Annotated in this window: 98 protein-coding genes, 1 pseudogene and 1 riboswitch (1 of these 100 cut by a window edge); of the genes and pseudogenes, 46 read left to right on the top strand and 53 right to left on the bottom strand. The window is 71.1% G+C overall.

From position 1 onward, the window contains the following. Nucleotides 1–142 precede the first annotated feature (142 nt). Complete coding sequence (locus DWB77_RS34705; protein WP_120726411.1) at nt 143–1,966, bottom strand: coagulation factor 5/8 type domain-containing protein; 1,824 nt, start codon at nt 1,964–1,966, stop codon at nt 143–145. Between the two features lie 464 nt (nt 1,967–2,430). On the opposite strand from DWB77_RS34705, the gene DWB77_RS34700 reads away from it, so the two are divergent. From DWB77_RS34700 to DWB77_RS34665, 8 genes are all read left to right on the top strand, one after another. Next, nucleotides 2,431–3,534 (top strand): DUF1996 domain-containing protein, encoded by a 1,104-nt coding sequence (locus DWB77_RS34700; protein ID WP_120726409.1) that lies wholly within the window; start codon nt 2,431–2,433, stop codon nt 3,532–3,534. 98 nt (nt 3,535–3,632) lie between these two features. After that, a complete protein-coding gene (locus DWB77_RS34695; RefSeq protein WP_120726407.1) occupies nt 3,633–5,387 on the top strand; it encodes a discoidin domain-containing protein in 1,755 nt (584 codons plus the stop codon). Nucleotides 5,388–5,433: 46 nt separating this feature from the next. After that, nucleotides 5,434–7,875 carry a glycoside hydrolase family 3 C-terminal domain-containing protein gene (locus DWB77_RS34690; protein WP_120726405.1) on the top strand — a complete coding sequence of 814 codons (2,442 nt, stop codon included), beginning with the start codon at nt 5,434–5,436 and terminating at the stop codon, nt 7,873–7,875. Nucleotides 7,876–7,974: 99 nt separating this feature from the next. Further along, on the top strand, nt 7,975–9,015 hold the full coding sequence (locus DWB77_RS34685) for a LacI family DNA-binding transcriptional regulator (protein ID WP_120726403.1): 1,041 nt from the start codon (nt 7,975–7,977) through the stop codon (nt 9,013–9,015). A 357-nt stretch (nt 9,016–9,372) separates the two neighbouring features. Next, nucleotides 9,373–10,689 (top strand): ABC transporter substrate-binding protein, encoded by a 1,317-nt coding sequence (locus DWB77_RS34680; RefSeq protein ID WP_120726401.1) that lies wholly within the window; start codon nt 9,373–9,375, stop codon nt 10,687–10,689. Between the two features lie 14 nt (nt 10,690–10,703). Then, a complete protein-coding gene (locus tag DWB77_RS34675) occupies nt 10,704–11,696 on the top strand; it encodes a carbohydrate ABC transporter permease (RefSeq protein WP_120726399.1) in 993 nt (330 codons plus the stop codon). Further along, on the top strand, nt 11,689–12,579 hold the full coding sequence (locus DWB77_RS34670) for a carbohydrate ABC transporter permease (RefSeq protein ID WP_120726397.1): 891 nt from the start codon (nt 11,689–11,691) through the stop codon (nt 12,577–12,579). Before DWB77_RS34675 ends, DWB77_RS34670 begins: the two co-directional genes overlap by 8 nt. Nucleotides 12,580–12,608: 29 nt before the next feature. After that, entirely contained in the window at nt 12,609–13,973 is a 1,365-nt protein-coding gene (locus tag DWB77_RS34665; RefSeq protein WP_120726395.1) for a GH1 family beta-glucosidase, read from the top strand. A gap of 25 nt (nt 13,974–13,998) precedes the next feature. Here the strand turns inward: DWB77_RS34665 and DWB77_RS34660 are convergent, their stop codons facing one another. The 4 genes from DWB77_RS34660 to DWB77_RS34650 all read right to left on the bottom strand — a co-directional run bounded on the left by DWB77_RS34660 (nt 13,999) and on the right by DWB77_RS34650 (nt 17,950). Continuing rightward, nucleotides 13,999–14,565, bottom strand: a complete 567-nt coding sequence (locus DWB77_RS34660; RefSeq protein WP_120726393.1) for an HPP family protein — start codon at nt 14,563–14,565, stop codon at nt 13,999–14,001. Between the two features lie 232 nt (nt 14,566–14,797). Next, on the bottom strand, nt 14,798–14,947 hold the full coding sequence (locus DWB77_RS38075; RefSeq protein WP_162952673.1) for a hypothetical protein: 150 nt from the start codon (nt 14,945–14,947) through the stop codon (nt 14,798–14,800). Nucleotides 14,948–15,060: 113 nt separating this feature from the next. Then, nucleotides 15,061–16,932, bottom strand: a complete 1,872-nt coding sequence (locus DWB77_RS34655) for a carbohydrate-binding module family 20 domain-containing protein (protein ID WP_120726391.1) — start codon at nt 16,930–16,932, stop codon at nt 15,061–15,063. A 406-nt stretch (nt 16,933–17,338) separates the two neighbouring features. Continuing rightward, nucleotides 17,339–17,950, bottom strand: a complete 612-nt coding sequence (locus DWB77_RS34650) for a DUF11 domain-containing protein (protein WP_120726389.1) — start codon at nt 17,948–17,950, stop codon at nt 17,339–17,341. A 453-nt stretch (nt 17,951–18,403) separates the two neighbouring features. On the opposite strand from DWB77_RS34650, the gene DWB77_RS38070 reads away from it, so the two are divergent. Beyond that, on the top strand, nt 18,404–19,690 hold the full coding sequence (locus DWB77_RS38070) for a hypothetical protein (RefSeq protein WP_162952672.1): 1,287 nt from the start codon (nt 18,404–18,406) through the stop codon (nt 19,688–19,690). A gap of 92 nt (nt 19,691–19,782) precedes the next feature. Here the strand turns inward: DWB77_RS38070 and DWB77_RS34640 are convergent, their stop codons facing one another. Next, nucleotides 19,783–20,865: a hypothetical protein gene (locus tag DWB77_RS34640; protein ID WP_120726387.1), complete on the bottom strand. Its 1,083-nt coding sequence runs from the start codon at nt 20,863–20,865 to the stop codon at nt 19,783–19,785. A 312-nt stretch (nt 20,866–21,177) separates the two neighbouring features. On the opposite strand from DWB77_RS34640, the gene DWB77_RS34635 reads away from it, so the two are divergent. Continuing rightward, nucleotides 21,178–21,630, top strand: a complete 453-nt coding sequence (locus DWB77_RS34635; RefSeq protein ID WP_120726385.1) for a lamin tail domain-containing protein — start codon at nt 21,178–21,180, stop codon at nt 21,628–21,630. A 98-nt stretch (nt 21,631–21,728) separates the two neighbouring features. Here the strand turns inward: DWB77_RS34635 and DWB77_RS34630 are convergent, their stop codons facing one another. After that, nucleotides 21,729–22,112 (bottom strand): hypothetical protein, encoded by a 384-nt coding sequence (locus DWB77_RS34630; RefSeq protein WP_246033737.1) that lies wholly within the window; start codon nt 22,110–22,112, stop codon nt 21,729–21,731. A gap of 136 nt (nt 22,113–22,248) precedes the next feature. Between DWB77_RS34630 and DWB77_RS34625 the strand changes: the two genes are divergently transcribed. After that, nucleotides 22,249–23,409 carry an epoxide hydrolase family protein gene (locus DWB77_RS34625; RefSeq protein WP_120726383.1) on the top strand — a complete coding sequence of 387 codons (1,161 nt, stop codon included), beginning with the start codon at nt 22,249–22,251 and terminating at the stop codon, nt 23,407–23,409. Here the strand turns inward: DWB77_RS34625 and DWB77_RS34620 are convergent. The 4 genes from DWB77_RS34620 to DWB77_RS34605 form a co-directional block, all read right to left on the bottom strand. After that, entirely contained in the window at nt 23,400–25,091 is a 1,692-nt protein-coding gene (locus DWB77_RS34620) for a neocarzinostatin apoprotein domain-containing protein (protein WP_162952671.1), read from the bottom strand. The two genes, DWB77_RS34625 and DWB77_RS34620, sit on opposite strands and share 10 nt — an antisense overlap. A gap of 195 nt (nt 25,092–25,286) precedes the next feature. Next, a complete protein-coding gene (locus tag DWB77_RS34615; protein WP_120726378.1) occupies nt 25,287–25,691 on the bottom strand; it encodes a GntR family transcriptional regulator in 405 nt (134 codons plus the stop codon). A 196-nt stretch (nt 25,692–25,887) separates the two neighbouring features. Then, nucleotides 25,888–26,874 carry an ABC transporter permease gene (locus tag DWB77_RS34610; protein WP_120726376.1) on the bottom strand — a complete coding sequence of 329 codons (987 nt, stop codon included), beginning with the start codon at nt 26,872–26,874 and terminating at the stop codon, nt 25,888–25,890. After that, on the bottom strand, nt 26,871–27,815 hold the full coding sequence (locus tag DWB77_RS34605) for an ABC transporter ATP-binding protein (protein ID WP_120728582.1): 945 nt from the start codon (nt 27,813–27,815) through the stop codon (nt 26,871–26,873). The genes DWB77_RS34610 and DWB77_RS34605 overlap by 4 nt, the downstream gene beginning before the upstream one ends. A gap of 284 nt (nt 27,816–28,099) precedes the next feature. Here DWB77_RS34605 and DWB77_RS34600 point away from each other — a divergent pair, with 284 nt between their 5' ends. The 4 genes from DWB77_RS34600 (at nt 28,100) to DWB77_RS34585 (ending at nt 33,124) form a co-directional block, all read left to right on the top strand. After that, nucleotides 28,100–29,950 (top strand): M1 family aminopeptidase, encoded by a 1,851-nt coding sequence (locus DWB77_RS34600; protein ID WP_120726374.1) that lies wholly within the window; start codon nt 28,100–28,102, stop codon nt 29,948–29,950. Between the two features lie 156 nt (nt 29,951–30,106). Continuing rightward, entirely contained in the window at nt 30,107–30,430 is a 324-nt protein-coding gene (locus DWB77_RS34595) for a helix-turn-helix transcriptional regulator (RefSeq protein WP_120726373.1), read from the top strand. Between the two features lie 173 nt (nt 30,431–30,603). Next, nucleotides 30,604–32,691: a SpoIIE family protein phosphatase gene (locus DWB77_RS34590; protein ID WP_120726371.1), complete on the top strand. Its 2,088-nt coding sequence runs from the start codon at nt 30,604–30,606 to the stop codon at nt 32,689–32,691. Between the two features lie 118 nt (nt 32,692–32,809). Further along, nucleotides 32,810–33,124 carry a hypothetical protein gene (locus DWB77_RS34585; RefSeq protein ID WP_120726369.1) on the top strand — a complete coding sequence of 105 codons (315 nt, stop codon included), beginning with the start codon at nt 32,810–32,812 and terminating at the stop codon, nt 33,122–33,124. A gap of 251 nt (nt 33,125–33,375) precedes the next feature. Here the strand turns inward: DWB77_RS34585 and DWB77_RS34580 are convergent, their stop codons facing one another. Beyond that, on the bottom strand, nt 33,376–34,014 hold the full coding sequence (locus DWB77_RS34580; RefSeq protein WP_120726367.1) for a VanZ family protein: 639 nt from the start codon (nt 34,012–34,014) through the stop codon (nt 33,376–33,378). A gap of 255 nt (nt 34,015–34,269) precedes the next feature. Here DWB77_RS34580 and DWB77_RS34575 point away from each other — a divergent pair, with 255 nt between their 5' ends. The 4 genes from DWB77_RS34575 to DWB77_RS34560 all read left to right on the top strand — a co-directional run bounded on the left by DWB77_RS34575 (nt 34,270) and on the right by DWB77_RS34560 (nt 37,460). Continuing rightward, nucleotides 34,270–35,121, top strand: coding sequence for a polysaccharide lyase family 7 protein (locus tag DWB77_RS34575; RefSeq protein ID WP_120726365.1), 852 nt, complete (start codon nt 34,270–34,272; stop codon nt 35,119–35,121). Between the two features lie 328 nt (nt 35,122–35,449). Next, nucleotides 35,450–35,719, top strand: a complete 270-nt coding sequence (locus DWB77_RS34570) for a GlsB/YeaQ/YmgE family stress response membrane protein (protein ID WP_120726363.1) — start codon at nt 35,450–35,452, stop codon at nt 35,717–35,719. 286 nt (nt 35,720–36,005) lie between these two features. Next, a complete protein-coding gene (locus tag DWB77_RS34565) occupies nt 36,006–36,968 on the top strand; it encodes an SMP-30/gluconolactonase/LRE family protein (RefSeq protein WP_162952670.1) in 963 nt (320 codons plus the stop codon). Between the two features lie 87 nt (nt 36,969–37,055). Then, nucleotides 37,056–37,460, top strand: coding sequence for a DUF4440 domain-containing protein (locus DWB77_RS34560; protein WP_120726359.1), 405 nt, complete (start codon nt 37,056–37,058; stop codon nt 37,458–37,460). A gap of 22 nt (nt 37,461–37,482) precedes the next feature. On the opposite strand, the gene DWB77_RS34555 is transcribed toward DWB77_RS34560, so the two are convergent. Then, on the bottom strand, nt 37,483–38,850 hold the full coding sequence (locus tag DWB77_RS34555; RefSeq protein ID WP_120726352.1) for a serine hydrolase domain-containing protein: 1,368 nt from the start codon (nt 38,848–38,850) through the stop codon (nt 37,483–37,485). Between the two features lie 251 nt (nt 38,851–39,101). Here DWB77_RS34555 and DWB77_RS34550 point away from each other — a divergent pair, with 251 nt between their 5' ends. After that, nucleotides 39,102–39,281 (top strand): hypothetical protein, encoded by a 180-nt coding sequence (locus DWB77_RS34550; protein WP_120726350.1) that lies wholly within the window; start codon nt 39,102–39,104, stop codon nt 39,279–39,281. 137 nt (nt 39,282–39,418) lie between these two features. On the opposite strand, the gene DWB77_RS34545 is transcribed toward DWB77_RS34550, so the two are convergent. From DWB77_RS34545 to DWB77_RS34535, 3 genes are all read right to left on the bottom strand, one after another. Continuing rightward, nucleotides 39,419–41,803, bottom strand: coding sequence for an ATP-binding cassette domain-containing protein (locus DWB77_RS34545; protein WP_120728580.1), 2,385 nt, complete (start codon nt 41,801–41,803; stop codon nt 39,419–39,421). 260 nt (nt 41,804–42,063) lie between these two features. Further along, entirely contained in the window at nt 42,064–42,420 is a 357-nt protein-coding gene (locus DWB77_RS34540; protein ID WP_120726349.1) for a VOC family protein, read from the bottom strand. A gap of 388 nt (nt 42,421–42,808) precedes the next feature. Next, nucleotides 42,809–43,003 carry a CsbD family protein gene (locus tag DWB77_RS34535; protein ID WP_120726347.1) on the bottom strand — a complete coding sequence of 65 codons (195 nt, stop codon included), beginning with the start codon at nt 43,001–43,003 and terminating at the stop codon, nt 42,809–42,811. 142 nt (nt 43,004–43,145) lie between these two features. Between DWB77_RS34535 and DWB77_RS34530 the strand changes: the two genes are divergently transcribed. Then, entirely contained in the window at nt 43,146–43,460 is a 315-nt protein-coding gene (locus tag DWB77_RS34530; RefSeq protein WP_120726345.1) for a hypothetical protein, read from the top strand. 70 nt (nt 43,461–43,530) lie between these two features. Here the strand turns inward: DWB77_RS34530 and DWB77_RS34525 are convergent, their stop codons facing one another. Then, nucleotides 43,531–43,794, bottom strand: a complete 264-nt coding sequence (locus DWB77_RS34525; RefSeq protein WP_246033736.1) for a DUF5133 domain-containing protein — start codon at nt 43,792–43,794, stop codon at nt 43,531–43,533. Between the two features lie 245 nt (nt 43,795–44,039). Here DWB77_RS34525 and DWB77_RS34520 point away from each other — a divergent pair, with 245 nt between their 5' ends. Further along, nucleotides 44,040–44,390, top strand: a complete 351-nt coding sequence (locus DWB77_RS34520; RefSeq protein ID WP_120726341.1) for a PRC-barrel domain containing protein — start codon at nt 44,040–44,042, stop codon at nt 44,388–44,390. A 40-nt stretch (nt 44,391–44,430) separates the two neighbouring features. On the opposite strand, the gene DWB77_RS34515 is transcribed toward DWB77_RS34520, so the two are convergent. Continuing rightward, a complete protein-coding gene (locus tag DWB77_RS34515; RefSeq protein ID WP_120726339.1) occupies nt 44,431–45,294 on the bottom strand; it encodes a LysR family transcriptional regulator in 864 nt (287 codons plus the stop codon). A 68-nt stretch (nt 45,295–45,362) separates the two neighbouring features. Here DWB77_RS34515 and DWB77_RS34510 point away from each other — a divergent pair, with 68 nt between their 5' ends. Together DWB77_RS34510 and DWB77_RS34505 are read left to right on the top strand one after the other, a co-directional pair. Beyond that, nucleotides 45,363–46,298: an EamA family transporter gene (locus DWB77_RS34510; RefSeq protein ID WP_120726337.1), complete on the top strand. Its 936-nt coding sequence runs from the start codon at nt 45,363–45,365 to the stop codon at nt 46,296–46,298. 160 nt (nt 46,299–46,458) lie between these two features. Continuing rightward, on the top strand, nt 46,459–47,781 hold the full coding sequence (locus DWB77_RS34505; RefSeq protein WP_120726335.1) for an aldehyde dehydrogenase family protein: 1,323 nt from the start codon (nt 46,459–46,461) through the stop codon (nt 47,779–47,781). A gap of 156 nt (nt 47,782–47,937) precedes the next feature. Here the strand turns inward: DWB77_RS34505 and DWB77_RS34500 are convergent, their stop codons facing one another. Beyond that, complete coding sequence (locus DWB77_RS34500) at nt 47,938–48,852, bottom strand: aminoglycoside phosphotransferase family protein (RefSeq protein ID WP_216826884.1); 915 nt, start codon at nt 48,850–48,852, stop codon at nt 47,938–47,940. Between the two features lie 298 nt (nt 48,853–49,150). Between DWB77_RS34500 and proP the strand changes: the two genes are divergently transcribed. The 6 genes from proP (at nt 49,151) to DWB77_RS34470 (ending at nt 56,743) form a co-directional block, all read left to right on the top strand. Next, complete coding sequence (gene proP, locus DWB77_RS34495) at nt 49,151–50,602, top strand: glycine betaine/L-proline transporter ProP (protein ID WP_246033735.1); 1,452 nt, start codon at nt 49,151–49,153, stop codon at nt 50,600–50,602. A 449-nt stretch (nt 50,603–51,051) separates the two neighbouring features. Continuing rightward, complete coding sequence (locus DWB77_RS34490; protein WP_162952669.1) at nt 51,052–52,008, top strand: SDR family NAD(P)-dependent oxidoreductase; 957 nt, start codon at nt 51,052–51,054, stop codon at nt 52,006–52,008. Nucleotides 52,009–52,124: 116 nt separating this feature from the next. Continuing rightward, entirely contained in the window at nt 52,125–53,048 is a 924-nt protein-coding gene (locus tag DWB77_RS34485) for a glutaminase (RefSeq protein WP_120726328.1), read from the top strand. Nucleotides 53,049–53,231: 183 nt separating this feature from the next. Beyond that, nucleotides 53,232–53,630 (top strand): tautomerase family protein, encoded by a 399-nt coding sequence (locus DWB77_RS34480; protein ID WP_120726326.1) that lies wholly within the window; start codon nt 53,232–53,234, stop codon nt 53,628–53,630. Nucleotides 53,631–53,789: 159 nt separating this feature from the next. Then, nucleotides 53,790–55,223, top strand: a complete 1,434-nt coding sequence (locus DWB77_RS34475) for an amidase (protein WP_120726324.1) — start codon at nt 53,790–53,792, stop codon at nt 55,221–55,223. A 113-nt stretch (nt 55,224–55,336) separates the two neighbouring features. Next, a complete protein-coding gene (locus tag DWB77_RS34470) occupies nt 55,337–56,743 on the top strand; it encodes a hypothetical protein (RefSeq protein WP_120726322.1) in 1,407 nt (468 codons plus the stop codon). Nucleotides 56,744–56,883: 140 nt separating this feature from the next. Here the strand turns inward: DWB77_RS34470 and DWB77_RS34465 are convergent, their stop codons facing one another. From DWB77_RS34465 to DWB77_RS34410, 12 genes are all read right to left on the bottom strand, one after another. Beyond that, nucleotides 56,884–57,798, bottom strand: coding sequence for a class I SAM-dependent methyltransferase (locus tag DWB77_RS34465; protein ID WP_120726320.1), 915 nt, complete (start codon nt 57,796–57,798; stop codon nt 56,884–56,886). A gap of 139 nt (nt 57,799–57,937) precedes the next feature. Next, a complete protein-coding gene (locus DWB77_RS34460) occupies nt 57,938–58,270 on the bottom strand; it encodes a YkvA family protein (protein WP_120726318.1) in 333 nt (110 codons plus the stop codon). A gap of 33 nt (nt 58,271–58,303) precedes the next feature. After that, complete coding sequence (locus DWB77_RS34455; RefSeq protein ID WP_120726316.1) at nt 58,304–58,777, bottom strand: Asp23/Gls24 family envelope stress response protein; 474 nt, start codon at nt 58,775–58,777, stop codon at nt 58,304–58,306. 245 nt (nt 58,778–59,022) lie between these two features. Further along, a complete protein-coding gene (locus tag DWB77_RS34450; protein WP_120726315.1) occupies nt 59,023–60,666 on the bottom strand; it encodes an ABC transporter substrate-binding protein in 1,644 nt (547 codons plus the stop codon). A 55-nt stretch (nt 60,667–60,721) separates the two neighbouring features. Then, complete coding sequence (locus DWB77_RS34445; protein WP_120726313.1) at nt 60,722–62,878, bottom strand: ATP-binding protein; 2,157 nt, start codon at nt 62,876–62,878, stop codon at nt 60,722–60,724. A 174-nt stretch (nt 62,879–63,052) separates the two neighbouring features. After that, nucleotides 63,053–64,666, bottom strand: coding sequence for an APC family permease (locus tag DWB77_RS34440; RefSeq protein WP_120726311.1), 1,614 nt, complete (start codon nt 64,664–64,666; stop codon nt 63,053–63,055). A gap of 108 nt (nt 64,667–64,774) precedes the next feature. Then, nucleotides 64,775–65,689 carry a glycoside hydrolase family 25 protein gene (locus tag DWB77_RS34435; RefSeq protein ID WP_120726309.1) on the bottom strand — a complete coding sequence of 305 codons (915 nt, stop codon included), beginning with the start codon at nt 65,687–65,689 and terminating at the stop codon, nt 64,775–64,777. 176 nt (nt 65,690–65,865) lie between these two features. Further along, complete coding sequence (locus DWB77_RS34430) at nt 65,866–67,758, bottom strand: phospholipase C (RefSeq protein WP_120726308.1); 1,893 nt, start codon at nt 67,756–67,758, stop codon at nt 65,866–65,868. Nucleotides 67,759–67,944: 186 nt separating this feature from the next. Then, complete coding sequence (gene efeB, locus DWB77_RS34425; protein ID WP_120726306.1) at nt 67,945–69,174, bottom strand: iron uptake transporter deferrochelatase/peroxidase subunit; 1,230 nt, start codon at nt 69,172–69,174, stop codon at nt 67,945–67,947. Further along, complete coding sequence (locus DWB77_RS34420; protein ID WP_120726304.1) at nt 69,171–70,469, bottom strand: EfeM/EfeO family lipoprotein; 1,299 nt, start codon at nt 70,467–70,469, stop codon at nt 69,171–69,173. The genes efeB and DWB77_RS34420 overlap by 4 nt, the downstream gene beginning before the upstream one ends. 155 nt (nt 70,470–70,624) lie before the next feature. After that, nucleotides 70,625–71,557, bottom strand: a complete 933-nt coding sequence (locus DWB77_RS34415; protein WP_120728578.1) for an NADP-dependent oxidoreductase — start codon at nt 71,555–71,557, stop codon at nt 70,625–70,627. 179 nt (nt 71,558–71,736) lie between these two features. Next, nucleotides 71,737–74,895, bottom strand: coding sequence for a cytochrome P450 (locus DWB77_RS34410; RefSeq protein WP_120726302.1), 3,159 nt, complete (start codon nt 74,893–74,895; stop codon nt 71,737–71,739). 105 nt (nt 74,896–75,000) lie between these two features. On the opposite strand from DWB77_RS34410, the gene DWB77_RS34405 reads away from it, so the two are divergent. Beyond that, nucleotides 75,001–75,732: a helix-turn-helix transcriptional regulator gene (locus tag DWB77_RS34405; protein WP_342778018.1), complete on the top strand. Its 732-nt coding sequence runs from the start codon at nt 75,001–75,003 to the stop codon at nt 75,730–75,732. On the opposite strand, the gene DWB77_RS34400 is transcribed toward DWB77_RS34405, so the two are convergent. Further along, entirely contained in the window at nt 75,719–76,612 is an 894-nt protein-coding gene (locus DWB77_RS34400; protein WP_120726301.1) for an ATP-grasp domain-containing protein, read from the bottom strand. The two genes, DWB77_RS34405 and DWB77_RS34400, sit on opposite strands and share 14 nt — an antisense overlap. A 327-nt stretch (nt 76,613–76,939) precedes the next feature. Here DWB77_RS34400 and DWB77_RS34395 point away from each other — a divergent pair, with 327 nt between their 5' ends. The 5 genes from DWB77_RS34395 to DWB77_RS34375 all read left to right on the top strand — a co-directional run bounded on the left by DWB77_RS34395 (nt 76,940) and on the right by DWB77_RS34375 (nt 82,301). Then, complete coding sequence (locus tag DWB77_RS34395) at nt 76,940–77,287, top strand: hypothetical protein (protein ID WP_120726299.1); 348 nt, start codon at nt 76,940–76,942, stop codon at nt 77,285–77,287. 140 nt (nt 77,288–77,427) lie between these two features. Further along, nucleotides 77,428–78,165, top strand: a complete 738-nt coding sequence (locus DWB77_RS34390) for an ATP-binding cassette domain-containing protein (RefSeq protein ID WP_246033734.1) — start codon at nt 77,428–77,430, stop codon at nt 78,163–78,165. Further along, entirely contained in the window at nt 78,162–79,412 is a 1,251-nt protein-coding gene (locus tag DWB77_RS34385) for a hypothetical protein (RefSeq protein WP_120726295.1), read from the top strand. The genes DWB77_RS34390 and DWB77_RS34385 overlap by 4 nt, the downstream gene beginning before the upstream one ends. Next, nucleotides 79,399–80,022 (top strand): hypothetical protein, encoded by a 624-nt coding sequence (locus tag DWB77_RS34380; RefSeq protein ID WP_120726293.1) that lies wholly within the window; start codon nt 79,399–79,401, stop codon nt 80,020–80,022. Before DWB77_RS34385 ends, DWB77_RS34380 begins: the two co-directional genes overlap by 14 nt. Nucleotides 80,023–80,180: 158 nt before the next feature. Further along, on the top strand, nt 80,181–82,301 hold the full coding sequence (locus DWB77_RS34375) for a glycoside hydrolase (RefSeq protein ID WP_246033733.1): 2,121 nt from the start codon (nt 80,181–80,183) through the stop codon (nt 82,299–82,301). 7 nt (nt 82,302–82,308) lie between these two features. Here DWB77_RS34375 and DWB77_RS34370 read toward each other — a convergent pair whose 3' ends face one another. Beyond that, nucleotides 82,309–83,919, bottom strand: coding sequence for an adenosine deaminase (locus DWB77_RS34370; protein WP_120726290.1), 1,611 nt, complete (start codon nt 83,917–83,919; stop codon nt 82,309–82,311). Between the two features lie 180 nt (nt 83,920–84,099). Between DWB77_RS34370 and DWB77_RS34365 the strand changes: the two genes are divergently transcribed. Then, nucleotides 84,100–84,804 carry an HAD family hydrolase gene (locus DWB77_RS34365; protein ID WP_120726288.1) on the top strand — a complete coding sequence of 235 codons (705 nt, stop codon included), beginning with the start codon at nt 84,100–84,102 and terminating at the stop codon, nt 84,802–84,804. Nucleotides 84,805–84,813: 9 nt separating this feature from the next. On the opposite strand, the gene DWB77_RS34360 is transcribed toward DWB77_RS34365, so the two are convergent. The 4 genes from DWB77_RS34360 to DWB77_RS34345 form a co-directional block, all read right to left on the bottom strand. After that, nucleotides 84,814–85,263, bottom strand: a complete 450-nt coding sequence (locus DWB77_RS34360) for a nucleoside deaminase (RefSeq protein ID WP_120726286.1) — start codon at nt 85,261–85,263, stop codon at nt 84,814–84,816. Between the two features lie 37 nt (nt 85,264–85,300). Next, a complete protein-coding gene (locus DWB77_RS34355) occupies nt 85,301–85,738 on the bottom strand; it encodes an STAS domain-containing protein (RefSeq protein ID WP_246033732.1) in 438 nt (145 codons plus the stop codon). A gap of 102 nt (nt 85,739–85,840) precedes the next feature. Further along, a protein-coding gene (locus DWB77_RS34350) for an IS5 family transposase (protein ID WP_246033784.1) occupies nt 85,841–86,649 on the bottom strand; the annotation gives its coding sequence in 2 pieces (ribosomal slippage) (nt 85,841–86,301 and nt 86,301–86,649; 810 coding nt in all). Nucleotides 86,650–86,900: 251 nt separating this feature from the next. Further along, nucleotides 86,901–87,677, bottom strand: a complete 777-nt coding sequence (locus DWB77_RS34345; protein WP_120726284.1) for a LysM peptidoglycan-binding domain-containing protein — start codon at nt 87,675–87,677, stop codon at nt 86,901–86,903. Between the two features lie 2 nt (nt 87,678–87,679). Then, a riboswitch (cyclic di-AMP (ydaO/yuaA leader) is annotated at nt 87,680–87,863 on the bottom strand. Nucleotides 87,864–88,337: 474 nt separating this feature from the next. Here DWB77_RS34345 and DWB77_RS34340 point away from each other — a divergent pair. After that, nucleotides 88,338–89,252, top strand: a complete 915-nt coding sequence (locus DWB77_RS34340; protein WP_246033731.1) for a carbohydrate kinase family protein — start codon at nt 88,338–88,340, stop codon at nt 89,250–89,252. Nucleotides 89,253–89,406: 154 nt separating this feature from the next. On the opposite strand, the gene DWB77_RS34335 is transcribed toward DWB77_RS34340, so the two are convergent. The 9 genes from DWB77_RS34335 to DWB77_RS34295 form a co-directional block, all read right to left on the bottom strand. After that, nucleotides 89,407–90,087, bottom strand: coding sequence for a hypothetical protein (locus DWB77_RS34335; RefSeq protein ID WP_120726282.1), 681 nt, complete (start codon nt 90,085–90,087; stop codon nt 89,407–89,409). Between the two features lie 99 nt (nt 90,088–90,186). Continuing rightward, nucleotides 90,187–90,804 carry a phosphatase PAP2 family protein gene (locus tag DWB77_RS34330; RefSeq protein ID WP_120726280.1) on the bottom strand — a complete coding sequence of 206 codons (618 nt, stop codon included), beginning with the start codon at nt 90,802–90,804 and terminating at the stop codon, nt 90,187–90,189. 210 nt (nt 90,805–91,014) lie between these two features. Continuing rightward, nucleotides 91,015–91,389 (bottom strand): fluoride efflux transporter CrcB, encoded by a 375-nt coding sequence (crcB, locus tag DWB77_RS34325; protein ID WP_120726278.1) that lies wholly within the window; start codon nt 91,387–91,389, stop codon nt 91,015–91,017. After that, nucleotides 91,386–91,733, bottom strand: coding sequence for a DUF190 domain-containing protein (locus DWB77_RS34320; protein ID WP_120726276.1), 348 nt, complete (start codon nt 91,731–91,733; stop codon nt 91,386–91,388). The genes crcB (DWB77_RS34325) and DWB77_RS34320 overlap by 4 nt, the downstream gene beginning before the upstream one ends. After that, the gene (crcB, locus tag DWB77_RS34315; RefSeq protein WP_120726275.1) at nt 91,730–92,221 is read right to left on the bottom strand and encodes a fluoride efflux transporter CrcB; all 492 of its coding nucleotides are present in this window, start codon (nt 92,219–92,221) and stop codon (nt 91,730–91,732) included. The genes DWB77_RS34320 and crcB (DWB77_RS34315) overlap by 4 nt, the downstream gene beginning before the upstream one ends. Before the next feature lie 148 nt (nt 92,222–92,369). Continuing rightward, nucleotides 92,370–92,870: a universal stress protein gene (locus DWB77_RS34310; RefSeq protein ID WP_120726273.1), complete on the bottom strand. Its 501-nt coding sequence runs from the start codon at nt 92,868–92,870 to the stop codon at nt 92,370–92,372. Between the two features lie 9 nt (nt 92,871–92,879). Beyond that, a complete protein-coding gene (locus DWB77_RS34305) occupies nt 92,880–94,115 on the bottom strand; it encodes an SLC13 family permease (protein ID WP_246033952.1) in 1,236 nt (411 codons plus the stop codon). Nucleotides 94,116–94,299: 184 nt separating this feature from the next. After that, on the bottom strand, nt 94,300–96,195 hold the full coding sequence (locus DWB77_RS34300; protein ID WP_428985172.1) for a bifunctional metallophosphatase/5'-nucleotidase: 1,896 nt from the start codon (nt 96,193–96,195) through the stop codon (nt 94,300–94,302). Nucleotides 96,196–96,949: 754 nt separating this feature from the next. Continuing rightward, nucleotides 96,950–97,627 (bottom strand): formylglycine-generating enzyme family protein, encoded by a 678-nt coding sequence (locus tag DWB77_RS34295; RefSeq protein WP_120726264.1) that lies wholly within the window; start codon nt 97,625–97,627, stop codon nt 96,950–96,952. A gap of 155 nt (nt 97,628–97,782) precedes the next feature. Here DWB77_RS34295 and DWB77_RS34290 point away from each other — a divergent pair, with 155 nt between their 5' ends. The 4 genes and pseudogenes from DWB77_RS34290 to DWB77_RS34275 form a co-directional block, all read left to right on the top strand. Continuing rightward, the gene (locus DWB77_RS34290) at nt 97,783–98,982 is read left to right on the top strand and encodes a flavin-dependent oxidoreductase (protein ID WP_120726262.1); all 1,200 of its coding nucleotides are present in this window, start codon (nt 97,783–97,785) and stop codon (nt 98,980–98,982) included. A gap of 290 nt (nt 98,983–99,272) precedes the next feature. Beyond that, nucleotides 99,273–99,821, top strand: coding sequence for a DUF1062 domain-containing protein (locus DWB77_RS34285; protein WP_120726260.1), 549 nt, complete (start codon nt 99,273–99,275; stop codon nt 99,819–99,821). 119 nt (nt 99,822–99,940) lie between these two features. After that, entirely contained in the window at nt 99,941–100,420 is a 480-nt protein-coding gene (locus DWB77_RS34280) for a GNAT family N-acetyltransferase (RefSeq protein WP_120726259.1), read from the top strand. A gap of 150 nt (nt 100,421–100,570) precedes the next feature. Beyond that, nucleotides 100,571–100,828: pseudogene (locus tag DWB77_RS34275) on the top strand (esterase); the annotation flags it as partial. Nucleotides 100,829–100,878: 50 nt separating this feature from the next. Here the strand turns inward: DWB77_RS34275 and DWB77_RS34270 are convergent. Next, a complete protein-coding gene (locus DWB77_RS34270) occupies nt 100,879–101,733 on the bottom strand; it encodes a class I SAM-dependent methyltransferase (RefSeq protein WP_120726257.1) in 855 nt (284 codons plus the stop codon). A gap of 286 nt (nt 101,734–102,019) precedes the next feature. Here DWB77_RS34270 and DWB77_RS34265 point away from each other — a divergent pair, with 286 nt between their 5' ends. Next, a complete protein-coding gene (locus DWB77_RS34265; protein ID WP_120726255.1) occupies nt 102,020–102,475 on the top strand; it encodes an SPW repeat protein in 456 nt (151 codons plus the stop codon). 394 nt (nt 102,476–102,869) lie between these two features. Continuing rightward, nucleotides 102,870–103,949, top strand: coding sequence for an isopenicillin N synthase family dioxygenase (locus tag DWB77_RS34260; protein WP_120726253.1), 1,080 nt, complete (start codon nt 102,870–102,872; stop codon nt 103,947–103,949). 44 nt (nt 103,950–103,993) lie between these two features. On the opposite strand, the gene DWB77_RS34255 is transcribed toward DWB77_RS34260, so the two are convergent. From DWB77_RS34255 to DWB77_RS34240, 4 genes are all read right to left on the bottom strand, one after another. Further along, nucleotides 103,994–105,139 (bottom strand): polyprenyl synthetase family protein, encoded by a 1,146-nt coding sequence (locus DWB77_RS34255; protein WP_120726251.1) that lies wholly within the window; start codon nt 105,137–105,139, stop codon nt 103,994–103,996. 45 nt (nt 105,140–105,184) lie between these two features. Further along, the gene (locus DWB77_RS34250; RefSeq protein WP_120726250.1) at nt 105,185–106,228 is read right to left on the bottom strand and encodes a tetratricopeptide repeat protein; all 1,044 of its coding nucleotides are present in this window, start codon (nt 106,226–106,228) and stop codon (nt 105,185–105,187) included. Nucleotides 106,229–106,372: 144 nt separating this feature from the next. Continuing rightward, nucleotides 106,373–107,638 (bottom strand): styrene monooxygenase/indole monooxygenase family protein, encoded by a 1,266-nt coding sequence (locus tag DWB77_RS34245; RefSeq protein ID WP_120726248.1) that lies wholly within the window; start codon nt 107,636–107,638, stop codon nt 106,373–106,375. 116 nt (nt 107,639–107,754) lie between these two features. Next, the gene (locus tag DWB77_RS34240; protein WP_120726246.1) at nt 107,755–108,198 is read right to left on the bottom strand and encodes a hypothetical protein; all 444 of its coding nucleotides are present in this window, start codon (nt 108,196–108,198) and stop codon (nt 107,755–107,757) included. 233 nt (nt 108,199–108,431) lie between these two features. On the opposite strand from DWB77_RS34240, the gene DWB77_RS34235 reads away from it, so the two are divergent. Continuing rightward, complete coding sequence (locus tag DWB77_RS34235; protein ID WP_120726244.1) at nt 108,432–109,124, top strand: RraA family protein; 693 nt, start codon at nt 108,432–108,434, stop codon at nt 109,122–109,124. A gap of 61 nt (nt 109,125–109,185) precedes the next feature. On the opposite strand, the gene DWB77_RS34230 is transcribed toward DWB77_RS34235, so the two are convergent. Both DWB77_RS34230 and DWB77_RS34225 read right to left on the bottom strand, forming a co-directional pair. Then, the gene (locus DWB77_RS34230) at nt 109,186–110,178 is read right to left on the bottom strand and encodes a zinc-binding dehydrogenase (protein WP_120726242.1); all 993 of its coding nucleotides are present in this window, start codon (nt 110,176–110,178) and stop codon (nt 109,186–109,188) included. A gap of 182 nt (nt 110,179–110,360) precedes the next feature. Continuing rightward, nucleotides 110,361–113,552 (bottom strand): GH92 family glycosyl hydrolase, encoded by a 3,192-nt coding sequence (locus DWB77_RS34225; protein WP_216826882.1) that lies wholly within the window; start codon nt 113,550–113,552, stop codon nt 110,361–110,363. A 411-nt stretch (nt 113,553–113,963) separates the two neighbouring features. Between DWB77_RS34225 and DWB77_RS34220 the strand changes: the two genes are divergently transcribed. Beyond that, nucleotides 113,964–113,995 carry the beginning of a LacI family DNA-binding transcriptional regulator gene (locus tag DWB77_RS34220; protein ID WP_246033730.1) on the top strand. 976 nt of this gene lie beyond the right edge of the window, so the window shows 32 of its 1,008 coding nt (coding positions 1–32); its start codon is at nt 113,964–113,966; the stop codon falls past the right edge of the window.

Below are 113,995 nucleotides of genomic sequence, written 5' to 3'. Positions count from 1 at the left end.
GCCCGCGCGTGAGCGGCGGGCCGCCATGACGAAACGCCCCGGCGTCGGCCGGGGCGTCAAGGGGGGTGCGGAGCTCGTCGCGGCCGAGCGGTCCGCGTGCCTCGCCGGCCCTCTCCCTCGCGGGGAAGGGGCCGGCCCGGGTTCACGGGTACGCGACCACCGTGGACGGTGTCGTGGAGGTGCCCGATGTCGGTGCCCCGACTTCGTTGATGACGTGCTCGTACTGTCCGTTGCCGCCGAGCGAGACCACGAGGAGGTCGTGGAACTTCACCCCCGCCGTGTTGGGGGCGGCGAATCCGTGGTGCTGCACGATGCCGGGGTCGGCGGTGTAGTTGCAGTAGCTGCCGAGCCCCCAGGCCTCGTGCGAGGTGACGTTGCCGGCCACCTTGTAGGCCGCGTAACCCTTGACGTTGCCGTCCTGGACCGCGGCCTGGTTCGGGGCGTCGTAGGCCTTCTCGTTCTGGAAGAAGATGGTGCGGCCCCGCTGGCCCAGCCACTGCACGTCGTACTTGTTGAAGTGCTCCACGAACAGGCCGGTGCACAGCACGTCGTCGCCGTTGACGACGACGCCGTAGTCGGCGCGGTTGGTGTCCCAGCCGACACCCGTGCCGTGGTCGGCGCGCCAGACCCAGGTGTGGTCGACGACGGTGTTGCGGCTGTTGATGACCATGCTGGTGGTGGCCTTGCCGGCCCCCGCGCCGCCGACGCGTACGAAGACGTCCTGCACGGTGGTGGGGTTGGCCGAGTGGTCGCGCGAGGCGCCGCTGGGGCCGACCTCAAGCAGGGTCCGGGAGTTGACCGGCCCCGCGTCGATGAGGAATCCGGCGAGCCGTACGCCGTCCACGTCGGCGACGCGCAGCGCGGTGACTCCGTTGTCCGGCACGATCGTCGCGTACCCGAGCCCGAGGACGACGGTGTTGTCCCGGTTGACCTGGAGGGGCTGGTCGACGTGGTAGATGCCCGGGGTCAGCAGGAGGTGGAGGCCCTGCGCGAGCGCTTGGTTGAGGGTGGCCGCGCTCACGCCCGGCTTGGCGACATAGAACTGCGACAGGGACAGCGAGGTGCCCCGGGGAGTGCCGTTCCCCCAGGTGACACCGCGGGCATTGGTGCGCTTCTCCGGCAGGAAGACACGGAACTCGCTCCCGTTGAGGTACAGGAAGGGCTTCTCGCGGGAGATGGGCGTCGTGTCCAGCGTGGTGTACGGAGGATTGGGGAAGCTCTGCGCGGGGGCACCCTGGACACCGGAGAACACCATGTTCCACACGGCGTTGACCCAGCCGCCGATCGCGCTGTCCCGGGTGTACCACTGCTGTTGCGAGTACGGTCCGACCTGGCCGTCGATGCGGCAGTCGGCGATGTAGCCGCCGCTGGCCCAGCCGTAGCCGGACGGCGCCAGGTTGAGGCCGCCGCGCACATGCATCCGGCGGAACGGCGCGGCCTGGGCGACGGCCCAGCGGTTGGTGCCGTTGACCGGGACGAGGGCCAGGTTCTCGGCGGAGCGCCAGAAGTTCTGGGTGGCGTTGCCGTTGGCCCACCCCGCGTCGACCGTGACATCGCCGTTGATGGTGGTGTCGTCCGGTGACAGGCCGAGACCCGCGATCGAGGTGTAGAAGCCGATCTGTGCGTTGAGTCCGCTGTAGGTGCCGGGTTTGAACAGCAGGGCGTAGCGGCCGGTGCCGAACTGTGCCGCCTCCTGACGGTGGAAGATGTCGTCGAGGGTGGCCTGGATGTTGGGTGTGCCCGGGTCGAAGACCAGCACGTTGGGGCCGAGGTCTCCCCCGCCGGACAGAGCGCGCGGCCGCACGGACGCGGGGGACGCCGAAGCGGGGGCGGCCGAAGCCGGGGCGGCCAGGCCCGTCATCAGCGGCGCCGAGGCGGCGGCCGCGGCGACGGCGCCGAGCATGGTGCGGCGCGCGATCGCGGAGGGGCGGGGGGCGGGGGAATCGGGCGGCGGAACTGGGGGCATCGGGCGACTCTCCTGGTTCAAGAGGTGAACGTAGGGGGGCGGGGGAGCGCTCTCTCGCCGGGGAATGCTTCATCCAGCCGAAGACAACGTCAAGGGGTGCGGCAGAAATCCCCGGTCTTTGCGTTCACAGGTCGTCATCATCACGCAGTGCACATCCAGTTCAGGGCCTGCCCCACAACTGCCGTGTCTCATACGGCGGTTAGCCGTCGACCCTCGTTCAACTGGCCTGGTGCGAGCGCCAATGCGGTCGCCAACCGTGCCCCAATTCGCTTGCCGCGCGCGCCCATTCCGCGCTCCGAAAGGCCCGGAAGGCGACCCCCTTCTGCCGTCACATCTCTTGACACCTCCGCTTCGGCGCCCCGAGACTCCACTGCGGGAGAGCGCTCTCCCGGCTACCGGTCGGTGAACTCGCGCAACCGGTGGCCCTCTCTGCCTCCCCGTCCCCCACCCCTCAGGAGGTCTCCATGCCACGGAGATCGAAGCTCCTCTCCGGCACGTTGATCGCGAGCGCGGTCCTGCTGACCACGCTCGGTCTGGGCGGCGTCGCCACCGGGTTCGACGCCCGCTCGGCCGGCCCCTCGTCCGGCGCACCGCTCGCCCCCGCCCACGCGGACCACGCCATGGCGGCCATGCCCGCGTCCACCGCGAGCTCGCCCGAGGATCCCGATGGCGACGGATACATCGTGGCGAACCCGCAGGTCACGAACGTCTCCCCGTCGACACAGGATCCGCCGCACCGCTACTTCCACGAGTTCCAGGCCAACTGTTCGGTGACCCACACCGCGCCGGACGACCCGATCGTCTATCCGCAGCAGCCGGGCAAGTCCCACGACCACACGTTCATGGGCAACACCTCGACCAACGCGAACAGCACCACGGCCTCCCTTGACGCGGGCTCCACGACCTGCAAGGCCCCCGGGGACAAGTCGGGCTACTGGATGCCCAGCCTGTTCAACGGCGCTCAGAAGATCCTGCCGGTCGGCCCCCAGACGATCTACTACAAGGCCGGCGTCACCGACTACACCAGCGTCCGCCCCTTCCCCAAGGGCCTGCGCTTCGTGGTCGGAAGTCCGATGCAGACGGCCGACGAGTTCCGCAACCACCGCGGCTTCGTCGAGGGCTGGGAGTGCGGCGACAGCTACTTCAACGTCAACTTCCCCGCCAGCTGCCCGAGCCGGGCCGATGTCCAGCTCAACATCCGTTTCCAGGCGCCCAGTTGCTGGGACGGGAAGTACCTGGACACGCCCGACCACAAGAGTCACATGTCCTATCCCGTGGTCAAGCCCGGCACCAACGACAACATGTGCCCGGCCGACCACCCGGTCGCACTGCCGATGATCGAGTTCAAGATGGCGTTCCCGGTCAACGGCGACCTCTCCCAGGCGAGGCTGGCGAGCGGGCCGGGCTACTCCTTCCACTACGACTTCTTCAACGCCTGGGACGACGCCACGCTCAAGGCACTGGTCAACGACTGCGTCGTCGGCGGCCTCCAGTGCGACGCGCGCGGCCACGACCAGACGCACCCCGAGGCGGGTGCGGCGCTGGACGCCAACTACCGCCTCCCCTGAAGCCGTTGGTCTCCCCGCCCGTCGGCCCGGCCGCCCCATCGTCCCGCCGCGGCCGGGCCGGCACCCCCTCCCCCACCCCCTGTGAAGAGGACCCCGCCATGAGCCGACCACCCCATACCCGACCACGCCGTCTGCTGGCCCCCCTGACCGCGGGGGTCCTTGCCGCCGGGGCGCTGGCCGCGCTGCCCGCCACCACCGCCCACGCCGCCGGGAGCGTCGTCAAGGTGACGGGCACCCAGGGCAACTGGCAGCTCGCCGTCGACGGACGGCCGTATCAGATCAAGGGCCTGACCTGGGGACCTTCCGTCTCCGACGCCGACAAGTACATGCCCGACCTCCAGTCCATGGGCGTCAACACCATCCGCACCTGGGGCACCGACGCCTCCAGCAAGCCGCTGTTCGACTCGGCGGCGGCCCACGGCATCAAGGTCATCGCCGGTTTCTGGCTCCAGCCCGGCGGCGGGCCCGGTGCGGGCGGCTGCGTCAACTACATCACCGACACCACGTACAAGAACCAGGTGCTCGACGAGTTCCCCAAGTGGGTGGGGACCTACAAGGACAATCCGGGGGTCCTCATGTGGGACGTCGGCAACGAGTCCGTGCTCGGTCTCCAGAACTGTTACAGCGGCGATGAGCTGGAGCGCCAGCGCACCGCCTACACCACGCTCGTCAACGACATCACCAAGAAGATCCACGGCATCGACCCGAACCACCCGGTGACCTCCACGGACGCCTGGGTCGGCGCATGGCCGTACTTCAAGAAGAACGCCCCCGACCTCGACCTGTACGCGGTCAACTCCTACAACGCGGTGTGTGACGTCAAGTCGGCCTGGGAGCAAGGGGGTTACACCAAGCCGTACATCATCACCGAGACCGGACCGGCCGGCGAGTGGGAGGTGCCCGACGACGCCAACGGCGTGCCCCAGGAACCCACCGACCAGGCCAAGGCCGACGGCTACACCCGAGCGTGGGGATGTGTCACCGGGCACAGGGGTGTGGCGCTCGGGGCGACGATGTTCCACTACGGGACGGAGTACGACTTCGGCGGCATCTGGTTCAACCTGCTGCCCGCCGGACAGAAGCGTCTTTCGTACTACGCGGTGAAGCGGGCCTACGGCGCGGACACCTCGCACGACAACACCCCGCCCGTCATCTCCGCCCTGGACGTCGAGGGCGGTACCGCCGGTGTGCAGGCGGGCCGTGATGTCACCCTGGACGTCCGGGCCACCGACCCCAACGGCGATCCGATCGGCTACGAGGTCCTGGACAACAGCAACTACCTCGACGGTAGCAAGCAGTTGGTGTCCCTGCCGTTCACCAACCTGGGCGGAGGGCGGCTGAGGTTCACGGCGCCGGACCGGCCCGGCGTCTGGAAGGTCTACGTCAAGGCGACCGACGGGCACGGCAACGTCGGGGTGGAGACCCGTTCCATCAAGGTGGTGCCGCCGGTGGTGAGCGGCACCAACGTGGCCCGGGGCAAGCCCGCCACCGCGTCGTCGTTCCAGGCGAGTTACGGCGACTGCCCGTGCACGGCGGCGAACGCGGTGGACGGCAACGCCACCACCCGCTGGGCCAGCGACTGGAGCGACCCGCAGTGGCTGCGCGTCGACCTCGGCACCCGCACGACCTTCTCCCATGTGCAGCTGCTGTGGGAGGCGTCCTACGCCAAGGCCTACACCATTCAGACCTCGGACGACGGCCAGAACTGGCAGACCCTGCGCACCGTGACCGACGGCAATGGAGGCGTGGACGACTTCGACGTCCACGGCACCGGCCGCTACGTCCGGGTCAACGGCACGGCACGCGGGACCGGTTACGGCTATTCGCTGTACGAGTTCGGCGTCTACAACTGACGATCCATCACCTTCAGGGCGTGGGGATCGACGAGGAGGGGGCGGGATGAGGGACGAGGACGAGCTCGACCGGCTGATCGACAAGCTCACACCGGAGGCGAAGGTGGCGCTGCTCACCGGCGCCGACACCTGGCGCACGGCGGCGGAGCCGGCCGTCGAGCTGCGCCCGTGGGTGATGTCGGACGGGCCGGCCGGTGTGCGCGGCCCGTCGTGGGACGAACGGCATACGGCCGTGTTGCTGCCCTCGGCCACCGCGCTCGCCGCCACCTGGGACGAGCCGCTCGTCGAGCGGCTCGGCTCGCTCCTCGCCCTGGAGGCGCGGCGCAAGGGCGTCCACGTGGTCCTCGCGCCCAACCTCAATCTGCACCGGAGCCCGCTCGGTGGGCGGCACTTCGAGTGCTTCTCGGAGGACCCCGAACTGACCGGGCGGATGGGGGCCGCCCTGGTGCGGGGCATTCAGGCGCACCAGGTGGCCGCCACGGCGAAGCACTACGTGGCCAATGACTCCGAGACGGACCGGCTGTCCGTGGATGTCCGGGTCGACGAGCGGACCTTGCGCGAGGTGTATCTCGCGCCGTTCGAGGCGGCCGTGGCGGCAGGTGTCCGGTTCGTCATGGCGGGCTACAACGCGGTCAACGGAACGACCACGACGGCGAGTTCGCTGCTGAGGTCCCCGTTGCGGACCGAGTGGGGCTTCGCCGGTGTCGTCGTCTCCGACTGGGGAGCGGCGCGCTCCACCGGGGAGTGTGCCCGGGCCGGTCTCGACTTGGTGATGCCGGGGCCCGAGGGGGTGTGGGGCGAGGCCCTGGTGCGCGCGCTGGAACGGGGGGAGGTGGACCGGCGTCTCGTGGACGACAAGGTGCGCCATCTGTTGCGAGGGGCGGACTGGCTGGGCGCGCTGGGCCCGATGCCCCTCCCGGGGCGCCGCCCGCGCCCACGGCCGGGCGCGGTACGGGCCCTGGTCCGCAGGGCGGCGGCCGCCGGGACGGTCCTGCTGGCCAACCGGAACGTACTGCCGCTGGACGCCGAGGGGCTCACCACGGTGGCCGTCATCGGCGCCCGCGCCGCACACACCCGCACCCAGGGCGGCGGCAGCGCGGGGGTGTTCCCCGAGGGGGAGGTCGGCGTCCTGGACGGCGTCCGGGCGTGGTTGCGCGGTCGGGCGACGGTGGTGCACGCGCCGGGGCCCGCACTCGCGGGGCCACCGCCCGTCCTGGACGGGACCTGGTGCACCGCTCCGGATTCGGGGGCGCCGGGCGTTCTGCTCCGGGTCCTGGACGCCGACGAAACCGTGTTGCACAGCGAACACCGCTTCTGCGCACGGCAGTTGGAGCCGCCGCTGCCGCCCGGCGCCCACACGGTGGAGATCAGGGCGCGGCTGGGGCCGCGCGCATCGGGCCGCTGGACGCTGGGCATCGCCGGCTTCGGACGGATGACCCTGCACCTGGACGGGGCCGAGCTCCTGGCCGGCGACTTCCCCAAGGACACCGACGACCCGGCCCTCATCCATGTCACACCCCCGATTCATAGGGTCAGCGCCGAGCTGGTCGCGGGGACCTCTCCGCTGCTCGTCGCGCGCCGCGAACTCGCCCCGGACACCGGTCGTGCGCTGGTCGTGAGCGCCGCACCGCCCGCCCCCGACACCGCGACGGCGCTCGCCGCCGCCGCGCGGGCGGCGCACGCGGCGGACGCGGCGATCGTCGTCGTCGGCACCACGGAGGACGACGAGTGCGAAGGCCGCGACCGTACGCATCTGCGGCTGGGGTCCGACCAGGACGCCCTGGTCCGCGCGGTGGCCGCCGCCAACCCGCGCACGGTGGTGATCGTCAACAGCGGGGGCCCGGTGGAGATGCCCTGGCGGCGGGAGGTGGGCGCCCTGCTGCTTTCCTGGTTTCCCGGTCAGGAGGGCGGCTCGGCCCTGGCCGACGTCCTGTTCGGCCGTACGGAACCCGGCGGCCGGCTCCCCACCACCTGGCCCGCCGTGCTTCAGGACGCGCCCGTCGTGGACACCCGGCCCCGCGAGGGACGGCTCGCCTACACCGAGGGCCCGCACATCGGACACCGGGGCTGGCTGCGGGCGGGGCGGACACCGGCGTACTGGTTCGGGCACGGGTTGGGGTACACGACGTGGGCCTATGAGGAGGTGACCGGTCCGTCCTCGGTGCGGGCGGGTGAGTCGTTCACGGTGCGGGTCCGGGTGCGCAACACCGGGACGCGGGCCGGCCGTGAGGTCGTCCAGGTGTATCTGGCCCGCCCCGGCGCCACCGTGGAGTACCCCGAGCGGTGGTTCGCGGGATACGCGGCCGTGCGGGCACGCCCCGGTGAGACGGTGACCGCGTCGGTCGACGTCCCGGCGCGGGCGCTGCGGTACTGGGACGAGCGGACGGGGCGATGGCGTACCGAGCCGGGTACGTGCCGGGTGCTGGCGGGCCCGTCGGCGGGGGACGTACCACTGGCCCGGGAGGTGGAGCTGACGCCCGCCGACTGAGGGGCGCGGGAGGGTCCGGGATCGCCGGGTGGGCCGCCGGGCCGTGAGGAAGGAGAGCGCTCTATACCGTGCCCCCGACGTGCCGTTAAGGTGCGGGGCATGAGCAGGCAGGCCCCCACCCTGGAGGACGTCGCCCGCGAGGCGGGCGTCTCCCGGGCGACCGTGTCCCGGGTCGTCAACGGTGTCCGCAACGTGGATCCGGCGATCCAGGAACAGGTGCAGCGGGCGATCGAGCGGACGGGCTACGCCCCCAACAGGGCGGCCCGTTCCCTGGTGACCCGGCGCGCAGAGACCATCGCCCTGGTGGTGTCCGGAGCGGGGAGCGGTCCGCAGGAGACCCAGGAGGCCTTCGCCGCCCGGGTGTTCGCCGACCCGTTCTTCGGCCGGGTGGTCGCGGGGGTCGTGGGGTTTCTGCGCCCGCGTTCGATGCACCCGGTCCTGATGTTCGCGGAGTCCGCGGACGACCGGCACGAGGTACTCACCTATCTGCGCCAGGGCCGCGCCGATGGGGCGCTCGTCGTCTCGACCCACGCCGACGACCCCCTGCCCACGCTGCTGGCCGCGGCGAAGCTGCCCACCGTACTGTTCGCGCGGCCGACGCCGCCGGTTCCGTTGAGCTATGTGGATCTGGACCACCGCGACGGCGGTCGGCTCGCCGCGCTGGCCCTTCTGGAGCGGGGCTGCCGTCGGCCGGCGACGGTGACCGGCCCGCTCGCCGTGTCCGCGAGCCAGGAGCGGCTGGCGGGGTTCCGCGACACGATGGCGCGGGGCGGCCACCCGTATGTGCCCCTCGCCGAGGGGGGGTTCACGCTGGACAGCGGTGTCTTCGCGATGACGCAGCTGCTCGCCGAACACCCGGACGTGGACGGGGTGTTCGCGGCCAACGACCTCATGGCCCAGGGCGTCTGCCAGCTGCTGCGGGAGCGGGGGATGCGGGTGCCCGACGATGTCGCGGTGATCGGCTTCGACGACTCCGGCGTCGCCCGGTCCTGCCGCCCTCCGTTGACCACGGTCCGTCAGCCGGTCGAGCGGATGGCGGCGGAGATGGCCCGCCTCCTCGACCAGCACATCCGCGGCGAACGCACCAATCCGACGTCCGTGGTCTTCGACCCCGAACTGGTGGTCCGCGAGACCACATAGCGCGCATCGGAGCACCGGCCCACCGTGGTGACTGGTGCTCGCCGGCGTTCACTTGACGACCCATCAGGGTCGTCCTCGCGTCCGGCCCGTCCATCGAAATCCAACCGTTGCACTACGTCGGCGCGGCCCTCGCGTCGCAGGTCACGAGCGATCGGGGCACCCATACCCGCCTCCAGCCGCCCGGTTGGACGAGTTCGTTGGCTGAGCCACTCTGCTCTACCTCTTGACGCCTCACTTCCGACGCCGCTTAACTCACGTCTTAAATTAAGCCATGTGGACCTTCAGGAGTCGAACGCCGTACAGGCTTCTCCTGAGGCGCCCCACGGCTTTCCACTCCCGGAAAGGGACACCACGGCCATGCGCACCATGCGAGCCGCGGCCATAGGCGCCGCCACCCTCTCTCTCGCCCTCGCGGCCACGGCCTGCGGAGGCGGTTCGGCCACCGGCGGCGGGTCCAACGACGCGCCCAAGACGCTCACTTACTGGGCCTCGAACCAGGGCGCCAGCGTCTCGGCGGACGAGAAGATCCTCCGGCCCGAGCTCGACAAGTTCGAGAAGAAGACGGGCATCAAGGTGAAGCTGGAGGTCGTGCCCTGGTCGGATCTGCTGAACCGGATCCTGACCGCGACCACCTCGGGCCAGGGCCCGGACGTGATGAACATCGGCAACAGCTGGAGCGCCTCCCTCCAGGCGACCGGGGCGCTGCTGCCGTGGGACGCCGCGAACTTCGCGAAGATCGGCGGCAAGGACCGGTTCGTCGAATCGGCGCTCGGCTCGACCGGCGCCCTCGGCAAGGACCCGGCCGCGGTCCCGCTGTACTCGATGGCGTACGCGCTCTACTACAACAAGCAGGCCTTCGCCGAGGCCGGCATCTCCAAGCCGCCGGTCACCTGGGACGAGTTGGTGGCCGACGGCAAGAAGATCGAGGCCACGGGCAAGAACGGCCTGGGGGCCGAGGGCTCGAACCTGTCGAACAACATCCACCAGGTCTTCGTCCTCGCCAAGCAGCACGGCGCCGACTTCTTCACCACCGACGGCAAGCCCAGCTTCACGAGCGACGGGGCGGTAGCGGCCGTCAAGCAGTACGTCGACCTGATGGCCAAGGACAAGATCGTCAACCAGAGCAACGCCGAGTACGCCCAGAACCAGTCCCTGAGCGACTTCGCCAAGGGCCGGACGGGGATGGTGCTGTGGCAGACCGCATCGGCCACCTTCAAGTCGATGGGGATGAAGGACTCCGAGTGGGGCGTGACCGCCGCACCCGTGCAGTCCGGGGCGCCCGGCAGCGGGGCGCAGACCAACTCGATGGTGGCCGGCATCAACATGGCCGTCTTCAAGAACACCCACAACCTCGACGGCGCCGCGCAGTTCGTGAAGTTCATGACCAGCGACGAGGAGCAGAAGCTGCTCAACACCACCTACGGATCCATTCCCCCCGTCAAGGCGGCCCAGTTGGACCCGGCGTTCAACGCGCAGGGCACGGCGGTGCTCCGCCAGACCCTGGCGGGCAGCGCGCAGGCGCTGCCGCAGGTCGCCGACGAGTCGCAGTTCGAGACGGCGGTGGGCACGGCGGTGAAGGACCTGTTCGCGGACGCGGCGGCCGGCCGGGCGGTGACCACCGAATCGGTGCGGGCCAAGCTGCAAAAGGCCCAGCAGCAGATGCCCGCGAAGTGAGGACCGGCACCCTCATGACGACCACGGCCCCTCCCGCCCACCCGCGGCCGGTGCCCGAGCACTCCCCCGGGGCGGCGCGCGGCCCGCGCCGCCCCGGGCGGATCAGGCGCATCGGACTGCCGTATCTGCTCCTGCTGCCCGCGCTGCTCCTCGAACTCCTCGTGCATCTGGTGCCGATGGTCATCGGGATCACGATGAGCTTCAAGGAACTCACCCAGTTCTACATCCGCCAGTGGGGCACGGCCCCCTGGTCCGGCACGGACAACTACCGCCTGGCGGTGGACTTCCACGGCGCGGTCGGTGAAGCCCTGCTGCACTCCTTCCTCGTCACGGTCGTCTTCACCCTGCTCTCGGTGAGCCTGTGCTGGCTGATCGGCACCGCGGCGGCGATCGCCATGCAGGACTCCTTCCGCGGCCGCGGTCTGCTGCGGACCGTGTTCCTGGTGCCGTACGCGCTGCCGGTCTATGCGGCCGTCATCACCTGGGCGTTCATGTTCCAGCACGACAACGGCCTGGTGAACCACGTCCTGCACGACCAGTTGCACCTGACGGACAAGCCGTCCTTCTGGCTCATCGGCGACAACAGCTTCTACGCCCTGCTGACCGTGTCGGTGTGGAAGGGCTGGCCGTTCGCGTTCCTCATCGTGATGGCCGGCCTCCAGAACATCCCGAGGGAGCTGTACGAGGCCGCGGCGCTGGACGGTGCGGGGATGTGGCAGCAGATCCGCCGCATCACCCTCCCGTCGCTGCGGCCGGTCAACCAAGTGCTCGTCCTGGTGCTGTTCCTGTGGACGTTCAACGACTTCAACACCCCCTACGTCCTGTTCGGCAAGTCCGCGCCCGCGGCCGCCGACCTCATCTCCATCCACATCTACCAGTCGTCGTTCGTCACCTGGAACTTCGGCACCGGCTCCGCCATGTCCGTCCTGCTGCTGCTGTTCCTGCTGGTCGTGACGGGCGCCTATCTGCTGCTGACCTCCCGAGGAAGGAGGACGGCCGATGTCTAGCACCGCCCGGGCGTCCCGGCCCGTCCGCCCGGCCCGCTCGCCCATGGCACCGCCGCGCTCCTTCCTCTGGACCCGGCGCGTCTTCCTCACCCTGCTCTGCGGCTTCGTGCTGCTGCCCGTGTACGTCATGGTGTCCAGCTCGCTCAAGCCCTTGCAGGACGTCTCCGGCGCGTTCCGCTGGGTGCCCAGCGGCCTGACGATCCGGCCGTACATCGACATCTGGTCGACCGTCCCGCTGGCGCGGTACTTCGTCAACTCGCTGGTCGTGGCGGGCTCCGCCACCCTGTGTTCGGTGGTGATCGCGGTGTTCGCGGCGTACGCGGTCAGCCGCTACTCCTTCCGCGGCAAGCGGGTCTTCACGCTCACCGTGCTGTCCACGCAGATGTTCCCGGGGATCCTGTTCCTCCTCCCCCTCTTCCTGCTCTACGTCAACATCGGCAATGCCACCGGAGTGGCCCTGTTCGGCTCGCGCGGCGGGCTGATCCTGACCTACCTCACCTTCTCGCTGCCGTTCTCCATCTGGATGCTGATCGGCTACTTCGACTCGGTGCCGCGCGACCTGGACGAGGCGGCCCTGGTGGACGGCTGCGGGCCGCTCGGGGCGCTGTTGCGCGTCGTGGTTCCCGCCGCCGTCCCCGGCATCGTCGCGGTCGCCGTCTACGCCTTCATGACGGCCTGGGGCGAAGTCCTGTTCGCGTCCGTCATGACCAACGACGAGACCCGCACCCTCGCCGTGGGCCTCCAGGGCTACTCCACGCTCAACGACGTGTACTGGAACCAGATCATGGCGGCCTCGCTCGTGGTGAGCGTGCCCGTGGTCGCGGGATTCCTGCTGCTTCAGCGCTACCTCGTCACCGGTCTGACGGCGGGCGCCGTCAAGTGACCAATACCCTTATTCCGAAAGGGACTTCCGTGTCCGCACCGATCGACCTCGCCGCTCTTCCGCACGACTTCCTGTGGGGCACGGCCACCTCGGCGTACCAGATCGAGGGGGCCGTCGACGAGGACGGCCGAGCGCCCTCCATCTGGGACACCTTCTCCCACACCCCCGGAAAGATCGACAACGACGACCACGGGGACACCGCCTGCGACCACTACCACCGCTGGCCGCAGGACGTGGCATTGATGCGTCAACTGGGCGTCGGCGCCTACCGGTTGTCGATCGCGTGGCCCCGCGTCGTGCCCGACGGCGCGGGCCCCGTCAACGCCAAAGGGCTCGACTTCTACGATAGGCTGATCGACGGCCTCCTCGCGGCCGGGATCACCCCGTCCGTCACCCTCTACCACTGGGACCTCCCGCAGGTCCTCCAGGACCGGGGCGGCTGGCCCGAGCGGGAGACCGCCGAGCACTTCGCCGCGTACGCCTCGGTCGTCGCCGAGCGCCTGGGCGACCGGGTGTCCCACTGGGCCACCCTCAACGAGCCGCTGTGCTCGGCCTGGATCGGTCACCTCGAAGGCAGGATGGCTCCCGGACTCACCGACCTCACCGCGGCGGTCCGCGCCTCCTACCACCTCCTGCTCGGCCACGGCCTGGCCACTCAGGCCGTCCGGGCGGCGGCGCCGGGCGCGCAGATCGGCATCGTCAACAACCTCTCCCCCGTCCACGCGGCCACCGACCACCCCGAGGACCGGGCCGCCGCCCGGCGCGTGGACGGCCACGTCAACCGCTGGTGGCTCGACCCCGTCCACGGCCGCGGCTTCCCCGGCGACATGCGCGAGGTGTACGGCGTCGACCTGCCCGAGCAGCCGGGCGACCTGGCCACCATCGCCGCCCCGCTGGACTGGCTGGGCCTGAACTACTACTTCCCGGCCTACGTCGTCGACGACCCCAACGGGCCGGTCCCGCACGGCCGTTCCGTCCGGCGCGAGGACGTGCCGCGCACCGGCATGGACTGGGAGATCGAGGCGGAAGGCATCGAATCGCTGCTCATGCGCCTCACCGACGAGTACGGCGCGCGCAAGATCTACGTCACGGAGAACGGCTCCTCGTTCCCGGACGCGGTCCAGCCCGACGGTGCCGTCGACGACCCGGAGCGCACGGACTACCTGGAGCGCCACCTTGCGGCCTGCGCCTCGGCCGTCCGCCGGGGCGCCCCGCTCGCCGGCTACTTCGCCTGGTCGCTCCTGGACAACTTCGAGTGGGCGTACGGCTACGACAAGCGCTTCGGCCTCGTCCACGTCGACTACCGCACCCAGGCCCGCACCATCAAGGCCAGCGGCCACCGCTACGCGGACCTGGTCCGGGCCCACCGCGCCCTGCACAGCCGGGCCGCATGAAGGCCTTGCCGGTCTCGGGCCGCCGCTACCACCAGTAGGCGGGATAGGCGGGGGCACCCCGCCGGATGCGGGAGGCCGTGTACTCGCCGAGGACGAGCAGGGCGCAGGCACCCGCGAGCAGGGGCACGAAGTACTGCGGGGCGGGGTGCTGCAACACGACCACGACGGGGGTGGCGCAGGCGGGCGAGTGGGGCGCGCGGGCGAGGAGGGTGAGGGCGATGGTCGCCGCTCCGGCCAGGGCCGTGGCCCAGGGCGAGCTGCCGACCGTGGCGAGGACCGCATAGCCCGTCGCCGCGCCCAGCAGGTGGCCCAGGATGACGTTGCGGGGCTGCGAAAGGGAGAGGGTGGGGGCGCCGTGCACGAGGGCGGCGCTTGCCGCCAGCGGAGGTATCAGCACCGGTTCGTGGATGACGGTGCCGATCGCCACCAGGACCACCAGGAGGGTGGCCGCCGCACTGACGGTGTGGAAGGCGGCGCCGGCCGGCGGGCGCGAGGGGGCCCGGCCCGAGAGTCGGGTCCTGGGCGGGGGAATGTCGTGGACGACGAGCGCCGGGGCGGCGTCGGTCCTCAGGGACGGGGCGGGCTCGGGCATGGAAACGATCTCCACAGCAGACGGCGCTGGGCCGGGCGGGTCGACGGGGGTCGGGAACGGTCGACATGCGCGGCAGGTTCTGCGGTGAGCGACGTGACCTTGCCCCGCTCCGGGTAGGAACGAGGCAGTCCGCTTGTCATCGTAACCAACCGTCTCGACGACGTTCCCATCCCCCCACCTGCTCGATCTCGCCGGTCGGTGCCGAAGGGGCAGCCTGCGTCACATCCTGAGGTCAGGAGCCGCTCGACGACGCTTCGGGCACCGGGAACACCGTGCCCGCCGCGTTGCAGCGCACGGTCCACACCCCGGGGGTGCCCTTCTCGTGGACGCGTACGTCCACGGCGGGCGGCTGCTTGCCGCCGGGGATGGCGGCGCTGTTCATGTCCCTCAGCAAAACAGCGCTGACCAGGCATGAAGGCCACCGTCATCGTTCGCTCACACAACGGGAAGGGAGCCGTCAAAGAACGGGCCGTGCGCCAGGGGCCCTGAGCGGGGCTACTTCCAGGTGTCGTCGAGGGTCTCGGAACCGGAGGCCGCCGCAGTGTGCACCCGGTTGGCGCCGGACTCCCACGTGACGTTCCCGGAGCCGTCCTTGACGATGTACTTGTACTCGAAGCGGGTGTTCGCCGGGGTGCCGACGGTCGCGGACCACACCGGGTAGGACGCCGAGGACAGGGCGACGGCGGCGTTCGGGTCCCAGTTGCCGAGGGCCGGGATCGAGCCGACCACATACACGTTCTGGCCCCAGACGGTGGTCTTGGTCTCGTGGAAGGTCTCGGTGACCGTGCCGGACGTCGTGGGCGAGGGGGCGGGCGACGTCGTCGGGCAGCCGCTCGTGCAGGACGTGCCCTTCCCGTACAGCGCCACGGAGTCACCCGCGCCGACGGTGACCGTGGCCTGCCCCGAGGAGCCGACCGTCACCGCGGGTCCCGAGCAGGTGCCCCCGGAGGCCGGAGCGCCGTGGATGACGTCGCAGTAGGTGCCCGCCGCGAGGCCGGTGCTGAAGGTCTGGGTGACCGCGCTGCCGCTGTTGTTGATGGCGACCCAGGCCGCGCTGCCCCGGCTGAAGGCGATCGCGTTGTTGCCGTTGTCCCACCAGTTGGCCACGCTCTGGCCCTTGGCGGCGTTGTGCCAGCCCACCATGTTGGCGATGCCCTGGTCGCGGTCCGTACAGTTCCACGCGCCCGAGGAGCAGTCGGTGTCGGTGACATAGCCGTGCGCGTCGGCGGGCGGCGAGTCGTCGTTGGTGGTGAACCGGAACCCGGAGTAGACCTGCGGGGTGCCGTAGCCCCAGGCGAGTTCGAAGATGTGGGCCAGGACGTACCGGGAGCCGTCCTTGTAGGTGAGCGTGCTGTTGTCGCGTTCCAGGTCGTGGTTGGTCACCATGACCGCCGACTTGTCGCTCGGCTCCAGGCCCCAACTCTGCCCGAACGTCCGCAAGTTGGCGATGTTTCCGGTGAACTGGTCCTTGAGTTTGTGGGCGTAGGTGAACTCCAGGACGCTGCCGTTGCCCTCGAAGGCGCTGGGTGCGAGCTGCCCGCTGCCCCCCGGGATGACCTCTTGGTAGACATAGGGTCGGCCGCCCCACCGGGTGTCGTCGACCTTGGCGAGGATGGCTGCCATGTCGGCCTGCGCGATGTGTTTGGCGGCGTCCACCCGGAAGCCGTCGACGCCGTATCCCTCCAGTTTGTTGAGATACCCGGCGATCTTCGAGCGGACGTCGTCCTTCTCGGTGTACAGATCGGACAGCGACACCAGTTGGCACTCCTGGACCTGCTGTGCGCTGTTCCAGTCGTTGATGGTGTTCCCGGCGTTGGGACAGGTGGCCGGGTAGTCGTGGAAGCTGGAGCGGTCGTAGCCGATTCCGGCATAGGTGTAGGTCGACGGGTTGAAGCTCGCGCCGCCGTAGGAGTCGGTGCTGGTCTGGTTGGCGCCGGCGGTGTGGTTGATGACCGCGTCCGCGTACACCTTGACGCCCGCGTTGTGACAGGCCGTCACCATGGCGGCGAACTGCGCCTCGGTGCCCATGCGGCTGTTCAGATCGTAGCCCACCGGCTGGTAGACGTCCCACCAGGGGTGGGTGCCGTTGCTGAGCCGGATCGAGTCTCCGGGCGGTGCGACCTGGACGGCCCCGTACCCCTTGGGGCCGAGCACGGTCGTACATTCCTGTCCGACCGACTTCCAGTTCCACTCGAAGAGGTTGGCGATCACATCGCCGCCGTTGGCAGTGGCGGCGTGTGCGGTGCCCTGGAAGGCGACGGGCAGGATCGCCCCGGCCAGCAGTGCTCCGGTGGCGAGCAGCGTCGTCGAGGCGCGGCGGCGGGCGAGCGGTGGCGCGGTGGGCGCGGGGCTCGTTGGTGCGGACATGGCGGCTCCCTGAACTGGTGGGGGCAGCGTCGATCCGCGCCGTGGCGGCGGCCATGGGGAGGTGGTCGCCCGGCGTGGTCCGGCTGCGGGGAGGTGACCCGTGGTGTCGGCCGACACCACGGCTCCGCACAACCCGCCTGCCGCCGGCACCCCGCGGGCCGGGTCCGTCACGAGGTGTGAGGGACCCGGCCCGCGGGTGTCCCGTGCCGAACACTGGTCGCGTGCGGCGGTGTTGGGCGCACGGACCACTGCGGCGGTCGGCTGGCTTGCGTGAGGAAGACCTTCCCTCCGCGGCCGATACCCCGTCAAGAGTTGGCGCAAAAACATTCAGAAACTTGCAGCAAGTTCTTCACGCGGCTCCGCCACCCTCGCCACCCCCGGCCGCCCCGCGCGTTGCGGGGGCCGCTCAGGCGATTCGGGTGCGCACCGTCGCGGTGTTGTTGGAGGTGGTCCGCTCGGGGGAGGAGGTGGTCACCTCGGTGACGAGCTGGACCGTGCCGCCCCCGTACGACGGGCCGACGCCCGCTATCTGGAGTCGCACGGTCTGGCCCGGCTTGAGCGCGTCGGCGGTCACCACGATGCGGCCGTCGCCACCCAGCGCGGCGTGGGCGGCGCCCTGGCTGATGCGGTGGGCGCGGTGCTGGATGCCGTTGGGCAGGGTGGTGACCGCGCGCACGCCGTGGGCGGTGGACTTGCCGGAGTTGGTGATCACCACCGACCAGAGCTGTTCCTCGTTGTGGTCGAGGTGCGCGGGACCGGACGCGGTGACGGCGACATCGGCCCGGTTCTGGGCGGGCACCTTCGGCGTCCAGGCGTCGCCGTAGTCCTTGTTGTACTTCTTCGTCCAGTTGTCGCTGTAATTGCCGGTGTAGCCGTTGACCCACGCGTCGCCGTAGTCGGGTCCGTACGCGGCGGACGCCGAGCCGGCCACGGCGAGGGACACCCCCGCGACGGCGGTGGTGACGATCGCGGCGGCGGCCACGCGGTGACGCAGGGTGCGAGTCGGCCGGGAGAACATCAAGGGACAACCTCTCGAAGGTCGGAGTCATGGGATGTCGCCGCCCCCAGTGGCGCGGCACGGTCAAGCCTGGTCCACTCCCGCGCCGCCCCCCCCCTTCGCCACACGTCCTCGATGCACGGGCCCTTGGCCCCGCCGCACCGGACCCCCTCATCGACCGAAAGCACGAGCCCGGCGCCGACCGCGTGGTGCTCGCCCGACCCGCCCACCTCACGAAATGCGCCTTGACCAGGGCTGTCTGCCGAGTGATAGTTGCGCGCCGAACCCTTTCGATGCGGTCCGGCCGATTCATCAGTGGTGGGGAAACAATGCAGGCCGAGCACGAAGAGGCCATGTCCGCGTACGCGGAAGCGGAACGAGACCTTCAAGCGGGACGGCTCGCCGACGCCCGGAACTCCGCGCGGAGCGCACGGGCCCGACGCCCGGCTGTCCTTGATCCTCGGCCGGGCCCACATGGCCGAGGACGACGACGACCACGACGACCGCGCGGAGACCGCCTACCGGGAGGGGCTCGACTCCTTCCCGGACGGCCTCGACCTGCTCACCGCCTACGCCGAGCTTTGCCTTGCCAGCGACTATCTCGAACGGCCCAGCCGTCATCGACGCGGCCCCGAACTCGCCCTGCGGGTAAGGGAGTTGGCCCCGGGTTCACAGCAGGCCCTGCGACTGGAGCAGCGCGCGCGGCGCGGCGGGTCGCTGGGCATCAAGGGGCCGAGGCCGCCGTCGCCGCAGCGGACGCAGCTGCACGACGCCCGCCTCGCCCTGGCCGCGGCAAGCGACCCCCGCTCCGCGGCCGTGCGGGCCGGCGCCCAGGCCCTGGCCCGCCCCGGGGACGATCGCCTGGCCGTACTCGCCGAGACCCTCACCGCGCTCACCGGGCCCGGCCGGGCCCCGCTGCGCTGGACGGTGCGGGCGCCCCTGACCACGGCGCTCCTTCGCGCGGCCTGGTGTGCCGTGGTGCTGCTCGCGGTCCCGGCGCTGCACCTTCCCGGCTGGGCGAGGCTCGCCGTCGTCGTCCCCTCCCTCCCCGCGCTTGCGCTGCGGCGCTCCCTCCTGCGGCGCGCCCGAGCCCGAGCCGCCGCCCGCCCTCCGGCGCCCCCCGAGGACATATCCGGCGCCCCCGCCTCCCCCAGCCTGCCGCCCGTCCCGGCTTACCGCCGCCGCGAGTTGGCCGCCGGCGCCGCGATCCTGGTCGGTCTCGTCGCGGCGAGCACGATCTCCGGCATCTGGAGCTACCGGCAGTACTCGGCGTACCCGCACTACACCGTGGCGGCTCCCGAGTACGTGCGGGGATTCGCCCGCCAGCACGGCGGCTCCACCCTGGAACGGTTGGAAGGCGCGATGGACCCGGACGTGCCGGGCGGGAACTGGCACCCCTACGTCTACACCTACGGGACGGATCCCGAGCACCCCGCGATCGCAGTGTGGGGCGCGACCGGCGACTTCCACGACGCGCCCTCCAACGCGGTCCGCGATCTTCAGGAGAGCATCGACGAACCCGGGTTCACCCCGCGTTCGAACTGGAACGCCGACCCCGGCCGCCTCGGCGGAACCATGCCGTGCATGGCCTACGAGGTGCAGGGCATACCCATGCTCAACTGCGTCTGGCTCGACAAGGGCAGCATGGGAACCGTCTGTTTCGGGGACGAGGGCCAGGACCGCGAGGCGACGGCGGCGCTCGCCCGATCGGTCCGGGAGGCCGTGATGCACCGGGGCGCGACCGGCGGCGCCGAGGCGTAGCCGGCCGCTCACGCCGTGAGGAGCCCATCGATCAAGCCGATGCTCGTCCCGTTCTGGATGCGAGAAGAGCGTGATTCGCTACGGGCTCCGGCTCAGCGTGCCGTGAGCGCTGTGGGGCTCACGGGGGCCTGTGGGCGCGTCGCCTGACGGTGTGTCACTTGTAGGGAGAGTACGTAGAGCAGCGCCAGGCTGATGAGCCAGTCGGCCACACCCGAGAACTGGTTGATCGTGAACTTGAAGACCTGGCCCAGGAGCAGGTCCACGAGGAGCGCGGCGCGCAGGGTACGCAGGGCCGCGCCCGGGTCCCGGCGCAGCAGGGCCGTACCGCGCACGGCGAGCACCAGGGAGGCCAGGGAGCTGGCGAGCGCTCCCGCGATGGCCGTCCACTGCGTCTCACCGGCAAGGCCGCCCGTGAGGCCTTCGCAGGTCACGGCGACCAACAGGACCCCCGCCTGAAGTGTCGTTCCGCAGGCGACGACGTGGACGAGACCCCGGGTGCCGGACACCTGCGTCACCAGCCACGCATACGCGCGCCGCGCTGCCGCGTGGTACGGGTCGGGCCGCGGAGCCGGGCGCTCGGGCACCGCTTCGAGCAGGGCGACGAGGGCGGCGTCCACTTCGGTGGCGGGCTCGCCAGTGGCGCGCAGGCGGCGCAGTGCCTCGCTCCGTTCCTGGGGCGTCAGGCCGCACAGGATGCCCTGGAGCGCGGTGTCCGCGGCGGAGGCGGCGCGGGTCGCACCGGACGGCACCGCCCGGTCCGCGCATCCCGTCCGCGTCACCCGCCAGGCGAGTCCGGTCAGCGCGACGAACGTCAGATAGATGATTCCGGGGGCCGGGCGGTAGAAGTAGCCGTCGGTGGCGACGAGCTTGCCCACCTCGTCGATGAACAGGCCGAAGCCGACCCCGCCGGCCACCGCCCCGCGCCGGCGGGAGGCGGTCCCGGTGAACACGAGCATCACCAGGAGCCCGGCCAGCATCAGCAGCCCGCCCCACAGCGTGTGGGAGATGTGCAGGCCGCCCTTGCCCGCGCCGCCCCCGAGCTTGGGGTAGTCGGTGAGCGCCAGGAAGGCGCGGGTCACCAGGACGGTGACGACACCGACGAGGACGAACAGCCGGAGGTGCGCCGCGGCGCTCGCGGTACGCAGGAACCCGTTGGTCAGAGGCGTACGGAACATGCTTCGAGCCTGCCCCTCGAGCCACGCCCGGACCATGGGGCCAGCCCCCGTCCCACCCACGGGCTGACCCCCCGCCCCACCGGTGGGCATCCCACCACCACGGGGAGCGCAGTGGTTCACGCGCGCCGGGGCGTACGCGCCGTGATCCCTGACGGTGTGTCATATTCCCTGTTTGGTCACGTGCGGCAATTCTCCTCGCGGCCCCACTCGGACGCGGGCCACAGTGTGGATGTCCGGCCGAACCAGCGCCGGTCTTCACACCGTTCGACCCCCTCGGGCGCCTGCCCTGGGCGTCGAGAACTGGGAGTTCACATGTCTCCTCGCACCATCACCCGCGTCGCCGCACTCGCCCTGGCCGCCTCCGGCCTCGCCGCGGCAGCTGCCGTCCCCGCCTCGGCCACCGTCCGGCCGACCCCCCGCTCCCCCATCGTCTTCGGAGCGATCCAGTACGACAGCCCCGGGCACGACGACCACTCCCAGAAGAGCCTCAACGCCGAGTGGGTCACCATCTCCAACACGGGCCGCTCCGCGGTGAACCTCAGGGGCTGGACCCTCACCGACCGCGCCCACCAGAGCTACACCTTCCACAACCTGCGCCTGGCCGGCCACCAGTCCGTGCGGGTGCACACCGGCAAGGGCCGTGACACCAACCGCGACGTCTACCAGAACCGCCGCGACTACGCCTGGGACAACCACACGGACACGGCGACCCTGCGCGACAACCACAAGCACGTGATCGCCACCAAGTCGTGGCGCCACCGCTGACCACCCTCAGCCACCGGGTGGCGCCGCCGCCACGGCGCCTGCGGTGAGAAGGCCGGCATCCCCTCGGGGGTGCCGGCCTTCGGCTTGTGGGCCGCCGCCTACCGTGCGCCGCCGACACCTTCGTCGCCGTCGGGACCATCGAGGAACCGGCGCAGCACGGCGACTTCCTCGTGGAGCGCCAAGGCCCGCTCGGCGTGCGCGGGACCGGTCAACTCCTTTGCTGCGTCGGTCCGTTCGGCGATCTCGGCGCGTACGACCTCCACCATGTCCTTCTCGCTCAGCTCACGCCTCGCCACCTCGGTGGCGCCGACACCGACCGGCGACTCCTCGACGGCTTGGCCGCGCAGTGCGGCCGCTCCGACGGCCACCGCTCCGGCGTTGTCCAACGCCGCGAGCGTGGTACGCAGCGCGCGCACCGCCGCCTTGTCGCGGGCGCGCATCGCTTCGGGCAGGGCTTGACGCATACGGGCATCCAGGGACATGCGGGCGACCCTACGGCGACGCTCCCGGCCCCGCAACGCATTACCCGCGACCGGGGCGCCGAACACGTGGCGGCGTCAGGGGTGTTGAGGCGTCGAGCCTCCCGGACGGGGTCGCGCCATCGATAGGGTGCCTCTCATGTCCGACGTACTGCCCGGCCCCGAGCCGTTCATCTCGCAGACCGCGCCTTCGGCACTCGACGATCTCCGTACGCGGCTGCGTGCCACACGCTGGCCCGACGCGCCGGAGGATGCCGGCTGGGCGCTCGGGACCGATCTCGGCTACCTTCGCGACCTCGTCGCCTACTGGGCCGACGGCTTCGACTGGCCCGCACAGGAGGCCGCGCTCGCCCGCCTCCCCCGCTTCCGGGTCCCGGTCGGCGGCCTCGGAATCCACTACGTGCACGCCCGTGCGGTGGGCCCGGCCGGACCCGTACTGCCCCTGGTCCTCACCCACGGCTGGCCCGACTCGTTCTGGCGCTACTCCAAGGTCATTCCGCTGCTCACCGACCCGGCGGCGCACGGCGGGGATCCGGCCGACGCGTTCGACGTGGTCGTACCCGACGTCCCGGGATTCGGGTATTCGCAGCGCCCCACCGGAGCGCCCCTTGACTCCATCGCCGTGGCGGGCCTGTGGGCGGAGCTCATGAGTGTCCTGGGTTACGAGCGGTTCGGTGCGGCGGGCGGCGACATCGGCAGCCATGTGAGTCGCTACCTCGCGCTGGACCACCCCGACCGGGTGGTGGCGGTCCACCGCACCGACGCGGGTATTCCCCTCTTCACCGGCGACCCGGAGGAGCTCGCCCCGGAGGAGCGCGAGTGGCTCGCGGAAGTCGCCGGCTGGGGCGCGGCCGAGGGCGCGTATGCCGCGATGCACCGCACGAAGCCGCAGACCGCCGCGTTCGGGCTCACCGACTCACCGGCCGGACTCGCCGCGTGGATCGTCGAGAAGCTCCGCTCGTGGAGCGACTGCGAGGGCGACATCGAGCGGAGCTTCACCCGGGACGAGATCCTCACCAACATCACCATCTACTGGCTGACGGAGACCATCGGCTCGTCGATGCGCATGTACCGCGCGAACGCCGCGATCCCGCCCGCACAGTTGGCGCGCCGGGTCGATGCGCCGTCCGGGTTCTCCCTCTTCCAGGGCGATGTCGTCCGGCCGCCGCGGGGCTGGCTGCGACGCGTGGCGAACACCACCTATGCGACGGAGCCGGAACGCGGCGGGCACTTCGCGCCGTTCGAGGAGCCCGAGTCGTACGCGGAGGAACTGCGCGCGTTCTTCCGGCCCTACCGCTGAACGAACAACGTCGACGGAGTCACGGGCGTCGCCGGTACGAAGGTGAGGGGATGCCGCACGGTTTCCGGGCCGCGCACCCTCGTGCCGAACACCACCAGCTCGCAGGCGTGCGCCGCACGGCAGTCGATGGTGCGGCCGTCGATCGCGGTGAACGTCGCCGACAGGGTGACGGTCTCGTCCAGCCGTCCGCTGTCACTGGTGGCCGGCGGCCTGGAGCGGGGGCGGCAGCCGAAGGTGTCGGCGGAGCCGGTGGCGCACTCCATGACCAGCGCGTGGAACTGCGGCTCGTACCCCTTGCCCGTCGCCCGCACCGCCTGGCCGTCCACCAGGCCTTCGTCGGGAGTCACGTTCAGCGTGGGCGGAGCCTCCAGGGGCCCGTGCGGGGCGAAGCGGAGCGGGACCGTGGTCAGCAGCGCCCCGTTGTTGTCGGTGAGGGCCAGGGTGCACGGGTTGCCCGAAGGTGCCTTGCGGCAGTCGAACGGCCCTGCTGTGGTGGCGAGTTGGGCGTACAGCTTCTTCGGCGAGAGCTGGTACGTGCCGTCCGGGTACACCCGGAACTGGCGGCCCGTGTCGTCGTCACAGGTGGTCACGGACGCCGAAGGCCCGCACTCCTTCACCCAGACGTAGTCCCTGGGCGGGCCGCCCGCGATGGTGAACGTGACGATGTCGCCGTCCCGAAGACCCGTCGTGCGGTTCACCTTCAACTCGGGGGCGGCGGCGCCGGTCGCAGCGGCCGCCATCGGTGCCGTCGCTGATGTCGGGGCCGGGGCCATGAGCTGCCAGGGGTTCCATCCGCCGCCGGGAAGCGACTGGTAGATCTCCCACATGCGGTCGCGGTTCCACTCACGGACCGTCAAGTGCAGGCGCCCGTCAGCGAGTTGGTTTACGGTGCTGGGCTGACTCAGACCCACGTCCGGGCCGGGGACCTGGCCCATGGTCAGGACCGGGCCCCAGCCGGATTCCGCGTTCTGCTGGTGGCGCACCTCCATCGTGCTGCCGGTCCTCGACCCGGAGGCGAAGGCGTCGATGCTGCCGTCCCGCTCTTTGAACAGCACGACTCCGCCGTGGTACGGGGTCGGGGCGAGCCCGAACGCGTCCGGCCGGCTCCAGCCCGCGCTTCCGTTCTCGACGGAGTGGCAGAAGGTCCCGTAGGTGGAGAAGAGCAGTTCCAGGTTCCCGGCGGAGTTCTCCATCGCGGTCACGTAGTAGCTCTTGGGGCCCACGGTCGCCGCGCTCACGCGCCGCCAAGCCCCGTACGCACCGCCCGGCGCGTCCTGTTCGCGGTGCCAGACGAAGGGCAGGGCTCCGGTCGCCGTGGCGTCGTAGAACAATTGGAACTGGGCGATCCGGCCGTCGGCACGGTCCACGGAGACCAGGCTGTCGGAGACCGGCCTGCTGGCCAGGCCCTGGGCACTCGAGTCCGTGGCACATACCGCGGTCGTGGTCGCGGTTGCGGCGGGCTGCGTGGTGGAGGACGCCGTCGCCGTCGTGGTCCCGGTCGTGGGCGCGGTTGGGGCGGACGCGGCTTGCGCCACCGCCGTGATCGCGGTTGCGGCGGGCGCGGCCTGCGCCGCCGTGGTCGCTCCCGTCACTCCGGCACAGGCGAGGGCCACGGCGACCAGGCCCCGCCCGATCGCGCCGCTGCCCCTTTTGTCCGGCGTCCCTTTTCGTCGTAGCCGCATCGGCTTCCACCCCTCTCGGTAACCCCACCCAGCAGGGGAGCATCCTCTCGGCGCGCGAACCTTCACGACCAGCTCGCATCCGGCCAGCGTGACCCACGAGAACAAGCCGCGAGGCGGTGAGGCCCGGCCAGGGATTGGCCGACAGGGGCGCCGCCCGGCCGGGCGGTGTCCACCCAGGGGTCGCCGTTCAGCGGCTCACTGCCGGGCCGGGTCGGGCGGCGCGGCGTAGAGCTGGGCGCGGACCCGCTCGAACAGGGCCGTGACCTCTTGTTCCGTCAGCCCGATGGTGACGGCCTCCCGCATCCAGTCGGCGAGCTGGTCCCGCAGCGGCGAGTCCGGTTCGTTCTCCGGGGCGGCGAGGGTGCGGGTGATGAACGTCCCCGCGCCCTGGCGCACCTCGACGAGGCCGGACCGCTCCAGTTCCCGGTACGCCTTGAGCGTGGTGTTGGGGTTGACCTTCGTATCGGCGGCGACCTGGGCCGCCGTGGGCAGCCGGTCCCCCTCGCCCAGCGCCCCCATGCGCAGGGCCCGTTCCACCTGGTGGACGATCTGGAGGTACGCGGGCACTCCGCTGCGTCGTTCTATGCGGAACACGACCATCGCACCCGCCTCCTTCCTCTCGTCTGCACAGTCACCGTTCTCATTCTCGTGTCAGCCGCCCCATGGCGGCCGCACACACGCGTGCCGACCCCACGGCGGCCGCACACATGGCCGTGATCCACACGGGGGCGATCCACATGGCCGCGATCCACATGGAGGCGATGGCTCCATGATCGCGGCCACACATGGGCGGTCGCTACAGGGCCTGGCGCCGGGCGCGCCACACGACCAGTGCCACCAGAAGCACGCTCGCGCTCAGCAGGAGTCCGGCCGCCGTCCACTGGAGCGTGGCCATCTGGTCGTAACCGAAGTAGTCCCACACCGAGTTGACGATTCCCAGTTTGGCGCGGCAGGCGTCGGCGTTGCTGTCGTTCACACAGGTTCCCCAGCCATAGACCTTGCCGGAGGCGGTGCCGACCCACTGGTCGACCTGGACCGCGTTGGTGAGTTCCGGCGGCGGCTCGGAGCCCAGCGGGAAGGCGATCCGTCGGGGCGTGGCGAGCCGGGGCTTGAGGTAGTCGGCCACGAGGAGCGCGACCGCCGAGGTGAAGAAGGTGAGGACCATGGCGGTCACCGCGCGCCGCACCAGCACACCGATGGCGATGCCGAGGGAGGTGGTGAACAGGGCGAGCGCGGTCAGCACCGGCAGGCTGCCGACGAAGACCGTCCCGTCCAGCCAGTTGCTGGACACCACGTGCTGGACGGGCCGCCACCACCAGCCGAACAGTGCGCCCAGGATCCCGGTGGTCGCCGCGACGAGGCCCAGCGCGAGGCCGAGCTTCCACAGAATCCAGTGCGACCGTGGCACCGACTGGGTCGCGACGAGACGGGCGGTGCCGTGTTCCAGGTCGGAGGAGATCAGTGGGGCGCCGATGAAGACGCCGAACAACAGGGGCAGATATCCAAGGTAGTTGGCGACCTGGTTGAAGGAGTTGTCGAGGCGTTGGACCAGGGCGCCGTCCAGGCCGTCGACGTGCTTGGCGGGCCAGCCGGCGCCGTGCAGGGCGTCCAGCGTGGTGCCGCGCTCGTGGATGATCCAGGCCGCGCCGACGACGGTCATGGCGGCGCAGGCGATGAGGGGGGCCCGATGCTGACGCATCATCAGCCAGGCCAGCCCGCGCAGCCGCCTGCGACCGGCGAACGAGGCATCCTGCTGGGCCGGGGTGCGGGTGAGGGTGCTCATGCCGCGTGCTCCTCTCGGTGGCCGGGGACGGCGGTCGGGGAGAGCAGCGCGGGCGCCTCGGGGTGGCGCAGATAGGCGAGCAGCACCTCCTCCAGGCTGGGTTCGGCGAGTTCCCAAGTGGGGTCGAAGGGGCCCTCGTGGCGGACGAGGGCGGTGAACTGCCGACCGGCGGTGCGCACGTCGACCACCGTGTGTGCGCCGAGCGCGTCGGGCAGGCGGCCTTCCACGGTGACACCGGTCACCAGGGTGTGCAGCGGCACCAGTTCGTCGGTGTCACCGGCCATGCGGACTCGCCCTTCGGCCATCACCAGCAGGAAGTCACACATGTGCTCCAGCTCGGAGAGCAGGTGGGACGACATCAGGACGGTGGTGCCGCGTTCGGCCACCTCCGACATGAGCAGGGAGCCGATCTCGTCCCGGGCGAGCGGATCGAGGTCGGACATCGGCTCGTCCAGGAGCAGCAGGTCGGGGCGCTTGCCGAAGGCGAGCGCGAACGCGACCCGGGTGCGCTGGCCGCCCGAGAGGCTGCCGATCCTGGCGCTCGGCGGCAGGTTCCCCTCGCGCACGATCCGCTCGGCCGCCTCCTGGTCCCAGCCGGGGTTGAGTTCCCGGCCCATGCGCAGGCACTCCGCCACGGTGAACCGCTTGAACAGCGGCTCGTCCTGGCCGAGGTAGGCGTACCGGGGCATGGCGGCCGGGTCGCCGACCGGGCGGCCGAAGATCCTCAGCTCGCCGTGCGTCGGCTGGACCAGCCGGGCGGCCATCCCCAACAGGGTGCTCTTTCCCGCCCCGTTGGGGCCCACCAGGCCGCAGACCCGGCCGGCCGGAATCCGGAAGGACTCCTCCCGCAGCGCCCACCCCCGGCGGTACTTCTTCCCGAGGCCGTTCGCCTCCAGGGCCCAGCGGTCGTCATCCCCACCAGAAGTGGCCGTGCCGCTCATGCTCCCCCTCTCGACCGATTCCATTAGTCAACTAGTGGAATCATGGTCTTCCTGGCGCGAGCCTGTCAATCTCCATCGGCGGCGGCCGCATCTCTTGGCATGGCCTGGTCACACCTGCGAAGCTTCCCCCCGGCTCGTCGCCCCCACCCAGGACGACGGGCGCGAGTCTCACCTCAGCGCTTGTGCAAGTGCCGCACACAGTCCACGGCCGTCCTCGGCGCACCCAAGCCGTCCGGGCGGTCACCGAGCAGGCCGAAATCCCGGCCGCCTCAAAGGAGTTCCGCGTGAGATCCACCCCCCACAAGTCCCTCACGGCGGCCGCCTGTGCCGTCGCCGCGCTGGCTGCCGTCTCCCTTCCCGCCACCTCGGCTTCGGCCCGGCCGGCCACCGCCACCGCCTGCACCCCGGGCCAGGTGGTCGCCAACGGCGGCTTCGAGAGCGGCACTTCGCCCTGGACGCAGTCGTCGACGAGCGTCATCACCAGTCGCGCCGGAGAGTCCGCCCACGGCGGCACCACCTTCGCCTGGCTCAACGGTGTGGGCAGCACCCATACCGACACGCTCTCCCAGAGCGTCACCATCCCCTCGGGGTGCAGCACCGCGACGCTGACGTACTGGCTGCACATCGACACGGCCGAGACGACCTCGTCGACCGCGTACGACAAGCTGACGGCGAAGATCGGCACCACGACGCTGGCGACGTACTCCAATCTGGACAAGAACTCCGGCTACATACAGAAGTCGGTCGATGTGTCCGGCTTCGCCGGCCAGACCGTGAACCTGGTGTTCACCGGTACCGAGGACTCCAGCCTCCAGACGAGCTTCGTGCTCGACGACATCGCGCTCAACACCTCCGGCGGCACCACCCCGCCCGGCGACTCCACGCGCACCCCGGCCGCGCCCGCGTACACCGTCAACCTGAGCAGCAACGCGAGCGGCACCGGCTGGACGGGGCACGAGAGCGCGACCTTCACCAACGCCTCCGCCACCGCGCTCAACGAGGTCTATCTAAGGCTGTGGGACAACTACCACGGCACCTGCTCGGCCATGCCGATCAAGGTCAGCAACGTCACCGGGGGCACGGCGGGCGACCTCACGGTCGGCTGCACCGCCCTCAAGATCGCGCTGGCGACGCCGCTGTCCCAGGGCCAGAGCGCGACCATCGGCTTCGACCTGGGCATCACCGTGCCCAGCGGCGCCGACCGCTTCGGCTACGACGGGGCGTTCAACAACATCGGCAACGCCCTGCCCGTCCTGGCCGTCCGCGACGCGGCGGGCTGGCATCTGGACCCGTACACAAACAACGGTGAGTCCTTCTACTCGCTGGCCGCCGACTTCAAGGTGACCCTCGACCACCCGACCGGCCTCCTGGTCCCGGCCACCGGCACCTCGGTCGACACCCCCGGGTCCAGCGGTCGCACGATCACCACGGCGACCGCCTCCAAGGTGCGCGACTTCGCCTGGGCCGCGGGCCCCTTCAGCAAGATCTCCGGCACCTCGTCCGCCGGCCCGGCCATCAACATCTACTCGGTCTCGGGCATCAGCTCCTCCGACGCCCAGTCGATGCTGGCCACCGCCAAGTCCGCCGTGGACACCCACGCCGCCCGCTTCGGGGCCTACCCGTACGGCGAGCTGGACGCGGTGATCGACAACAACTACTGGTTCGGCGGCATGGAATACCCGGGCTTCGTGCTCGACCTGGTCTCCACCACGGCGCTCACCCACGAGATCGGCCACCAGTGGTGGTACGGGATCGTCGGCGACGACGAGTACAACAGCCCCTGGCTGGACGAGGCGTTCACCGACTACGCCACCGACCTCGCCCAGAACAAGACCGGCACCGGCTGCTGGAACAGCGTCTCGTGGACCTCGACCAGCGAGAAGATCACCAACTCGATGGCGTACTGGGACGCCCACTCCTCCCGGTACTCGACCGTGATCTACGGCTACGGCAAGTGCGCGCTGCACGACCTGCGGCGGGTGCTCGGTGACTCCGTGATGGCCAAGGTGCTGAAGGACTACGCCACTTCGCACTGGTACGGCGTCTCGACCACGGCCGAGTTCAAGGCGGCGGCCCAGGCGGCCACCACCACCGACCTGACCTCGTTCTGGACCCAGCACCGCATCGAGGGCTGACGCCCGGCACATCGCACGGTTCGCCGCGGACGTGAGTGGTTTCCCCACACATGGTCCGCGGCGAACCCATGTGGGGGCCGGGAACATGGGACGGAGATTACGTGAAACATTTTTCGCCTGATTGTTTGCGCGAATGCCACGTCATACGCTGAGGGAATGGGTGCCGTACCTGAACCACACGCGGGCTGGACATTCCTCACCAACCATGCCCGCGTGCTTGCCGCGATCGCCGACGACCCTTCGACCCGTATTCGCGACATCGCCGCGCATTGCAGACTCACCGAGCGTGCCGTCCAGCGGATCATCGCCGATCTGGAAGAGGCCGGATACCTCTCCCACACCCGGCAGGGACGCTCCAACACGTACCGCATCGAACCGGGCACTCCGCTGCGCCACCCGGCCGAAGCCGGGCTGACCGTGGCCACCCTGCTCGCGGCGCTCGCCCAGCACGACGAGCAGCGCGGAAAACAGCCGTTCTGACCGTCCGGCCCTGTCCGCCCGCGTCCGGGACAGAGCCGGTGGGCCCAGGTCACTCTCCGTGCCGATCCCGATCTTCTGCGCCGCCTGGTCTGCCGATCGCGCCGGGCGGGGAGAAGATGGTGAAGGCGTTGAGCCAGGAGTGAGGGCACCGACCGGCTGACGAAGGGCCGACGATGAACGCATCCGACGTATTCGGGGAGCGGCTGGGCCGCATGCGCGTCGCCGCGTCCGAACCGGGCGGGCTGCTCGACGTCCTCGGAGTGGCCGCCATAGTCCTTGACGAGGCCGGGCGGATCGCCCTGTGGAGCCCGCAGGCCCACGAACTGTTCGGCTGGGACGCCCAGGAAGCCCTGGGCCACTCCGCGGCGAAACTCCTGGTCGCCGAGGAGCACCGCCCGCTGGTCCTCGATCTCTTCGCCCGGGTGATGGGCGGCGGCGGAACCTGGGCGGGCGTCTTCCCCATCCGCCACAAGGACGGCAGCACCCGGATGGTGGAGTTCCGCAACATGCGGCTCCAGGACGAGCACGGCGCGCTGTACGCGCTGGGGATCGCCACGGACGAGCCGACCGTGCGGGCCGTGGAACGCGACCTGGCCCTGTCGGTGCGTCTGGTGTCGCAGTCCCCGATCGGCCTCGCCGTGCTCGACACCGAACTGCGCTACGTCCTGGTCAACCCCACCCTCGCCCGGATCAACGGCGTCACTCCCGCCGAACACATCGGGCGTACGGTCCACGAGGCGCTGCCGTTCCTGGACTCCGAGCACATCGAGGCGACGATGCGCCGGGTCCTGGAGACCGGTGTGCCGCTCCTCGACCAGACGGCCATCGGGCGGACTCCGGGCGATGCCACCGAGCACGCATGGAACGTGTCCTACTACCGCCTGGAGGACCCGGCCGGGCGGGTGCTCGGTGTCGCGACCTCGATCGTGGACGTCAGCGAGCAGTTCCACGCCGCCAACGAAGCCGCCGAGGCGCGCAGACGCCTCGATCTCATCGCCCGGGCGTCGGTGCGCATCGGCACCACGCTCGACCTCAACCGCACCGCCCACGAGTTGGCGGACCTCGTCGTGACCGACCTCGCCGACATCGCGGCGGTCGACCTCCTCGACTCCGTCCTGGACGGCCGGGTCCCCGTCGACGACCCCTCGTCGGGCCCGGTGGCCATCCGGGCGCTGGCCGTCGCGGCCGCGTACCCCACCGACGCCCTGCGGGCCGCCGACACGCCGGGCAACATCGCCAAGTACAACGCGGAGCGACTGGTCACCCGCTGTGTCACCACCGCCCGGCCGGTCCTGGTCAGCCATGTCGACCCCGGTGATCTGGTGAACATCGCCCGCGACGACGAGGCCGCCGAACTGCTGGCGCGTGCCGGGCTGCACTCCTATCTGGCGGTTCCGCTGATCGCGCGCGGCGAAGTCCTGGGCGCGCTCGACCTCAAACGCGCCCGGAACCCGCAGCCCTTCACCCACGACGACGCCGTCCTGGCGCTCGAACTCGCCACCAGGGCCGCCGTCTGCATCGACAACGCCCGCTGGTTCCAGCAACAGCGGCACGCGGCCCTCGCCCTGCAACAGCACCTTCTGCCGCGCCAGCCGCCCCAGCCCACCGGTCTCGACGTCGCCTACCGCTACCAGCCCGCCGCCGCCATCGGCGAGGCCGGCGGCGACTGGTTCGACGCCATCCCGGTGGCCGGTGACAAGACGGCGCTCGTCGTGGGCGATGTGATGGGCCACGGCATCAACGCGGCTGCCACGATGGGCCAGTTGCGCACCGCGACGCGGACGCTCGCGGGCCTCGACCTGGACCCCGCCGACGTCCTGCGCCACCTCGACCGCATCACCGCCGAACTCGACGAGACCACGGCCACCTGCGTCTACGCCGTGTACGACCCGCACCGAACGACCTGCCGGATCGCGCTCGCGGGCCATCTGCCGCCCATCTGGGACCGCCCGGGCCGCGCCCCCCAGTTCCTGCAACTGCCCACCGGAGCTCCGCTCGGCGTGGGCGGCGTTCCCTTCCGGGCCACCACCGTCGACTGCGCTCCCGGTGACCGGCTCGTGCTGTACACCGACGGTCTCGTGGAGACCCGGGACCAGCCGATCGACGACCGGTTGCGTGCCCTGCTCGACGCCCTGACGCATCACCGGCTCCCCCTGGAGGCGACCTGCGACCGGCTCCTGGCCGCGTTGCCGCCGCCTCAGGGCCACGACGACATCGCCCTGCTGATCGCCCAGGTCACGCCCTCCCGTCGCCCTTCCTGACGGCGCCGGACGCGCCTTCGTACGCCGGGTGGCCGATCGGCCTGTTCGCGCCGGAACACCCCCCGTTCGCCGCACGGCTGGGTGTACGAGGGCGGCGCACGGGGCACCCGGTAGCTCTATGACCACCTATGTCGTAACGATCCCCGGGACCCTCCTCGCGGAGCGCACCGAGGCAAGCACCGAGACCCTCCAACGCGCCCTGCGCCCGGCCGATCCACGCGGGACGCGGCTAGGCGAGGAGGAGCACCTGGAGATGCTCACCTTCTACAGCGGGTCCTCGGCCTTCAGCATCCGCCTAGAGGTGGAGGCCGACGACACCGAGAGCGCCGAACGGCAGGCGCGCGAGACGGTGGGGGCCGCCCTGCGCACGGCCGGCTACTCGCAGGACGAGGCGCCGCTGGGAGACGCGGTCATCACCGGAATCACGGAGTAGCGCGGTAACGGACCACGAGCCGACGCCCGGGCACCCCCGGTTCCCCCCAACTCCGTTCGTGGAGGGGGGAGTTGGGGAAGTCCGGGCGTCGTCGCGGTCGCTATCGGCTCACCGTTCGCGGGGTCACGGTTCGCGGGGTCACGGTTCGCGGGGTCACGGTTCGCGGGGTCACGGTTCGTGGGGTCAGCAGGGGTCCGGGGCCGGTGGCCGGTAGTGGCGGCCGGTGCCGCGCGGCCCGCAGCCCGCGGCCCCTACCGGACGGGTTTCCGCACCGTCCGAAGGAACGCGGGCAGGCGCCGTTTCGACGACGGGGTGGGAGGGTCCGTGGCGTCCTCCGTCCTCGCCGCCGTTTCTGCGGGCTTGCCCTTGCCGGCCTCGGTGGGTTCGTCGGGGCGGCGGTGCCACCAGTGCTCGCGCCGGGGGTGCAGGGCGCGACCGAGCCTGCGGCCCAGCAGCAGGTAACCGGCGAAGGCGCCCGTCGAGTTGAGGATGACGTCGTCGATGTCGAAGGCGCGCCCGGTGACCAGGAGGCCCTGGGCCCCCTCGACCATCAGCATCACGAACGCCGTCATGAGCACCACGCGCACCAGCCCGCGCGTCCTGGGGAACAGGACGGGAAGCAGCACCCCGAACGGCATGCCGAGCACCACGTTGCCGCCCACCTGCTTGACGGCGTCCCGCCAGTTGGGCTGGGCCAGGTAGGCGCGGATCGAGTCGCCCGGGTGCAGGTTGGTGTGGGTCAGCCGGACGGACATGGGCGAGGGGACCAGGGTGGCCCTGGCCAGCACCACCGCGAAGGCCACCATGCAGACGAATCCGGCGATCAGTACGGCGACTCGCGCCGCGACCGCTGACCAAGTACGGCGTTGAAGCCGTGGTTCTGATGCCATGTCACCCCGGATACCCCCTGGGCATCCGCGCACGCCCGACGAGTTCGGCCATCACCGCGCGGCGCACCCCGAAGAACGGCGGCCCGCAGATCTATTGACGCGCCCATACGGGAGTCCTACGGTTTCCCCGTTCACAAGCAGACTCATTGTTCAACATACGGAACAACGTGCGAACGAGCCCCCGCGCGCCCGACCACTCCCCCGGTCTCCCTCTCCCCTCTCCCCCTCCTCCCGCCCCCCACGAAGAGGTCCCTCATGCGCATACGCCCCCTGCTCATCCCGCTCGCCACCGCTGCGGCCGCTGTCGGCGGTCTCGCCTTCGCCTCGCCGGCCCCCGCATCTCCCTCAACTGCCCCTGCTTTCACGGGCGTTGTCGCCGAGTCCGGCAACGGACTCGATGCGGCAGGGCCCGCCGCCGCGAAAGCCGCGGTCGCCCCCGGAGGCACCTTCGACCTGTCGGTGTGGGAGCTCCAGGAGCCGGTGGGCTCCCCCGGCTCGCCGACCACGATCCCCTCCTCCCGGCTTCAGGGAGCCAACGGCTTCCAGGACGCGTACTTCTACACGGACAGCCGTGACGGAGCGATGACGTTCTGGGCGCCGGAAAAGGGCGTCACCACGCCAAACTCCCACTACGCCCGCTCCGAACTGCGCGAGATGAACCGCGACGGGAGCCCCGCGAACTGGTCGCTCAGCGGTACCCACCAGCTGAACGCGACCCTGCGCGTGGTGTCGGTGACGTCCAACGTCTGTGTCGGGCAGATCCACCTGGGCACGGGCGGTTCGTCCACCAAGCCGCTGCTCGAGCTGTACTACCGCGCCAACGGAGACATCGTCCTCGGCACGGAGGACTCCCCTTCGGGCGGCCAGACGTCGCACACGGTGGGCCATGTTCCGGTCGGCAAGACATGGAGCTACACGATCGGTGTTTCGGGAGGCCACACCATCGACCTCACGGTCAACGGCAGCACCACGCACTACCCGATCCCGTCCTCCTTCAACAGCTACCGCCAGTACTTCAAGGCGGGCTCGTACAACCAGTCGTCCTCCAGCAGCATGACGAAGGGGGCCCGCGTCGCCTTCTACAAGCTCACCGTCGCGCACGGGTGAGTGCACGACCGTCCACCCATACGGCCCATGGGCGGACGGCCCATGGGTTGTCCACCCATGTGAATGCGGCGACGGATGTGTGGCTCGGTGGGAAGGTCATCGCCCGCGGCCCCGTGCCGCGGGCCGCTCCCGGGCGCAGGAAGCTGCCCGGGGGCGGCCCGGCCCGGCGGGGTCCGGTCGCGTCCCGGCCACCCCAATGGACGATGCGACTGGCATAGGGGTTCATGGCCTGGGCACCCTTCCACTCAGGGGCTCCGGCCACCGCACCACTCACCATCAGCACCGCGCCCGCAAGGGGCGGACACATCGACGTTGGGACGGACTCACCATGGGCATCATCGCCTGGATCCTGATCGGTCTGCTCGCGGGCGCCATCGCCAAGGCACTCATGCCCGGCAAGGACCCGGGCGGCTGCTTCATCACCATGATCATCGGCATCGTCGGCGGGCTGCTCGGCGGATGGCTCGGGAAGGTCATCTTCCACGTCCACTCCATCAACGGTTTCTTCCACCTGTCGACCTGGATCGCCGCCATCATCGGCTCGGTCATCGTGCTCATCATCTACCGCCTGCTCATCGGCAACCGCAGCCGTCACTGAGGACGCCTCCACCCGAGGGGCAGCAGAACGACCCCGCGCGGCCCGGGCTCACCCACGCGACAAGGCTCAGCGTGTGGGTCAGCTGCCCGGGCCGCAGCCATGAGGTCCTGCGAGGGCACCCTCCCGCGCCCCCTCGATGACATCACCCACCCCTGAGCACCCCGGCAAGTCGGCCGAACTCCCCGCGCCCTGCCCCCTGTTGACGCACAATCTACGGAGCCGGAAGATCGAAGACTCCGGTGCCGGCAATGAGTGCGCCCAACACCCCGGGCAGGGAAGGGAATTGATGAGGCCGTCGAACACGCCCCGCACCGCGATACGAGGCCCCCGCCGCAGCATCCTGTTTGCAGCCGCGCTCGCCGCAGCCGCGGCGCTGCTCACTCCGGCCACGGCCCACGCGGCTCCCGCGTGCGAGGCGAACGCGCTGGGCGAGCCCGTCCAGGTGGCGCGCGTGCCCGACTGGGCCGAGTCGATCGTCGTCGACCAGCGGGGCCGCATGTTCGCCACCGCCTACTTCTCCGGCCGCGTCTATCGCATCGACGCCCCCGGCAGCACGCCTGTGGCGCTCACCGGGAACGTCGGGGCCAACGGCGGCATCGTCGTCCGGCCGGACGGGCAGCTCCTGGTGGGCACGGGGAACGACCTCGGTCACTCGCTCACCGGTGACCTCCTTCCGGTCTCGAAGCTCCTCCTGGTGGACCCGGACTCCGGCCGGGTCAGCACCTACGCGTCGGGCCTCGGCGGCATCGACGGTGTGGCCCTCGCCCCCGACGGCACCGTCTACACCACCACTGTGGGCGGCCGCCACATCGGCCGGGTGACGCCCGACGGCCGGGTCGATCCCGCCTGGGCCCAGCTCCCCATGCCGAACGGCATCGCCGTCTCCCCCGACGGCGGCCAGGTCTACGTCATCCAGACCACCCCCGCGCCCACGCTCTACCGCATCCCGGCCGACGACCCGGCGCACCCCGGACGCTGGATCTCCACCAGCCTTCCCGACACCCTGGCCCTCCCCGACGGGCTCACCCTGGACAGCCAGGGGCGGCCGTTGATCGCCACCCACGCCGCCGGCCAGATCTGGCGGGCCGAAGCCGGAGCCCTGTGCTCCGTACAGTCGGGCCTGTACCTCTCCACGCAGATCACCTACGGACACGGCGACCGCGGATTCTCGGCCGGCAAGCTCTACCGGTCCGGCGTCGACGGAAAGATCTACGAGATTCCGGCCGGAGCCGACCCCGCCGGGCACTAGCCACGTCCCTCCCTGGACAATCTCCGCACGGCCACAGCGAGTTCCAGGACGACGTGAGCGAGGCGACCACCCGTGGAAGACGTACCCATGACCGATGCCGAAGCAGAGATCGATCAGCTGATGCGCGCCTTCCTCGGGGCGTTCACCAATACGGACGGCGCCCGACCGGACCTGGACGTCGTCCGCGGGGTGTTCATCCCCCAGGGGATGATCATCAACAACTCAGGGACCGAACCCGTCGTCTACGGCCTCGACGCCTTCATCGCGCCCCGGGAGAAGATCCTCACCGACGGCACGCTCACGGAGTTCTCCGAGTGGGAGGTCCACGCGCGGACCGAGGTCCACGGCTCGATCGCCCATCGGCTCAGTGAGTACGCCAAGTCGGGCATCCGCGACGGCCTACGGTTCGAGGGTGTCGGCCGCAAGAGCACCCAGTTCATCCGCACCCCCGCGGGCTGGCGGATGAGCGCGATGACCTGGGACGACGAGTAGGGGGCCCTCCCGGGAGGGCCGGTCACATGCGCGCGTCCTCGACGGCCGGAACGGCAGGGACGGACGCCCTGTTGGACGCCCGGTTGGACGCCTGGTTCTCGACGGATGGGGCATGGGTGGCGCTGGACGAGTGACGCGGCGCGGACGCCTGGACCGGCCCGCAGAACGCGGGCTCAAGGGCGTCCATCAGACCTTGGGTGACGGCGCCGTTGTTGGAGGCGTTGGCGAAGACGACCACCGTACGGTGCCCGTCCTGCGTGGCGAACGCCTGCGACTGGTAGCCCTGGACGATCCCGCCGTGCCCCAGCACCACGCCGCAGGACAGGGCGATCTGCCGTAGCCCGAGTCCGTAGGCGATCCGGGGCACGCCCGTGGGCAGGGACCGGGTCATCTGCCGCAGCGAGTCGTCGGAGATCAGCCCTCCGGCGCTCCCCGCGAGCAGCGCGGTCAGGAACCGGTCGAGGTCACGGGCCGAGGAGACGATGCCTCCCGCGCTCCAGATCCAGGACCCGGTCTGCTCGGTCGCGTCGAGCAGCGGCTCGCGCGGGTTGTCGTGGGTCAGATACCCGCTGGCGTGCGGCCCCACGATCCGCTTCTCGGGCACGGTGAAGGACGTCCGGCGCAGCCCCAACGGTGCCAGGATCTGCTCGCGCAACAGCTCGGCGTAGGGCCGGCCCGAGAGGTGCTCGGCAACCAGGCCCATCAGCACGAAGCCGGTGTTCGTATAGGCGTAGGCGCTTCCGGGTGGGAATTGCAGCCCGTGTTTCACCGAGAGGGACACCAGGGCGCGGGGGTCGTAGACGGTGTCGCGGATCCGCGCCTCGAACGCGGCCGTGGTCTCCTCGCCGCTCTGTTCCAGCAGGTCGTTGACGTGGTCATAGACCCCGGCGCGATGTTCGAGGACCTGTCGGGCGGTGATCGGCCAGCTCGCCGGAATCGTCCCGGACGGCAGATAGTCGCGGAGCGGCTTGTCGAGGTCGAGGCGGCCCTGTTCGGCGAGGCGCAGCGCCAGGACCGAGGTGAACATCTTGGTGTTGCTGCCGACCCTGAAGCGAGCGTCGGCCCACATGGGTGTGCCGTCGAGGTCGGCCTCGCCGACGGCGAGCGACCCGTTGCGCTCCGGGTGGAGGTGATCCCGGATCACCGCGAACGCGCCGGGCGCCCCCGCGTCCATGACACGGATCAGCGCGGCGCGCACCTCGGGGAGGCTGGGGGCGGGGTCGCTCCGGGCGTCGTCGCCGGACGGGCGGAAGGCGTTCACCGCATGACCCGTCGTTCCCATGTCTCCCGTACTTTCCGGGTTTCCCGCCACCGCGCCGGCCGCGTTCCCGGCCACGAGGACCAGGGCGGTCGCGAGCGTGGCCGCCGAACGCGCGAGCTTCGTTCTCATCACGAGCGACGTCCTTCTGTGCTTACTCGATGTCCCACTGGAGCAAGGAGGTTGGCCGAGCAGTCGGCCGGGGGCGGCCGTGCGGCCGAGATCGTACAGCCGCGCCGGGCTCCTCCTCCGGCAAGGCGGGGCGCGCGGCGTTTCGGCGGGGGCGGTTGCGGCCGGGCTCCGTACGCGCCCCGGGCATGTCGGTGGGATTCGAGGGCAGAAGCACCGTACAGACGACGGTTCAACAAGGGGAGGCTGCTGCCATGTCGGTGATTGGGCGTTTTCCCGCAGGCGGCCCGCGCGGTTCGTGGCCGGCCGAGGAGCTCGCGGCTCAGCTCAGGAGGCGGGGTCGGCAGGCCACGGTGGTCATGGACCTCGAAAGCGACGCGTTCCTGGTGATCGAGCGGCGCCACGAGGAAGCGGCGTACAGCCGAGCGGCGTGACTCGGGCAGGTGGGGCAGCCCGCTTGCTCCTGCCCGGCATGGTGACCTTTCCCAACTGGGCGTCCCAGCACGTCACTTGAGAAAGCACGTCACTGAAGCACTTTTCTGAAGCACGTCACTGGAGCGAGCGGCCCGCCTCACGCGCCGACATACTTCGCGAGGTGTTCACCCGTCAAGGTGGAGCGGGCCGCGGCCAGTTGGGCGGGAGTGCCCTCGAAGACGACCGTGCCGCCGTCGTGGCCGGCGCCCGGGCCGAGGTCGATGATCCAGTCCGCGTGGGCCATGACCGCCTGATGGTGCTCCACCACGATGACGGACTTGCCGGAGTCCACCAACCGGTCGAGCAGGCCCAGGAGTTGCTCGACGTCGGCGAGGTGCAGCCCGGCCGTCGGCTCGTCGAGGACGTACACCCCGCCCTTCTCCCCCATGTGTGTGGCGAGCTTGAGTCGCTGGCGCTCGCCACCGGAGAGGGTGGTGAGGGGCTGGCCGAGGCTGAGGTAGCCGAGGCCCACATCGGTGAGCCGGGTGAGGATGCGGTGCGCGGCCGGGGTCGCCCCCTCGCCCGTGCCGAAGAATTCCGTCGCCTCGGCCACCGACAGGGCCAGCACCTCGCTGATGTCGCGGCCCGCGAAGTGGTAGTCGAGGACCGAGGCCTCGAACCGCTTGCCGTCGCACTCCTCGCAGGTGGTGGCGACCCCGGCCATCATCGCCAGGTCGGTGTAGATGACGCCCGCGCCGTTGCACGTGGGGCAGGCGCCCTCGGAGTTGGGGCTGAACAGTGCCGGCTTCACCCCGTTGGCCTTGGCGAACGCCTTGCGGATCGGGTCGAGCAGCCCGGTGTACGTGGCCGGGTTGCTGCGGCGTGAGCCGCGGATCGGGCTCTGGTCGACCGATACGACACCCTCGCCGGCCGGGATGGATCCGTGCACGAGGGAACTCTTGCCGGCCCCGGCGACACCGGTGACGACGGTGAGGACGCCGAGCGGGATGTCGACGTCGACGTTCCGCAGGTTGTGGGCCGAGGCGCCACGGATCTCCAGGGTGCCGTTGGGCCGACGCACCTCGTTTTTGACCGCGGCCCGGTCGTCGAAGTGGCGGCCGGTGATGGTGCCGCTGGTGCGCAGCCCCTCGACGGTGCCCTCGAAACAGACGGTGCCGCCTCCCGTGCCCGCGCCGGGGCCGAGGTCGACGACATGGTCGGCGATCACGATCGTCTCCGGCTTGTGCTCCACGACGAGCACCGTGTTGCCCTTGTCGCGCAGCCGTAGCAGCAGGTCGTTCATGCGCTGGATGTCGTGGGGGTGCAGCCCGATGGTGGGCTCGTCGAAGACATAGGTGACGTCGGTGAGCGAGGAGCCGAGGTGACGGATCATCTTGACCCGCTGGGCCTCGCCGCCCGACAGCGTCCCCGAAGGCCGGTCGAGGGAGAGATAGCCGAGGCCGATCTCCACGAACGAGTCGAGCGTTTCGAGGAGCGTCGCGAGCAGCGGCGCCACCGAGGGCTCCTTCAGGGCGCGGACCCATTCGGCGAGGTCCCTGATCTCCATCGCGCACAGGTCCGCGATGTTCTTCCGCTTGATCTTCGAAGAGCGTGCGCCCTCGTTGAGCCGGGTGCCGTCGCAGTCGGGGCAGGTGGTGAAGGTGACCGCCCGTTCCACGAAGGCCCGGATGTGCGGCTGCATCGAGTCGGTGTCCTTGGACAGCATCGACTTCTGGACGCGCGGGATCAGTCCCTCGTACGTCATGTTGATGCCCGCGATCTTCATCCGGGTCGGCTCGCGGTGGAGCAGGTCCTGGAGCTCCTTCTTCGTGAACTTGGCGATCGGCTTGTCCGGGTCGAAGAAGCCGGACTCGATGTAGAGACGGGAGTTCCAGCCGCCGCCGGTGTAGCCGGGGATCATGAAAGCGCCCTCGTTGAGCGACTTGCCGGCGTCGTAGAGCTGCGTCAGATCGATGTCGGTGACCGAGCCGCGGCCCTCGCAGCGCGGACACATGCCACCGGTGATGCTGAAGCTGCGCCTCTCCTTCACCTCCTGGCCGCCGCGCCGCACGGTGACCGCGCCGGCGCCGCTGATGGAGGCGACGTTGAAGGAGAACGCCTTGGGCGAGCCGATGTGCGGCTTGCCGAGCCGGCTGAAGAGGATGCGCAGCATGGCGTTGACGTCGGTGGCGGTGCCGACGGTGGAGCGCGGGTCGCCGCCCATCCGCTGCTGGTCGACGGTGATCACGGTGGTGAGGCCGTCGAGCACGTCGACCTCGGGGCGCGCGAGCGTCGGCATGAAGCCCTGCACGAAGGCGCTGTACGTCTCGTTGATGAGCCGTTGCGACTCCGCGGCGACCGTGTTGAACACCAGCGAGCTCTTGCCCGAACCGGAGACGCCCGTGAACACCGTCAGACGGCGCTTCGGGATCTCGATGCTGACGTCCTTGAGGTTGTTCACGCGTGCCCCGTGCACGCGGATCATGTCGTGGCTGTCAGCGGCGTGGGGCGCGGGCGTCCGCGTGTCCGTCCTCTTGGCCATGCTGATCGCGTTCTCCATCGGTAGGGCGGGGGCACGTCGGTGGCCTCCGCCGGTGTCGCCCGGCTCGGCGCGGTTGTGCGTCGTGCGTCGGTTGGGTCGGCTGTGCGCGGTACGTACGGTTCTACTTCGTCGGGGCGGCCGCGGCAACGGTTGCCGCCCGCTCGCCGGGGGCGGCCGGCGGGGCGGGCCGCCCGTCCGGCCGGCGCGCGGCCCATGGCCCTGGATCAGCCCCGCCGGATCGGCCCCGGGGCAGTGCTGAATCAGCCCTGGATCAGTCCGAGGACGTTGCCGTCGGGGTCGGTGAACGTGGCCACCAGTCGGCCGCCGCCGACGTCGCGCGTCGGCTCCTTGACCTTGGCGCCCGCCGCGATCACCTCGGCGAGCTTCGCCTCGATGTCGGGCACGTGCCAGTGGGCGACCGGCGAGGCCATCCCCTGTTCGGCGCCGTTCGGCACGAGGCCGATCTGCTGGCCCTCGGCCTCGTAACCGACGTAGTACGGCTCGTCGGTGGTGGGCGCGACGCCGAGCAGCGCGGTGTACACCGCCTTCGCGGCGGCCAGGTCGGACACCGGGTGCAGCACGGTCTTGATTCCCTGGGTGGAAGAGGCGTTGGTCATGGTCGCTCCTGAAGTCGTGGGTCGCATCGAGCCGGTCCGGCCGGTCATCACCTCGGTCTCGGGGTGGTCTCCCGAGGCCGGGTTCCGGACCGGAAGCCCGAGGTGTTGATCACGCTAGCTCCGCCCTGTCGGCCGCGCTTCTCCGTTCCTGATCGGTTGCATCGAAGGGCCGATCACCGCGTGCCGGGCCGCTCGCGGTGCCCTCGCGCACGGCCGGGGGGGCTCGGCGGGGCGGGCGCACGGCCGGGCGGGGGCACGGCGGGGCGGGGGGGCGCGGCGGGGCGGGCGGGGCTTGGCGGGCGGGGCTTGGCGGGGCGCGCGCACGGCGGAGGGCCGGGCGCGCGGCGAAGCCCCCGGCCGGAGACGGTCGGGGGCTTCTGAAGGCCGCTCAGATGTCGTCGCGCTCCTCTGTCAGCGAGTCCCTGGTTCCTTGGGCACGCTTCTTCATGGTGTCCATGGCGTCCTTGGTCTTGCCCTTCGCCTGGTCCGTCTTGCCCTCGGCGGCCATCCGGTCGTTACCGGTGACCTTGCCCGCGGCTTCCTTGGCCTTGCCCTTGATCTTGTCCATGGCGCTGTCGCCCATGGCGAACTCCTACCGGTCGGGATCACTGACGATCCCAAGCTAGGACATGCACCACCAATGCGCCCGGCGAGCGGGCGCCCGTCCGGCCGGATGGATGCCCCCGGCGGAGGGCGCCGGTCCGGCGGCACGGGATGATGGCTCCATGAGCCTTCCCGACGCCATCACCGCCACCCTCGCCGCCCGCGACAAGGTCGACTTCGAGCAGGACTTCGCGCGCACCCGCCAGATCATGACGTTCGTCCACGCCACGGACGACGCCGAAGCGGTCGAACTCGCCATGTTCGAGGGCCCCTTGCCCATTCCGGTCGTCGGGCAGACCGTCACGCTGTGGATCACGGGCCACCCGCTGGTCGTCCAGCGCGTGGAGACCCATTACGGGCTCGGCGGCGCCGACACCCACCCCAAGCGCGAGCAGGTGGCTTCCGTCATCGTGTTCGTGGCTCCCCGAACCGCCTGACACACAGGGCCGGTTGACGCCGGGCGCCCGCCCCTTCCTGGGCGCCCACCCCGCAGGTGAGCCGCGGCCGTCAGCGGGTCCGGTGCGGGGCGGTCGCGACGCCGGGCGGCGCGGCCCGCCGACAGCGCGCGAGATGGCGTTCGGCGGCTTCCACGGCGGCGGCCACCGAACGCTCCCCCATCAGGACGCACAGCGTGTACGCGGCGTCGTCCCGGGCCTGGCGGGCCCCCGAGTCCAGCGGCGACCGCGCGGCCCTGCGCTCCCGGCTGCGGAGCAGGGACAGGAGTTCATGGACGACGTACCAGTGGGGCGACAGCATCGTGTGCTCCGGCATCGGACGAAGGGCATGGAGGCGGTGGCGCCGACGCCGCTCCGGGCACCCCGCGTAACCCTCGGTCGACGGCCCGGCCCTGACCGCGCCCCATCGTGACCCACACCCCCACTATTCGCACCCCGAAGCATCACTGTGCGTCACCCGGCGGCCGGGGTCGAAGTGCGGCGGACGGGTCGTCGGCGTACGTTCGCCGCAATCGAGGAGCGGTTCGGCCGCAGGGACCGAGGGACCGGAGAGGCAGTGCTGTGAGCGACGACATCTGGGACTACCACCCAACTGCCGGATACCGGGCGGGAGTTGAGCTCGTCGGTTACCGGGTGGAGGCCACCGACGGCCATATCGGCAAGATCGACGAACACTCCGAAACCGTGGGCGCCGCCTACCTCGTGGTCGACACGGGCGTATGGATCTTCGGCAAGCGGGTGCTGCTGCCCGTCGGCACCATCACACGGATCGACACCGCCGAGCGGACGGTGCGGGTCGGCCGGACCAAGGAGGAGATCCGCGACGCCCCCGAGTACGACCCGGCGGAGCACGCCGGTGAGCCCTCGTATCTGGAGCGGTTCGCGCGGTACTACGGCCAGCCCCGCATGTAGGTGTGGCGCCCGGGCCGCGCCTCGGGCGGTCCCGTACGGCTCAGGCGTCGCCGGCCGCGAGGACCTGGCGTGCGAGGGCCAGCAGGTCGGGGACGGACGGGTGCCCCGGGCCCTCGCGCCACGCCAGGACGACGGGGACGGGCGGCGCGTCCACGAGCGGGCGGTAGACCAGCGAGGGGTGCGCGTAGTTGCTCGGGGTGGCCGACGTGGAGACCCCCACCGCACGGCCGGCGGCCACCGCGATCAGCCATTCGTCGGTGTTGCTCACCTCAAGGGTGGTGACCGGGCGCGCGCCGGACGGCCAGAGCTCCATCGAGGTGGTACCGGAGACCGTGTTGAGGGCGATGGGGTGGGCGGCGAGGTCCGCCAGCGTGACGTCGGGCAGCGCGACGAGCGGGCTGTCCGCCGCCATGACCACCACCCGCCGCTCCGTGACGAGGAGTTCGGTACGCAGCCCGGCGCAGGTGACCGCGCCACGCAGCAGGGCCGCGTCGACCTTGCCCTGACTGAGACCGGCCGTGCGGTCGTCGATGCGGAGCAGCTCCAGCGGGGTGCCGGGCCACGTCTCGTCCCAGCGGCGCAGCAGCGCGACGGTGTGGTCGCCGAGTGCGGCCCAGGTGTGTCCCAGACGCAGCGGCCACCCCCGCGTACCGCCGGGGTCGAGGGCGGTGTCCACGGCGGCGAGCGCGGCGGCGGCCTTGTCGCGGAAGGTGTGGCCCTCCCGGGTCAGACCGAGGTGGTGGGTGGAGCGGTCGACGAGACGGACGCCCAAGTGGTCCTCCAACTGGCGCAGGGTGCGCGAGAGCGCCGGCTGACTCAGATGGAGACGCGCCGCGGCCCGCGTGACGTTGCCTTCGTCGGCGATGGCGAGGAAGGCTCGGAGGTGCCGCAGCTCGATGGTCATGCCTGGGGAGCATAACCGCGTCGAATTCGGCATTTCACACGGCCCGATCCCCTTCCTAGCGTGGGGCCATGACATCGACGGCGCTCGACTCCCCCACGTTCACGACCCCCACTACAACCACACCCCCGACCACGTCCGCGCCCGGTTTCCCCCGACATTCGGCGGGCCGCGGCACGCTCGCCGGTGTCGGCCTGGTGCTGGCGGGGACCGTGTCGGTGCAGTTCGGATCCGCTTTCGCCGCGCTGCTGTTCCCCCGGGCCGGGGCGCTGGGCACGGTGGCACTGCGGGTGGCGTTCGCGGCCGTACTGCTCCTCGCGGTGGCGCGGCCCCGGCTGCGCGGTCACACGCGGGCCGACTGGGCGGTCGCCTGCGGCTTCGGGCTGGCGCTCGGCGGCATGAACATCCTCTTCTATCAGGCCATCGACCGGATTCCGCTGGGCGCCGCGGTCACGTTCGAGGTGCTCGGTCCGCTGCTGCTGTCGGTCATCGTCTCGCGGCGCGCGGCCGGTCTGCTGTGGGCCGCTCTCGCACTCGCCGGGGTGTATCTGCTCGGCCGGGGCGATTTCGACCGGCTCAGCGTCGCGGGCGTCGCCTTCGCGCTGGGGGCCGCGGCGATGTGGGTGGCGTACATCCTGCTCAACTCCCGTACGGGCGCCCGCTTTCCGCGTCTGGACGGCCTGGCGATCGCGATGGCCGTCGCCGCGCTGGTGAGCCTGCCCCTCGGTATCGGCTCGGCCGGGGGCACGCTGCTCGAACCGGGGGTGCTCGGTCTCGGCCTGGTGATCGCGATCGTGTCCTCGGGGGTGCCCTACACCTTGGAACTGCTCGCCCTGCGCCGACTGCCCGCCGCGACCTTCGCGGTCCTGACCGCGCTGGCTCCGGCACTCGCCGCGCTGGCGGGCTATCTCGTCCTGCACCAAGGTCTCTCGGCGACGCAGTGCGCGGCGATCGCGATGGTGGTCGCGGCGAGCGTGGGGGCGGTTCGCTCGGGCGGCGGCCGTTGAGCCCACTCCGACACTTCCCCGCGTGCCGTACTGGTCACAGGAAGTAGTCGCCGCAGAGCCGGAATCAATGGCCGATCCCAATGGTTGGCATATACATCGAACCTTTCGGAGAGATCCGGCGGCCCCCCGCCGCCGGGTCGGCACTGATCAGCGAGGCACCGTGAACGACCACACCCCCGAGCAGCCCGCCGAGATCGTCGCGCGGCTGCGCGCCACCTTCCGCTCCGGCCACACCCAGCCCGTCGAGTGGCGCACCAACCAGCTGCGCCGACTCCGCGAGATGCTCACCACACACGGCGCCGACCTCGCGGAGGCCCTCCACGCCGACCTCGGCAAGAGCTCCACCGAGGCCTTCCGCACCGAGATCGACTTCACCGTTCGCGAGATCGACCACACCCTGGACCACCTCGCCGAGTGGCTGCGGCCCGAGCCCGCCCCGGTTCCGGCACACCTCGGCGCGGACGCGACGGCCCACACCCAGTACGACCCGCTGGGCGTCGTCCTGGTCATCGCCCCCTGGAACTATCCGGTCCAGCTGCTGCTGACGCCGATGCTGGGCGCGCTGGCGGCCGGCAACGCCGTGGTCGTCAAGCCCAGCGAGCTGGCTCCGGCCACCTCCGCGGCGCTGGCCCGGCTGCTGCCGCGCTACCTCGACACCGCCGCGGTCGCCGTGGTGGAGGGCGCCGTGCCCGAGACCACCGCGCTCCTGGCGGAACGCTTCGACCACATCTTCTACACGGGCAACGGCACGGTCGGCCGCATCGTGATGCGGGCCGCCGCCGAGCACCTCACCCCGGTCACCCTCGAACTGGGCGGCAAGTCCCCGGCGTTCGTCGACCGGGGGGCCGATCTGTCCGTGGTCGCCGATCGTCTCGTACGCGGCAAGTTCCTCAACGCCGGGCAGACCTGTGTGGCCCCGGACTACGTCCTCACCGACCCGGAGACCGCCCGCGCACTGGAGCCGGAGTTCGTCCGCGCCGTGGAGCGGCTCTTCGGCGCCGAGCCGCGCGAGGCGGCCGAGTTCGGGCGGATCGTCAACGAGCGCCACTTCGACCGGCTCAGCGCACTGCTCGACTCCGGCCGGACCGTGACCGGAGGCGCCACCGACCGGGCCACCAAGTACATAGCGCCGACGGTCCTGGCCGACGTCGACCCCACCTCGCCCGTGATGCGGGAGGAGATCTTCGGGCCGATCCTGCCCGTCGTCACGGTGGCGGACCTGGACGAGGCCATCGCGTTCATCAACGACCGCGACAAGCCGCTCGCCCTGTACGCCTTCACCGAGTCGGACGCCACCCGCGCGCGCCTGGCCGCGGAGACGTCCTCCGGCGGCTTGGGCTTCGGCCTTCCGCTCGCCCATCTGACCGTCTCCGACCTGCCGTTCGGCGGGGTCGGCGAGAGCGGCATGGGCAACTACCACGGCCGCTACTCGATCGAGACGTTCAGCCACCGCAAGGCCGTACTGGAGAAGCCGCTCGGCTGACCCCACCCCGAGACACGGGAAAGCCACTCGGCCGCCCCATCCCGAGGCATGGGACATGCCGCTCGGCTCAACCCGCCCCGTAGCGCCCCCCGCCAGGTCGTCCACCCGGCCGGGGGCGCCGACGCGTGCGTACCGCCAACTCGGCGCCTGTATAAGCTAGTTGGCGACCCGGTCCCGCTCCCGCAGCACCTCTGCGATCACATGGCGGGCGTTGCGCGCCATCGCCGGGTTGGTGTTCCGGTAGTAGGGCAGCGCGATCAGGGCCTGGGAGAGGGTGCGGGCGCGGCCGCGCCGCCACATCGCGTCGTCCACGCCGAGCGCCTCACGGAAGGCCTGCCGTCCGTCGGCGGGGAGCAGGTTCCAGGCGGGGAACAGATCGCACGCCGGATCGCCGACGCCGGCACACCCGAAGTCGATCACCGCCGTGAGCCGGTCCCCTTCCACCAGGAGGTTGCCCGGCATGAGGTCGGCGTGCAGCCATACCGGCGGGCCGTCCCAGTCGGGCTCCCGCAGCGCGTCCTGCCACACCGTTTCCGCCGCGTCGCAGTCGATGCCCTCCTGCGGGATGCCGCGCAGCAGCCGAATGGCTTGGCGGGTCTCCTCGTCGAGGGAGTCAAGGGGCCCGCCCCGGTGGGCCGTTGGGGCCCCGGGCAGCGTGACGCTCCACATCGCCGTCACAAACCCGGCCAGGTCCTCGGCCAGCGCCACGGGCTCCCGCACCGCTCCGGCCTCCGGGTTCTCGCCGCCCCGCCAGCGGTACACCGACCACGGCCACGGATACCCCTCGGCGGGCTGCCCGAAGCCGAGCACCTCGGGGATGGCTGTCGGCAGCAGAGGCACGAGGCGGGGCAGCCACTCCTGCTCCCTCAGCACATCGCCGGCTCCGCCCGCCACCAGAGGCAGCCGTACGACCAGATCGTCGCCCAGGCGGTACATGGCGTTGACCGTGCCGCCGGACGCGAACCGCTCCACCGCCCGCCCCGCCCACCGCGGGAACTGCCCGGCGATCAGCCGCCTCACGAGGGCGTCGCTCATGGGGTGTTCATCGGGGTGCATCCGCGTCGCGCTCATGAGCGTCATCCCAGCGTCGGGCACGCCCGACGTCAAACCGTTTCGCGGCCCGCGCTCTGCCGACCCGGCCCCGTCCCCAACGCCCTGCCCGCGGCCTCCCCGTTTGAGATCAGTGGAAGCGGCCAGACGTATTCCTGTCGGAAAACGCGATCAACGCAGGTGGAGGCGGTTTTCATGGGGTGCGACGACATGGCCGTACGGGGAGCGGACCCGACGGGCGACGCCGCCGGCGGCTGAGCCGTCCGGCGAAGGCCCCACCCCACCGCACCATTCTGTTGCCGAACGAGAGAGACGTTGCGTGCTGAGCACCGAGGATCACCAACCAGAGGCAGTCACCCGGCACCGTTCGCTGTTCCGGGCGATACATCGCAGGCGCAATCCCGCGCTGCGCCGCTCGGACATCACGGTCACGGACGAGGCCGCCGTCAAGCGCGCGGTCAAGGCCACGGCCCTGGGCAATGCCATGGAGTGGTTCGACTTCGGCGTCTACTCCTATCTCGCCGTCATCATCGGCAAGGTCTTCTTCTCCGGCGCCGGTGACACCATGCAGGTCATCGCGTCTCTGGCGACGTTCGCCGCCGCCTTCCTGGTCCGGCCGCTCGGCGGCATGTTCTTCGGGCCGCTCGGCGACCGGGTCGGGCGGAAGAAGATCCTCGCGCTCACCATGATCATGATGGCGGCCGCGACGCTGGCCATCGGCCTCATCCCGAGCTACGCGACCATCGGCATCTGGGCGCCCGTCCTGCTCATCCTCTGCCGCATGGTCCAGGGCTTCTCGACCGGCGGCGAGTACGGCGGCGCCGCCACCTTCATCGCGGAGTACGCGCCGGACAAGCGCCGGGGGTTCTGGGGCTCGTTCCTGGAATTCGGCACGCTGATCGGCTACACCGTGGCCGCGTCCCTGGTGACCGCGCTCACCGTGCTGCTCAGCGATGACGCGATGCAGCAGTGGGGTTGGCGGATCCCGTTCCTGGTGGCCGGGCCGCTCGGCATCGTCGGCCTGTATCTGCGGCTGAAGCTGGACGAGTCGCCCGCCTTCAAGAAGCTGGAGGAGGCGGGCCCCTCCGCCGTCGAGCACGAGAAGCTGCCGCTCAAGCGCATCCTGTTCGGCAACGGTCGGGCGATGGTGCTCTGTCTGGCGCTGGTGGCCGCGTTCAACATCTGCGACTACATGCTGCTTTCGTACATGCCGACGTACCTCTCCACGCTCGGCTTCGACGAGACCGGCGGCCTGATGTCCATCGTGGCCGTGATGATCGTGCTGATGGCGCTCATCAACTCGGTGGGCCGGCTCTCGGACCGGGTCGGCCGCAGGCCGGTCCTCATCGGTGGCTCCCTCGGCTTCATCGTGCTCGCGGTGCCCTGCTTCCTGCTCATCAAGCAGGGCGGCACGGCGGCGGTCTTCATCGGTCTGCTCGTGCTCGGCCTCGCCCTGGTCTGCTACATGGGCACCATGTCCTCGGCGCTGCCCGCCCTGTTCCCGACCGCGATCCGCTACGGCTCGCTCTCCATCGGGTTCAACATCTCGGTCTCGCTGTTCGGCGGTACGACGCCGCTCGTGGTCCAGGGTCTGATCGGCGCCACCGGCAACGACCTGATGCCCGCCTTCTACACGATGCTGGCCGGCCTCGTCGGTCTGGTGGCCGCGATCGCCATGAAGGAGACGGCCCGCAAGCCGCTGGAGGGTTCGCCGCCGTCGGTCGCCACCGACGAGGAGGCGGCGGAACTCGTCGCCGCGCAGCGCGCCTGACACGGCCGGGCTCCGCGGGGTGCGGAGCGGATGGGCGAGGGGGCTTCCCGCCGGGGAGGCCCCCTCGCTCTTGTCGTGCGCCTGTTGCGTTTCGGCCCGGCCCGAGGCGCGGCCCGCAGGCGTGGTGTTCGGACAGGGGGCGCCCGAGATCCAGGTCGGCTATGGGTAGTGAATTAAGCCAGTGTGCTGCTTACACCACTACCGGGATCGCTCCCGGCCGCCGGGCGGACCCGGACCGCTGGCACCGAAGTACCCATGTCCTGCGCACCGGGCGCCCCCTGGCCGTCACCGTATCCAGCACCGGGATCGGTCGGCACCCGAATATGGCGTGTCGGGAGTCTGTCGGCGGTGGCCTTGCCGTGTCGGCGGCCTGTCGGTACAGGGTGCGACGTTGGACGGGCCGGTGCTCCTCCGTGAGCACGTTGCCCCAGCACAAGGAGTACGTCATCGTGTCTTCCGCATCCCAGAACCGCTCATGGGACGTCCACCGGCTCCCTTCGGCCAGGGGCAAGGTCTTCCTGGTCACCGGGGGCAACGCCGGCATCGGCTACTTCGTGGCGGAGCAGCTCGCCGCCACCGGCGCCGTCGTGGTGCTGGGCAGTCGGGACGCGGCGAAGGCCGGCGCCGCCATGGCCTCGATCCGCTCACGCGTCGCCGGGGCACACCTGCGCCATCTCCCACTGGACCTCGCCGATCTTTCGTCCCTGAAAGGCGCTGCGGACCGGCTCGACCTCGGTCATCTCGACGCCGTGGTCCACAACGCGGGGGTCGCGTTCGACGACCCGCCGCGTCGCGAGACCAAGGACGGCCACGAGCTGATGTTCGCCACCAACCACCTCGGCCACTTCGCCCTCACCCAGCACCTGGCGCCCCTGCTCTCGGCGGCGCCCGCGGCCCGCGTCGTGACGGTGGGGAGCTTCGCGGCGCGTTCCGAGCGACTCGACCTGGGCGATCTCCAGTCGCGCGAGGACTACCGACCGAAGCGCACCTACGGGCGGTCGAAGGTGGCGCAGATGTCCTTCGGCTTCGCACTCGACCGGCATCTGCGTGCCCTGCACAGCACGGTCCTGAGCGTGGTCGCCCACCCCGGGGGCGCCCTGGACTCCCTCACCCCGTCCCGCCCGCCGATCCATGTGACCACTCCCGGCGAGCGGCTGCGCGGCCTGCCCGCCGGGCTCCTGGTGCAGGGCAAGGACGCCGGTGCCTGGCCCATCGTGCGCGCCGTCCTCGACCCGGAGGTGCGGGGCGGGCAGCTCTGGGGGCCCAAGGTCTTCGGCCTGCGGGGCGCTCCGCGGCTCGAGCCCGTCCCGGCCCACATGGCCGACCCTGTCGTCGCCGCCGCTCTGTGGGCCGCCAGCGGTGAACTGACCGGCACCGACCCGCACCTCGGCTTCGCGCGGCCGTAGCCCACACCGGGATGGGCGGGGACTCGCCGCCCCCCACCTGGGCGGCGGCGTACGACGCGTGTCGTCGGGGCCGTAGGGTGGTGGGGTCGTGCAGTGCCGCAGATAGCCGGAGCGAGTTGAGCGTGTCCCCGTCCTTCCAGTCGGTCCTGGACCGCATCGCCACCGAGATCGCCGCCACCCCGGGCCGCGGTCGCCTGGCCGACTACATCCCCGTCCTGGCCTCGGCCGACCCGTGGCGGTTCGGGATGGCCGTCGCCGAACTCGACGGCACCGTGTACGGGGTGGGTGACTGGCAGCACCCCTTCTCCACCCAGTCCATCACCAAGGTCTTCACCCTCGCGCTGTGCCTCTCCCGGGAAGGCGAGGAGCTGTGGGAGCACGTCGGGCGCGAACCCTCGGGCAACCCCTTCAACTCGCTGGTGCAGCTGGAGTACGAGGCGGGGATCCCGCGCAACCCGTTCATCAACGCGGGCGCGCTCGTCGTCACCGACCGCCTCCAGACCCTGACCGGCGACGCGGCCGGCACCCTGCGCACGTTCCTGCGGGCCGAGTCCGGCAACGACCGGCTCGGGTTCAACGAGCAGGTCGCCACCTCCGAGGCCGCCCACAGCGACCGCAACGCCGCGCTCGCCCATTTCATGGCGTCCTACGGCAACATCACCAACCCGGTGCCGGACCTCCTGGACCAGTACATCCGCCAGTGCTCCCTCGAAGCGTCCTGCGCCGACCTGGCGCGGGCCGCCGGTTTCCTGGCCCGGCACGGCATACTCGCCGACGGTTCGTCCCTGCTCACCCGAAGCCGGGCCAAGCAGATCAACGCGGTGATGCTGACCTGCGGCACCTACGACGCGGCCGGCGACTTCGCCCACCGGGTGGGACTGCCCGGCAAGAGCGGCGTCGGCGGCGGCATCATCGCGGTCGTACCCGGCCGCTGCACCCTCTGCGTCTGGAGCCCCGGCCTGGACGAGCGCGGCAACTCGGTGGCGGGAGTGGCGGCCCTGGACCGCTTCACGACCCTCACGGGGCTTTCGGTTTTCTGACGCTCAGTCAAATCGCTGACACTCTGCGGAGTTACTGCTTGGCGCCAGCAGGCATTCCGGACCTGCGACCGCGTATCTCTTCTGTACCTACTAGTATGTACAGTGACTGTCCCCGCCAGAGACGTCGTGGCACCCTTGCGCGGCCCGGTGTGCTCGGCCGACGTACTGGAGAGAGGAACCCCCATGCCGTTTGTCCGCATCGATGCCCTCGGCGCCGACGGCGAGCGCCTCGACGCGCTCGGGCGCGCCGTGCACGAAGCCCTCGTGGAGACACTCGACATCCCGTCCAACGACCGGTTCCAGGTCCTGGTGGGCCATGACGGGACCCGCAGCGCGCTGCGCTACGACGACTACCTCGGGATCCCGCGCGACGACGGCATCGTGTACGTGGCGATCACCCTGCGCGCGGGGCGGACGCCGGAGCGGAAACGGGCGCTTTACCGGCGGATCGCCGAACTCGCCCACGCCTACTCGGGCACCGAACCGCGCAACGTGTTCATCACGCTCACCGAGAACAGCTCCATCGACTGGTCGCTGGGCCATGGCACGGCGCAGTACTCCCCCGCCCCCGCCGACAACTGAACCGTGGCGGTGCGCCGGGCCGGGCAGGTGTCGCACTTGCCCTGAGCCGCCTTGGCGTGGATGCGTCGCTCTCGAAGATCGCGCTCTCGACAGGGCGCGTACGACCGTCCACAGTGGCCTCCTCAGTCTTCGTGACCACGTCAGCACCGAGGAGCCACCGTGACCAAGTGGGCAGGCCGGACCGCCGTCGAGTTGGCCGAGGCGGTGCGACGCAAGGAGGTCACGCCTCGGGAGGTGGTGGCCGAGCACCTGGCCCGGATCGCCGAGGCGGACGGCCGCGTCGGTGCGTTCCGCGTGGTGCGCGCCGCCGCCGCGCTCGAGGAGGCGGACGCGGTGGGGGCGCGGTCCGATCTGGCCCGACTGCCGCTCGCGGGTGTGCCGGTGGCCGTCAAGGACAATGTGCCGGTCCGCGGCGAGAGCACCCGCAACGGTTCCGCGGCCACCTCCACCGCGCCGGCCGCCGAGGACCATGTGACGGTGGCCAGGCTCCGGGCGGCGGGCGCGGTCGTCGTGGGGCTCACCCATGTACCGGAGCTGTGTGTCTTCGGCACCACGGACGGGGTGCACGGCACCGCCCGCAACCCCTGGGATCCCACCCGTACGGCGGGCGGCTCGTCCGGGGGCAGCGCCGCGGCCGTCGCGGCGGGCCTGGTCCCTATCGCACTGGGCAACGACGGCATGGGCTCCTTGCGCATTCCCGCCGCGCACTGCGGGATCATCGGGCTCAAGCCGGGTTCCGGGCGCATACCCTTCGAGCTCGGCGGAGGCTGGTTCGGGATGTCGGAGCACGGCCCCCTGGCGACGACGGCCGCCGACGCGCGCCTGATGTTCTCGGTGCTCGCGGGCGAATCGGTCGAGGGCTCCCGCGGGGACGGACCCGACGGAGGTGACGACGGGGGCGCCCTCGCGCCGGGCCGCCGCACCGGTCGGCTCACCATCGCCTTCTCGACGCGCAGTCCGATCGCGGGCGTCCGCGTCGGTACCGCATACGCCGGGCTCGCACGCCGGGCCGCTCGCACGCTGTCCGGGGCGGGCCATCACGTGGCGAGCACCCATCCGCCCTATCCGCTGTCCTTCGGTGCGGTCGTCCTGGCCCGCTGGACCGGTGGCGTCGCACAGGACGCGGAGGGGCTCGACCCGCGCCTGCTGGCGCCCCGCACCCGGCGCCACGCGCGGATCGGCCGGCTGGCAGGACGGCTCGGCATGTTCCGTACGGACCATCGCGCGACGCTGAACGAGCGCCTCCAGCCGTTCTTCGACGAGTACGACGTGCTGCTCACCCCGGCGCTGGCCCGTCCGGGCCCGGCAGCCGGCGCCTGGCACGAGCGCGGCTGGCTGGCCAATGTGCTGGCCAACACCGTCTGCTCGCCGATGACCCCGCCCTGGAACCTCTCCGGCCGACCCGCCCTCACGATGCCTTTCGGCTCGCTGCCCTCGGGCCTCCCCGGTTCCGTGCAGTTGGTCGGACGACCCAGGTCCGAGCACCAACTGCTGGATCTGGCGGCCCAGTTGGAGGCCCTGCACCCGTGGCGGCGCACGGCACCTTCGGGGCGTCCGGCGCCCACCGTGAGTGAAGCTGCAACAGCCTTGTGACACAAGCGAGTTGACGGGATTCGAAGATGACCGGGGCCGTACGGACATGGCATGATCATCTTTACGTTACCTGTCGGTAGCGGCCACTCCCCCAACTCGAAGGTCACACCTACGTGCGCACGCTCACCAGACGCCTTCTGCTCCCCGGCCTGACCGCACTCGCGCTGGCCGGCACGGGCTGCTCCGCGCCGCCGCCCACCGCGGCGGCCGGGCCGGGAAGCGCGGCCACCCCCTCGTCGGCGGCCGACGGGACCCAGCAGCTCGAAGTGAACGCCGCACCCCAGGGCTCGGCGGCGCCCACACCGCTGGCCCGTACGCGCACCGGCGCGGGGCAGCCGGAGAAGTCCTCACTGAAGGTCGCCTCCTACGACAGGGCGAGCGGGCACGCCGTCATAGCCGCGGCCCCCCAAGGCCACACCGCCAAGCCGAGCCACTCCCCCGCGCCCGGCAAACCCACTGACAAGCCCGTCGCCGTGGGCGATGTCATCGCCAGCGCGCCGGCGCCCGGCGCCCCCGACGGGCTGCTCGCCAAGGTCACCGAGGTCGTGGGCAGGACGGAGCGGGGCACCGAGGTCAAGACCGCCGCCACGACACTTTCCTCGGTCCTCAAGGACGACCGGGCCAACGGCAAGGTCGCGGTCGATCCCGCCTCGGTCACCGTGGTGCCCCTGATGAAGGGCGTCACCTTCTCCTGGGCCAAGAGCCAGGGCGTACGGTTCGGACCCCAGGGCGCGAAGCTGCCGCTGGGTGATCTGCGCCTCGACGTGAACGCCGCGGTGGACACCGCGAAGGACGCCCCCGCCTCGGCGGCGGCGTCGGTCTCCGGCTTCGTCCAGCTCGCCCCCCAGGTGGAGTTCTCGTACGACGGCGCCAAGAACGGTGGGGTCGGCCCGAGTTCGGCCTTCCTGGGCATGAGCGGTGACTGGTCCTCGCGATGGGCGCTCAAGGGCCGCGCGGCCATGAGCACGGGGGCACCGCGCCGGATCCCGTTCGCCAAGTTGCACAGCGCCCCGGTCATCCAGGTGGGCCCGGTGCCGGTCGTCGTCAATCTCGACCTCACCTGTTATGTGCAGGTGGAGGCCGATGGTCAGGTCACCCTCGACGTCCAGCAGGACGTCAAGGGCGACTTCCGGGTCGGCGGCAGCTACGCGGCGGGCAAGGGCTGGGCCCCGGTCAGCGCGTCGGCCGTGCGCAGCACGCCGGTGGACGCGAAGGTCTCCGCCGCCGGAAAGGTGAAGGGAGTGCTCGGCGCCGAGGCCTCGGTCGGCCTGTACGGGGCCGTCGGCGTCACCGCGGACTTCGCCCCGTATCTGCGCGGCGAGGCCACGGCGGAGGCGGCCGCTTCCAGCGACGGCAAGGCGTCGGCGAGCGCGTCCTGGGCGGTGTACGGCGGCTTCGACCTCAGTGGCCGGCTCGACTTCCACCTCTCGGTGTTCGGCACGCCGGTGATCGAGCACCGCATTCCCCTCGGCACCCTGCACCGCGAGTGGGACCTCGCCAAGGGCCACGTCCAGCGCTAGCCGGTGCGGCGATGGGCGGACGTCCGGCGGTTGGCGGGCGTCCGAGGGTGGGCATCGGTGCGTGATGCGTGACGCCCACCTGGACGCGACGGGGTCAACTGCCTTGCTGGGAAGCCGAGTTGGTGGAACCGGCGCGGCCCTCAGACGGGGCGTACGCCCGTGTGGACCGTGGTGGCGGAGAGCAGGAAGGCGTCGGGCCGGTGCAGGATGCCGTCCGGCGCGTCGGGGTCGAGCAGCAGGTCGAGGGTCTTGACGTCTTCGGTGTCCAGCGACTCGCTCATCATCTCGCGAAGACGGATGAGCTGGGCGTGCAGGAAGGCGCGGGCGGGCGCGCCGAGTGGCGCGGGCAGGTCGAGCAGGAGCGTGAAACTGCTGACCTGGGTGAGGCCGGCACGGCGGAGCATCGCGGGCCAGTCCTCGACCAGGGCGACGCTCCCGGGCAGCTCGGCCCGCATGATCTCGAACCAGTGCTCCTGGACGGCGTCGAGCCGGGCCTGGAGCCCCGGCCTGCCGGTGCCGATGTCGCGCGGCAGGAACCGCGGGGGTAGACCGCCCTCCGCGACGGCGAGCAGGCCGCCCGGGTTCAACATCCCGGCGAGCGCGTCCAGCACCCCCTGCTGATCGCCGACGTGGTGCACGGCCTTGCTGCTCCAGATCAGGTCCGCCGTGCCGAGCCCGGCGTCCAGACCCTCGGGCAGTTCCGCATGCCGTACGGCGACCCGCGGGCCGACGCCGAGCCGCTCGGCGCGGCCCCGGGTGTGATCGAGGAGCGCGGGCGCCCCGTCCACCGCCACCACTTCGGCGTCCGTGAAGGTCTCGGCGAGTACGCAGGTCATGACGCCCGGCCCGCTGCCGATGTCGAGGACGCGCCGGACCTGTCGATCGGGGCCGAGCAGCTCGCCCAGCCTGGCCGCCGTCCGGCTCAGGACCGGGAGGTGGAGTTCACCGCTGTTCTCCAGATGGGCCGCCATGGCCTCCCAGTCGAGGTCGCCGTGCTGGTGACCGTGACCATGGCCGTGCGGGTGGGCGTGGGCGGAATCGTCGTGTGGGCTCATGCGGAGGAGCCTGCGCCCGCCGGGCGGCGGTGGCAACTTTCGTTGCCGGTTCCGGGACGGCGGGCTTTCGCCGGGTCGGCCTAGGCAGCCGGGAGCAAGGCCGCACCCCGGCTGCTCGGTGGCCGGGTCCGCGCGCGGCTCACCACGTCCGGCTGCCGCGCTCCGGCGCGGGGTCCACGGCGAGCTTCTCCTCACCGCTGCCTGCGCGGGCGGCCGCCATGTGCAGGGTGCGCAGGGCGAGCAGGAGTACGCCGATGTCGTCCAGGTAGATCGGGTCCGGAAGGAGGTCGATCGGGCTGAGGACATAGAGCAGCGCGCCCCACCAGGCGGCCTTGTGGGTCAGGGGGATGCCGGCGTCCTGGAGGAGCTTGCGGGCCCGTACCAGGCGGACCGTCAGGACGACCGCCACCACGGCCGTCGCCAGGAGGGCGATGGCCCCGAGGACCAGGCCGACTTTCACTTCGGTGCTCATCGAGCCGCCTTCCGTCACGCTGTCGCGGCGATGCTACTGAAGCCGGGTTCCGGGAGCCTCGGACTCGCTCTCCTCCGGCAGGTGGACGTCGCTGACGGCGATGTTCACCTCGACGACCTCCAGCTCCGTCATGCGCTCCACGGCCCCGATCACGTTCATCCGGATCTCGGCGGCCACCTCGGGGATGCTCACCCCGTACTCCACCACGACCTCCAGGTCGATGGCGGTCTGGCGCTCGCCGACCTCGACCTTCACCCCGCGCGTGACGGAGGCGCGGCCCGGCCGTATCGCGCCGAGCGTACGGGCGAGACCGCTGCCCAGGGAGTCGACTCCGGGCACCTCGCGGGCGGCCATCCCCGCGATCTTCTCCACGACTCCGCCGGCGATGCTGGTCCGGCCGCGGGTCGCGGGCGCTCCGCCCGCGCCGCTCCTGGCCGGCTCCAGGGTCGTACTGTCCGCGTCCGCCCGGAACTCGTCCGAGTCGGGTTTGTGCAGGGCCGAACCCATCGTCGGCCCGCTCATCGGGCTCTGGCCCATAGGGGCCCCGCTCTTGGGCGGCTGGGTCTCGGACGTGTGCGTCATGGACGTGCTCGTGGGCGGCCGGCTCATCGGCTCCGTCATGCGAAGCCACCTCCTCGGGGAGTGTGCGGCGGCCCGGACGGCCGCCGCCTCACCCTCTTCGGATACCGTGCCGCGGGCGGTTCATGCGGGTATTGGGCCGCCCGCTCCCGACAACCGCGGGCGGGGTCGGCTCAGCAACCGGGTGCGCCCTTGCCGCCGCGCTGCGGCAGGCTGAGGTTGGGGGCGCCGTCCGGCCAGGTCAGGGCGACCGTCTTGGCCGTGCCGTCGGAGCCGAGCTGGACCACGGGGGTGGGCTTGCCGGCCGGGGTGCCGTCGGCGCCGAACGACAGCCAACCGCTGGCGCCGGGCAGCATCTGGGCGCAGTAGAACTGGTGCAGGATGCCGGTCTCCAGGCCCGGGTTCTTCAGGCCGACCGCGTCGCGTCGGCCCGCGCTGATCGCGGCCACGGTCGCGTCATGGGTCAGCATCGCCTGGCCGCTGGCGAGGTCGACGGGGTCGAAGGTGAGGGGCGCCACGTCCTGGTCGGTGGTCAACGGCTGTCCGGTGCAGGGGTCGGGGCGGCCGGTGAAGGCGCTCCAGAACTGATCGTAGTTGTGCTTGGCGTCGGAGCCGGGGCACTCCTTGCCCCACTCGTCGGGGCTGGCGAGCGAGGTGTAGGCGACGGTGACCCGGCCGGAGGCGATGCCGCCCAGCACGCCCTTGTCGCGGATGGACTCCGAGGCGTCGTCACCGGCCAGGATGTGCAGCTGAGCGATCCCGCAGGGCGCGCCCTGCACCCAGTTCTCCACGAACGCGCCCAGGTCGCGGCCCCGGCCCGCGAAGTAGACGACGGAGGGGGCGGCCTGGCACAGGTTGGCGTGCATGAGGTTGAACTGCTGCACCAGATAGGCCTGGCGGCCCGATCCGGCGGGCAGATCGCTGGGCGAGGTGTACGGGAGCACGGTGACGGTGCGGCCCGGGGCCTTGAACCTGGTCTTGGCGGCCTCGGCGAGGGTCTGGGTGTAGTCGTCGCCGGTGACACTGTCCGCGACGACGGCGAGGGAGGTCACCGCGGGCCGCAGCGTGGAGACGTATTGGGTGGCCGCGGTCACCGAGTCCGAGTTGGTCGGGGAGACCCGGAACATGTCGACGATCTGCTTCTTGCCGGTGGGATCGGCCGGGTCGAGGTTCATCGAGTCACCGGTCACCGTGGATCCGATGATGGGGATGTGCAGCTGCGTGGAGATCGCCGCGGCGGCACGGCGGGTCTGGTCGGTGGACTGGCCGAGGCCGACGACGGCCGAGATGTGCTCGCTGTTCGCCTGTGCCTTCAGCTGGGCGACGGTCTGCTCCCACGAGCCGTACTGGCTGCCCATGTTGGCGAGGTACAGCTTGACGGCGGGCGTGCTGCCGTAGGCGGCGGTGTGGTTGGCCCGCCACACGGCGGCGAGGGCGCCTTCGATGTTGGGGTAGAGCGACTCGTAGGTCAGGGTGTCCACGTCGGAGACGGGTGACAGGTCCAGCATCAGGACGATGCTCGTGTACGAACCCTTCACCTCGTCGTTGGCCGACTTGACCATCTTCTCCAACTCCCGCATGCGGGTGGGTTCGTGGTCGGTGAACGGCCCGCTGTCGACGTTGACTCCGGCGCAGGCGAGGGGGCTTCCCGTCGCGGTCATGCCGGTGCCGCAGGTCAGCGACGGCGGGAAGAGGTGGTCGTAGCTCCAGCGGCCGCCGAAGACGAGGCCGGTCAGGATCACGAGCGCCGCGAGGGCCGTGAGCACGGGGTGGCGGCGCAGCCGGCCGAAGCGGGGATTGCCTACAGCAGGTGGCATGGACACTCCTTGCGGTGCGATCGGTGGGCGTGGGGGTGCCGCGCCCACCGTGGGGCTAGGCGAAGGCGGCCGCCGCCTGCTGGAGCGGACTGACGTCCAGCAGACGGGAGTTGTGCGCGAGGCGGGTGAAGCATTCCTGTATCTCGCCGTCCCAGCGCCGGGTGTGCTCGGTCAGCGGGTCGTTGTACAGCCACAGCAGCGCGAGCAGTTTCGCGGTGGCCACCGCGAAGACCGTCTGCCCGCCGTCCTCCACCCCGTCGAGCAGCGTGGCGTATGCGTCCTGCGGCGCATGGTCGTACAGCAGTCGGCAGGGCGCGGAGGCGAGGTAGTCGAGCAGGCGGATCCATGCCCGGTGGTCCTCGTCGAACCGGTCGGCGAGGGCGGCGGCGACCGGCGCGAAGCGTCCGAGGGCCAGGTCGTGGAAGAGCGCCCGCTCCACGGCCGCGCCGTCGCCGCCCGGCGTCACCGACTCGGTGAGCGCGCGGGACTGGGCCGCGAACACCTCGTGCCAGGGCGCCGGTTCGGTGGGTCGTGCGGGCGGGGCGGTGTTCAGGGCGGTGAGCGCAGAGCGGGCCAGCCAGGGGTGCAGGGTCGCGGGAACGTCGGCTTCGCCCCAGCCGATCTGGCGGATCCGGGAGGGACGGTGGGTGAAGGTGCTCACCCACAGGTGACGGCGCAGGAGTTCCAGGCTGCGCGGCAGTTCGGGGGAGAGCGCGGGCAGCCGTGGGTCATGGGCGGTGCGGACGTCGGCCAGATAGGCGGCGGCGAGCACGACCGCCGGAGTGGTGCTCCAGTGGGCGCCGGGCACGGGCAGCCCGTCGGGCAGGCCGGCCTCCAGGGCGTACGACCACAGGGGCGTGCCGTCCTCGTCGGCGGGGGCGACCATCGATACGGCGGGGCCGCGCGGGCCGGGGTGGGCGGTGAAGGGCCCGTCCAGGACCGCGGAGACGGCGCCCCGGTGGCCACCGGTGAGGCCGTGGACGACGGAGGCGGGCAGGGGGCGGGCGGGCGACGGATCGGAGCGGTCCATCGTGGAGCCGACCTGTTCCTCGGTCATCGGGTCGAGCCACACCGGATACCACCAGGCGGCCGCCGGGCCGCGTTCGGCGCCGACGGCGGCGTCGTTCTCGGCGGCCCACAGCGTCCTGGTGGCACGGGAGAGCAGCGGGACACGGCGCTGGGGCGTGCCGGGCAGCGGGGTCGAGCGCCAGGGCTCGCACCACCAGGACGTCCACTCGGACTGCCACTGCTCACAGGCGGACAGGACCAGGAGGGGGTCGGCCGCGCCCGTACCGTCCAGGTCGGCCAGTTGGTTGCGGGCGCGGGCCGCGGCGAGTTCGGCGAGGAAGCGGCGTCCGGACGGGGTCTGTGCGCCGTCGGCCAGCAGCACCCAGGCATGGTCGTGCCGGTCGCGGCGGCCGCCACGGGTGGGCAGCACGCAGGAGCAGGCGGAGCGCAGCGGGGGGTGCCGTTCGGCCTGGGCCTTGACGTCGGCGAGGAAGGCCGCCATCAGGGGGCCGACGGCCGCGGACCGGGAGGTGGAGCTGAGCCGGATGAGGGCGTCGATGGAGCGGGCGGACTCGGCCTCGGGAACGCTGATGTGCCAGCGCAGCGCGTCCCGGACGCCCCAGCGGGCGGCGCTCTGGAACAGCGAGCCGATGACGGGCTTCGCCTGCTCGCGGACGGCGGTGACCACCTCGCGCGCCGGCCCCGACACCAGCGGGCTCAGCACGCCCTGCGCGACGATGTCCATCGTGCCGGCCGCGGCGTTGCCGAGACGGTCGGCGATCCTGCCGGGCGGGGTGCTGCGCACGTACTGCTTGATGAGCTCGCGTATCTGCTCGGCGGCCCGGCCGCGGTCCGCGTCCAGGTTCTCGTTGAGGGCGAGCAGTCCGAGCCCGAAACGGTGGAACACCGGTCCGTGGCGCAGGTTGTCCCAGCCGCGCATCATCTGGAACGCGGCCAGCGCGGCGGCGGAGACCGGGTCCACCGGATTCTCCTCGAAGTCGAGCGCCGCATGGATCACGGTGCCGCCACAGGCTCGCGACACCGCGCGCAACACATCGGTCTTGCCCGACCGCCGGGGCCCCAACAGGGCCACGATCGGCTGCCGTTGTCCTGGATACCGCCACAACATGTGCCGCAGGAACGCGTCCGCGCCCTCTGCCGCGTCAAGATCCCCCACCGCGACCCCCGCCCCCGGAACCGACACGCCAAAGGCGTACCTTCCGCATCGATTGACACGGAAGGTAACACCGGATGGACGCGCCGCGACGGGTGTTCCGCACATCCGCCCACCGGATGGGCGCCCTTGGGGCAGTTGGGCGGATTCGGCAGCGGGCCCGGGCGCGCCGCCACCACCCGTGCTACTGGCGGCAGTTGGGGGTCAGTCGGCGGGGAGCGCGGTGACCGGGGCCGTGCGCAGGTGTGCCGTGCCCGAGCGGACCGCCCAGAAGAACACCCCGAACGCCAGGGCTCCCACTACGACGGAGTCGTACGGTGCGGACAGGTGGCCCGAGCCTCCGAAGGTGCCGAGCCACGAAAGGAGCGTGAGCGCCGCGAGGTGGAACACCAGCCAGGCTCCGTGGCGCAGTTCGTCGCGTGAGGAGCGGCCGTCGGTGTCGGGGCGCAGCATCAGGAACAGCGGGACGCCCACCAGCACCAGGGGCAGGGCGAGCCGCAGATGGTGCCAGCCCGACCAGAAGACGAACTCGCTGGCCACGACGAAGCTGATGGGTGCGATCCAGTGCACCCCGGCGACCTGCCCGTCGGAGGGTGGCAGTCCCCGGTCCCTGTCGTGGGCACGGAACGCGGCGGCGGCGACCGCCGAGGCCGCGTACACGATCAGATACATGTCGCCCATCACGCTCACGATGTCCTGCCAGCCGCCGAACGGCAGCATGAAGACGATGATGACCAGAAGGTTCAGCACCAGGGCGCGGCGGGCGGTACCGGAGCGCGGGTCGATCCGCATGAAGAAGCGGGGCAGCAGTCCGTTCTTGGCGAGGGCGTAGGTGTGCCGGGCGTCGATGGCGACGCCGACGTAGGCCGAGCCGCCCGGCGAGACCACCGCGTCGGCGTAGAGCAGTGTGGCGAGCCAGTGCAGATTGAGTACGAGGGCGAGCTGGCCGAAGGGCGAGTCGAAGTTCACGCCCTGCCAGCCGTGGCCGAGGAGGGAGTCGGGCACGGTGAACAGGAAGGCCAGTTGCAGGCCGAGGTAGACGAGCACCGCGAGCCCGATCCCGGTGAGCACGGCGAGCGGCACGGTGCGGCGCGGGTTGCGTGCCTCGCCGGAGAAGTCGAGGGGGGCCTGGAAGCCGTTGACGGAGTACACGATTCCGCCGCCGGCGAGCGCGGTGAGACAGGCCGCGTATCCGTAGGGCGCGAAGCCGCCGTGGTCGGTGAGGCGGCCGGAGTGGGTGCCGGAGAGGAACAGGGCGACCACGGTGAGGACCGGGATGAGGACCTTGAACAGGGACACCAGGTTGTTGAGCCGGGCGAAGGCGCGCACCGCGAACCAGTTCAGGGCCGTCAGGAGCACGCTCAGTCCGCTCGCCACGGCGAGGCCGGAGCCGGTGAGGCGGCCGTTGTCATAGAGGCCGGGCAGATAGTGCGCGGCGTACTGCATGATCGCGCTGATCTCAGCCGCGGTGCCGCCGACCGACAGGAGCACCGACCAGCCGACGACGGTTCCGACCAGGCGTCCGCTGGCGTACAGCGGCCACCGCACGGTGCCGCCGCCTTCCGGGCGGGTCGCCCCGAGTTCGACCATCACCAGGGCCACCAGCGCGCACAGCACTCCCGCGCCGACCCAGGACAGCAGGGCGGCGGGTCCCGCGGTCTGGGCCGCGAACATGGCGGCGAACAGCCAGCCGGAGCCGAGGATGTTGGAGAAGCCGATCGCGGTCAGGCTCCAGAAGCCGAGTTCCTTGCGGAGCCGCCGCTCCTCGCCGAGCACCGTCAGGATCTCGGGGGTCTCCCCCGGCTGGGTCGGCCGCACGCGCGCCCGCCTCCTCGTATGACTTGGGACAGGAGTGCCCAGGGTGTCACGCCCGGCGCCGTGCGTCGCCGAGGAGGGGGGCCGAGTTCCGGCCCGTCGCGTATGCGGCTACCAGGTCTCGATGGCGAAGGTGACGCCCGCGGTGTCCGTCTGGAGGCTCACTTTCACATCGCCGCTGGTGATGTCCACGTCGACGGCGCCACTCGCGGCCTGTACCTGTACGGCCCTGATGTCGCGCCAGCCGGTGCCGTTGTGCAGGGCGACGCGGACCGAGCCGGTCGCCGGGACGTCGGTGATCTGGTCCATGCCGAGGTGCAGCCTGCGGCTGTAGCTGTCCCAGGCGGTGCCGTGCGGCAGCAGGACGACGGTGGGCTGCGCGCCCGGGTCGACGTGGCCGATGATCCATTGGGGCATGTCGGTCTCCTGAGGCGGTGAGGAGTGGAACGAGAGCGCCCACCTGCGCAGTTCACTGATGCCGGCGAGGTGGCAGTAGTCGCGGTCGAGGCCGTTGGACTCGCCGTACTGGTGGAACATCCAGGGCGCCCGGATGCCGGGGTCCCCGGCCGCGCGACCGGCCGTGGCGATCCACAGGAAGTCGGCGCAGTAGCCGTCCTGGTCGACGTTCCACCAGTAGTCGAGATTGGCGTACATGCCGACGGGGTGGTGCGGCAGACGCCCCTTGACATACCTCAACCAGGCGTTCTTATAAGCGCGTTGGGTCGATTTGGCGACGCGGGAGTTCGTCGCGTCGTAACCCTCCCAGTCCAGGATCACCACGTCGCCGGGCCGCCAGTCCACCTGGTCGATGAAGTGGTCGGCCTCCGCCTGGGGGCTGTTGTTCATGTTGGGGTAGTGGTAGCCGCCCCACACCAGGCCGTTGGCCTTGGCGTGGTCGCGCTGTGACACCCAGCGCGGGTTGATGTACGAGACTCCTTCGGTGACCTTCACGAAGGCGAAGGACAGACCGCTCGTGTCCGGTGTCGACGACTGGTACGACGCCCAGTCCTGCCCGTAGATCCCCATGAGAATCCCTCCGCGAGCGGGGCGGAACCACCTCTTCCTCCCCGTTGCTTGCCCGCGATGGAGCGCGCCGACTCCCTTGTCGGCGTGTCGCGGCACGCCTTTCGCCCGGCACGCGCGAGGGCCGCCGACAACCGTCGGCGGCCCTGTCCCTGCGGGAGTTGCGGGGGTTGCGGGTGTTACGGGGTGAGGCTCGCGCGCCTCCTGCGGCGGTGCACGGCGAGGGCGACACCCGCGCCGCCCACCGCCAGCACACCGGCGGCGATGCCGGTCGGAAGGAGCATGGAGGAGGAGCCGCTCTCCGCGAGGGCCTCTTGTCCCGTCCGGGGCTCGGGGTGGTTGCCGGAGCCGCCCGTGGTGGTCGCGGGGCCGGACCCGGCGGCCGGTGGCGCCGGGTGCTCGGGGATGTCCTTGACGGACTTGACCGATCCGTCCGCGTTGAGCAGCACCTGCTTGCCGTTGGGGTGCTGGAAGTCGAAGGCCGCGGTCAGTGGGTTGGCCCGGGCGTCGAAGGAGGCGTCGCCGATCCGGCCGGTGTGCCAGTTGTCCTCGATGAAGCGGGTGATGGACGCCTGCTCGGTCAGGGTGTGGTCGACCGCGTTGACCTTGCTGTACGGCGAGATGACCAGGAGGGGCTGGCGGGTGCCGGGGCCGCAGCGGTCGGCGTAACCTCCGGCGGCGGCCGGCCCGGCCTGACAGGCGGGGCTGTCGGCGGGCTTGCCGTTGGAGCCCGGCTTGGTGTCCTTGGAGCCGTTCCGCGGCTTGGCGTACGCGTGGTCGTACCAGCCGTCGGAGTCGTCGTAGGCGATGAGGACCGCGGTGTCCTTCCACTGCGGCGACTGCTGGATCTTGTTGATCCGCTCGATCAGATAGTGCTGTTCGTCGAGGGGGTCGGAGTAGGCGGCGTGGCCGTCCTGGTAGGCCGGGGCCTTCAGGAAGCTCACCGCGGGCAGGTTGCCCGTCGCGAGGGCGGCGTCGAAGTCGCTGAGGTCGTAGTTGTGGTTGGCCTGCCCGTCGTGGCCGATCTCGGCGGCGTTCTTCGGCGGCAGGTGGTGGGGGTTGGAGGTCGACTCGTAGTACTGGAAGGGCGAGTGGTGCGGGCTGTAGTCCACCACCGCGGCGTCCCCCACGTTGGCGTGGGTTGTTCCCGCGCACTTCGCGTAGTGGCCCTGCTTGCCGTCCCAGGCGGTGCTGGGCCGGAAGCCGCCCTGGAACCAGCCCCAGGACACGTCCCGCCGGTTGAGCAGGTCTCCGATGTTGCGGCCCTGGAGCGCGGCGAGCGGGCTCGAGCCGCTGTGGTCGTCGCCCGAGCAGTCGTCGTAGGCCGGGTCGGGGTCGTTGACGAGGGTGCCGACGCCCTTGGCGTCGGGAGAGACCACGGTGTACGGGTCGGGCGTCGCGGTCTGCTCGGGGTGCTCGGTGCCGGAGGCGGGATCGGTGGAGATCACCCCGTGGGTCTGCGCGGAGATCAGGTTGATGGCACCGGGCGTGGAGGGGCCGTAGGTGGTGCTGAAGGAGTTGTCGCCCAGGGTGTAGTGCTGGGCGTAGTTCCACATCGCGGTGACGGTGTTGCCGTCGTAGTAGTCCATGACGAGGCCGGGCTCGCCGAACAGGTTGCCGGAGCACTTGCCCGAGTCGGTGTTCTGCACGTACAGATCGGCCCTGCCCCCGTTGGCGGCGTACTGCTCGGGGCCGTAGCCGTGGTTCTGGTCGCAGGTCATGGCCTGCTCGGGGGTGAGCCGCTTGGGCAGGTACTGGTTGGGGTTCTTCGTCAACAGCCCTGCGTGGCTCAGGGTGTTGATGTCCTTCGGGGTGTGCTTGTCCGCGGTGAACCTGGTGCCGTCGGTGTTGGCGGCCACCGGGTAGGTGCCGAAGTAGTGGTCGAAGGAGACGTTCTCCTGGAAGAGCACCACCAGATGCTTGATCGGGGTGGCCGTCCGGCCGTCGGGGTGGTCCGCCGCGGCCGCGGTCGGGGCCGTGCCGCTCAGCAGGCCGAGCGCCGCCGCCCCGGCGAACACCCCCCACCGTCCGGCCCGGCGCCCCGAACCCACCGCGTTGCCTTTGCTGCCCATGCTCCGCGTGCCTCCACTGGCGTCCGGCGTCCGGCCACCGTCGTGATGTCGTTGACGAAACGCGATCCTTCGCGCGGACCACTACACCGCGCCCGCGCCACGGTGTCCCGCCGGTGAGCAGCCCGTCGGGGAGATCAGGCCAAAACTTGACCCTCCGTTGAGGCTGTTGGGCGCGGTGGGACGGCGTCAGAGGAGCAGAGTACGGCCGAGCCAGTCGGAACGGTCCCGTACACCGGGCAGAGCGAAGAAATACCCTCCGCCGAACGGCTTGATGTAGTCGGCGAGCGGCTCACCCGCCAGGCGTTTCTGTACGGCCTCGAACTGGCGGGCCAGGTCCTGTTGGTAGCAGCAGAACATCAGGCCCAAGTCGAGGTCGCCGTTGGTGTCCGTGCCGCGGTCGTAGTTGTAGCCCCGGCGCAGTATCCGCCGGCTCTCGCTCGTTGCCGACCGGGGGTTGGCCAGCCGGATGTGACTGTCCAGCGGAATCACCTCGCCCTTGGGGTCCCGCGCGAATTTCGGGGTGTCGAATTCGCCGACACCGTCCAGCGGCGCGCCGGTGTCCCGGGCGCGGCCGATCATCCGCTCCTGCTCGCCGAGTGAGACCCGGTCCCAGAACTCCACCAGCATGCGGATCAGCCGCACCACCAGATAGCTCCCGCCGGCCGTCCACGCGGGCTCGGCTCCCCCCTGCCCCACCCACACCAGCCGGTCCATCGCGGCCCGGTCGCCGGTGTCCGGGTTGGCGGTGCCGTCCTTGAACCCCAGGTGGTTACGGGGAGTTCCGCTCGGCCGCGGCGGGCTGGTGAAGCCGTCCATGCGCCAGCGGACCTGCATCCCACCCCGGGTGTGACGGGCGATGTCGCGCAGGGCGTGCAGGACCACGTCCGGGCTGTCCGCGCACAGTTGCAGACTCAGGTCGCCGTGGCACCAAGCGGGGTCGAGGTCGTCGTCGGGGAAGGCCGGCATCGAGGTGAGCCGGGCCGGCTTGCGGCCCGCCAGCCCGAACCGGTCGTCGAAGAGGGCGGCGCCGACCCCGGCCGTGATGGTCACGCCGCCCGTGGGCCCCTGCGGTCCGAGCACCCCGGAGTCGCTGGGCGGCGCGGTGATCCCCACCGGGGCGGGTGTGCCGCCGACGGCCAGGAAGCGGGCCCGTTCCGTGAGGGTGCGCAGGAGCTCGGTGAGCTCCCTGCGGTCGGCGGCGGTCACGTCGAAGGACAGCAACGCCGTTGTCCGGCAAGGGGGTTGGAGGATCGCGGCCTGGTGGGTTCCGTGGAAGTCGGGCGGCGCCGTGGCGCTCGCCGTGTTCTCGGGCCGGGCCGGGCGGGGGATCGCGCCGGACAGCGCGGCACCGGTGACCGCCGTTCCCACCCCGGCCGCGGCGCCGCGCAGAAGGCCCCGCCGTCCGACCTCGCTCATGCCGTCCTCCGTGCGTCACAGATCGTCGCCACGGGGGCGAGGAGTTCCACCGCCTGCCCGATGTCGCTGTTGAGGCGCTGCCGGTCCTGGCGGCCGAGGCGTTCCAGCGGTGTCCAGTGACCGCCCTCGCCGAAGCGGTCCAGGGTGTGCTGGGTACGGTCGAGCCAGGCATCCAGGCGCGGCAGGTCCGGGTAGCGGCTGGTGAGCAACGGCCTTAGTCCGCCGAGGAGTTCGCGGGTGCCGTCGAGGTTGGCGCGGGCGGTGGCCAGGTTGGTTCCGCTGCCGTAGTCGGTGCGGCCGGTGAGCTCCGAGCGGGCGGTGTCCTCCAGGATCTCGTGGGCGCGCAGGCCCAGTTGTGCCGGGTCGAGGCGTTGCTGCGGCCAGCTGTCGCGCAGGGCGTGCACGGCCTGGGCCAGCCGGTCGGCGGGCCCGCGCAGTGAGGCCGCCGACTCCCCGTGCCACAAGCCGTACTCGACGCGGTGGAAGCCCTCGAAGTCCTTGGCGGAGGCGGCGCCGGAAGGGGCGGGGCCGGAGCCGTCGATGGCCTCACCGGCGGCGCCGAACGCGTCGTAGGCGCCGCCCATGCGCGCGTAGACCAGGTGCGCGGACAGCCAGGCGGTGCGTGCCGCGTCGAGGTCGCCGTCGTCCACGGCACGCTTCAACTCAGCGGTCAGCTCGGCGAGTTCGACCGTCCTGTCCGCGACCCAGCGCTGGTGGGCGAGGGCCACCGGGATGAGGTCGTGCTGGGTCACCGGGACCGCGGCGGGGCCGCCCCCGGTGGCGGGGCCCTCGATGCGCACGGTGGGGCCGGTGATCGCCGCGGCGTCGTCCGGGAGGCAGGTGAAGGCGTAGGAGCCACCGCCGAGGACCACCCGCAGCTCGCGGGTGGTGCCGGGCGCGAGGCCCTCGATCTCGCCGTGGACGGCGCCGGTCGCCCGGTCGATGAGATCGACCTCGGCCGCGGTGGAGGACGTGTTGTGCAGCGCGAAGGTCTGGGGGCCCGCACTCCCGCCGCGCCAGCCCTTGCCGCAGGCGCCGAGGGACACCTCGACCGCCGTGGGGCCCTTGGCCGAGCCGTCCTTGGCGCCGTCACCCGTGGAACGGGAGGAGTCGAAGGAGCCGAAGGCCCACAGGGTTCCGCCCGTCGCGACGGCGACAGCGACGGTGACAGCGACCACCACGACCGGCGCGGCGGCGAGGCGACGGCCGCCGATCACCGGCCAGGCCCTGGGGGTTCGCACCCCGGGACGCTCCTCGGGCGCGCCGGGTTCCGGACCCGGGTCGGGGTCGCTCATCACGGCACTCCGTTCGTGTCGGCAGCGGGAGGACGACGCCGCTCATGCTAGGCACCCCGCGGGGCCGGAACGCGCCCGTGATGGGCGCGCGTCCGGTTTTCTCCCCGCGCTCGCCGACACGTCACCGACCGGCCCGGAAGGTCGGCCGGCGCAGCCTACGCCGAGTCGCCGCCGACCCGGATCACGATCTTGCCGTGGGCGTGACCCGTCTGGCTCAGTTCGAAGGCCTCCGCGAGCCGCTCCAGGGGGAAGGTCTCGGCGACCGGGACCTTGAGCCCACCGGAGTCGGCGAGCGCGGCCAGCTCGTCGAGTCCGGGGCCGTCGGGGCGCACCCACATCCACTGGCCGCCGGCCTCCATGACGGAAGGGTCGGCGATCGAGGCGTGGCGGCCCCCTTCGCGCAGGACCGCCCGGGTGGTGTCGAGCACGCCACCGACGTAGTCCACGACGACGTCCACGCCGTCCGGGGCCAGCGCCCGGATGCGGTCGGCGGCGCCGTCGCCGTACGTCACCGGCTCGGCCCCGAGCTCCCGCAGCCGGTCGTGGTTGCGCTCGGAGGCGGTTCCGATGACCCGGGCGCCCAGGGCCCGGGCGATCTGTACGCCGAACGTGCCGACGCCCCCGGCGGCGCCGTGCACGAGCACCGTGTCGCCCTCGGAGGTGCCGAGCCGCGTCAGGGTCTGTCGCGCGGTGAGCCCGGCCAGCGGGACGCCCGCGGCCTCCTCCCAGTTCAGGGACTTGGGCTTGCGGGCCAGCGCCCGTACGGGAACGGTGACGTACTCCGCGAAGGTGCCGCCGTGCACATAGTCCTTGCGGGCGTACGCGTAGACCTCGTCGCCCGCCTTCCACTCGGGGGTGTCGATGCCGACGCGCTCCACGACACCGGCGACGTCCCAGCCGGGGACCACGGGGAAGACCGTGTCCATCATGCCGTCCAGGCCCCCGGACATGATCTTCCAGTCGACCGGGTTGACGGCCGCGCAGCGCACCCGCACGAGCACTTCGCCGGGCCCGACCTTGGGCATCGGCTGCTCGGTCGCGCTGAGGACCGAGTTGTCCCCGTAGGAGGAGTACGTCATGGCCTTCATGGTGGTCTTCTCGGATGCTGCGGAGCTGGTGGGCATCGCGTGCTCTCCCGGTGTCGAGGTGGCGGGGTTCGGTCGGACGGTGACCGCCTACCCCGGTTTCTCCGATTCTGGTGCGCGCCGCGCGGGTCCGCTTCCCGGGCGGGCGCTGCGGCCCGTCCGGGAAGCGGCCGCGGGGTGGCTCAGGCCGCGTAGACGTCCTCCACGTAGCGGCCCTCGGCGGTGAGGCGGTTCAGCCAGTTCTCGGCCTTCTCGGCGCCGGCCCCGGTGCGCCGCGCGTACAGCGCGCGCAGGGCGTCCCGTACCCCCGGTGCCATGCGGTTGCCGTCGCCGCACACGAGGATCCGGGCGCCCGCCTCGATGAGCGGCCAGATGTCGTCCGCGTCGGCGGTGATGCGGTGCTGTACGAAACGGCCGTCGCCCTCGGCCGGCGCGCTGAAGGCGGGCCGCAGCGAGAGGACTCCGGCCCGTTCCGCGGCGTGCAGTTCCTCGGCGTGCAGGAAGTCGGCGTCCGGTGCGTCGCAGCCGAAGAAGAGGACGGCCGGGGCGGGCCGCGGCACGCTCAGACGGTCGGCCACGGCGCCGCGGAAGGGAGCGAGGCCCGTCCCCGCGGCGATCATGATGACGGGTTCGGCCGCGTCGGGCGCGATGCGGAAGGCCTCCCGGCACGGCTGGATCCGGGCGAGGACGGTGTCGCCGGCCCGCAGGGCGTGCAGATGGCCGGAGCCGGTGCCTCCGGGGTTGAGCGAGACCATCAGGTCGACGTGGCGAGGGTCGCGGGCGGGCGAGGAGGACACGGAGTACTGGCGCGGCCGGAGCGGCGGAAGGAGCTCCAGCAGGGTGGGCCAGTCGAGTGCGCCGCGCAGCGCGGGGTGGTCCTCGATGAGGGTGATCAGGGGGCGCGGGTCGTCGGACGGGAGGTGTTCGAGGGCGGCACGCTCGGGCGGGCAGGGGTTGTGCGCGGCGAGCAGGGCGATCTGTCCAGGGGTCGGCCGGCCGCCCAACTCGACGTGTTGCGTGAGGAGTTCGCGTATGGACAGCGGACGGTCGACCGGCAGCGCGGCGGGGGTGGCGCCCGGGGCGTGAATGCTCAGGACGGTGTCGGGGTCCACGCCGAGGGCCGCGGCGGCCCGGGCGACGAGCGCGGGGGCGTTGACGGGCAGCACGGTGAGGTGGTCGGCGGTGCGGTAGTCGACGCCGTCGGGCAGGGCCAGGCGGACGAAGCGCTTGGGTCGCGGGTGGCCGGGCGCCGTCAGGTCGCGGGTCTCGGTGACGGTCATCTCGGTGAGGCCGTGCCGGGCGGCGAGCGCCTCCCGAGGCCCGCCGGTGATCTCGGTGACGGTGTACGCGGCCGCGACGGGCGGCGTGGAGGCGCCGACGGTCTCGGGGTCTCCGTACCGTTCGAGGAGGGCGACCCGTAGCGCATCGGTGAACTCCCTTACCGCGCCCATGAGTTCCCCGGATGCGTCGGCCTCGACGCGGGGCAGCAGCCGGTCGCCGCCGAGGGCGCCGAGACGCTCGTCGATGAGGGTGGGCACCCGCTGGTAGGTGGCGGCCCAGTTGCGGTCGCCCACGCCGAGCACGGCGAACGGCACACCGTCGGCGGCGCCCGGTTCCGCGCCCTCGATCCAGCGGACGAATCGCGCGGCGTCGTCGGTGGGCTGTCCGTTGTAGGAGGCCGCGACGATGACGACGGGCCGGTCCTTGGGCAGGGCGTCCGCGTGGGCGTCCAGCGGTGCGATGTGGGTGGCGACACCGAGGGCGGCGGCTTCGGCGGCCAGCCCTTCGGCGAATTCCCGGCAGGTGCCGTAGTTCGTGCCGTGCAGCAGGAGCAGACCGGTGCCCTGCCGTACGCGGGAGGGCAGTTCGGGTGTGGACCGGGCGACCCCGGCGGCCGGGGCGGTTGCCGCGCCGGGCAGCGCGGACCGGGTGCGGGCGCGGTCGGCGGGGGTGCGCGGGATCAGCGAGAGGGTGAAGCCCTCGGGCTTGAGCGTGAGGGTCTCCTTGATCCGCAGACGGTAGTCACCGGAGTCGACGAAGCGGTAGCGGTGCGCGAGCAGCGCGAGGAGCATCGTCGCCTCGTGGAGCGCGAACTGCCTCCCGATGCAGGCGCGTTCACCCGTCCCGAACGGTTTGTACGCGTGCGGCGAGCGGTCCGCCTCCGCCTCGGGAGCGAACCGTGCGGGGTCGAACAGCTCCGGGTTGTCGCCCCAGGCCGGGTCGCGGTGCAGCATCGGGGTGAGCACGGTGACGAGGTCGCCGGCGCGCAGCGGGACGCGGCCGCCCAGCACGGTGTCCTGACGGGCCTGCCGGGTGAAGGCGGCCGCCGTGGGCCAAAGGCGCAGCGTCTCGCTCAGCACCTGGCGGGTGAAGCGCAGCTTGCCGATGTCCTCGAAGGTGGGCTCGGGGTCGGGTTCGTCGCCCCACAGCCCATCGGTCTCGCGCTGGACCAGTCGCAGCGCGGTCGGGTCCTTGAGCAAGTGGTACAGCGCGAAGGACAGGGTGCCGGAGGTGGTCTCGTGGCCGGCGATGAGGAAGGTGATGACCTGGTTGCGGATGTTGGCCGCGTCCAGGGTGGTGCCGTCCCCGGGGTGCGCGGCGCCCAGCATCAGGCCGAGCAGGTCGTCGACGGAGGTGTCGCCGCTCGCCGTGCGGGCGGCGACGACCTCGTCGACCACGGAGGCCAGATACGCCGAGTCCCGCTCGAACTCCCGGTCCTCCTCGCTGTGGTCGGCGCCCGAAGCGCGGCCGAGCCGCTTCATGCTCCACTCCAGACAGCGCACCATCGCCTCGACGAAGGGGTGGGGCGTGACGCGCCCGAAGGAGTCGAAGTCGAACCCGAAGCCCGCCAGACCGATGGTGTCCAGGGTCATCCGTGTCATGTCGTCGGCGACGTCCACGGCGGCGCCGCGCTCCGCCCGGCGGTCCCAGCTGTCGATGACGCGGCGGGCGACCCGCAGCATCGCCGGGTGATAGGTGCGCATCGAGCCGAGAGCGAAGGCGGGCATGAGGATGTCGTGCGCCTTGGCCCAGTTCGGCTCGTCGTTGTAGGCGGTGAACAGGCCGTCGCCCGCGAACTCGCGCACATGATCCAGGACCTTGGAGATGCCCTTGGCGAAGCGGTTCTCGTCGGCGAGTTCGGTGACGAGGTCGAGCGAGCTGACGAAGAGGTGCTGGTGTTCGTTGAGGCGGCGCCGGTAGATCGGCCCGTGCACGCGGGCCAGTTCCATGGCCTGCTGGATGGGCGTCTCGGTGAGGCCTCCCGCCGAGATGTCCACGAGGGGGACGGTGTCGTCGGTGGCCGGGTGGGGCGGCGTGGGGATCAGGATCGTGTCCGTCATGGCTCAAGCCTCACCCTCCCGGTGTGCCTCCTCCGGGCCCGCGACTGCATGATTGTGCAGTGGTTTCTCGCGTCCGGCCCTTGCGGACGGGCCAGGAATGGGGCGGTGACACGGGACGTGACCGATGAACAGGCGAGGGCCGGTGTCACGGCCGACGAGCAGGCGAGGGCCGGTGTCACGGCCGACGAGCAGGCGGCGGCGGCCGACCTGGGGGCGTGGCGCAACCACTTCCTGACCCTGCTCGACCGCATTCCCCTGCCGATCGCGGTCTGTTCGATCTACGGGGAGGTGCACGTCGCCAATCCGGCGATGGCCGCCGAGTGGGGCACCACCCCGGGCCGGCTGCGCGGCCGCCCCCTGCGCGAGCGGTTCACACCCCGCTCCGAGGAGCAGCTCGACCGGCTGGTCAGGGCGCTGCGCACGGGCCGCACCTCGCGCTATCCCATCGAGGTGACCTGGCGGGCGGGCCACGAAGGCCCGGAACGCGAGGGCGAGTTCACCATCGACCCGATCATGACGGTCCCCGAGCCCGCACCGGTACTGCTCGCCATGCTGTACGTACGGGACGAGCAACCCGAACCGCCGCCCGTCCCGGGGGGTTCGGTGAGCGGGGTTCAGGCCCGGATCCTGGCGCTGGCCGCGTCTGGTGCGACGACGGCCTCGATCGGCAAGGCGCTGGGCCTGACCGTCGACGGCGTCAACTACCACCTGACCCGCCTCTCCCAGCGCTGGCGCGTCCAGGGCCGTACGGCTCTGGTGGCGAAGGCTTACGCGCTGGGTGTACTGGCCCCCGGACGCTGGCCTCCGGAACCGGCCGGCGGCCTCATCGCGCCGTGAGCCGGGCCTGGGCCGCCACCGCCACCGCCTCGACGAGCCGCTCGAGCCCCGACGCGGTGGTGTGAAGGAACAGATAGGGCTCGATGAGTTCCAGTTCCATGAGGACGGGCGCCCCGGTGTCGTCCAGGGCGATGTCGACCCGGGCATAGAGCGGGGCGGGCGCGGCCGGGAGCGCCTCCAACGCGGCGGTGGCGGTGACCAGTTCGGCCTCGGCCGGCCGGTGCTGCACGAGGTCGGGGTGCGGCTCGCGGGAGTTGTCGATCACGCCCGGCTCGGTCAGTACCTCCCCTTTGCGCAGGGCGTGGCTGAAGCTGCCGCCCACGAACACGAGGGCGCGCTCGCCCTCCGCGATCCGGCGCAGATACGGCTGGAGCATCACGGCACGGCCCTGGGCGAGCAACGCCCGCGCGTGGGCCACGGCGTCGGTGGTACGGCCGGGCTCGTAGCGTGCGGTGTCCCGTGCGGCGACGGACACGGCGGGTTTGACCACCACGCCGTGCGGGTGGGCGAAGTCGCCCTCGTCGCACGGGTCGCCGGGTTCGAGCACGCGCGTGGGCACGACGGGGACGCCTCGCCCGGCGAGCTCCAGGAGGTAGCGCTTGTCGCTGTTCCAGCGCACCAGCGACGCCGGGTTGGCGAGGTGGGTGACGCGGGCCGTGGTGTCGGCCCAGGTGAGGAACTCGTCGAGTCTGTCCGCGTAGTCCCACGTCGAGCGGATGACCGCGAGGTGGTAGTCGCCCCACACGACGGAGTCCGCGGCCCACGCGACCGCCTCTGCCTCCAGACCCCGGGCCCGTAGTCCGGCCAGGACGAGCGGCAGGTCGATGTCGTGGATGAGTCCCATGTCGCTCGTGACGATCGCGACCCGTGCCGTTCCCATGCGCCCCTCCGGCTGTCGTACTCCGCGCTCCGCCCGCGACGGGCGCCGCCCCGCCGCGCACCTTCGCACACAACATCCTTGTGCGGCCCCCCATTTACGGGCGCGCCCCGCTGCGGCCAGAACGAACCCTGGATGAACCCAGGACGCATCCAGGACGCATCCAGGACGGTCGAAGGATCCTCCTACGTAACGTCTTCCACGGGTGGTCAGCCGTCGCCGGCGGGCCGCGAGCTCCCACCGTCGTGCGCCGTCTCACGCCCTTGCCGGGGGGCGGTGCGATCAGTGACGGCCCGGCAAGGGATTCATCCACCGTCAACGGAGGAAACCATGATGCGCAACCGCAAGGTGACGTTCAGTGGACTACGCAGATCCGTCGCGATCGGCGGACTTTCCGTCCTGGCTGTCGCGGGGATAGCCCCGGCCGCCATCGCGTCGGGCACGAGTGGGACGACCAACGGGTGCTACTCGACGTGGGGCAGCACGGGCACCAACGCGCACTGCACCAATCCGAGCATCCAGATGGACGGCGCCGTCCGGAACCACGCGTCGTGTGATTTCGAGGCGGACAAGGTCTCCGGCTGGATCTGGACCACCAGGGGGTCGGTCTTCGACAACTGGGGGCAGCTGGACTGTAGTTGGCACGTCAGCCGCTCGCGTGTCGAGTACACCACCTGATATTCCCGCCTGATATCCCCCACAGCGTCGGGCCCGGGGCGGTGGCGCCCCGGGCCTGGCGCATCCATCGTCATCGTCCGAACCGTGAGGGGGAAACCATGGATTCCGCTCGGGAAGCAGCATCCGATGTGGTGGCGCGAGTGACCGATCTGGTTCAGGGGTACTCCAAGAATCCGGTCATAGCAGGGCTCACGATCGAGATCGAGGCCGGCGTTCTGGGACTCCTTGGGCCGAACGGCGCGGGCAAGACCACGCTTCTGCGAAGCCTGGCAACGGTGTTGCCGCCGCGAAAAGGGAGGATCGAGATCCTCGGTGAGGTCATCGATTCACCGCGTGCCGCTCGTGAGGCGCGCCGGAACATCGGATTCCTGCCGCAGGACTTCGGTTACTATCCCGGCTTCACAGTCAGCGAATTCGTCGAATACTGCGCCTGGCTTCGCGACACACCCGCCGGACGCAGGCCGAAGGACACGGCTGACGCGATCGAGCGGGTCGGCCTCATGGGCCGCGCGAACGAGAAGATGGGCGCGCTCTCCGGCGGCATGCTCCGACGGGCCGGTATAGCCGCGGCCATGGTCGGAGCACCCAGGCTGGTCATCATGGATGAACCGACGGCGGGGCTGGATCCGGCGCAGCGTGTGGAATTCAGGGAGTTGATGAGGGGCCTCGGGGACACCGCGGTCGTCGTGAGCACGCATCTCATCGAGGATGTTGCCTCGATCTGCTCCGAGATCGCCGTGATGGCCGAGGGGTGCATCCGATTCCGCGGTACGCAGGGCGAGTTGTGCGCCTTCGCCCCTGGGCGGTCGCCAGGCGAAACCCAGCTCGAACGCGGATACCTAGGACTCCTCAAGCCCGGGATGGAGCACCTCGTATGAGGATCTTCATGACAGAGATCAGACGCTCCCCCTTGCGGTGGTGGCTTCCCGTACTCCTGGCCGTCGATCTTCTCGCGATATTCGGCCGCAGCCGCTATTGGATGGGGGAATGGCCACAGACGAGCGTTCAGGCACAGATCCCCGCCTTCTATTTCGGGCCCGCCGCGGCGGCCGCGAGCGCCTGGGCTTCGGGGCGCTCCCGGAGGCGAGGTGCCGATGATCTCCTGCTGGGGGCGGCCAGAGCGATCTGGCTGCCGAACCTCGTGCAGCTGGCCTCGACCTTGTGCTACGTGGTCGGCGTCTACCTTGCCGGGTGTCTCGCTGCGGCTACGGCGTCGGAGCTCGGGGTGCACGGCTCCGGGTTCCTCTGGCCCAGCTATATAGCGCTCGGGCTCGCACTGGTGGTTTCTTTCGCAGCCATCGGCCATGCCATCGGTCGAATCATTTCAGCCCCTTATGGGGGTTCCGCGATCGCGGGGCTGCTATGCCTGGCGTGCGTGACGTGGCTGGGCGATCAGAACGCGCTGGGTCTCTTCACGACGTCGGGTGCGCCCTTTCTGCGCGTGGGGACCCTTCCGCTGTTGGCCCGTTTCGCCTGCGTCCTGGTGATCATGGGCGCAGGCGGCCTGGCGCTGCACTACTCCTATACGCATCGCGCGGCCCGCGCCTTTCGCCCTGGAGGCGTGTTCCTGGCTGCCATGCTTCCCGTTCTGGGACTCCTCCTGGTGGCAGGCCCGGTACAGGGCGTGCGAAATCCGGCGGAAGCGCGTCAAGTGTGCACGAAGACCGTGCCGAAGCTCTGCTTCTGGTCGGAGGACTCGAAGTATCTCGGCACTGCCACGGCGATGGCGGATCGCGCGGCGGCGCTACCGGCTCCCTTCGTCAGTCCACCGCTGTTCACTGAACAGGGCCTGACCCGGGAGAAAATGAGCGTCACCTCTTTCTATGTCCTTGAAGGGTCGATGTGGGATCCCGCGGAATCGATGGCGGGTGCCATTCTGAGTCACACGCGACCGCACGACTGCACCCCGTCGAGCACCTTGCCCGAGCCCGCCATGGTCGCTTCCGGCAACGTCACCATGTGGCTGGCCATGCGGATCTACGGTGGAGTCCGGCCGGCCGGAATGCATGGCGAGCCGCCGGGGGTCGATATGGCGGCGGTGGAAAGAGTCCTCGGCCTTCCGGCCGAGCGCCAAAACGCATGGGCGTTGTCGCAGTGGGCCGTGGTTCGCGATGCGCTCTGCTAGCGCCCTGACAACGACCGCGCTGTATCTGCGCGCGCATGCCATCCGTTCGTCCGCGGCGCTCTTCGCCCTCGCTCTCCTGGCGGACGTCACTCTCGGCACCCGGCCCGTCGCCTTCCCCTCGATCCGGCCCGGCGGATCGTCGAGCTTCCCGCTCGAACACGAAGTGGCCCTGGTCATTGCCGTACTGGTCGGGCAGAGCTTCAGCAGTCGTATGGGCTCATTCGAAGAAGCGGGCGCGATCGGCTTCCAGCACTACAGAACCCGACATCTGCTGGCGGCCTGTCTGCTGGCCTTGGCCGCCTCCGCCGCGATCTTCGGCATCGCTGGACATGCGCCGGCCGCTCAGCACCTCCGGGCCATGCTCGGCGACGTGGGCATAGCTCTGGTTTCGGGACGCCTGTTCGGCTGGGGGCTGTCATGGATACTGCCCGCGTGCAGCGTCTTTCCCATGACGTATCTCGCCCAGGACACGGCAGGCCACCACCTGCCCTGGGACTGGGCGGGCCGGTCACCGTACGACCCGCAATCCTGGGGAATCGCCGTCCTCGTGTCGACGATCGGCGTCGTGAGCTTCTTCCGCGACCGGCGCTTCAGGGTCCGGACCGGCTGAGTACCCTCGGCCCCGCGCACCGCCGACCCGCCGACCCGCCGACCCGCATGGAGGCGGTTCAGCCTGACGTGGCGGATCCCCCGAATCCCCTTAGCCCCTTAGCCCCTTAGGCGCACATTTCTTAGGGCTCTCTTACAACTCTTCGTTACCACTGCGCCATGGACATGGACACCAACACAGGCCTCCAACTCTCCACGCGCCAGGCCCCATCCCCCACCCCCCGCATCCACCGCACCCTTCTCACCCTCGCCCTCACCACCGCCCTGGTGACCGCCCTCGCCCCGGCCGCGGCAGCCAATCCCGCCGGGACCGCGGGGGTACGGCTGCGCGACGGGCGCGTGGAGGTGGCCGTCGCCGGGGGTACCGCCATCGTCGACCCGACCACCCTGCGCATCGACGCCCGCACCGGCGACGGACACACCCTGCGCCTGTCCGACCCCGCCGCGAACGCCCCGGGCAGGCCGGGGCATGTGACGGTGTCGGGGCAGACCGTCCGGTGGTCCTACCCCGGGCGGGGCCTGCGGGCCGAGGCGCGCGCGGAGCACGGCAGGCTGCTCGTCAGCCTCACCGCCGACCGGGACACGACCATCGCCTGGCCGGTCACGGGCGCCGACCCCGCGTCCACGGCCCTCCAACTCCCGCGCGGCGAAGGCCTGTCACTCCCGGTGGCGGACCCCTTCTGGAACGGGCCGCACGGCCAACTCGCGGGCTCCGACGAGGACATGGCGTCCCAACTCACGCTCCCCGTGTGGGGATACACCCTCGGTACCGGGCGGGGTGTCAGCTACCTCACGCCCACCGACATCGACACCTCCCTGGCCTACGCTTCGCACGGCGGACGACTGCACGCCACCGCCCGGCACTCCTTCTCCGGTGGCAACGCGACCCGCGCCTACACCGTCGCCTTCGCCCTCACCGACGGCTCCCCCGTCGCGCCCGCCATCGACTACCGGCACTGGCTGGCCGAACACGGGCAGCTCGGCAGCCTGCGCGACAAGATCCGGAAGAACCCGCGGACGGGCCGGCTGCTCGGCGCGTTCCACGCCTACGCGTGGGGCGGTGACCGTACGGCGGCCGGTGTGGAACGCCTCAAGTCGGCCGGGATTTCCCGCCTTTGGCTGGGGTACGACGCCGACGACGACCCCATGTCGCCAGCGAGCGTGGCGGCGGCCGCGCGGGCCGGTTATCTGGTCGGCCCGTACGACTCGTTCGCCAACGGGCGCGACAAGGGTCCCGACACTCCCCCGAACGCGGTCTGGCCCGACGGCGTCCACCCCGCGTTCTGCGTGCGCCGGGCCGACGGCACCCCACAGCCCGGCTTCCACCAGCAGGGCTGCTACCTCAGCTCAGCCGCCTTCGAGCAGGCCGAGCCGCAGCGGCACTACCTCGCCGACCGCACCCGCTCGCTCGTCGCCAACGGCGCGGACAGCTACTTCCTGGACGTGGACGCGGCGGGCGAGCTCTTCCGTGATCACGACGCCGGGCACCCCATGACCATGGCCCAGGACCGGGCGAACCGGCTGGCCCGCATGGGACGCCTGAGCGACGGCACCTTCGACGGCGCCAGGCCTACGCCGCTGGTGCTGGGCTCGGAGTCCGCCGGGTCCTGGGCCAACCGGGTCCTCGCCTTCGACCACGGTTCCGGCACCCCGGTCGACGGCCGGCTCTGGCCGATGGAGACCGGGCACTTCGACAGCGCCCCCGACCAGCCCAAGGACGACACGGCCTGGGGCGGCTACCTCCCGGCGGCGGCCCCCGACACGTTCTTCAAGCCGGTTCGCGTGAGCGACTTCCAACCGGCACACCGGAGGGCGGTCGCCGATGCCCTCAAGGCCATGTACGACCCCGCCTACCGGGTGCCGCTGTACGAGACCGCGCTGCACGGCTCACTGATCAACGTGGAGCGCTGGGAGCTGCCGTTCGGCAAGCTCCCCGAGCAGAAGCCGACCCGGGCGCTCCTGGCCATGCTCTACAACACCCCGCTCAACTTCGTCCTCAGCGACACGGATCGGCGCGGCGAGCAGAACCTGCGCGAACTGGCGGCGCTCCAGACATACTTCGCTCCGCTGCACGAGGCTGCGGGCACCGAGGAGTTGACGTCCTTCGCGTGGCTGACGGCCGACCGCGCCGTGCAGCGCACCGTCTTCGGAGGCGGCACGCTGACGGTCACCGCCAACTTCGGCACCGCCGCTCATCAAGGCCTCCCGGGCGGCTGTGTGGACGCGGTCCTCAAGGGCGGCGCGCCGCGCCGGTTGTGCCCGGCCGATGTGATCGCGTAACGCCCGCTCAGCGGCGGGCGTAGCGGTTCTCGAACTCCCTCCAGTCCACTTCCAGTTGCCATTGGGCCGCTGCCTTGGGGCTGACGTTCAGCAGGGTGCGGCAGGCGGCGCTGGGCGCTCGGTGCGGGTCGGGTACGTCGTGGGCGCACGGCTTGGCGAACGCGTCGTACCGGTCCTGCTCCTTCCACAGGTCGGCGCCCTCGATGAAGGCGTGGTCGAGCGAGGCACGGGTGAGAGTGCGCAGATTGGCGACGGTCAACTCCTGGTCGATGAAGGCCTGTTGGAAGACGGCTGTCAGGTCGCTGCGGCTGACGCCCGGGTCGTCGGTGGCGAGCGCGACCGGGACGCCGGCGTTCAGATAGGTGCGCAGCGGGTGCCGGTCGCCGCTGACGCGGAGGATTTCTGCGTTGCTGATCAGCGGCGCCTCGACGAGGACGTGCCGTTGACGCATCCGCGCGGTCAGCGCTCGGGGATCCCGCTCGTGTGCGAGGTCGACGCCGTGCCCGATGCGATCGGCACGGGCCACGTCCACCGCCTCGTTGATGTGGAAGGTCAGGTCGCGCGTGTGGACGCCCTTGAGCCCCTCGACGAGCTCCCCCGCGTGCAGGCTGACCCGCACGCCGGGGGAACGGGACTTGAGGAAGTCGACCATCCGCATGTGCAGCGTGTAGTCGCGCAGCGCGACGGGCGCGTCCTCCGGCTGCACCATGTTCACGCCGACGAAGCGGCCGAGGTGGCGGCGTACCAGCTCGAAGCCGAGGATCTGCTGGGCGAAGACATGGCGGGAGTCCAGGGCCCGCAATACCTGGTAGTCGAAGCGGATCGCGACCCGGCAGGCCTCCGGCGCGGTCCCGGTGTCGCAGCCCAGCAGCTTGCGCGAGTCGCGGACGGCGCGGTCGGTGTGGTCGGCCGCCTGCCGCACCAGCGCCTGGAACCGCCGGTCCCCGACCAGGGTGGCGTGGAACGCGGCGAGGTCGTCGGGGCCGGGGTCGTTCGGCAGGATGCGGTCCGCGAGCTGGTTGAGGGGCCCGACCTCGGGGGTGACCAGCGTCTCCAGATAGCCGCTGTGCTCCTTCGCCGAGTCCCGCGCCACCTCGGCGAGCATGTCCGCGTCGTGTCCGGTGGCGGCTTCCCCGAACTTTTCGAACGTGTCGAAGAAGTGGTCGTGTCCGGGTTGGGGATCCCCGTCGGGCGGCAGCACGAAGCCGCGCATCGACCAGGCCGCGATGACGTCGCGCCGGAACGGTCCCGACGGCAGGGCGTCGGTTGCCGGGCGCTGTCCGGCGGCGCAGGGCGGCGGGCCGGGAGTGACGACATGGATCGTGGTGTCCACGCACTTGCCGTCCCGCGCCGCGTACCCGATGAGCGACTCGGCGCGCACCGCTCCTCCCAGGTGGTGGTGCAGATCGCCGCCCTTGGGCATCTCTTCCAGGAAGCGCCGGAGCTCACTCGGCGTATGCGCGACGCGCCCCAAGTAGCCTTCCGTCGCGATCAGTTGAGGGTCGGTACCGTTCGGGTCGGTCGATGGCGCGGCGGCAGCGGGCAGCATCCCGACGGCCACTGCCAGCGCCGTGGCGCCGGCAAGCACCGACCACCGCGTTCCGTACCACTTCCGCATGGGGTGTTTCCTCTCCTCGTCCACTCCCGCATCACATCATCGGACGGCCCGACCCATCCGTTGCGACCCTCCCCGGGCCGAGTTCGTGGACTCGTTCGCCGCTCGGACACGGAACGTCAACCGGATATCCACGAGGTCTCTCACTAGGGTGATCATCGAACCCGGAAAGGGGGCGGCCCCTTGGCACACCCGCGCGTACTCGCGCTCGATTTCGTCGGCACCCTGGCGGGCCACGGCCCGGCCCCCGACGGCGCGTTGGTGGCGGACGTCCTGCGACGGCTGCCGGGGACGGTGGTGCCCCGGGAGTTCGCGGCCCGGTTCGACACCGTCACCCAGCACCTGCGCCGGGCCGACCGCGGCGTGCGCAGCACGTTCGCCACCCGGCTGCGCCGCACCGCCGAGGAGTGCGGGGCCCTCGTGCCCAGCCTGCGACTCGCGACGGAGGCGGTGTTCACCGCGGTGCCCGACGCACGCGTGGACCCGGTGGCCGCCAGGGCGGTACGCCAGTTGCACGCGCGGGGCCTGGTCTGCGTACTGGCCGCCAACACGGACCGCCCCGCGGCGGTACGCCTACGGACCCTGCGGGACGCGGGTATCGGGGACTGCTTCGACGCCCTCGTGCTCTCCAGCACCCTGGGCGTCCGCAAGCCCGACCCGCGCTTCTACGTCGCCGTGACCCGGGCGGCGGGCTGCCCGCCCGATCAGGTGCTGTTCGTCGGGGACAACCCGGAGACCGACGCGCTCGGCCCGCACCTGTGCGGCATGTCCGCGGTACTCGTCACCTCACGGCCCAGGCCGGCCGCGCTGCCCTCCGACATCGTGACGGTCCCGCACCTGAGCGCTCTCGCCGACCACCTCAACCGGCTTGGTTCCAGCGCGAGTTGACGAGGTGTCTCACTGTCCGATGTCCTCGTTCCACAGGGCGGGCTCGGCCGCGATGAACTCCCTCATCATGGCCACGCACTCGGGGTCGTCGAGCACCACGATCTCCACCCCGTGGGCGGCCAGCCACTCATGGCCGCCCCGGAACGTCTCGTCCTCACCCACGACGACCCGCGCGATCCCGAACTGCCGCACCAGGCCGCTGCAATACCAGCACGGGGACAGCGTGGTCACCATGGTCGTGTCGCGATAGGACCGCTGGCGCCCCGCCGCCCGGAAGGCCGCCGTCTCGGCGTGCAGCGACGGATCGTCCTCCTGTACGCGCAGATTGTGGCCGCGCCCGAGGAGCGTGCCGTCCGCGCCGTAGAGTGCCGCGCCGATCGGGATGCCGCCCTGAGCGCGGCCCGCCCGGGCCTCCTCGACGGCGGTCGCGAGCCACTGCCTGGCCAGTCGGTGTTCCATGCGCGCGACGATACGCCCACCGGCAACCAGCGACGTTCTACGACTTGTTGCCCCCGGATGCGGGGCCGCGTGGCGCCGACAGGGCGGCCTCCTCGACCGTTCGGGCCGACTGGAGGAACACGTCGAGGCGGCCGGCGGTGAGGATGCGCCGGTGCCAGGGCCGTACACAGACCACACCGAGGTGGCCCTCTCGCTCGCGGACCCTGCGGTGGGCCCGGCACAGCAGGGTGAGGACGGCGCAGTCGAAGAAGTCCACGGTGCGCAGGTCGACGATCACGCGGGCGCCGGCCGGCTGGGTGGCCGCGTCGAGATGCAGCTGCACCCCCGGGGCGGTCGCCACATCGACGGCGCCGTGGACCTCCACGACGGTGAACCCGTGCATCAGATACGTGCGGGCGTTGCAGCACCGGTCCGGCAGCAGCCCCGGCGGGAGGGGCAGGGGCGCCGAGACGGATGGCCGAGCGGTGATTCCCATGGCAGCTCCCGGTCCAGAACTGACCCCCACGGGCGCGGGGGTTCTCGGTAGTCGGGCAGTCACCGTGGTCCGGGGTGACGCACTACCACCTTAGAAGTCATCTCATTTGGCGAGTCGGCGGTAGCAGATGAGGGTGCAGGCGATGCTGGTGAAGGCGAGGAAGTGGTCGGCCTTGCGTTCGTAGCGGCGGTGGAGTCGTCGGCAGCCGGCGAGCCAGGCCATGGTGCGTTCCACGGTCCAGCGGTGGCGGCCCAGCCGTTGCGAGGACTCGACTCCCTTGCGGGCGATGCGGTGGGTGATGCCGCGTTCGCGTAACCATTGCCGCAGGTGGGCGTAGTCGTAGCCCTTGTCGGCGTGGAGTTTGCTGGGCTTGCGGCGGCGCGGGCCGCGGCGCGAGCGGATCGGCGGGATGCCCTTCACGAGCGGGATCAGGGCCTGACTGTCGTGCAGGTTGGCCCCGGAGATTCCGACGGATATGGGCAGACCGGACCGTTCGGTGATCAGGTGGATCTTCGAGCCGTACTTGCCCCGGTCGACAGGATTCGGACCCGTCAGGTCCCCCTTTTCAGGGCCCGCATGTTCACCGAGTCGATCGCGCACCTAGACCAGTCCAGTTCGCCGCGGGCGCCGAGTTCGTCGAGGACCAGGCGGTGGAGCTTGGCCCACACTCTGGCCTTCGACCACTCCGAGAACCGCCGGTGGGCGGTCGCTCCGGACGGCCCGAACGACGCCGAAGGCAGCTGCTGCCAGGTACAACCCGACGTGGCCACGAAGACAATCGCGGCCAGCACCTCCCGGTCCCCGTGCCGACGCCGACCACCGCCCTGCGGCCTCGACGGCGCCTCCGGCACCACCCGCTGGAACAACTCCCACAACTCGTCCGGCACCAGACGCTCAACGATCCCCACCATGACTCACAGAATACCGAGTCGCCCAAATGAGATGGCTTCTTAGGAACAGCCGCGTATGCAGAAACGTGCAGCCTGGAGTTTGTTCACCCCGCGGGGTGAACGAAATTTGCGCTGCCCTCGGTTCGAGGGCAGCGCACGGGCACTCGGGGGGCCAATCGAGCCCGCTCCACGTCCCGTTGGGGCCGGTGGGACACCGACCGGGTGGCCGGGCGCTCTCTCCCCACCTCCGAGAGCGCCCGGTCCGGGGACCGTCAGTAGGCGCCGAAGACGTTGTCGATCGAGCCGTAGGTCTTGGCCGCGTAGTTGCAGGCGGCGGTGATGTTGGCGACCGGGTCGTAGAGGTCCATGGGCGTACCCGGCACGTGGAAGGCGAGGAACGTGGGCTGGATGACCTGGAGGAGGCCCTTGGAGGGCGTTCCGGCCACGGCGTTGGAGTCCCAGTTGTTGATCGCCATCGGGTTGCCCGAGGACTCGCGCATGATGTTGCGGTAGATGCCGTTGTACGTGCCGGGGATGCCGTGCTGCGCCATGATGTCGAGGGACTGCTTGATCCAGCCGTCCAGGTTGTTCGCGTACGAGCTCGTGGCGGCGGGGGCGAGGGTCGTCGTCCGGGTGGAGCGGTCGGCGCGGCCGGCCGCGGCGTCCCGGGCGGTGCTCGCCGCGGCGCCGCCGAGGTTGAGCTTGAGGCCGGGGTGGATCAGCGCGGGGTCGGAGCCGATGACGCTCCGGTTGACCTCGTACAGCTTCTTCCAGCCGCCGCTCACGTCGAGGGCGTCGGCGATCTTGGCCAGCGAGTCACCGGCGGCGACCGCGTAGCTCGTGGGGCCCGCCTTCACGGCCGCGACCGGCTTGACCGCCGGGGCGGAGTGGACGGTCGCCGGGGCGGAGTGGACCGTCGCCGGGGCGGCGGCGGCCGTGGTGGCGCCGATCACCGGGAGGGCCAGTACGGCGCCTCCGGTACCCGCGGCGGCGATGCCGCGGGAGAACGAGCTGGACTTGGGGCGGCGGTGCTTGCCCTTTGCAGGCATGGTGCTTTCCTCTCCGTCGCCTACGAGGTGAGCTGTCGGGTTCGGACGGGAGATGTCCGGCCGCGGCGCACGCGGCTTCACCCCAGCCGATCCGGAATCCGGACCGGCGGCTTTCCTGGGTCCCCCGCTCCTGCCGTACGTGTGTGGGAGGCTCCGGACGGCGGCAGGATTCGGCGTTCCTTCCGGATTGACGGTGAACGTAAACGAATAGGCCGAGTGGAAACAAGGCCAGAATTCATTGCCGGTGATGCCGGATATAGATCAACTCGAATTCGGCCACCCGAGAAGCCGCCGCCCGAACCCTCAACTCGCTTTCGCCGGAACGGAAATGACCCCACTCGGCGCCGGGTCCGCATCCGCCCGCACGTGACCCAATTCACTCGCTCATCGCGCAACCGGCAGGGCAGTCCACAAAAGAGACGAGGTTCACCCAATAGCCCCAATGTGGACATTTTCCCGGCAGGAGTATTGCCGCTCATAGCACCCGAATTAGGACACTCAGGACTTTCTCGGATGCCTCAAGCCACCCAAACCGCCCCCTCCGCGCGCCTCGCCTGCTCCCCCAGGGCGGCGGCCACACACGCGCCCCTTACGTCGTCGCCCGGGATCATGCTCCTGGGGCGCCTCGCGCGGCGGGGCGGACGACAGTGAGGCGGAACGGTGAACCGAGACAGCGCGCAGTACGACGTCCTGGTGGTCGGGGGAACGGGGGTGGACACGGTCGTACGCGTCGATTCGCTGCCGGTCCCGCTCGCCGACTCCGTGCAGGTCGGCCCGATCGAGGAGTGGCCGGGCCACACGGGGGCGAACGTGGCTCTGGGCGCCCGGGCGCTCGGTCTGGCGGTCGGCCTGATCGACTGCATCGGGGACGACTGGATCGGCGCCCGGGTACGTGAACTCCTCGCGGCGGGCGATGTCGACTTCTCCCCGCTGATCTCCCCGGCGGGCACCCGGCGTGCGGTGAACCTGGTGGACGCCGACGGCCGGAGGATGTCCTTCTACGACGCCCGCGACCCGGACGACCTGCGGATGCCCCGGGACTTCTACCTGCCGCGGCTGCGACGGTCCCGCCATGTCCACCTGTCCATCATGAACTTCGCGCGCTACCTGTTCGACGACATCGAGGAGCTCGGCGTCCCCGTCTCCGTCGATCTGCACGACTGGGACGGACTGGCCGACCACCACCGGGAGTTCGCCCTCCGCGCCGACCTCGTGTTCCTCAGCGCGGCGGGCGCGGGTGACCACACCCCCCAGCTGATGCGCGCGATCCTTCGCGAGGGCCGGGCCTCCACGGTGGTGGCCACGGCCGGGGCGAGCGGATCCACCGTCCTCACCCGGGACGGCGGCGCCACCCCGCACCACATCCCGGCGGTCGCACCGCCTGCGCCCGTCGTGGACACCAACGGCGCGGGGGACGCCTATGTCAGCGGATTCCTGTACGGCAAACTCGCCGGCCGGGGCGCCCTGGAGTGCGGCCGACTCGGCGCGATCGCGGGCGCCCACGCCTGCACGGCACCGGCGGCCACCGACCCCATTTCACTGGAAAGGCTTTTGGCGGCGCATCAAATAGCCTGACGCAGTGGCAATTCACCATCCGTCATGAGGCATGGGTCATGGGTCATGGGGGCGTCATGAACGCTCAAGGAATTCGAGAGCATTTCGTCGTGCTCGGCCCGGGGCGCACTTCTTCGTCCTCAACCGCCGTGCCGGAAACGCCCTTTGGGCGGCTTCACACCAGGCCGACCTCGCGGACGAGTTCGAGGCCCAGGACGCGATCGAGGTGGGCGACGGTCTCGAACTTGGCGCCCTCGGGGACATCGTCGGCCGTCGCCAGAGCGTGCAGCAGACGCAGAACGGCTGAGGTGTCGAGCCGGTGGTCCAGGGCGGTGCGGGCCGTCGACTTGAGGTCGGCGGGGATCGGCTTCGAGGGGTGTTCGGCCCAGGCCGCCACGGCTCGCCGCCAGCGGGCCAGCGCGTGGCCTGCTTCGGCGATCTCCTCGGCCGTGATGGAGACCGGTTCCTCATACGGGTGGCTGAGCAGCACCAGACGTACCGCCAACGGGTCGAGGCCCTGGAGCGGGGGCAGGGCCGCCCGTCCGATCTGAAGGCAGGCGACGCCCGCGCCCTCGTACATACCGCTGGTGAGCTGGACGCCGGGCGGGCCGCCCAACTCCTGTGCGATTCGGGCCGGTTCGCCCTCGGCGTCGGGCGGGCGGATCGCGGCGGCCGCCTCGGTCTTCGGTCCGGTCCATCCGATGAGCACCGCCCTGCCGCGCATCTCGACGACGCGCGCCAGCACGTCAGCGGTCAGGAGCACCCGCAGCGCGGTCCCGGGGTCGTTGTCGGCGGGGGCGTGCGCGTGGACGCGCAGGGGGCCGGGGCCGGCGAGTTCATCGACGATTCGCAGCACCCGGCCGAGCCTAGGCGTTCGTGCCCGGCCTGGACACAGGGCCGCGCCCCGAGATGCGGAAATCGCCGCCCGCGCTGCCCCCTGTGGGGGCGTCGGCTCTCAGGCGAGCAGCGGCTTCAGGGCGCCTGCGCGCAGACGCTCGACGAGCGGGCCCCCGTACCGCCGTGCGGACCACGTCACGGCGAACGCCACCACGGCCCCGGTCACGAAGGCGACCAGCACGTCGTGGGGGTAGTGCGCGCCGACGTACACGCGGGAGGCGCCCATCAGGAGTGCGGCGATCGCGGCGATCGCGCCGAGCCGGCGGTCTACCAGGAACAGGGCGACGGCGGCGGCCGCCGCGACCGTGGTGTGGTTGCTGGGGAAGGCGTAGTCGTCAAGCGGCGGGCACTTCTCGATCAGGAAGTCGTGCGGGAGCGCACGACAGGGCCGCACCTCCGTGAACACCGATTTGACCGCGTCGTTCACCCCGTACGCGAGCACCATCGCGATCGGAGCGGCCAGCGCCGCCGCCATCACCGAGGCGTCCTTGCGCCGGGCGATCCACCAGCCGGCGAGCATGAACACCGCGAACAGGGCGATGCCGTAGCTGGTGTAGGCGGACACCGGCCCGTTCAGCCAGTGGGTGTGCCGGGCGAAGTCGGTGATGTCGCCATACAGGCCGCCGTCGATGGACGCACCGTCCAGGGCCTGAGGTGTGGGCGTGGGGCTGGTCATGGGGTGGGGCTCTCCGGTGGGTCGAGGCGGTGCGGGCGGCGCCCTGGACAACGGGGCACGGCGTGGAGGGGCCGTGCGGTGGTCGTGCGGATGGACGGAACACTAACGTCTACAGGCACGTAGACGTAAAAGCGCCGCGATCGGTTGCGCGCGGGCGACTGCCGGATGGTCGCGCTCCCTGCCCGTTTCAGCCGGGTTCGGGGGGAGCGGTCAGCCCCAGAGGGCTTCGGCCAGCGCCACGCCCGCGAAGGCCGCACCGAGCCCCGCCACCACGCTCAGGACGACGTTCGCAGCGGCGTAGGCCCTGGCTCCGTCCTCGGCGAGCCGGAGAGTCTCGTACGAGAACGTGGAGTACGTCGTCAACGCCCCGCAGAGGCCTGTGCCCAGGAGCAGCTGCACCTGTGAGGACGCGGCGCCCTCGGTGACCGCGCCGGTCAGCGCGCCCAGGATCAGACAGCCGACGACGTTGACGGTGAAGGTGCCCCAAGGGAAGAGACTGTCGTGCCGCTTCTGCACGGCCCGGTCGGTGAGATAGCGCAGCGGAGCGCCGATGGCCGCCCCCAACACCACCCACAGCCAGGTCACTTGGCGCGCTCCCGTCCCACGTACCGGATGACCTCGCAGTCGTCGAGCATCACCAGGCCTTCGGTGACCAGCTCGTCCAACTGCGGCAGGAAGGCACGGACACGGTCCTCGTCGTCCACGATGACGATCGCCACGGGCAGGTCCTCGCTCAGCGACAACAGGCGCTGGGTGTGGATGAGGGAGGAGGCGCCGAACCCCTCGATGCCGCGGAACACGCTGGCGCCGGCGAGTCCGGCCGCGTGGGCCCGGTGCACGATCTCGGTGTAGACGGGCCGGTGGTGCCACAGATCGCTCTCGCCGATGAGGATCGTGACCCGCAGGGCCCGTCCGGTCAGTCTGGTCATCGCTGCCTCCGCACCAGTGCGCGCCGGGTCAGCCACACCGCGCTCCACACCGCCGCGAGCGCCGCGAGCAGCGTCAGCGCGAGATAGCCGAGGGCGGCGCGGGGGTGGCCCGCGGTCAGGAGTTTCTGGATGTCGACGGTGTACGTCGAGAAGGTGGTGAAGCCGCCGAGCACGCCGGTCCCGAAGAAGGGGCGTACGAGACGGTGGGTGGTCCACGCCTCGGTGATCAGCACCATGAACACGCCGATCACGGCGCAGCCCACGGCGTTGACCAGCAATGTCGTCCAGGGGAACGAGTCCGGCGCGGTGGTCCACAGGAGCGAGGCGCCGTAGCGGGCGCAGGCGCCGATCGCACCCCCGAGCGCCACCACCGCGACGACCGGTCCTTGGCCCGGCGCGGTGTTCGAGCGGCGTGTGAGGTCGGCCGGTGCGACATCGGGGTCCACCGGCTCGGTGACCGCCCGGGACCAGGGGGCTTCCTCGGACATACCTCTCCTACCTGAGGGGCACCCTTGCCCGAGCTCTGGGCGTGGTTCGCGCGGGTGGGGCCCGATCCGGAAGACCGGAGATCGCCGCTCCCCCAAGGCTAGCGCCCGGTCTCGCCCACTCGCCAACGGGCCCGGAAGCGGTACGCGCTCAGCGACCGGAGGGGTGGGGCGGCGGCGGTGGGGGGAGCGATCCGAGGCCGGGGGCCGTGTCGGGCCAGACCAGCAGGACCGGGCACGGCGCGTGGTCGACGACGAACCGGGTGGCCGGGCCGAGGCTGCGCGGCCCGAGGTGGCTGTGGTCGCCGTCGCGGGCGCAGACCAGGAGGGTGGCGCCCTCCGCCGCGCGCACGACCTGCTGTTCGGCGCGGCCGTGCAGCGCGAGGCGGCGGGCGGGGCGACCGAGGGCTCGCTCGGCCTGGGCGAAGAGTTCCTCGTCGGCGGCCCGGGCGAGGTCTTCGAGCCGGGTGCCGGGGTCGCGTTGGCGGTGGCCGCGGCCGAGAAGTCCGGCGAACGCGCCGTGCGCGGCCTCGGCCACGTCGTCGTCGGTGACGTGCAGGAGGACGAGGTCGGCGTCCGCGGCCGTGTGCTCGCGGGCGGCGTCCACGCAGGCGGGCCAGGCGCCCTCGGTGATCCAGATGATGACGCTCATGGAATGCGATCAGCCTCCGATCGTGTGCAGTGCCACCCACAGCGCGGCGGTCGCCGGGACCAGTGTGGCGGGAACCGTCAGCAGCCCGAGGCGGGTGAAGTGACCCAGTCGGGGCGCGTCGTCGTGTTCATGCAGGATGCGCCGCCACAGCAGGGTGGCGAGCGAGCCGACGTAGGTGAGGTTGGGGCCGAGGTTGACGCCGATGAGGACGGCGAGGACCGGCCCCGGACCGCCCGACGCCGCCACCGGGAGCAGGGCGAGAACGGCGGGCAGGTTGTTGATGAGGTTCGACAGGACGGCGGCGACGGCGACGACCGCGAGCAGGGCGGGCAGCGACTCCCCGCCCGGCAGCAGCCGGCCGATGGCCGAGCCGAGCCCGTTGTCCACGACGGCCTTGACGACGATGCCGAGGCCGAGCACGAACACACAGAACGGGATGCCGGCCGAGGCGACCAGCGCGCGTGGCGTGGTGCGCCGCCGCACCAGGCCGCGTACGGCGAGGACGAGGGCGCCCGCGAGCGCGGCCCAGGCCGGGCTGAGGCCCGCGAACGAGGTCACCACGAATCCGCCGAGCGTCAGCGCCAGGACGACGAGCGTGAACACGGGCATCGGTGTGGCGTCCGCGGACCGTGCCCCGCCGGGGTGGGCGGCCAGGTCGCCGCGGAAGAAGACGCGGAAGATCGCGTACTCCACGGCGATGGCGGCCAGCCAGGGCAGCGTCATCAGCGCGGCGAACCTCGTGAAGGAGAGGCCGCTCGCGGCCAGCGCCAGCAGGTTGGTGAGGTTGGAGACGGGCAACAGCAGGGAGGCCGAGTTCGCCAGGTGCGCGGTGGCGTACACATGCGGGCGGGCCCGGACTCCGGCGCGGGCGGCCGTCGCGAACACCACGGGGGTGAGCAGCACGACGGTCGCGTCCAGGCTGAGGACGGCGGTGATGACCGCCGCGACGACGAAGACCCCGCCGAGCAGGCGCTGGGCGCTCGCCCCGCAGACCCGGGCGACGACGTCACCGGCGGCCGCGAACAGGCCCTCGTCGTCGCAGAGTTGGGCCAGGACGAGCACCGCGGCGAGGAAGCCCACCACGGGCAGCAGATCGCGGGTCTGTTGCCACGCTTCGGCGGGCGAGACCGCGCCGAGAGCGACGACGAGTCCCGCCGCGGGAAGCGCCGCAACCGCTTCCGGCAGGCCGCGGGGGCGTACGACGGCGAAGGCCAGCACGCCGATGAGGAGGACGGCCGACACGATCTCGGCGGTGACGGTACTCAGGGTCGGCCTCCGGACGACGGGCGATCACGGTGGCGGGCCCCGTGCCGCACCACCGTGGTCGACCCTACGTGAGGGCCGCCGCTCCGCGTTCTTCGACGGTACGGAGTCGTCGATGTCGCCTCCCCCGCTGCCGATGTCACCTCTCCGGCTGTCGTGGCGCCGGTCAGCAGCGTCCTCGGCCGCTGCCCGTGCCGGCCGACGCTACCCGGGGGGTGATGTCCGCGCTGCGCGTCGCGGGTACCGGCAGCAGCTGCCCGGTGTCCGCGCGTACGGCGCTCACGGAGCGCGCGGTGACGCGGCCCAGTGGGGCCGGGGTGAGGACGGCCTGGCTCTGGACGTAGGCGATGAAGCTCTCGAAGTCCCTTGTGTGGCGCACCGGTTGGGTGTACGTCCCCAGGGCCGGGTAGTCGTCGGCGCCGATCAGGGTGTACGCCGTGACGGCGATCCGGTAGGTGGCTCGCAGGTCGAGCGGGGTGCCGTCGATCAGGACGTCCGCCGGGTTCACACGGTTGCCGACCGCCCCGGCGGCGTCGAAGGTGTACCGCACGTTGTGGGAGACGGCCAGGGGCGCGTAGGTGAGGACGGTCCCCTTCATCTTCCACTGCTGTTCCAGGGTGTCGTGGATGCACTGGCCGGTGACGGTGGCCGTGACGATCGGGTCCCCGTAGCCGACCGCGTTGAAGGCCTTGCGGTAGGAGACGGCCCCCTGCACGGTCGCGTCGAGGACGAGGTCGTCGTTGATGACGCAGGAGCCCTGGCGGGGCGCGACCGCGATCAGGGCGAGTTGGGCGGGGACGTTGGGGTGGATGTTCCCGGTGTCGAAGGGGTCGAGCTTCTGGCCGCCGGCCCACAGCGCCCAGTCGGCGGTGAGGTTGCCCATGGTGCTCTCGCCGAAGCTGTTCAGGCTGCGGGTGAACGAGGCCGTCTGCCGTCCGATGCGGGTCGCGCCCCGGTTGTCGGCGTAACCGCTCCAGTAGTCGGCGGTCTCCTTGAGGTCCGGGTCGGGCGTCACGTCATGGGTGTTGGGGTGGTTGGTGGAGGTGGTCAGCTCGCGTACGACCTTGCCCGTCACGGGGTCAAGACGCAGATTGATCTCGTTGATGATCTGCGCGTGGCAGCCCGCCTCGACGAACGGGCGCGGCCGGCCCGACGGGTCGGGCACCATCATGTTGAACGCGTAGTGCCAGTGGCCGGTGACGATCGCGTCGATGTCGGAGGACACGGTGAGCGCGAGGTCGTAGGCGGGACCCGAGGGGGTGCTGCCGCTATTGAAGTCGCTTCCGGCGACGGCCCCGTCGTGCATGCTGAGCACGATCGCGTTGACGCCTCGCGCTTTGAGCAGCGCCGCGTAGTAGTTGGCCGTCGCGACCTCTTGGGACATGCGCAACGCGGTCTGGAAACTCGTGGAGCCCGTGTCCGTTCCGGTGACCGTGAGGTGGATGAAGCCGATCGGAAGGCGCCGCCCGCCGGGGCCGCGTACCCATTCCACATTGACCGGGGGAAGGACGCTCTTTCCGGAAGTCCCCCACAGCATGTTGGCCGAATAGTAACGGAACTTCGCGCCGGGGAAGGTGCGTCCGGTGGAGTCGGGGAAACTGTTCGTCCAGCCCTCACCCGCGTACGGTTTGCCCTTTTCCATGTGGTCGATCAGGAAACCGGGGGTGCGATCGAACTCGTGGTTTCCGGCCGTCGAGAAGTCGAGCCCCATCCGGTTCAACGCCTCGATGGTGGGTTCGTCGGCCAGTGAGGCGGCCGGAAACGACCAGCCCGAGAACAGGTCTCCCTGTGCGAAGAACAGCGTGTTGGTGTGGCCTGCCCGCAGGTTCTTGAGGTGCGTGGCCATATAGGGCACGCCGCCCACGGTGAACTGTTTCCCGCCCGCGCCCGTGATGACGGCGTCGCTCGCGGGCGGAGCCTGAAGGTATCCGTGCAGGTCGGTGATGCTGAGCAGTTGTACGTCCACGTACTCGGTGGCTGTCGCCGCGTCCCGGGCGTGGCCGCTGGCCAGGGCCGGCGTGCCCGTCGCCGCCATCGTCACGAGTGACCCCGCCACGGTCATGAAGCTCCGTCGACCCACGCCCCACATTTCGACTCCTTCATTCGAAAGTTACGCGGCCACTCCGAAGGCGGTGTTCCGGCCCGGTTGGCGGCCGGAATAACCGCGTGACACGAATCCGATGTTCGCGTGCGCCAGGAATATGACCGGGCACCAGGAATACAACACGGCAGGATGGCCAGAACCGGCGACACGCCGCCGGTCCGAGGGCGTCGGGTGTGAGACGCCGACTCGACCAAGTCAAGCGCATGAACCGGACGACGAGACAAAGACACGCGGAACTCACGGGTGGTGACGCATGACGAGTCGCTGAACCGAATCCGGCGCACTCCAACCTCGCGACCGGCCAGGACTCATGAATACGTGTCGAAATGTCGAGCAACGCGGCGCCGGCACAAAGCCCTTCAGCTGGAAGGGATTTGGCTGCGCCGCCCGATAATCGACTCCGACCTCTCCGCATGAGGGCCGCCCTTCACCCGTGCACCTCGCGTGCCTGGCGGGGCGGTTCTCCGCGTCGAGTGCCGTGCGCCCGGCACGGTTCGACCGTCCCTGTCACGGCGGGCCGGTTACGTCGTCCGGAGCGCGGTGGGCAGGGCCCGCCGAAGGGCCGTCTCCGGCCGCGTCGGCACCCGGGCCGACCACTCACGGAGATGCGCTCACTGCCATTGTCCCCCGCCCGGCCCGCGCCAAATCAGGCTGGCGGAACGGGAGTTGAGCAAGCGTAGGTAAAGGTTCGGGTACGCACGTCACACCCGCGTCACGCCGAGCCGGACCGCGCTACGCGGAACCCCACGTCGTCGATCCGGAAGGTCGGGTGGCTGCGGCGGCGCACGGAGGCCCGGCAGCTCCAGGGCTCGTCGAACCATCCGCCGCCCCGCAACACCCGGTAGCTGCCATAGACCTCGGCGTCATAGACGTCCCAGCACCATTCCCAGACGTTGCCCAGCATGTCGTGCAGTCCCCATGCGTTGGGCCGTCTGCCACCCACCTCGTGCACGCGCTCCCCGGAGTTGCCCCGGTGCCAGGCGATCTCGTCGAGGGGCCCGTACCGCGCCTCGGACGTACCGGCGCGGCAGGCGTGTTCCCATTCGGCCTCGGTCGGTAGGCGATAGCCGTCGCCGGCCGCGTCCCACTCGATGGCTCCGCCCTCGCCCTCCCGATAGACGGGCGTCAATCCCTCCTGTTCGGAGAGGCGGTTGCAGTACCCGACCGCGTCCAGCCAGGAGACCCCTTCCACGGGCAGCCGGTCGCCTTGTGAGGTGCTGGGCCGTGCACCGGTGACCTTCGCGTAGCGCTCCTGGGTCACGGGGGACGCGGCCAAGCGGTAGGCGGCGAGGTCGACTCCCCAACTGCGCCGGGTCCGCCGGTCCGACAGGGTCACCTGCCCCGCGGGGACGGCGATCATCCGGTCTTCCACTGCCGCACTCACGTCCATGATCGGCCACCCTAGCAACCGCCGAGCCAACCGCCGCGCGACGAAAGCCGGTTGACCTGCGCCCATAACGACGGCTTCTCACAGCGAGATCCAACATCTCTTGGACTTTTCCCCGCGGCCCGCCACAGGGTGGGAGCGGAGAAAGGGAGCCGATCATGACGGTATTGATAGCGGGGGCAGGCATCGGTGGACTCACCGCGGCGCTGAGTCTGCATGCGGCAGGCATCGACGCGGTGGTGCGGGAGAGCGCGCGGGAGATCCGTCCCCTGGGAGTCGGCATCAACCTGTTGCCGCATGCGGTGCGCGAACTGACCGAGCTGGGCCTGGGCGACCAGCTCGCCGAGCTCGGCGTCTCCATCACCGAGATCGTCTACGCCGATCCGCGTGGGCGCCAACTGTTCGCCGAATCAAGGGGGTTGGCGCAGGGTTATCGATGGCCGCAATATGCCGTCCATCGTGGCGAGTTGCAACACCTCCTGCTCGCGGCGGTACGGGAACGACTGGGTGCCGACGCGGTGCGCACGGGCACCCGGGTGGTGGACTTCGCGCAGGGACCGGAGGAGCCCGCCGGGGTCCGCGTCCAACTCCTGGACCGGGACTCCGGCGCCCTGGAGGAGACCCGCGTTTCGGCGTTGGTCGGCGCGGACGGCCTGCACTCCGCCGTCAGGCGGCGGCTGCGTCCGGACGGCGGCCCGTTGCTGTGGTCGGGCATCCGGATGTGGCGGGGCGTCACCCGGGCCGAACCGTTCCTCGCCGGGTGCTCGATGGCCATCGTGCGCGACGGTGACGTGGAGCTGGTCGCCTATCCGATCGGTGGCGACCGGATCAACTGGGTGGCGCAGGTCAAGGTGTCCGAGCCGGGCCCGCTCGCCGAGGACGCGGACTGGAACAGAGCGGGCCGCCTCACGGACGTCCTGCCGTACTTCGAGCACTGGTCGCTCGGTCGGCTCGATGTGCCGGAGCTCCTGTCGGGTTGCGGGCAGATCCTGGAGTACCCGATGGTCGACCGTGAGCCACTGCCCGCTTGGGGGCGCGGCCGGGTGACCCTGCTGGGCGACGCCGCACACCCGATGTACCCCGTGGGCGCCAACGGCGCGTCGCAATCGGTCGTCGACGCCCGGGTGCTGGCCCGCGAACTTTCGGCTGCCGACGACCCGGCCGTCGGCCTCGCCCGGTACGAGGCCCTGCGCCGGGAGGCGACGGCGGCCGTGGTGCTGGCGAACCGGGAGATGAGCCGGACCGAGGCACACTCCAAGTCCGCGGAGAGCTTCGCGCGGATGACCGACACCTACCGCAACGCCACGGGCAGCGATGTGGCGGCCCTGAACGCACGCCCCTCACTGAACGCGCCCTGAGCTCGGCGGGGCGGGCGGGCCGCGCCTGCCGGACCGTTCCGGCTCCAGCCACGGCCACGGCCGCGGACACCGCGAGAGCCGTAGCTACGAATACGGCTCTGGCTACGGCGCGAAATTCGGTGGAACGGCACCGCTGTCCGCCCCTACCGTGCTCCCGAACCAAGTCGTCCAGGCGAGGACATGTCGTTGTACACCCTGTGAGTTTTCCCGAGCGCTGATCGGTCGCGCGCCGCACTTGTGCGGCGCGCTGCTTCTTGCTGCGGACTTCTCACTGAAACCGGTGTACTTCTGTGCTCAACACCTGGGCCGTCATGCCCACTTGTCTGCCTCTCGTCGTCCGGCGTTGCCACACGTGCGCGTGCGAGCGCTTCCGGGCGGCCGGAAAGTTTCGCGTCAACGCCCATCACAAACTCATCGACGCCTGGCTCCTCGTGTTCTGTACCGCGTGCGGGGAAACGGCGAAGCTCACCGTCCTGGAGCGGACTCAGGTCCGATCCGTACGACCCGAGCTGCTGGACCGGCTGCACGACAACGACCTCGGTCTGACGGCCGAACTGCTCCAGGATCCGCGTGTGTTGCGCCGTAACCGCGTCGCGCTCGACTGGAACGGCGCCTGGCGGCTCGACACCGGCGGATCGGACCACCTGGGCCGTGAGGCGATCGATGTCACGGTCCGCTTCGCGGCGCCGATACCCGTCCGGCCGGTGCGGCTGATCGCCGAGGGGTGCGGCCTTTCACGGGCCGAGGTCGAGGGCCTGATCCATACGGGCAACCTCGTTTCGGCGGTCCGTCTCGGCGGCCGACTCTCCGGCGACTTCACCTTCACGCTCAAGCGCTGAGCCACCCCGGGCCCAGGGGCCTGTCCGGCACGTCCGCCGGGCAGGCCCTCCTCCCGAGCCGCCCCTGACCAGGAACCCCCTTCAGCCGCGGCGCCAACGACGGCCCGTAGCATGCCCCCATGCCCGAGCTCCAGCTGCTGCGCCTCGACCACGCCTGCGCTCTCCTGAGGTTCGAACGGGAGAACCGCGCCTACTTCGCCGCATCGGTCCCCGACCGCGGCGATGACTTTTTCGCCGAGTTCGACGCCCGGCTCGGCGCACTGCTCGTCGAGCAGGAAACGGGCGTCTGCTTCTTCCATGTGGTGGTGGACGACGAGGGCGAGGTGCTGGGGCGGGTCAACTTGCTTGACGTGACTGCCGGTTGGGCGGAACTCGGGTACCGGATCGCCGAGCGAGCCGCCGGCCGGGGCCTCGCCACGGCGTCCGTCCGCGAGGTCTGCCGTCTGGCTTCGCGCGCCTACGGTCTGACCTCACTGACGGCGAGGACCACCGTGGACAACGCCGGCTCCCGCGCCGTGCTGGCCCGCACCGGATTCGAGGTCACCTCGCAGATCCAATTGGCCGGCCGCCCCGGGCTCGGTTTCGTACGGAACCTCTGACCCCACGGCCGGCCGCCGGCTCGTTGATGTGGCCACGGCTGTGCATCGGGAACGGATCCGCCCCGATCGCTGTCTACTTGGCTGAGCACCCCCGAGCGGTGCCGCTCGGGCATGCCCGGGGGAACGTCTGGCAGAGAGTTCTATCGACCCATGGGTCTCACGAGTAACAAGGTGCTGGCGCTGACCGTGGTGTGCGCGGTGGTGATGTTCGCCGTCACCATCTGGTTGTGGCCGCGCCTCTCCCGGCATGACTGGAAGACGATTCTGGGCCGACTGGGGCTCCTGATCGCGACCCAGCTCCTGGTGTTCGCCGCCGTGGGGCTCGCGACGAACAACTCCTTCCTGTTCTTCGGCTCGTGGACGGACCTCTTCGGACAGGAACAGGGCGTCGGCGTGGTCGTCGACCACTAGGGCCCCCAGGACCCCGAGGACCGGTCGGGGCACGGGACGCCACCTGGTCAGCGCCCGCGGCCGAAGGCGCGGGAGAGCAGGTTCCGGGGAGCGGGAGCCGGGTCGGCGGGTTCGGTGGGCTCGGGGTCCTTCGCGGCCGGACGCAGCGGTTGGGGCGGAGTCGGTGCCTGCGCCTTCTTGCCGCTGATCCGGATCAGCGGGGCTCCCGCCACCTCCTCCACGCCGTGCCACAGGTCCGTGCGCGAGGTGAGCCACTCCAGCAACTCGGCGCGGGCCGGCTCGGGATCGCCCCAAGTGCCGTACGCCTTGGTGCCGGTGATGCAGATGAGCTTCAGTCCCGTCGTCGCGACCGCCCCCCAGACCGCCGCGGCGACGCCGGGACAGTGCTCGGCGCGGAAGTCGTCGAAGGCCACGATGGCGTCCGGGGCGGACAGCTCCTTGGCGGCCTCGATGTCGCCGCGTACGTGCTCGTACAGATGCGAGGCGTCCACGTGAATGAAGCGACAGCTTCCGGGGGTGAGGCGGGAGGCGATGACGGAGGTCGGAGCCTGCACGACGGTGGGGAGCCGCTCGTGGAAGGCGAGGTAGTTCGCCTCGAAGGCGCGGCGGGTGAGCGTGGCGTACGACCTGCCCATTTCGGCGCTGTTGGGGTCGTCCGGGGCCGGTGAGTCGAAGAGGTCGCAGACCGTGAACTCCTCGCCGGGCCGCTGGTAGGCGCCGATGAAGATGGCGCTCTTGCCCAGGTAGGCGCCGAGTTCGAGGAGATCCCCGGTCCCTCGGGGGGCACAGTCCTGGCGCGTCAGGAACCAGTCGAACAGCAGCTGATCGACCGGCCAGAACCAGCCTTTGACATCGGAGAAGTGGCTCGGAGCCGTCACGGGAGCACTCGTCGTTGGGGACATGACCCGGTCCTACTCCTGCCAGATGACCCGGAGGTGACCGCGGGGCGTGCGCCCGGCGCCCCCCGGTCGAAGCTCCCCCGCACGCCGTCGACGCCGAAGCCTCGACGCCCCGGGATGAACACGTTGCGCGTTCGCTTGACTACGCAGACGGAGCCGCGCGAACCCTGACCTCAATGGCGATTTCCCCCGACTACACATAAAGGGGATGTAAGCGCACAATGGGAACGCGACATCCTGTCGCAGCGCGCGGCCAGACGTGCAGACTTTTCAGAAGGAGGCGAGTCGGATGGCCGACGTCTCACACCGCCCCGGTGATATCTCCGGGCACCCCGATGTATCGGAGATGCGGGACCGCTACGCAAGGGTGATGGAAACCCGAGGAGTGGCAGCGGTCGAGGAGCTCGTGATCCTCGCCGGCATCTACGCAGCGATCTCCGGCTGGACGGTCCACTTCTCGGCCGCCAAGCCCACCCTGGCCCTCAGCAACCTGGTCGTGGGCATAGCCCTCGCCGTGCTGGGCCTGTGCATGTCCATGGCCCCGGAGAGGTCCCAGGACCTGAACTTCGTGGTCCTGCTCCTCGGAGCCTGGCTGATCGTCTCTCCATGGGTCGTAGCGCGCAGCGCCGGCACCGGAGCCATCCTCAGCAACGTCATCACAGGCGCGTGTGTGTGCCTGTTCGCCCTCGTCGCCGGAGGCATCTTGATGAGCAGGGGCCGAAGGACGCCAGACACGCGCCGCTGACCCCACCAGCCCCTTCCCTGCGGCCCGCACGGCGCCCGCACTGACGGCGCCCGCACCTCAACTCCCGGCCCGTGAGCCGGAGTCGGTGCGGGCGCCGTCGGCGCGGGCGCCGGTCCGCCCCGGCCGTCCGAGCTCGCCATCCTGCTTGCCACCCCCCCTGTGAGGGCCATCACATTCCGAACGGGGCCGCCGGGAGTAACCTGTCTCCATGCCTCTGCTCGTACGACGCCGCCACGTGGACTTCGTCCGCGTCACGAGCATGGCCTGTCGCACTTACCGCTGACCCAGGCCCCCCTTCACTCCTCCCGTGCTCCAGCGGCCCCCGCCCCACCCCGGCGGAGCCGCCACCGCGCCCACCCGCGCCGGCCGGGACATCTCCCAGCGGATGGCTTCCATGTCGTACGTGACCTCGTCACAGCTCTCGTCGCAGCGCCCGAGCACCTCGTCGCAGCTCCCGATCATCGACCTTTCCGCCGCCGACCGCGGCCCCGAGGCCCGTGGGCAGCTGCACGCCCAGCTCCACGCCGCCGCGCACGGCGTCGGTTTCTTCCAGCTCGTCGGGCACGGCGTCACCGATGCCGAGACCGCCGCGCTCAACCACGCCATGCGGGCTTTCTTCCGGCTGCCGCAGGCGGACCGACTGGCCATCGACAACGTCAACTCGCCCCACTTCCGCGGCTATACGCGCATCGGCGACGAACGCACCGGCGGCTCCCGCGACTGGCGCGACCAGCTCGACATCGGCGCCGAGCGCCCTGCGCGGACACCCGGGCCGGGCGAGCCCGCGTACTGGTGGCTCGAAGGCCCCAACCAGTGGCCCGCCGCGCTGCCGGAGCTGCGCACCGCGGCGCTCACCTGGATCGACCGGCTCAGCGCGGTCGCGGGGAAGCTGCTGCACGAGCTGCTCGCCGCGATCGGCGCTCCCGAGACCTTCTACGACGACGTGTTCGGCGACCGCGCCCATCTGCACCTGAAGCTGGTGCGCTATCCCGGCAGCGCCGAGGACGGCACCGGCCAGGGCGTCGGCGCCCACAAGGATTACGGCTTCCTCACCCTGCTCCACCAGGACAGCGTGGGCGGACTCCAGGTGCAGCGCGAGGACGGCCGCTTCCACGACGTGCCTCCGCTTCCCGGCGCCTTCGTCGTCAACCTCGGCGAGCTCCTCGAAGTCGCGACGAACGGCTATCTGCTCGCCACCAACCACCGGGTGGTGAGCCCTCCCGGCGCGACCGAGCGCTTCTCCGTCCCGTTCTTCTACAACCCGCGCCTCGACGCCCGCATCGAGCCGCTCCCGTTCCCCTACGCGGCGCTCGCCCCCGGCGCCACCGCGGACCCTGCCAACCCGCTGTTCGCCGAGTACGGCCGCAACGAGCTCAAGGGCAAGCTGCGGGCCCACCCCCTGGTGGCGGCCCGCCACCACGCGGACCTGCTTCTCAGCGACCGCCCGCTCGCCGGATCCGCCCTCGCCTCCTAGACACCGTCACGCTCGCGGAATCCGCGCTCGCCTCCTGGACGCCGTCAGGCCCGGCGGTCCACCAGCACCTCCGAAAGCTCGATCAGCTCCTCCACATGGGCCGTCACGAGAGGCGCCGCGCGGAGCCGGTCGCGCGCGGCGGACACCCGGGTGCGGGCGTCCCGCAGCGCGTAGGCCCGGCCACCCGCCTCGTCGATGAGGTCGGCGGCCTTGCGCACCCGGTCGTCGTCGTGGGGGCCCTCCCCGCCCAGGAGGCGCTCCAGGTGGGGCCCGATGGCGGGGGTCAGGGCGATCGCGGCGAGCACCGGCAGCGTCTTCTTGCCGCGCCGAAGATCACTGTGGGCCGGCTTTCCGGTGACGGCGGGGTCGCCCCAGATCCCCAGGACGTCGTCGACGGCCTGGAACGCGAGACCCCACAGCCGTCCGGCCTCGGCCAGAGCGTCCGTGCGTCGGGGGTGGGCGCCCGCGAGGGTCGGCCCGAGGGAGGTGGCACAGCCGAGCAGGGCGCCGGTCTTGCGTGCCGCCATGGCCCGGTACTCGGCGAGCCCCACGGCTCCGCGACCAGACCACGGCCGGGTCTCGAACAACACATCGTCGGCCTGCCCGTGCACCAACTCCCCCAACATCAGGGCAAGTTGGTGGACCGCCGGGCCGCCCCGCACGCCGTCGGCCCCCGACAGAACGCGCACGGCCAGGGCGAACAAGGCGTCGCCCGCCAGAACCGCGGGGCCCGTACCGAAGGCCTTCCATGCGCTGTCGCGATGCCTTCTGCGCTCGTCGCCGTCCATGATGTCGTCGTGCATCAGCGAGAAGGTGTGGATCAGCTCGATGGCGACGGCCGCGGGTACCGCCACGTCCGCGCCCGCGCCCACCGCCTCCGCCCCGAGCACCGTGAGCGCCGGCCGCACCCCCTTGCCGCCGCCCCCGGTGCTGGGCTCACCGTTCACGTCACACCATCCGAACGCGTGCGAGGCGATCCGCCCCGGGTCGGGATGGAGGCCGTGGACCGCCTCGCGCAGCGCCGGCTCGACCAGCTTTCGGCAGCGGGCGAGGGTTTCGGCCGCCGGGAGAGGAGGCCGTGCGGCTTCTGTCGCCGCCGCGAGGCCGGGTGCGCGATCGGTGGCCTCGGGTACGGGCGTGAGGGGCGGGGCCGGGGACGCGGGGCCGTGCAGTTCTATGGGGATGGGCATGGGTTCTGTTCCTGTCGTGGGGGGTGCGAGCGGCATCGTGCGCTCTCAGCGGGCGGCTGCGACGGCGGTCGTGACGCCCAGCTCGGCACGCGCCTTGGCGATCATGTCCCCGGCGCGCAGCAACCCGATGTCGCCGAGCGCACGCTCCAGAGCGTCGAGGTCGGCCGCCGTCAGCGCCGCCGAACGCCCCAGCCGCGCCTGCGACTTCACCAGGCCGAGCCGGGCCAGTGCCTCCCCGCGCGGCTCACCCATCGCGCGGAACTCTTCGAGTGCCCCGCCGTACACCGTCGCGGCCTCGGCGTAACGCCCGGCGCGGTACAGCACGTTGCCGCGCATCTTGTGGTTGTACGCCAGTGCGCTGACCAGTTGGATCGCGCGGCAGAGCGACTCCGCCGTGGTCAGCAGCGCCAGCGCCTGCTCCGCGTCGCCCTGGGCCGAGCGCACATCGGCCATGCCGCGCAGCGCCCAGGCCCGGCCACGGTCGTCCCCGGCGTCGCCGGCTATCTGGGCCGCCTCCTCGAACAGGGCGAGCGCGCTGTCGAGGGAACCGGTGTTGCGGTGCATCTGCGCGATGCCTTCGAGCGCCCACACCGTGTGCCGGGCCTCGCCCCGCCGGCGCGCCTCCGCGAGCAGCTTCTCGTGCAGCCGGCCGACGGCCTCGTAGTCGCCCTGGATGCGTCCGGTCTCGGCGAGTCCGGCCAGGGAGTAGCCGCGGGCGACGATGTCCCCGCCCTGTTCGGCGAGTTCGGCTGCGGCGGCCAGCCAGCGCCGGGCCAGCGCGAGGTGGCCGCACTGGCGGGCCAGAGTGCCGCCGCTCCACACCGCCCACGCCATGGCGCCCCGGTCCTGGGCCCGGCGGGCCGCGCGGTAGCTGTCCTTCCACGCCCGCTCGGCCTCGTCGACCCGCCCGAGCCGTCTGCACGCCTCGGCGACGGCGAGCCCGGCATGCGCCAACTCCAGGTCGCCGCCGCCCTGTTGGGCGCGGAGCTGTTCCTCCTTCGCCTTGGCCAGTACCTCCTCCAGCGAGGTGTTGACCGAAAGCTCACCCAGCGATCCCCGGTACTCGGGGGCGAATGCTTTGCCGTACATGGTTGTCTCGCTTCGGATCGTGGTGCGAGGCGCCGTGCCGCGCCTGTGATCTCGAAGCTATGAGACGACCGTGGGCCGAGGAGTCAGCCTCAGAGCCCGTGTGGTGTACATCTGAAGTCTGACGTCCGCCGCGCGGGTCCGACCTCAGCGGGACCCGGCGAACCGGGCCAGATAGGCGTCGGCGCGCCCGGAATCCATCAGCCAGTCCTGGTAACCGGCGGGATCCGCATAGCCGTTGACGAACCGGTGGGCGATCTCGGGATGCTCGAAGGCGGCCCGCAGGAGACGTCCGACGTGCTCGGCCTGGGGCTGACGCAGCATCAGGTCGGTGAAGGCGTGCACATGCCGGGCGTGCTGCCAGTAGTCCTCGAAGGTCTGTCGCATCCACTGCTCGTCGTAGGGGAGGTCACCGCGCTTCAGGATCGCGTCGAGGTATTCGGCGGCAGCCCTGGCCGCGTTGTTGGCGCCCTGGCCGGTGAGCGGGTCGTGGACGACGACCGCGTCCGCCATGCCGAGGACGTACTGGCCCTCCCCCAGCGCGGCGACCCCGCTGCGGACGACGGGGGCGACGGCGCCGTACAAAGCGGCCTGCTTGTCGGTGGGTTCGGCCGATGTGAAGCGCTCGTACTCCCACGGCGCGTAGACCCGCAGCAGTTCCACCGCGCGGCGCAGGCCCTCGCTCGGGGTGGGGCGGTCGGCCCAACAGTCGTACGGACCGCCGAACTTGCCCTCGATCAGCAGGATGTCGCAGGTTCCGTTGACGGTCAGTGCCTGAAGGGCGATGGCGTCGCCGACCGACGGCACGCCCGTGGCCCGCAGATACGCGTCGCTGTCCTCACCCCGGCCCGTGACGCCTGCGGCGTAGAACGCGGCGATGGCGCGCTGGGGTCCTTCGTACAGCGAACGCGTCTCGTCCCGGGCGAACAGTGACGACAGCGCGCCGCGGCCGGTGGCCACGACCGTGAGGTCATGGCGTGCGACGATTCCGGGCGCCTCGTCCGGTGCGACCGATCCGTACCGGACGCGGCCGCCGCGCGCCTCGAACAGCTCCAGCCAGGTGGAGAGTTTGAGCCGCTGGTCGACCGAGCGGACCTCCCCGTCGTAGGAGGCGGTGAACCGCGCCCTGCGGGGCGCGCGTTCGGTGGGGTCCCACTGGTTCATCTCCACGCCGTCCATCACCGGCGCCCGGTCGTCCCAGAGGTTCAGCCCGGCCGCCCGTTCCAGAGCCAGGGCCGGGCCGAACATCAGCTGGGTGGAGGTGACCCTGCCTTCGCGGATCTGCCGCGCGCTGCGATCCGACAGCAGCGTCACCTCGTAGTCGGCGGCCTGTAGTCCCAGGGCCAGTTGGAGTCCGGCCTGTCCTGCCCCGATGATCGCGATCCTGCGCACATGAGCCTCCACCTCGTCCACCGCCCCGACCCCACCGTTGTACTGGGTGTCGTACGGAGCTGCCTAGGCGACATGGGCACCTGCAACGTCCCTCACGGCGCGAAAGCGCCAGAGTGTGGCGCCCGGGCGGTCGGTCGTTACGGGGTGCCGGGCTTGCGGGCGCCCTTGTCGCTGTCGCAGACAAGCCCTCTGATCCTGGCCGAACCCTTGGGCGCGGCGGCCGTCCGCCCGGCCCGGCAGTCGCCGTCGTCGGCTGCGTCACGGCACCCCTGGAGCCACTGTTCGGGCGCCGCCTTGGCCTTGGCGCCACCCTGCTCGGTACGCCACTGCTCGCAGCCCCCGCTCTTGAGGAAGGCCTGGGTGCCTCCGCTGCGGTCGGCCTTCATCCCGGCGAGGGCGACCACATATCCGCCCTCGTAGGCGACGTCGTCGTGGAAGACCGGCTTGTCGTTGAAGACGGCTATGGCGGCGGCCCCGATGCCGAGACAGATGAGGACGCCGACGGCCAGGGCCAGCAGAAGGTTCCGCCGGGAGGGACCTTGGTGGGAGGTGTATTCCGGGGCTTGATCAAGAAGAACCATATGGAGCACTTTGGCATATCCACCCCCTCCCCTCTCTGGCGGCCCCCCTTCCTTCCATATCGGCTATGGACCAAGGGAGTTGACGCCCCGTCGGGGCTCTCGTCGAGTGTCCTGTCGGGTGACTTGGCCGGGTCCAGTCGGGTGCTGCGGCCCCGACCCGGCGTCTGGCCGACCCGGCCGGATAGGATCGCCGGACCGCCGCGCGGCGCGGCGGCGCCACCTCAGGGGGAGTCATGCTCAAGGCCTTCGCCGATCTGTCCACCCCGCTCGTGGCGGACGCCTGTGTCCGCCTCGGTGTTTCCCTGCGCATCGCGCCACCCGGCATCCGTGCGGTCGACCCCGGTCATCGCCTCGCCGGGCGGGCCCTGCCGGTCCGGCACTACGGGAGTGTCGATGTGTTCCTCGAGGCGTTCGGGGCGGCGGAGCCGGGCGATGTGCTGGTCGTCGACAACGGGGGCCGTACCGACGAGGCCTGCGTGGGCGACCTCACCGCCCTGGAGGCCAAGGCGGCGGGCGTCGCGGGCCTGGTGGTGTGGGGGTTGCACCGCGACACCTCCGAACTCACCGACATCGCGCTGCCCGTGTTCAGCTACGGCAGCAATCCCTCGGGGCCCGTGCGTCTCGACGCCCAGGAGCCCGAAGCGCTGACCAGCGCCCGCTTCGCCACCCATCTGGTGAGTCGCGAGGACATGGTGTTCGCCGACGAGGACGGTGTGCTGTTCGTCGGCGCCGAGCACGTCGAGGAGGTGCTCGCGACGGCCCTGCGGATCCGGGACACCGAACGCGAACAGGCCGACCGCGTCCGGGCGGGCGACACCCTGCGCCGGCAGACGTCCTTCGAGGAGTACATGGCGCGCCGCGCCTCCGACCCCGAGTACACCTTCCGCAAGCATCTGCGGCGCACCGGCGGGGCCATCGAGGAGTAGCCCCCTGGGGGCGGCGCCCTTGTGGGGCCGCCCCGGGGTCAGTCTTCGCGCGCCGTCGCCGTCAGGCCACCTCGGCCGGCACGCGGAGGTCGGCGCGGGGCCTGGTGTAGAGGCGGCCCCGGACCTCGCCGCGCGCCAACCGGTCCATCGCCGCCGGGAGTTCGGCGAACGGGACCTCCTGCACGGCCGGCTTGAGCGCGCCGCTCGCTATGAGCTCGTAGACCTCCCGCAGTTCGTCCTTGCTCGCACCGAGCGAGCCCACGAGCCGGACGTTGCGCATGACCATCGCGGCGATCGATATCTCGGCGACGGCTCCGCCGAGACCGACGAGCACCACACAGCCACCGGGCCGTACGCTCTCCACGGCGGCGGCGACGGTCGAGGCGACGCCCGCGAAGTCCACGATCACATCGGGGCGTCGGTCCGCGAGCTGCCGGACGTCGTGGAAGCAGGCCGTGGCTCCGGCGTCCTGCGCGGGGCCGAAGGTGGCCGGGTTGACGTCGACCCCGTACACGGTCGCTCCGAGCAGTGCGGCGATGCGTACGCCGTTGAGGCCGAGGCCTCCCAGGCCTATCACGCCGACCGTCCGGCCCCGGCGGACCGAGCCGGCCGTCCGTACCGCGTGGTAGGCGGTGGCCACCGAGTCGGTGGCGACCGCCGCTTCGGCGAACGTCACGTTGTCGGGGATGTGCACCAGCGTGGAGACATGGGCCAATTCCCGCTCGGCGAAGGCTCCGTCGTGGCCCACCCCGGGTGCGAAGTGGGCGTCCTCGATCGGGTGCGACACCAGGGCGATGCCGACCCGGTCGCCCACCGCGAAGTCCCGTACGCCCTCGCCCACCGAGGAGATGACCCCGGCGCCCTCGTGGCCCAGCGTCAGCGGTGCCTTGACCGTGAGGTCACCGAGGTCCATCCCGCTCATGATGTGCAGGTCCGAGTGGCACAGGCCGGCCGCTTCGATGTCGACCACGACCCACCCGGGCCCGGGCTCCGGGTCCGGAACGGTCTCCATGTTGAGCGGCCGTCCCGCGCCCGCGAACCGTATGGCCTTCATTCGTGCATCCCCACCTTCACACCTGCATCGCACAGTTGTTCCCTGTTCTGGTGGTTGAATTCCCAAGGTTCGAGCGGTTCATGCGTGGAAATCGATTCTGCGGACGCTCCCTCCGGGGGCCGCGGCCACCATGCCGACGGCGGCCCGCCCAGCGAGTGCTGGACAGGCCGCCGGGTGGCTGCTCAGACGCCGTTGACCTCCAGCTCGTATATGCGGGCGGCCGAATCGCCGTTCCCCGTCGGGGTGATGACCGCCAGGCGTACGTAACGGGCCGACGCCGTCACGGGACTCGTCGTGGAGTCGGCGGTGTTGCCCCGGATCTGGGCCGCCGTGCTCCAGGTGGTTCCGTCGGCGGAGACGCTCAGGTCGTAGTCCTTGGTGTTCCACTCCGCCCTCTCGCCGCCGGCACCCGCGTGGCGCACCGTGATCGAGGTCAGCGGGTGGGACGCACCCAGATCGACCTGAAGGGTCTTGGTGCCGGACGCCTTGGAGCACCATTTGTCACTCGTGCCTCCGGTGACGCTTCCGTTGACCGCCTTGTCCGGGGTCTCCGTGGTGGTGCAGGACTCGGAGCCCGTGGTGGGTTGCCCGATCGCGAGATCCCGGCTGCCCGCGCCCGTCCCGTAGACCTCCAGCTCGTAGACGCGGGCCGCGTCGCTGCCCCCGGTGTTGGAGGCGCTGGTGACTACGAGACGGACATAGCGGGCCGAGCGGGCCGCCACGGGGTGGTAGGTCCGGCTGGAGCGGGAGCCGCTGACGGTCGCCGCGGTGGTCCAGGCGGTGCCGTCGGTGCTGGTCTGGATCTGGAAGCCGCCGGTGTTCCAGGCGGTGCTCTCGCCGCCGAGCCCCGCGTGCTTGATGACGAAGGAGGACACGCTCCGCACGGACCCGAGGTCGACCTGGAGCGACGGGTTCGCATCGGCCGAGCACCACTTGCTGTTGTGGGTCAGCGAGCCGTCCACGGCCTTGTCGGCCGACTCCGCCGCGGCGCAGGGCGTAGATCCGGTGACGGGTTTGCCGAGCGCGAGGTCGGTGCCGAGGTCCGGGGCGGCCGGCACCGGGCTCGCGCCGTCCTGGAACGACGGCGGCACGTCCGCGGCGCCGGTGCCCCAGGTCGCGCTGGGCGTGGCGCCCATGGTGTAGGTGAGGGTCGCACCGGCCGCGACGTCCGGGTAGCGCAGATAACTGTGGCTGGTGGACGTGCCGTTGAGGCTGAGCGACTGCACATAGGGTCCGCTGCCGGTGCTGTTGATGGTGATGTTCCCGGCCGCGCGCTGGATCAGGATCGAGGGGAACTGCGGCCCGTGCAGTGCCAGCGTGTCGGCGCCGGGGGTCGCCGGATACATGCCGAGCGCGGCCCACACGTACCAGGCCGACGTCGCGCCGAGGTCGTCGTTGCCGGGCAGTCCCCCGGCGCCGGTGGTGAAGGACTCCGCCATCACCTTGCGCACCGCGTCGGTGGCCCCGGCCGGGTGGCGGGCGTAGTCGTAGGCCCACGGCACTCCGTGCTCGGGCTCGTTCCCTATGTAGTAATAGGGCCTGCTCTGCCCGGCGTTGACCTCCGTGAAGTGGTGGTCGAGGCGCTGGACGGCGGTTCCCGCGCCGCCCATGGAGTTGATCAGGTCGGAGAAGTCGTAGGGCACCATCCAGGTGTACTGGGAGGCGTTGCCCTCGGTGAAGGTGGACTGGCTCGCCGGATCGAGCGGCCAGCTCCAGGAGCCGTCGCTCTTGTGCTGCTGCACATAGGAGGACTCGGCGTTGAAGGTGTTGCGCCACCACTGGGCGCGTCCCATGTGGCTCTGGTAGCTCGATGTGTCACCCAGAGCCTTGGCGAACTGGGCCACCGCGAAGTCGGAGGCCGAGTATTCGAGGGAGTCGGAGGGGTCGTCGAGGTAGTGCAGGCTGGTGTAGGTGGATTGGCGTCCACGGATCTCGCTGCCCTGTGCCGTTCCGCCGTTGGACGACTTCTCCATCAGCGCGAGCGCCGCAGCGGTGTCGAAGTCGCGCGCCCCGAATGCGTACATGCTGCCGACGATGATCGGGCCGGGGTCGCCCGTCATGACGAAGTCCTCGTTGGTCTGCTGGGACCACTTGGGCAGGAGCCCGCCCTGCTGTCCGTCCAGGACCATCGACTTGGCGATGTCGCTCGCCTCGGTCGGGGCCATGAGGGCGACGAGCGCCGCCCAGGAGCGGTAGATGTCCCACCCGGAGTAGTTCTGGTAGACCGGCCTGGCCGAGTGGTGCACGGCGTTGTCGAAGCCCCGGTAGTCGCCGTTGACGTCACTGGAGATGTTGGGGCTCTGGAGCACGTGGTAGAGGGCGGTGTAGAACTTCTGCCGCTCCTCGGCGCTGCCGCCACTCACCTGGAGCCGGTTGAGCATCTGGTTCCAGGCGTCGTCGGCCGCGGTGCGGGTCGCGCCGAAGTCCCAGCCGTTGTTCTCCGAGGTCACATTGGCCTGCGCGCCCGCGACGCTCACATAGGACAGACCGACCTTGAACTGGACGGTCGCGTTGCTGGTGGTGTCGAAGGTGAGGTAAGCGCCGGTGTCGGCGCCGGACGCGCCGGCCGAGCCGTCGCTGACGGTGCCCCCGGACCAGGTGCCGAAGCCGGTCGGCGCCCGGTCGAAGCGCACGTCGAAGTAGATCTGGTACGTCTTGGACGACCCGCAGAACCCTCCGGCGGTCACGCTTCCGGTCAGCTCGTTGCCGTTGATGCGCACCGATCCGGCGCGGCTGCCGGTGGCGCTGCGGCCGGTGTTGATCAGCAGCCGGGACGCGGTCGAGGCGGGGTAGGTGAGCTTGCCCATGCCGGTGCGGGTGGTGGCGGACAGCTCCACGTCGGTGGCGTAACGATCGAGGCGGGTCTTGTAGTAGCCGGGCTTGGCGACCTCGTTCGCCTTGGTGTGACCGGAGGCGTAGCTCGACCAATGGGTGCCGGGTGAACTGCCGAGCGCGCCGGTGACCGGCAGCAGGGGCAGGTCCTCGTTGTTGGCGCAGCCGGCGCCGTCGAAGTGGGTGAGGCTGAAGTCCTCGACGGAGGTGTCCTTGTAGCGGTAGCCGGACGGCGAGGCCGTCGGGGTGTCCGGGCCGAACTGGACGCCGCCGAACGGCACCACGGCCCCGGGGTAGGTGCTGCCTCCCGCGCCGCCGGGCACGGGGTTGGGGGCGTTGCTGTCGTCGGTGCCGATGAACGGGTCGACGTACTGGGTCAGCGCGAGCGCCGCCGCGTGGGCGGGCGCCGCGTGGGCGGGCGCCGCGGCGGCGAGTCCGACGACGCCCAGGGCGGAGAGGGTCAGGGCGCTGAAGGCGCTGAGGCATCGTGAGACGCGTCTGGGGTGGACGGGGGAAACGGCGGAGGGCACGGAGCGGAGCACGAGGGGGGACCACCTTCTCGCAAGGGACCGCTCGCCGTCCGGCGGGCGACCTCGGGACGGGGATGCTCGGTGTGCATGTGAACGTTACCAATCAACTCAGGATTGTTGAGGTGTCCCTGACCACCCGTCAAGAGCGGGGGACGAATTCGAGTCCCCGGCCCATCCCTCGCCCGCACGGCGTTTCGGCGCGCGGCCCAATTCCCGTTTGGGCGCGCATTTCTGATGGTTCGTCAACCACCTTCACCCTCGAACACTTCACCATGGGAACGTTACCAATTCGTAGCGGCGTCTTCGACTACCGCGCCCCCGCCGCCCCAAGCGCCCCGCGGCCCGCCTGACATGGGGATCCGTCTGCCATCATCGACCCGTCGCCGTGCCGGACCGGGCACGGACCGGTCGATGAGGAGGCTCGTGAAGCGCCCGACGATGAAGGACGTGGCCCG

Source organism: Streptomyces hundungensis, assembly GCF_003627815.1.
Classification (GTDB): Bacteria; Actinomycetota; Actinomycetes; order Streptomycetales; family Streptomycetaceae; genus Streptomyces; species Streptomyces hundungensis_A.
The sequence above is the reverse complement of the archived record's forward strand: the minus strand, read 5'-3'. Positions and strand labels throughout refer to the sequence as shown.

Coding starts and splice junctions, on each gene's coding strand:
- DWB77_RS34705 (WP_120726411.1), bottom strand. CDS start 1,966: ATGCCCCCAGTTCCGCCGCCCGATTCCCCCGCCCCCCGCCCCTCCGCG.
- DWB77_RS34700 (WP_120726409.1), top strand. CDS start 2,431: ATGCCACGGAGATCGAAGCTCCTCTCCGGCACGTTGATCGCGAGCGCG.
- DWB77_RS34695 (WP_120726407.1), top strand. CDS start 3,633: ATGAGCCGACCACCCCATACCCGACCACGCCGTCTGCTGGCCCCCCTG.
- DWB77_RS34690 (WP_120726405.1), top strand. CDS start 5,434: ATGAGGGACGAGGACGAGCTCGACCGGCTGATCGACAAGCTCACACCG.
- DWB77_RS34685 (WP_120726403.1), top strand. CDS start 7,975: ATGAGCAGGCAGGCCCCCACCCTGGAGGACGTCGCCCGCGAGGCGGGC.
- DWB77_RS34680 (WP_120726401.1), top strand. CDS start 9,373: ATGCGCACCATGCGAGCCGCGGCCATAGGCGCCGCCACCCTCTCTCTC.
- DWB77_RS34675 (WP_120726399.1), top strand. CDS start 10,704: ATGACGACCACGGCCCCTCCCGCCCACCCGCGGCCGGTGCCCGAGCAC.
- DWB77_RS34670 (WP_120726397.1), top strand. CDS start 11,689: ATGTCTAGCACCGCCCGGGCGTCCCGGCCCGTCCGCCCGGCCCGCTCG.
- DWB77_RS34660 (WP_120726393.1), bottom strand. CDS start 14,565: ATGCCCGAGCCCGCCCCGTCCCTGAGGACCGACGCCGCCCCGGCGCTC.
- DWB77_RS38075 (WP_162952673.1), bottom strand. CDS start 14,947: ATGAACAGCGCCGCCATCCCCGGCGGCAAGCAGCCGCCCGCCGTGGAC.
- DWB77_RS34655 (WP_120726391.1), bottom strand. CDS start 16,932: ATGTCCGCACCAACGAGCCCCGCGCCCACCGCGCCACCGCTCGCCCGC.
- DWB77_RS34650 (WP_120726389.1), bottom strand. CDS start 17,950: ATGTTCTCCCGGCCGACTCGCACCCTGCGTCACCGCGTGGCCGCCGCC.
- DWB77_RS38070 (WP_162952672.1), top strand. CDS start 18,404: ATGGCCGAGGACGACGACGACCACGACGACCGCGCGGAGACCGCCTAC.
- DWB77_RS34640 (WP_120726387.1), bottom strand. CDS start 20,865: ATGTTCCGTACGCCTCTGACCAACGGGTTCCTGCGTACCGCGAGCGCC.
- DWB77_RS34635 (WP_120726385.1), top strand. CDS start 21,178: ATGTCTCCTCGCACCATCACCCGCGTCGCCGCACTCGCCCTGGCCGCC.
- DWB77_RS34630 (WP_246033737.1), bottom strand. CDS start 22,112: ATGTCCCTGGATGCCCGTATGCGTCAAGCCCTGCCCGAAGCGATGCGC.
- DWB77_RS34625 (WP_120726383.1), top strand. CDS start 22,249: ATGTCCGACGTACTGCCCGGCCCCGAGCCGTTCATCTCGCAGACCGCG.
- DWB77_RS34620 (WP_162952671.1), bottom strand. CDS start 25,091: ATGCGGCTACGACGAAAAGGGACGCCGGACAAAAGGGGCAGCGGCGCG.
- DWB77_RS34615 (WP_120726378.1), bottom strand. CDS start 25,691: ATGGTCGTGTTCCGCATAGAACGACGCAGCGGAGTGCCCGCGTACCTC.
- DWB77_RS34610 (WP_120726376.1), bottom strand. CDS start 26,874: ATGAGCACCCTCACCCGCACCCCGGCCCAGCAGGATGCCTCGTTCGCC.
- DWB77_RS34605 (WP_120728582.1), bottom strand. CDS start 27,815: ATGAGCGGCACGGCCACTTCTGGTGGGGATGACGACCGCTGGGCCCTG.
- DWB77_RS34595 (WP_120726373.1), top strand. CDS start 30,107: ATGGGTGCCGTACCTGAACCACACGCGGGCTGGACATTCCTCACCAAC.
- DWB77_RS34590 (WP_120726371.1), top strand. CDS start 30,604: ATGAACGCATCCGACGTATTCGGGGAGCGGCTGGGCCGCATGCGCGTC.
- DWB77_RS34585 (WP_120726369.1), top strand. CDS start 32,810: ATGACCACCTATGTCGTAACGATCCCCGGGACCCTCCTCGCGGAGCGC.
- DWB77_RS34580 (WP_120726367.1), bottom strand. CDS start 34,014: ATGGCATCAGAACCACGGCTTCAACGCCGTACTTGGTCAGCGGTCGCG.
- DWB77_RS34575 (WP_120726365.1), top strand. CDS start 34,270: ATGCGCATACGCCCCCTGCTCATCCCGCTCGCCACCGCTGCGGCCGCT.
- DWB77_RS34570 (WP_120726363.1), top strand. CDS start 35,450: ATGGGCATCATCGCCTGGATCCTGATCGGTCTGCTCGCGGGCGCCATC.
- DWB77_RS34565 (WP_162952670.1), top strand. CDS start 36,006: ATGAGGCCGTCGAACACGCCCCGCACCGCGATACGAGGCCCCCGCCGC.
- DWB77_RS34560 (WP_120726359.1), top strand. CDS start 37,056: ATGACCGATGCCGAAGCAGAGATCGATCAGCTGATGCGCGCCTTCCTC.
- DWB77_RS34555 (WP_120726352.1), bottom strand. CDS start 38,850: ATGAGAACGAAGCTCGCGCGTTCGGCGGCCACGCTCGCGACCGCCCTG.
- DWB77_RS34550 (WP_120726350.1), top strand. CDS start 39,102: ATGTCGGTGATTGGGCGTTTTCCCGCAGGCGGCCCGCGCGGTTCGTGG.
- DWB77_RS34545 (WP_120728580.1), bottom strand. CDS start 41,803: ATGGCCAAGAGGACGGACACGCGGACGCCCGCGCCCCACGCCGCTGAC.
- DWB77_RS34540 (WP_120726349.1), bottom strand. CDS start 42,420: ATGACCAACGCCTCTTCCACCCAGGGAATCAAGACCGTGCTGCACCCG.
- DWB77_RS34535 (WP_120726347.1), bottom strand. CDS start 43,003: ATGGGCGACAGCGCCATGGACAAGATCAAGGGCAAGGCCAAGGAAGCC.
- DWB77_RS34530 (WP_120726345.1), top strand. CDS start 43,146: ATGAGCCTTCCCGACGCCATCACCGCCACCCTCGCCGCCCGCGACAAG.
- DWB77_RS34525 (WP_246033736.1), bottom strand. CDS start 43,794: ATGCCGGAGCACACGATGCTGTCGCCCCACTGGTACGTCGTCCATGAA.
- DWB77_RS34515 (WP_120726339.1), bottom strand. CDS start 45,294: ATGACCATCGAGCTGCGGCACCTCCGAGCCTTCCTCGCCATCGCCGAC.
- DWB77_RS34510 (WP_120726337.1), top strand. CDS start 45,363: ATGACATCGACGGCGCTCGACTCCCCCACGTTCACGACCCCCACTACA.
- DWB77_RS34500 (WP_216826884.1), bottom strand. CDS start 48,852: ATGAGCGCGACGCGGATGCACCCCGATGAACACCCCATGAGCGACGCC.
- DWB77_RS34480 (WP_120726326.1), top strand. CDS start 53,232: ATGCCGTTTGTCCGCATCGATGCCCTCGGCGCCGACGGCGAGCGCCTC.
- DWB77_RS34465 (WP_120726320.1), bottom strand. CDS start 57,798: ATGAGCCCACACGACGATTCCGCCCACGCCCACCCGCACGGCCATGGT.
- DWB77_RS34460 (WP_120726318.1), bottom strand. CDS start 58,270: ATGAGCACCGAAGTGAAAGTCGGCCTGGTCCTCGGGGCCATCGCCCTC.
- DWB77_RS34455 (WP_120726316.1), bottom strand. CDS start 58,777: ATGGGTTCGGCCCTGCACAAACCCGACTCGGACGAGTTCCGGGCGGAC.
- DWB77_RS34450 (WP_120726315.1), bottom strand. CDS start 60,666: ATGCCACCTGCTGTAGGCAATCCCCGCTTCGGCCGGCTGCGCCGCCAC.
- DWB77_RS34435 (WP_120726309.1), bottom strand. CDS start 65,689: ATGGGGATCTACGGGCAGGACTGGGCGTCGTACCAGTCGTCGACACCG.
- DWB77_RS34430 (WP_120726308.1), bottom strand. CDS start 67,758: ATGGGCAGCAAAGGCAACGCGGTGGGTTCGGGGCGCCGGGCCGGACGG.
- efeB (WP_120726306.1), bottom strand. CDS start 69,174: ATGAGCGAGGTCGGACGGCGGGGCCTTCTGCGCGGCGCCGCGGCCGGG.
- DWB77_RS34420 (WP_120726304.1), bottom strand. CDS start 70,469: ATGAGCGACCCCGACCCGGGTCCGGAACCCGGCGCGCCCGAGGAGCGT.
- DWB77_RS34415 (WP_120728578.1), bottom strand. CDS start 71,557: ATGAAGGCCATGACGTACTCCTCCTACGGGGACAACTCGGTCCTCAGC.
- DWB77_RS34410 (WP_120726302.1), bottom strand. CDS start 74,895: ATGACGGACACGATCCTGATCCCCACGCCGCCCCACCCGGCCACCGAC.
- DWB77_RS34400 (WP_120726301.1), bottom strand. CDS start 76,612: ATGGGAACGGCACGGGTCGCGATCGTCACGAGCGACATGGGACTCATC.
- DWB77_RS34395 (WP_120726299.1), top strand. CDS start 76,940: ATGATGCGCAACCGCAAGGTGACGTTCAGTGGACTACGCAGATCCGTC.
- DWB77_RS34385 (WP_120726295.1), top strand. CDS start 78,162: ATGAGGATCTTCATGACAGAGATCAGACGCTCCCCCTTGCGGTGGTGG.
- DWB77_RS34380 (WP_120726293.1), top strand. CDS start 79,399: ATGCGCTCTGCTAGCGCCCTGACAACGACCGCGCTGTATCTGCGCGCG.
- DWB77_RS34375 (WP_246033733.1), top strand. CDS start 80,181: ATGGACATGGACACCAACACAGGCCTCCAACTCTCCACGCGCCAGGCC.
- DWB77_RS34370 (WP_120726290.1), bottom strand. CDS start 83,919: ATGCGGAAGTGGTACGGAACGCGGTGGTCGGTGCTTGCCGGCGCCACG.
- DWB77_RS34360 (WP_120726286.1), bottom strand. CDS start 85,263: ATGGAACACCGACTGGCCAGGCAGTGGCTCGCGACCGCCGTCGAGGAG.
- DWB77_RS34355 (WP_246033732.1), bottom strand. CDS start 85,738: ATGGGAATCACCGCTCGGCCATCCGTCTCGGCGCCCCTGCCCCTCCCG.
- DWB77_RS34345 (WP_120726284.1), bottom strand. CDS start 87,677: ATGCCTGCAAAGGGCAAGCACCGCCGCCCCAAGTCCAGCTCGTTCTCC.
- DWB77_RS34330 (WP_120726280.1), bottom strand. CDS start 90,804: ATGACCAGCCCCACGCCCACACCTCAGGCCCTGGACGGTGCGTCCATC.
- DWB77_RS34320 (WP_120726276.1), bottom strand. CDS start 91,733: ATGACCAGACTGACCGGACGGGCCCTGCGGGTCACGATCCTCATCGGC.
- crcB (WP_120726275.1), bottom strand. CDS start 92,221: ATGTCCGAGGAAGCCCCCTGGTCCCGGGCGGTCACCGAGCCGGTGGAC.
- DWB77_RS34310 (WP_120726273.1), bottom strand. CDS start 92,870: ATGAGCGTCATCATCTGGATCACCGAGGGCGCCTGGCCCGCCTGCGTG.
- DWB77_RS34300 (WP_428985172.1), bottom strand. CDS start 96,195: ATGACCGTGGCGGGGTCACTCGTGACGATGGCGGCGACGGGCACGCCG.
- DWB77_RS34295 (WP_120726264.1), bottom strand. CDS start 97,627: ATGGACGTGAGTGCGGCAGTGGAAGACCGGATGATCGCCGTCCCCGCG.
- DWB77_RS34290 (WP_120726262.1), top strand. CDS start 97,783: ATGACGGTATTGATAGCGGGGGCAGGCATCGGTGGACTCACCGCGGCG.
- DWB77_RS34280 (WP_120726259.1), top strand. CDS start 99,941: ATGCCCGAGCTCCAGCTGCTGCGCCTCGACCACGCCTGCGCTCTCCTG.
- DWB77_RS34270 (WP_120726257.1), bottom strand. CDS start 101,733: ATGTCCCCAACGACGAGTGCTCCCGTGACGGCTCCGAGCCACTTCTCC.
- DWB77_RS34265 (WP_120726255.1), top strand. CDS start 102,020: ATGGCCGACGTCTCACACCGCCCCGGTGATATCTCCGGGCACCCCGAT.
- DWB77_RS34260 (WP_120726253.1), top strand. CDS start 102,870: ATGTCGTACGTGACCTCGTCACAGCTCTCGTCGCAGCGCCCGAGCACC.
- DWB77_RS34255 (WP_120726251.1), bottom strand. CDS start 105,139: ATGCCCATCCCCATAGAACTGCACGGCCCCGCGTCCCCGGCCCCGCCC.
- DWB77_RS34250 (WP_120726250.1), bottom strand. CDS start 106,228: ATGTACGGCAAAGCATTCGCCCCCGAGTACCGGGGATCGCTGGGTGAG.
- DWB77_RS34240 (WP_120726246.1), bottom strand. CDS start 108,198: ATGGTTCTTCTTGATCAAGCCCCGGAATACACCTCCCACCAAGGTCCC.
- DWB77_RS34235 (WP_120726244.1), top strand. CDS start 108,432: ATGCTCAAGGCCTTCGCCGATCTGTCCACCCCGCTCGTGGCGGACGCC.
- DWB77_RS34230 (WP_120726242.1), bottom strand. CDS start 110,178: ATGAAGGCCATACGGTTCGCGGGCGCGGGACGGCCGCTCAACATGGAG.